Source organism: Pseudoalteromonas ostreae (assembly GCF_018069805.1).
Lineage (GTDB): Bacteria > Pseudomonadota > Gammaproteobacteria > Enterobacterales > Alteromonadaceae > Pseudoalteromonas > Pseudoalteromonas ostreae.
Genome location: NZ_JAGPYN010000001.1, coordinates 1 through 115,343, shown reverse-complemented (window position 1 = coordinate 115,343; position 115,343 = coordinate 1). Strand labels below are relative to the sequence as shown.

91 protein-coding genes and 7 pseudogenes (1 of these 98 running past the window's edge) are annotated in these 115,343 nt (G+C 40.2%); 48 read left to right on the top strand and 50 right to left on the bottom strand.

The window, feature by feature from the left end; translation table 11 throughout:
- Nucleotides 1-55, top strand: partial view of a PAS domain-containing hybrid sensor histidine kinase/response regulator gene (locus J7338_RS00490; RefSeq protein ID WP_210794576.1) — the final stretch only. 2,261 nt of this gene lie to the left of the window's left edge; the window shows 55 of its 2,316 coding nt (coding positions 2,262-2,316); its start codon lies beyond the left edge, outside the window; the stop codon is at nucleotides 53-55.
- Nucleotides 45-395 carry an Hpt domain-containing protein gene (locus J7338_RS00485; RefSeq protein ID WP_210794575.1) on the top strand — a complete coding sequence of 117 codons (351 nt, stop codon included), beginning with the start codon at nucleotides 45-47 and terminating at the stop codon, nucleotides 393-395. The genes J7338_RS00490 and J7338_RS00485 overlap by 11 nt, the downstream gene beginning before the upstream one ends.
- A 79-nt stretch (nucleotides 396-474) precedes the next feature.
- On the opposite strand, the gene J7338_RS00480 is transcribed toward J7338_RS00485, so the two are convergent.
- Entirely contained in the window at nucleotides 475-894 is a 420-nt protein-coding gene (locus tag J7338_RS00480) for a VOC family protein (RefSeq protein ID WP_210794573.1), read from the bottom strand.
- Between the two features lie 385 nt (nucleotides 895-1,279).
- On the opposite strand from J7338_RS00480, the gene J7338_RS00475 reads away from it, so the two are divergent.
- Nucleotides 1,280-1,762, top strand: a complete 483-nt coding sequence (locus tag J7338_RS00475; RefSeq protein ID WP_210794571.1) for a DUF3015 domain-containing protein — start codon at nucleotides 1,280-1,282, stop codon at nucleotides 1,760-1,762.
- Between the two features lie 76 nt (nucleotides 1,763-1,838).
- Nucleotides 1,839-3,680, top strand: a complete 1,842-nt coding sequence (locus tag J7338_RS00470; RefSeq protein WP_210794569.1) for an Lnb N-terminal periplasmic domain-containing protein — start codon at nucleotides 1,839-1,841, stop codon at nucleotides 3,678-3,680.
- Here the strand turns inward: J7338_RS00470 and J7338_RS00465 are convergent.
- On the bottom strand, nucleotides 3,677-4,501 hold the full coding sequence (locus J7338_RS00465; protein ID WP_210794567.1) for a sterol desaturase family protein: 825 nt from the start codon (nucleotides 4,499-4,501) through the stop codon (nucleotides 3,677-3,679). The genes J7338_RS00470 and J7338_RS00465 overlap by 4 nt on opposite strands.
- A complete protein-coding gene (locus J7338_RS00460) occupies nucleotides 4,491-4,940 on the bottom strand; it encodes an SRPBCC family protein (protein ID WP_210794565.1) in 450 nt (149 codons plus the stop codon). Before J7338_RS00460 ends, J7338_RS00465 begins: the two co-directional genes overlap by 11 nt.
- A gap of 96 nt (nucleotides 4,941-5,036) precedes the next feature.
- Between J7338_RS00460 and J7338_RS00455 the strand changes: the two genes are divergently transcribed.
- Both J7338_RS00455 and J7338_RS00450 read left to right on the top strand, forming a co-directional pair.
- Nucleotides 5,037-6,035 (top strand): AraC family transcriptional regulator, encoded by a 999-nt coding sequence (locus J7338_RS00455; RefSeq protein ID WP_210794563.1) that lies wholly within the window; start codon nucleotides 5,037-5,039, stop codon nucleotides 6,033-6,035.
- Nucleotides 6,036-6,063: 28 nt separating this feature from the next.
- A pseudogene (locus tag J7338_RS00450) lies at nucleotides 6,064-6,228 on the top strand (miniconductance mechanosensitive channel); the annotation flags it as partial.
- Nucleotides 6,229-6,231: 3 nt separating this feature from the next.
- Here the strand turns inward: J7338_RS00450 and J7338_RS00445 are convergent.
- On the bottom strand, nucleotides 6,232-7,116 hold the full coding sequence (locus J7338_RS00445; protein WP_210794561.1) for a LysR family transcriptional regulator: 885 nt from the start codon (nucleotides 7,114-7,116) through the stop codon (nucleotides 6,232-6,234).
- A 110-nt stretch (nucleotides 7,117-7,226) separates the two neighbouring features.
- Here J7338_RS00445 and J7338_RS00440 point away from each other — a divergent pair, with 110 nt between their 5' ends.
- On the top strand, nucleotides 7,227-8,369 hold the full coding sequence (locus tag J7338_RS00440; protein ID WP_210794559.1) for an alkene reductase: 1,143 nt from the start codon (nucleotides 7,227-7,229) through the stop codon (nucleotides 8,367-8,369).
- 81 nt (nucleotides 8,370-8,450) lie between these two features.
- Here J7338_RS00440 and J7338_RS00435 read toward each other — a convergent pair whose 3' ends face one another.
- Nucleotides 8,451-8,981, bottom strand: coding sequence for a hypothetical protein (locus J7338_RS00435; protein ID WP_210794557.1), 531 nt, complete (start codon nucleotides 8,979-8,981; stop codon nucleotides 8,451-8,453).
- A gap of 323 nt (nucleotides 8,982-9,304) precedes the next feature.
- Between J7338_RS00435 and J7338_RS00430 the strand changes: the two genes are divergently transcribed.
- A complete protein-coding gene (locus J7338_RS00430) occupies nucleotides 9,305-10,645 on the top strand; it encodes an L-cystine transporter (RefSeq protein WP_210794554.1) in 1,341 nt (446 codons plus the stop codon).
- Between the two features lie 320 nt (nucleotides 10,646-10,965).
- Nucleotides 10,966-13,233 carry a catalase/peroxidase HPI gene (gene katG / locus J7338_RS00425; protein WP_210794552.1) on the top strand — a complete coding sequence of 756 codons (2,268 nt, stop codon included), beginning with the start codon at nucleotides 10,966-10,968 and terminating at the stop codon, nucleotides 13,231-13,233.
- A 148-nt stretch (nucleotides 13,234-13,381) separates the two neighbouring features.
- Here the strand turns inward: katG and exaC are convergent, their stop codons facing one another.
- Nucleotides 13,382-14,902 carry an acetaldehyde dehydrogenase ExaC gene (gene exaC, locus J7338_RS00420; RefSeq protein ID WP_210794549.1) on the bottom strand — a complete coding sequence of 507 codons (1,521 nt, stop codon included), beginning with the start codon at nucleotides 14,900-14,902 and terminating at the stop codon, nucleotides 13,382-13,384.
- A gap of 188 nt (nucleotides 14,903-15,090) precedes the next feature.
- Here exaC and J7338_RS00415 point away from each other — a divergent pair, with 188 nt between their 5' ends.
- Both J7338_RS00415 and J7338_RS00410 read left to right on the top strand, forming a co-directional pair.
- Nucleotides 15,091-15,993: an AraC family transcriptional regulator gene (locus J7338_RS00415; RefSeq protein WP_210794546.1), complete on the top strand. Its 903-nt coding sequence runs from the start codon at nucleotides 15,091-15,093 to the stop codon at nucleotides 15,991-15,993.
- 306 nt (nucleotides 15,994-16,299) lie between these two features.
- Nucleotides 16,300-17,682, top strand: coding sequence for a Na+/H+ antiporter NhaC family protein (locus J7338_RS00410; RefSeq protein ID WP_210794544.1), 1,383 nt, complete (start codon nucleotides 16,300-16,302; stop codon nucleotides 17,680-17,682).
- 79 nt (nucleotides 17,683-17,761) lie between these two features.
- Here J7338_RS00410 and J7338_RS00405 read toward each other — a convergent pair whose 3' ends face one another.
- Both J7338_RS00405 and J7338_RS00400 read right to left on the bottom strand, forming a co-directional pair.
- Nucleotides 17,762-18,175, bottom strand: a complete 414-nt coding sequence (locus J7338_RS00405) for a type 2 periplasmic-binding domain-containing protein (protein WP_210794867.1) — start codon at nucleotides 18,173-18,175, stop codon at nucleotides 17,762-17,764.
- A 13-nt stretch (nucleotides 18,176-18,188) separates the two neighbouring features.
- Nucleotides 18,189-19,268, bottom strand: coding sequence for a porin (locus tag J7338_RS00400; RefSeq protein WP_415837779.1), 1,080 nt, complete (start codon nucleotides 19,266-19,268; stop codon nucleotides 18,189-18,191).
- Nucleotides 19,269-19,696: 428 nt separating this feature from the next.
- On the opposite strand from J7338_RS00400, the gene J7338_RS00395 reads away from it, so the two are divergent.
- Nucleotides 19,697-21,877 carry an OsmC domain/YcaO domain-containing protein gene (locus tag J7338_RS00395; RefSeq protein WP_210794542.1) on the top strand — a complete coding sequence of 727 codons (2,181 nt, stop codon included), beginning with the start codon at nucleotides 19,697-19,699 and terminating at the stop codon, nucleotides 21,875-21,877.
- Between the two features lie 72 nt (nucleotides 21,878-21,949).
- Here the strand turns inward: J7338_RS00395 and J7338_RS00390 are convergent, their stop codons facing one another.
- The 4 genes from J7338_RS00390 to J7338_RS00375 all read right to left on the bottom strand — a co-directional run bounded on the left by J7338_RS00390 (nucleotide 21,950) and on the right by J7338_RS00375 (nucleotide 27,948).
- The gene (locus J7338_RS00390; RefSeq protein ID WP_210794539.1) at nucleotides 21,950-22,357 is read right to left on the bottom strand and encodes a DUF1801 domain-containing protein; all 408 of its coding nucleotides are present in this window, start codon (nucleotides 22,355-22,357) and stop codon (nucleotides 21,950-21,952) included.
- 102 nt (nucleotides 22,358-22,459) lie between these two features.
- Nucleotides 22,460-23,932, bottom strand: coding sequence for an alkaline phosphatase D family protein (locus J7338_RS00385; RefSeq protein WP_210794536.1), 1,473 nt, complete (start codon nucleotides 23,930-23,932; stop codon nucleotides 22,460-22,462).
- A gap of 372 nt (nucleotides 23,933-24,304) precedes the next feature.
- Nucleotides 24,305-24,922 (bottom strand): DUF1287 domain-containing protein, encoded by a 618-nt coding sequence (locus tag J7338_RS00380; protein ID WP_210794533.1) that lies wholly within the window; start codon nucleotides 24,920-24,922, stop codon nucleotides 24,305-24,307.
- Nucleotides 24,923-25,068: 146 nt separating this feature from the next.
- A complete protein-coding gene (locus J7338_RS00375; protein ID WP_210794530.1) occupies nucleotides 25,069-27,948 on the bottom strand; it encodes an insulinase family protein in 2,880 nt (959 codons plus the stop codon).
- Nucleotides 27,949-28,102: 154 nt separating this feature from the next.
- On the opposite strand from J7338_RS00375, the gene J7338_RS00370 reads away from it, so the two are divergent.
- Nucleotides 28,103-28,522, top strand: a complete 420-nt coding sequence (locus J7338_RS00370; protein WP_149979989.1) for an MAPEG family protein — start codon at nucleotides 28,103-28,105, stop codon at nucleotides 28,520-28,522.
- A gap of 50 nt (nucleotides 28,523-28,572) precedes the next feature.
- Here J7338_RS00370 and J7338_RS00365 read toward each other — a convergent pair whose 3' ends face one another.
- Nucleotides 28,573-29,316 (bottom strand): peptidylprolyl isomerase, encoded by a 744-nt coding sequence (locus J7338_RS00365; protein WP_210794527.1) that lies wholly within the window; start codon nucleotides 29,314-29,316, stop codon nucleotides 28,573-28,575.
- Nucleotides 29,317-29,579: 263 nt separating this feature from the next.
- On the opposite strand from J7338_RS00365, the gene J7338_RS00360 reads away from it, so the two are divergent.
- Together J7338_RS00360 and ushA are read left to right on the top strand one after the other, a co-directional pair.
- Nucleotides 29,580-29,777, top strand: coding sequence for a hypothetical protein (locus J7338_RS00360; protein ID WP_210794525.1), 198 nt, complete (start codon nucleotides 29,580-29,582; stop codon nucleotides 29,775-29,777).
- 77 nt (nucleotides 29,778-29,854) lie between these two features.
- Nucleotides 29,855-31,489 (top strand): bifunctional UDP-sugar hydrolase/5'-nucleotidase UshA, encoded by a 1,635-nt coding sequence (gene ushA / locus J7338_RS00355; RefSeq protein WP_210794523.1) that lies wholly within the window; start codon nucleotides 29,855-29,857, stop codon nucleotides 31,487-31,489.
- A 78-nt stretch (nucleotides 31,490-31,567) separates the two neighbouring features.
- On the opposite strand, the gene J7338_RS00350 is transcribed toward ushA, so the two are convergent.
- Together J7338_RS00350 and J7338_RS00345 are read right to left on the bottom strand one after the other, a co-directional pair.
- Nucleotides 31,568-32,515 carry a hypothetical protein gene (locus tag J7338_RS00350; protein WP_210794521.1) on the bottom strand — a complete coding sequence of 316 codons (948 nt, stop codon included), beginning with the start codon at nucleotides 32,513-32,515 and terminating at the stop codon, nucleotides 31,568-31,570.
- Nucleotides 32,505-33,404, bottom strand: coding sequence for a PhnD/SsuA/transferrin family substrate-binding protein (locus J7338_RS00345; protein WP_415837778.1), 900 nt, complete (start codon nucleotides 33,402-33,404; stop codon nucleotides 32,505-32,507). Before J7338_RS00345 ends, J7338_RS00350 begins: the two co-directional genes overlap by 11 nt.
- 221 nt (nucleotides 33,405-33,625) lie before the next feature.
- Here J7338_RS00345 and J7338_RS00340 point away from each other — a divergent pair, with 221 nt between their 5' ends.
- The 3 genes from J7338_RS00340 (at nucleotide 33,626) to J7338_RS00330 (ending at nucleotide 41,101) form a co-directional block, all read left to right on the top strand.
- A complete protein-coding gene (locus J7338_RS00340) occupies nucleotides 33,626-34,492 on the top strand; it encodes a S1/P1 nuclease (RefSeq protein ID WP_210794519.1) in 867 nt (288 codons plus the stop codon).
- A gap of 27 nt (nucleotides 34,493-34,519) precedes the next feature.
- Entirely contained in the window at nucleotides 34,520-37,693 is a 3,174-nt protein-coding gene (locus tag J7338_RS00335; RefSeq protein WP_210794517.1) for a TonB-dependent receptor, read from the top strand.
- Between the two features lie 276 nt (nucleotides 37,694-37,969).
- The gene (locus J7338_RS00330) at nucleotides 37,970-41,101 is read left to right on the top strand and encodes an outer membrane beta-barrel protein (RefSeq protein WP_210794514.1); all 3,132 of its coding nucleotides are present in this window, start codon (nucleotides 37,970-37,972) and stop codon (nucleotides 41,099-41,101) included.
- Between the two features lie 64 nt (nucleotides 41,102-41,165).
- On the opposite strand, the gene J7338_RS00325 is transcribed toward J7338_RS00330, so the two are convergent.
- On the bottom strand, nucleotides 41,166-41,597 hold the full coding sequence (locus J7338_RS00325; protein ID WP_210794862.1) for a MarR family winged helix-turn-helix transcriptional regulator: 432 nt from the start codon (nucleotides 41,595-41,597) through the stop codon (nucleotides 41,166-41,168).
- A 129-nt stretch (nucleotides 41,598-41,726) separates the two neighbouring features.
- Here J7338_RS00325 and hmgA point away from each other — a divergent pair, with 129 nt between their 5' ends.
- Nucleotides 41,727-43,028, top strand: coding sequence for a homogentisate 1,2-dioxygenase (gene hmgA, locus J7338_RS00320; RefSeq protein ID WP_182760770.1), 1,302 nt, complete (start codon nucleotides 41,727-41,729; stop codon nucleotides 43,026-43,028).
- Nucleotides 43,029-43,035: 7 nt separating this feature from the next.
- Nucleotides 43,036-43,665, top strand: coding sequence for a maleylacetoacetate isomerase (gene maiA / locus J7338_RS00315; RefSeq protein ID WP_210794512.1), 630 nt, complete (start codon nucleotides 43,036-43,038; stop codon nucleotides 43,663-43,665).
- A 7-nt stretch (nucleotides 43,666-43,672) separates the two neighbouring features.
- Here the strand turns inward: maiA and J7338_RS00310 are convergent, their stop codons facing one another.
- Nucleotides 43,673-43,906, bottom strand: a complete 234-nt coding sequence (locus tag J7338_RS00310; RefSeq protein WP_145234371.1) for a TIGR02647 family protein — start codon at nucleotides 43,904-43,906, stop codon at nucleotides 43,673-43,675.
- A gap of 181 nt (nucleotides 43,907-44,087) precedes the next feature.
- Here J7338_RS00310 and J7338_RS00305 point away from each other — a divergent pair, with 181 nt between their 5' ends.
- Both J7338_RS00305 and J7338_RS00300 read left to right on the top strand, forming a co-directional pair.
- A complete protein-coding gene (locus J7338_RS00305) occupies nucleotides 44,088-44,390 on the top strand; it encodes a DUF1496 domain-containing protein (protein ID WP_210794510.1) in 303 nt (100 codons plus the stop codon).
- A gap of 65 nt (nucleotides 44,391-44,455) precedes the next feature.
- Nucleotides 44,456-44,722, top strand: coding sequence for a VF530 family protein (locus J7338_RS00300; protein ID WP_210794508.1), 267 nt, complete (start codon nucleotides 44,456-44,458; stop codon nucleotides 44,720-44,722).
- A 42-nt stretch (nucleotides 44,723-44,764) separates the two neighbouring features.
- On the opposite strand, the gene J7338_RS00295 is transcribed toward J7338_RS00300, so the two are convergent.
- Together J7338_RS00295 and J7338_RS00290 are read right to left on the bottom strand one after the other, a co-directional pair.
- Nucleotides 44,765-46,390 carry a diacylglycerol kinase family protein gene (locus tag J7338_RS00295; protein ID WP_210794506.1) on the bottom strand — a complete coding sequence of 542 codons (1,626 nt, stop codon included), beginning with the start codon at nucleotides 46,388-46,390 and terminating at the stop codon, nucleotides 44,765-44,767.
- A gap of 273 nt (nucleotides 46,391-46,663) precedes the next feature.
- On the bottom strand, nucleotides 46,664-47,665 hold the full coding sequence (locus J7338_RS00290; RefSeq protein WP_210794860.1) for a branched-chain amino acid aminotransferase: 1,002 nt from the start codon (nucleotides 47,663-47,665) through the stop codon (nucleotides 46,664-46,666).
- Between the two features lie 335 nt (nucleotides 47,666-48,000).
- Here J7338_RS00290 and J7338_RS00285 point away from each other — a divergent pair, with 335 nt between their 5' ends.
- Nucleotides 48,001-48,591 (top strand): GNAT family N-acetyltransferase, encoded by a 591-nt coding sequence (locus J7338_RS00285; RefSeq protein WP_210794504.1) that lies wholly within the window; start codon nucleotides 48,001-48,003, stop codon nucleotides 48,589-48,591.
- Nucleotides 48,592-48,686: 95 nt separating this feature from the next.
- Here J7338_RS00285 and J7338_RS00280 read toward each other — a convergent pair whose 3' ends face one another.
- From J7338_RS00280 to J7338_RS00250, 7 genes are all read right to left on the bottom strand, one after another.
- Entirely contained in the window at nucleotides 48,687-49,301 is a 615-nt protein-coding gene (locus J7338_RS00280; protein ID WP_210794502.1) for a TetR/AcrR family transcriptional regulator, read from the bottom strand.
- Between the two features lie 150 nt (nucleotides 49,302-49,451).
- Nucleotides 49,452-50,861 carry an efflux transporter outer membrane subunit gene (locus J7338_RS00275; RefSeq protein ID WP_210794500.1) on the bottom strand — a complete coding sequence of 470 codons (1,410 nt, stop codon included), beginning with the start codon at nucleotides 50,859-50,861 and terminating at the stop codon, nucleotides 49,452-49,454.
- A complete protein-coding gene (locus J7338_RS00270) occupies nucleotides 50,861-53,992 on the bottom strand; it encodes an efflux RND transporter permease subunit (RefSeq protein WP_210794498.1) in 3,132 nt (1,043 codons plus the stop codon). Before J7338_RS00270 ends, J7338_RS00275 begins: the two co-directional genes overlap by 1 nt.
- Before the next feature lie 12 nt (nucleotides 53,993-54,004).
- Nucleotides 54,005-55,162, bottom strand: coding sequence for an efflux RND transporter periplasmic adaptor subunit (locus tag J7338_RS00265; protein ID WP_210794496.1), 1,158 nt, complete (start codon nucleotides 55,160-55,162; stop codon nucleotides 54,005-54,007).
- A 384-nt stretch (nucleotides 55,163-55,546) separates the two neighbouring features.
- A complete protein-coding gene (gene paeA, locus J7338_RS00260; RefSeq protein ID WP_210794494.1) occupies nucleotides 55,547-56,845 on the bottom strand; it encodes a polyamine export protein PaeA in 1,299 nt (432 codons plus the stop codon).
- A gap of 131 nt (nucleotides 56,846-56,976) precedes the next feature.
- On the bottom strand, nucleotides 56,977-57,669 hold the full coding sequence (locus J7338_RS00255; RefSeq protein ID WP_275074596.1) for a substrate-binding periplasmic protein: 693 nt from the start codon (nucleotides 57,667-57,669) through the stop codon (nucleotides 56,977-56,979).
- A gap of 123 nt (nucleotides 57,670-57,792) precedes the next feature.
- On the bottom strand, nucleotides 57,793-58,905 hold the full coding sequence (locus tag J7338_RS00250; RefSeq protein WP_210794489.1) for an arginase family protein: 1,113 nt from the start codon (nucleotides 58,903-58,905) through the stop codon (nucleotides 57,793-57,795).
- 428 nt (nucleotides 58,906-59,333) lie between these two features.
- On the opposite strand from J7338_RS00250, the gene udp reads away from it, so the two are divergent.
- A complete protein-coding gene (udp, locus tag J7338_RS00245) occupies nucleotides 59,334-60,089 on the top strand; it encodes a uridine phosphorylase (protein WP_210794487.1) in 756 nt (251 codons plus the stop codon).
- On the opposite strand, the gene cdd is transcribed toward udp, so the two are convergent.
- The 4 genes from cdd to J7338_RS00225 form a co-directional block, all read right to left on the bottom strand.
- Nucleotides 60,070-60,996, bottom strand: coding sequence for a cytidine deaminase (gene cdd / locus J7338_RS00240; protein WP_210794485.1), 927 nt, complete (start codon nucleotides 60,994-60,996; stop codon nucleotides 60,070-60,072). The two genes, udp and cdd, sit on opposite strands and share 20 nt — an antisense overlap.
- 48 nt (nucleotides 60,997-61,044) lie before the next feature.
- Entirely contained in the window at nucleotides 61,045-61,422 is a 378-nt protein-coding gene (locus J7338_RS00235) for a hypothetical protein (protein ID WP_210794483.1), read from the bottom strand.
- Between the two features lie 359 nt (nucleotides 61,423-61,781).
- The gene (gene ppc, locus J7338_RS00230) at nucleotides 61,782-64,427 is read right to left on the bottom strand and encodes a phosphoenolpyruvate carboxylase (RefSeq protein ID WP_210794481.1); all 2,646 of its coding nucleotides are present in this window, start codon (nucleotides 64,425-64,427) and stop codon (nucleotides 61,782-61,784) included.
- A 665-nt stretch (nucleotides 64,428-65,092) separates the two neighbouring features.
- Nucleotides 65,093-65,257, bottom strand: a complete 165-nt coding sequence (locus J7338_RS00225; protein ID WP_228732889.1) for an aminopeptidase P family N-terminal domain-containing protein — start codon at nucleotides 65,255-65,257, stop codon at nucleotides 65,093-65,095.
- 128 nt (nucleotides 65,258-65,385) lie between these two features.
- Between J7338_RS00225 and J7338_RS00220 the strand changes: the two genes are divergently transcribed.
- Nucleotides 65,386-66,237 (top strand): GNAT family N-acetyltransferase, encoded by an 852-nt coding sequence (locus J7338_RS00220; RefSeq protein ID WP_210794479.1) that lies wholly within the window; start codon nucleotides 65,386-65,388, stop codon nucleotides 66,235-66,237.
- A 345-nt stretch (nucleotides 66,238-66,582) separates the two neighbouring features.
- Here J7338_RS00220 and J7338_RS00215 read toward each other — a convergent pair whose 3' ends face one another.
- From J7338_RS00215 to J7338_RS20700, 6 genes and pseudogenes are all read right to left on the bottom strand, one after another.
- Nucleotides 66,583-67,806: an FG-GAP repeat protein gene (locus J7338_RS00215; RefSeq protein WP_210794477.1), complete on the bottom strand. Its 1,224-nt coding sequence runs from the start codon at nucleotides 67,804-67,806 to the stop codon at nucleotides 66,583-66,585.
- A gap of 125 nt (nucleotides 67,807-67,931) precedes the next feature.
- A pseudogene (locus J7338_RS21085) lies at nucleotides 67,932-68,018 on the bottom strand (transposase); the annotation flags it as partial.
- 262 nt (nucleotides 68,019-68,280) lie between these two features.
- On the bottom strand, nucleotides 68,281-68,919 hold the full coding sequence (locus tag J7338_RS00205) for a DJ-1/PfpI family protein (protein ID WP_210794475.1): 639 nt from the start codon (nucleotides 68,917-68,919) through the stop codon (nucleotides 68,281-68,283).
- A gap of 171 nt (nucleotides 68,920-69,090) precedes the next feature.
- Complete coding sequence (locus J7338_RS00200) at nucleotides 69,091-69,759, bottom strand: GntR family transcriptional regulator (protein ID WP_210794473.1); 669 nt, start codon at nucleotides 69,757-69,759, stop codon at nucleotides 69,091-69,093.
- Between the two features lie 79 nt (nucleotides 69,760-69,838).
- Nucleotides 69,839-70,541 (bottom strand): annotated as a pseudogene (locus J7338_RS21080) (aldehyde dehydrogenase family protein); the annotation flags it as partial.
- A pseudogene (locus J7338_RS20700) lies at nucleotides 70,530-70,848 on the bottom strand (proline racemase family protein); the annotation flags it as partial. The pseudogenes J7338_RS20700 and J7338_RS21080, both read right to left, overlap by 12 nt.
- Before the next feature lie 90 nt (nucleotides 70,849-70,938).
- Between J7338_RS20700 and J7338_RS00185 the strand changes: the two are divergent.
- Nucleotides 70,939-72,156, top strand: coding sequence for a M24 family metallopeptidase (locus J7338_RS00185; protein WP_210794469.1), 1,218 nt, complete (start codon nucleotides 70,939-70,941; stop codon nucleotides 72,154-72,156).
- A 16-nt stretch (nucleotides 72,157-72,172) separates the two neighbouring features.
- Here the strand turns inward: J7338_RS00185 and J7338_RS00180 are convergent, their stop codons facing one another.
- Nucleotides 72,173-72,631 carry a patatin-like phospholipase family protein gene (locus tag J7338_RS00180; protein WP_210794467.1) on the bottom strand — a complete coding sequence of 153 codons (459 nt, stop codon included), beginning with the start codon at nucleotides 72,629-72,631 and terminating at the stop codon, nucleotides 72,173-72,175.
- A 210-nt stretch (nucleotides 72,632-72,841) separates the two neighbouring features.
- Here J7338_RS00180 and J7338_RS00175 point away from each other — a divergent pair, with 210 nt between their 5' ends.
- From J7338_RS00175 to J7338_RS00140, 8 genes and pseudogenes are all read left to right on the top strand, one after another.
- A complete protein-coding gene (locus tag J7338_RS00175) occupies nucleotides 72,842-73,501 on the top strand; it encodes a DsbA family oxidoreductase (RefSeq protein ID WP_210794464.1) in 660 nt (219 codons plus the stop codon).
- 250 nt (nucleotides 73,502-73,751) lie between these two features.
- Complete coding sequence (locus J7338_RS00170) at nucleotides 73,752-74,513, top strand: hypothetical protein (RefSeq protein WP_228732883.1); 762 nt, start codon at nucleotides 73,752-73,754, stop codon at nucleotides 74,511-74,513.
- A 10-nt stretch (nucleotides 74,514-74,523) separates the two neighbouring features.
- A complete protein-coding gene (locus tag J7338_RS00165; RefSeq protein WP_210794462.1) occupies nucleotides 74,524-75,540 on the top strand; it encodes a DUF6843 domain-containing protein in 1,017 nt (338 codons plus the stop codon).
- A 77-nt stretch (nucleotides 75,541-75,617) separates the two neighbouring features.
- Nucleotides 75,618-76,175, top strand: coding sequence for a DUF6843 domain-containing protein (locus tag J7338_RS00160; RefSeq protein ID WP_210794460.1), 558 nt, complete (start codon nucleotides 75,618-75,620; stop codon nucleotides 76,173-76,175).
- A 21-nt stretch (nucleotides 76,176-76,196) separates the two neighbouring features.
- Nucleotides 76,197-76,637, top strand: a pseudogene (locus J7338_RS00155) (DUF6843 domain-containing protein); the annotation flags it as partial.
- Nucleotides 76,638-76,687: 50 nt separating this feature from the next.
- Nucleotides 76,688-76,852: pseudogene (locus tag J7338_RS00150) on the top strand (DsbA family oxidoreductase); the annotation flags it as partial.
- Nucleotides 76,853-77,055: 203 nt separating this feature from the next.
- Complete coding sequence (locus J7338_RS00145) at nucleotides 77,056-78,267, top strand: hypothetical protein (RefSeq protein ID WP_228732882.1); 1,212 nt, start codon at nucleotides 77,056-77,058, stop codon at nucleotides 78,265-78,267.
- A 265-nt stretch (nucleotides 78,268-78,532) separates the two neighbouring features.
- Nucleotides 78,533-79,945 carry a YfcC family protein gene (locus J7338_RS00140; RefSeq protein WP_210794456.1) on the top strand — a complete coding sequence of 471 codons (1,413 nt, stop codon included), beginning with the start codon at nucleotides 78,533-78,535 and terminating at the stop codon, nucleotides 79,943-79,945.
- A gap of 127 nt (nucleotides 79,946-80,072) precedes the next feature.
- Here J7338_RS00140 and ppiC read toward each other — a convergent pair whose 3' ends face one another.
- The 3 genes from ppiC to J7338_RS00125 all read right to left on the bottom strand — a co-directional run bounded on the left by ppiC (nucleotide 80,073) and on the right by J7338_RS00125 (nucleotide 81,530).
- On the bottom strand, nucleotides 80,073-80,351 hold the full coding sequence (gene ppiC / locus J7338_RS00135) for a peptidylprolyl isomerase PpiC (RefSeq protein ID WP_210794454.1): 279 nt from the start codon (nucleotides 80,349-80,351) through the stop codon (nucleotides 80,073-80,075).
- A 53-nt stretch (nucleotides 80,352-80,404) separates the two neighbouring features.
- Nucleotides 80,405-80,830 (bottom strand): thiol-disulfide oxidoreductase DCC family protein, encoded by a 426-nt coding sequence (locus J7338_RS00130; protein WP_210794452.1) that lies wholly within the window; start codon nucleotides 80,828-80,830, stop codon nucleotides 80,405-80,407.
- An 88-nt stretch (nucleotides 80,831-80,918) separates the two neighbouring features.
- The gene (locus tag J7338_RS00125) at nucleotides 80,919-81,530 is read right to left on the bottom strand and encodes a LysE family translocator (RefSeq protein ID WP_210794450.1); all 612 of its coding nucleotides are present in this window, start codon (nucleotides 81,528-81,530) and stop codon (nucleotides 80,919-80,921) included.
- A gap of 329 nt (nucleotides 81,531-81,859) precedes the next feature.
- Here J7338_RS00125 and J7338_RS00120 point away from each other — a divergent pair, with 329 nt between their 5' ends.
- From J7338_RS00120 to J7338_RS00105, 4 genes are read left to right on the top strand one after another with little or no spacing between them, the layout of a single operon-like run.
- The gene (locus J7338_RS00120) at nucleotides 81,860-82,672 is read left to right on the top strand and encodes a hypothetical protein (protein ID WP_210794448.1); all 813 of its coding nucleotides are present in this window, start codon (nucleotides 81,860-81,862) and stop codon (nucleotides 82,670-82,672) included.
- On the top strand, nucleotides 82,673-83,713 hold the full coding sequence (locus J7338_RS00115; RefSeq protein WP_210794446.1) for an extracellular solute-binding protein: 1,041 nt from the start codon (nucleotides 82,673-82,675) through the stop codon (nucleotides 83,711-83,713).
- On the top strand, nucleotides 83,713-85,212 hold the full coding sequence (locus tag J7338_RS00110; protein WP_210794444.1) for an ABC transporter permease: 1,500 nt from the start codon (nucleotides 83,713-83,715) through the stop codon (nucleotides 85,210-85,212). Before J7338_RS00115 ends, J7338_RS00110 begins: the two co-directional genes overlap by 1 nt.
- A 14-nt stretch (nucleotides 85,213-85,226) precedes the next feature.
- On the top strand, nucleotides 85,227-86,243 hold the full coding sequence (locus J7338_RS00105; protein ID WP_210794442.1) for an ABC transporter ATP-binding protein: 1,017 nt from the start codon (nucleotides 85,227-85,229) through the stop codon (nucleotides 86,241-86,243).
- Between the two features lie 88 nt (nucleotides 86,244-86,331).
- Here the strand turns inward: J7338_RS00105 and J7338_RS00100 are convergent, their stop codons facing one another.
- Nucleotides 86,332-89,121, bottom strand: coding sequence for a collagenase (locus J7338_RS00100; RefSeq protein ID WP_210794441.1), 2,790 nt, complete (start codon nucleotides 89,119-89,121; stop codon nucleotides 86,332-86,334).
- Nucleotides 89,122-89,544: 423 nt separating this feature from the next.
- On the opposite strand from J7338_RS00100, the gene J7338_RS00095 reads away from it, so the two are divergent.
- Entirely contained in the window at nucleotides 89,545-90,576 is a 1,032-nt protein-coding gene (locus tag J7338_RS00095; protein WP_210794439.1) for a LacI family DNA-binding transcriptional regulator, read from the top strand.
- A gap of 25 nt (nucleotides 90,577-90,601) precedes the next feature.
- Here the strand turns inward: J7338_RS00095 and gtfA are convergent, their stop codons facing one another.
- Nucleotides 90,602-92,074, bottom strand: a complete 1,473-nt coding sequence (gtfA, locus tag J7338_RS00090) for a sucrose phosphorylase (RefSeq protein ID WP_210794437.1) — start codon at nucleotides 92,072-92,074, stop codon at nucleotides 90,602-90,604.
- Between the two features lie 177 nt (nucleotides 92,075-92,251).
- Between gtfA and J7338_RS00085 the strand changes: the two genes are divergently transcribed.
- The 3 genes from J7338_RS00085 to J7338_RS00075 all read left to right on the top strand — a co-directional run bounded on the left by J7338_RS00085 (nucleotide 92,252) and on the right by J7338_RS00075 (nucleotide 97,122).
- Nucleotides 92,252-93,481: an MFS transporter gene (locus J7338_RS00085; protein ID WP_210794435.1), complete on the top strand. Its 1,230-nt coding sequence runs from the start codon at nucleotides 92,252-92,254 to the stop codon at nucleotides 93,479-93,481.
- A 167-nt stretch (nucleotides 93,482-93,648) separates the two neighbouring features.
- Nucleotides 93,649-96,045, top strand: coding sequence for a TonB-dependent receptor domain-containing protein (locus J7338_RS00080; protein WP_210794433.1), 2,397 nt, complete (start codon nucleotides 93,649-93,651; stop codon nucleotides 96,043-96,045).
- Nucleotides 96,046-96,174: 129 nt separating this feature from the next.
- Nucleotides 96,175-97,122 carry a carbohydrate kinase family protein gene (locus tag J7338_RS00075; RefSeq protein WP_210794431.1) on the top strand — a complete coding sequence of 316 codons (948 nt, stop codon included), beginning with the start codon at nucleotides 96,175-96,177 and terminating at the stop codon, nucleotides 97,120-97,122.
- 147 nt (nucleotides 97,123-97,269) lie between these two features.
- Here J7338_RS00075 and J7338_RS00070 read toward each other — a convergent pair whose 3' ends face one another.
- Together J7338_RS00070 and J7338_RS00065 are read right to left on the bottom strand one after the other, a co-directional pair.
- Nucleotides 97,270-98,736 carry a carbon starvation CstA family protein gene (locus J7338_RS00070; RefSeq protein ID WP_210794429.1) on the bottom strand — a complete coding sequence of 489 codons (1,467 nt, stop codon included), beginning with the start codon at nucleotides 98,734-98,736 and terminating at the stop codon, nucleotides 97,270-97,272.
- Nucleotides 98,737-98,981: 245 nt separating this feature from the next.
- Complete coding sequence (locus J7338_RS00065) at nucleotides 98,982-101,483, bottom strand: S8 family serine peptidase (RefSeq protein ID WP_210794427.1); 2,502 nt, start codon at nucleotides 101,481-101,483, stop codon at nucleotides 98,982-98,984.
- A gap of 589 nt (nucleotides 101,484-102,072) precedes the next feature.
- Between J7338_RS00065 and J7338_RS00060 the strand changes: the two genes are divergently transcribed.
- Genes J7338_RS00060 through J7338_RS00045 form a run of 4 tightly spaced genes read left to right on the top strand, consistent with a single transcriptional unit; the run spans nucleotide 102,073 to nucleotide 105,226 of the window.
- Nucleotides 102,073-103,587, top strand: a complete 1,515-nt coding sequence (locus J7338_RS00060) for a curlin (RefSeq protein WP_210794425.1) — start codon at nucleotides 102,073-102,075, stop codon at nucleotides 103,585-103,587.
- A gap of 33 nt (nucleotides 103,588-103,620) precedes the next feature.
- Nucleotides 103,621-104,022: a curli production assembly/transport protein CsgE gene (locus J7338_RS00055; protein WP_210794423.1), complete on the top strand. Its 402-nt coding sequence runs from the start codon at nucleotides 103,621-103,623 to the stop codon at nucleotides 104,020-104,022.
- A complete protein-coding gene (locus tag J7338_RS00050) occupies nucleotides 104,012-104,452 on the top strand; it encodes a curli assembly protein CsgF (RefSeq protein ID WP_210794421.1) in 441 nt (146 codons plus the stop codon). Before J7338_RS00055 ends, J7338_RS00050 begins: the two co-directional genes overlap by 11 nt.
- Nucleotides 104,453-105,226 (top strand): CsgG/HfaB family protein, encoded by a 774-nt coding sequence (locus J7338_RS00045; RefSeq protein ID WP_210794419.1) that lies wholly within the window; start codon nucleotides 104,453-104,455, stop codon nucleotides 105,224-105,226.
- 120 nt (nucleotides 105,227-105,346) lie between these two features.
- On the opposite strand, the gene J7338_RS00040 is transcribed toward J7338_RS00045, so the two are convergent.
- From J7338_RS00040 to J7338_RS00030, 3 genes and pseudogenes are all read right to left on the bottom strand, one after another.
- Entirely contained in the window at nucleotides 105,347-105,823 is a 477-nt protein-coding gene (locus tag J7338_RS00040; RefSeq protein WP_210794418.1) for an HIT family protein, read from the bottom strand.
- A 46-nt stretch (nucleotides 105,824-105,869) separates the two neighbouring features.
- A complete protein-coding gene (locus tag J7338_RS00035) occupies nucleotides 105,870-106,562 on the bottom strand; it encodes a response regulator transcription factor (protein WP_210794417.1) in 693 nt (230 codons plus the stop codon).
- A gap of 192 nt (nucleotides 106,563-106,754) precedes the next feature.
- A pseudogene (locus J7338_RS00030) lies at nucleotides 106,755-106,838 on the bottom strand (trehalase family glycosidase); the annotation flags it as partial.
- Nucleotides 106,839-107,697: 859 nt separating this feature from the next.
- Here J7338_RS00030 and J7338_RS00025 point away from each other — a divergent pair.
- Entirely contained in the window at nucleotides 107,698-108,507 is an 810-nt protein-coding gene (locus tag J7338_RS00025) for a hypothetical protein (RefSeq protein WP_210794416.1), read from the top strand.
- 331 nt (nucleotides 108,508-108,838) lie between these two features.
- On the opposite strand, the gene J7338_RS00020 is transcribed toward J7338_RS00025, so the two are convergent.
- The 3 genes from J7338_RS00020 to J7338_RS00010 all read right to left on the bottom strand — a co-directional run bounded on the left by J7338_RS00020 (nucleotide 108,839) and on the right by J7338_RS00010 (nucleotide 112,693).
- On the bottom strand, nucleotides 108,839-110,335 hold the full coding sequence (locus tag J7338_RS00020; protein WP_210794415.1) for a trehalase family glycosidase: 1,497 nt from the start codon (nucleotides 110,333-110,335) through the stop codon (nucleotides 108,839-108,841).
- Complete coding sequence (locus J7338_RS00015) at nucleotides 110,332-111,582, bottom strand: MFS transporter (protein WP_210794414.1); 1,251 nt, start codon at nucleotides 111,580-111,582, stop codon at nucleotides 110,332-110,334. Before J7338_RS00015 ends, J7338_RS00020 begins: the two co-directional genes overlap by 4 nt.
- Nucleotides 111,583-111,685: 103 nt before the next feature.
- On the bottom strand, nucleotides 111,686-112,693 hold the full coding sequence (locus J7338_RS00010) for a substrate-binding domain-containing protein (protein WP_210794413.1): 1,008 nt from the start codon (nucleotides 112,691-112,693) through the stop codon (nucleotides 111,686-111,688).
- 256 nt (nucleotides 112,694-112,949) lie between these two features.
- On the opposite strand from J7338_RS00010, the gene J7338_RS00005 reads away from it, so the two are divergent.
- Nucleotides 112,950-115,220, top strand: a complete 2,271-nt coding sequence (locus J7338_RS00005; RefSeq protein WP_210794412.1) for a TonB-dependent receptor — start codon at nucleotides 112,950-112,952, stop codon at nucleotides 115,218-115,220.
- Nucleotides 115,221-115,343 lie beyond the last annotated feature (123 nt).

The following is a 115,343-nucleotide window of genomic DNA, read 5'->3' as shown; positions in this document are numbered from 1 at the left end:
ACCAATTACCTTAGATAAATTTAAACTAACAATTGAGAAATGGTATGAAAACTGAACAACTACAAATAATTAATAAAGACACAATAAAACAATTGATCGGTGATAACAGTCATGAAATTGACTCTTTTTATCAGCAATTTTTACAACAAGCCAAAACTAGCCTAAAAAAGCTAGCAGACTATTATCAACAAAGTGCTTTTAACGAACTGAGAAATGAAGCTCATTACCTTAAAACATCTGCAACAGCAGTGGGTGCAGAACGCTGTTCCTACTGTTTACAACAATTAGAATTCTCATCGCATGCATTAGATAAAGAGCAATGTAAAACGCACCTTCAATCACTAAGTCACGCAATAAAAGAGGTGTTTTATGCTCTTAGTCACCAAAGTAACTAGGTCATTAATTTCAATTATCAGCACAAATGTAAAGTTAATTTATAAGCATGAGCTAGCAAACATGGCTAGCTCAGCTATATTAATTTTTTTTAAATAGTACCTGTGGGTTAACCATGGTTTTCATTTCTAAAACATTGCCGTTTGGATCTTCAATAAAAAACGTTTCTTGTTCAAATTCATTGCCAACAAAACGACGGTATGGCTTATCTAAATATTCAAGACCTGCGTCTGCAATACGCTTTTTTAATGCTTGAAATTGATCTTCTGATAAGTGAATGCCAAAGTGAGGAACTGCCACCGCGCCCATATCTACATCATGACGAACAGTTGGTAAGCGCTCTACGCTTTGATGAAGCGTTAACTCGTTACCCCAAAAATCAATGTCTACCCATCGCCCTGCTTCACTATTGCCCGTTTTACAGCCAAGTACGCCGCAATAAAATGTTTTCGCTTTTTCGAGATCACCAGCAGGAACTGCCAAGTGCAAACAGTTGGACATAAATTACCTTTACTAATAACTTTTAACATATGAAATATGCTGTATTATACATAAACTGCAATTTATATAACATTAACAGCATTACTTTTAGTAATTAATTGCATACCACCAAAGCTAAAACCAATACACTACTGGGGAATTTCTACTATTTCTGCTACTAGCGCTGCGCTCACAACCGCTAAATAAAAGTATTCTAATAAAGAGCAATCCGTTCGCTCTTTGTCGTTTAATAACTAATATAAATATAAAACTATTAATAACCCTAAACCGCCTACGCTATAATAATTTCATATCTAGCCTTGTTATTTTTTACGTGTATCTGTTAATATCCTCCGCGAACTTTATTTGCCCTAAATAAAGAATAATCATATACGGATTTATGGACATGAAAAAACTAATCGCAGTAGCAGCTCTATCTTTACTTCCTTTCTCAAATGCAATGGCTGACCAAGATATTGGTTGTGGTCTTGGTTCAATGTTATTTGCTGGTCAGCAAGGTAAAGGCGTGAAAATTTTAGGCGCTACAACTAACGGTACATCAGGTAACCAAACTTTTGGTATCACTTTTGGTACTCTAGGTTGTGATGGTACTGGTACAGTAACCTCTTCAGAAAAAATTGCTTTATTCATCGACGGTAACATGGAGCAACTTGCTCGTGATATGTCAAAAGGTGAAGGCGAAACTTTAGCTACTCTAGCTGAAGCTTGGGGCGTTGCAGATCAAGATAAAGCAGCGTTTAATGCGCTAGCTCAAGCACAGTATTCTGCAGTATTCACTTCTGAAAATGTGACTTCACAAACAGTTTTAGAAAACCTAAACACTGTAATTGCAAGTGATGCAAAACTTGCTTCTTATACTCTTTCTTAATCAGCTAAATTAGCCGGTTTTTATACGTATAAATAAAGCCGCTGGGGTTTATCTCTAGCGGCTTTTATTAGTGATTATGAAAAAAATATTATTTGTTTTACTAATTGCACTGTTCAGTGCTTACTCAAACGCTAAAAGTATTGAAATTAATACATTAGCAACAGATCCATACTGGCTTAAACTGGGTCACTATCGCCCGACGACGTTAGGTGGTTGGAAAAGTGAAGTAGACAGTGTTAAGTTTTTTTTATCCCCTAAAGGAAAAGTAAGCCCAAAGGATGAGCTCAATACCACTATTAACGCATTTAATGGCGATAATAGTCTCCCTCAACAAACACAACAAACTCGGTGCCAATTTCCTGCACGTTACACGTGGCTTAAAACAAAAATAAAAAATAACTGGCCAGAACTTAATTGCCCAGAGCTACAAGCTTGGCAAAAAATTATAAACCCTAAGGGCGTTACTTTAGTCTTTCCAACTGCATTTATGAATAGTCCATCATCAATGTTTGGCCATACCTTGTTACGTATTGATGCAAAGGATCAAACTCGGCATAAAGAATTACTCGCATTTGCCGTTAATTTTGCAGCAGAGCCAGATGGTTCTGATAATGCTGCAATGTATGCATTAAAAGGCTTAATTGGTAGCTATCCGGGCAAATTTTCACTGATGCCGTATTATAAAAAAGTACGCGAGTATAATGATTTAGAATCTCGTGATATTTGGGAATACAAACTTAATTTATCCGAGGAGCAAGTTAAGCTTATTTTATTACACCTATGGGAGCTACAATTAGCCACATTTGATTACTTTTTTGTAGATGAAAACTGCTCTTATCAGCTGCTCGCATTATTACAACTTGCAAAAGACGATCTCAATTTAACATCCTCATTTGACTTACAAGCCATTCCATCTGATACCGTTGCGGTACTTAGAAATAATAACTTGTTACAAACACCTAATTATCGTCCTGCGTTTGGTACTAAACTGTATCATTATTCTACTCAAATGACTGACGAGCAACTTAGTGACGCAAGAGCCCTTATGCAAGGTGGATCACTCAATACCCGTAACTATTGCGAATCACAATTGGTCGCTATATTAGAAATGGCCTATGAGTGGTTAAATTTTGAGTTTTACGATAAAAATTTAAACCGTGAAGAAATTGCCCCTCGACTTGCTAAGTTACTCCTCATGCGTAGCAAATATAAAATAGCTTCGCCATTTAGCAAACCAAGTCGACCTGCGGCCTCTCCAGAGCAAGGTCATGGTTCTTCTAAAATAACGCTAGCAAGAACCCATTATAATCAACAAAGTGATTTAACAAGTTTTGCATATCGCCTCGCATACCATGACTTACTAGATACCTCTGCTGGGTTTATTCCTGGTGCTCAAATTAGCTTTTTTGATATTGAAGGCGCTATAAAAGACAACGGTAACACTCAGCTAGAACATTTTTATCTATTAGATGCAATGTCACTTGCACCCGATAACCGGATTTTTGATAGCTGGTCATGGAACCTTAAAATGGGCTTTGATCGACAGCCAAATAATGACTTTCAGCAAGGCCGCTGGTTTACTAAAGGTGGCTATGGAAAATCAATCGGCAACCCAAACACCCTTCATGGCTATTTATTAGCACAAGTTGAGTTTAACAATGGCGATATAACGGATAAGTTAACAACGGGGGTTGGCACAGAAGCTGGTGTTATTTGGCAAATCAATAATAGTCATAAGCTTGCCCTTACAACAAATATAATATGGCTTGTCGATGCAGACGTAGATAATCACGCTGATCTAACATTAAAATGGAATTACGCTTTGTCGCGAAATTTATCTATACGCACAGAGCTAAAAAACCAGCGATGGTATACAAGCAGTACGTCGGCTAAACTAGCCATTCAATATTACTTTTAATCACTGGGTTTTACGGAGCTTGTTGGGTAGCCAAACAGCACGTTTAACTTGGCTTTTAACCCTTTAGCTTGGTAGGTACTTTTAAATAAATACTGCCACTGATGAAAGGTAATTTTAATCGGGTTATTACTGTTTAGTTGACCAATAATGCCGTATTTACAAGGCTTGTTTTCATTTTCTTCGACGTAAGTGCCAAATAATTTATCCCAAATAATTAAAACACCAGCGAAGTTTTTATCTAAGTAGCCATTATTTATAGCGTGGTGCACCCGATGATGCGATGGGGTATTAAATAATGCTTCAAACCAACCGAGCTTTTTTACCACTTGCGTGTGTACAAAAAATTGATAAGCCAAATTAAGTGCCACCACAGCAAAAACAATCACAGGCTCAAAGCCTATTAATATCATCGGCAACCAAAATAGCCACATTCCCGCCAGCGGATACATTAAACTTTGCCTAAATGCCGTGGTAAAGTTCATTTTAGTAGAACTATGATGCACTACATGAGCGGCCCATAACCAATGAATATGGTGTGATGCACGATGAAACCAATAGTATAAAAAGTCTTGCAGTAAAAAAGCGCCTAATACAGTAAATAGCGTCAATTCAATATCAAATAGCCGAAACTGATACAACCAATAAAAAAACGGCATTAATAATAATAACGCAATGGCATCAGCTCCTTGATGTAATAAAGCAAGTAACGCGTTGGCTAAGCTATCTTTTATATCGTAATAGCGCCTAAATTTTATAAGCTCAATACCAACAAATAGCAAAAAAATAGGGCTCAGTGCCAATAAAATAATTTCAATGCTCATGGCGTTTCTCCTGAAAATAGCAGGCTATTTTTTTAAGTGCTTGGCTAACATCTTTTTTTATAAAAAAAACCAGTATAAAGTCGGGTAACCACAAAGGCGCAATACAATGAATGTGGTAGCTGATCTCGGTGAGTGATGGCTGAGCATTATTGGCTTTTAAATAAATATCACCACGATGCTGTGCAACAGGTTTATCCCCTAAAATGCGGTAACAAATGTGGCTATTATCAGCGGTTATTATTTGCTCTTTAAATGTTGTACCTTGCACTTTTATTTGTCTAATGGTGCCTTTTCCGCCACTTATTTCACCCGAGTCTTGCGGTGTTAACACACTAAACTGCGCATTAAAAAAGCGCCCTAAATCAGCATGCGCTAATAATAAGGTACGTAATTGTTCAGGCGTTGCTGCCACACTATGTTTAACATTTATCTCAATCATTGTGTGCCCCATATTATTTTTATAGATCTCTAGCATATAAAAATATTGCATGGCAAACTTGCGATTAGATGACTATTTTTTAGCTTTAGGCGACAAATGAAAACCTTAGCCGATCATTACTTTTGTAGCTGTTTGGATTACCTTGAAGCCAGAGGCTTAGCTAGCCATGAGGTTTTAAATGCAATTGAATTTAACGAGTATACCAATAAACAAACACAACAATTAGCGCCACGTATTAGCTTAAACAGTTATAACACGCTACTAAATTATGCAAAAGAAGCCCTTAATGAGCCTCTTTTTGGCTTTAAACTTGGCCAGCAAATACGCACTGCTGATTTTGGTGTTTTAGGGTATTTAATTGAATCCAGTACAAACTTAGCCAGTGCCATTACTGCACTACTCAGTTACGACCGCTTAGTGGCTGATATAGGGCAAGCTAAATTTGAACAGCATCAAACACTGGCTAAGGTTAAATGGCTCGCCGATCCGCAGTGTAGCTCTGACGTTATTTTACGTAATATGACCGCATGGGTAAGCGTAGTACGCCAACTACTGAACCCTGAACTTTCGCCTAGCTGCGTTTACTTTTCAAAAGTATATTCAAGCACTGAACAACAGATGTTAGCAAATTGGTTTAACTGCCCAATAAAAACCAATGCTCAATATAACCAGATAGAGTTTCCAACTAGTTACTTAACTTTGCCATTTAAAACCGACAATATGCAAATCAATTTAGTGCTAAAACAAATGTCGGAGCAACAACTATCCCAGTTTAAAAGCCAACAACAATTAACAGGAAAAATTAATAATATCTTAATGGCTAAAAATGATTTACAAAAGTGTACGTTAATTCGCACCGCAAGCGCGTTAAATATGACCCCAAGAACATTACAACGTCGTTTAAAACAAGAGCATAAAACCTTTGCAGCGCTACTTGAAGCAGAACGAAAACGACGTTTATCACTTTATATTAATCAATACCCTTTAAACACAATTGCATTTATGTTGGGTTTTAACGACCAAAGCTCATTCAATCGTGCTTTTAAACGCTGGTATAACATCAACCCTCGCGACTATATAAAAAATACTCTCTGACTTAGTAAATCAGCATCATTTGAAAAATGGCTTACCAATTGAAATTTATGCATTTACCAATACAACTAATTGGGGTGAGTATGAAAATATTCAGTCAGATATATTTGACCATATTTTAGCGATATTACCCGCCTTTTCGTTACGTGCCCATGAGGCACCGACAGGGAACGATATTCGTCAACTCATTAAATAATCACTAAATCCGTTTTAATTGTGCTATTAACCACTGGTGAATATCGCTGTTATTTGAACGTGGATGCCATGCAGCAATCACCTTAAATGGCGGTGGTAATAATTCAACTTCAAGCTGTTTCACTTTGGCGTTTGGCAGTAAACGCGATGGGTAAAAAGCAATTAAGTCAGTACTGCAAAGCAAATCGGGGACAAATGAAAAGCCAGGCACTGACATTACAATATTGCGCGCATAGCCCTTATCAGCAAACCATTGGTCGTGAGAGCCTCGTAGGTTAGCCCGTGACGCTGAAACCACTAATTGAGGGTGTGCCGCCACTTCAGCAAGGCTCAATGTCGATGAAGAAAACATAGTGTCTTTACCTGCAATACAAATATGTTGTTCTTCAAATAGTGTGTCATAGATTAAGTTTGCAGGGATAAATTCAGGAAAACTAATTAATAAATCCAGCTCTCCTGCACTTATTAATTGATTAACATTATCAGAGGCAAAGTCACGAATAATCAGCTTTAATCCTGGCGCTTCGCGTCTTGTTATTTCTAATAATTGTGGCAAAAGAGCCGCTATAGCGTAATCAGTCGCACTTATTGTAAATACGCCCTTGTAACTACTTGGGGTAAATTGTTTAGGTATTAATAACGCTTCTACCTGAATTAATATTTGATTAACGGGCTTCTCTAGTGCAATTGCCTTAGGTGTTGCAACCATTGTATTGCCTTGGCGAATAAAAAGCCGATCGTCAAATAAGTCACGCAATTTTCGCAGCTGCTCACTAATAGCCTGCTGGGTTAAGCCCATTTTGCGCGCCACATCCGACACATTTTTTAGTTTAAGTAATGCACTCAATATTCGTAATTGTTTTATATCAAGCCGAGATATACCATTCATAATTGTATCTTAAACAAAAAATCATTGTTTCAAATTGTACCTTTTAATCCCTATGCTCACCAGCATTGTAATTGGCACTAAACAGCATTATTAATTTAAAAGGTATTAAAATGAGTCAACCAAGTAAAAATATCGACAGTCTATTTTCATCAATCAATTTAGGCCCATACACACTTAAAAACCGTATTGTAATGCCGCCACTTACACGCTCACGCAGCACAGTTCCTGGCAATATCCCCAACGAGGTGATGGCCACATATTATGCACAGCGTGCTAGTGCTGGTTTTATGGTTACCGAAGGCACTCAAATTGAACCAAGAGGACAAGGGTATGCCTGGACACCAGGCATTCATTCTAATCAACAAATAGCTGGTTGGAAAAAAGTAACTGATGCAGTACATGCAGAAGGTGGGATTATTTTTGCCCAGCTTTGGCACGTTGGCCGCGTTTCACATACCAGCTTACAGCCTCATGAAGCCAAACCTATTGCTCCCTCAGCTCTAACAGCTGATAGCGTTAAAGTCTTTATTGAAACAGGACCGGCTCAAGGCGCTTTAGCCAACCCAAGTGAACCACAAGCTTTAACAACCGATGAAGTAAAAGAGCTTGTTGGCATGTATGCACAAGCTGCCCGTAATGCGCTAGAAGCTGGGTTTGATGGCGTAGAACTGCATTGTGCTAATGGGTATTTAGTTAATCAGTTTATTTCTGAGCACACCAATAAACGAGATGATGAATACGGCGGCTCTCTTACTAATCGCCTACGCTTTTTAAAAGAAATTGTCGCGGCAGTAAGTGATGTAGTAGGCCCTGAGCGCTTAGGGGTTAGATTTGCGCCATTATTTAGCAGTACTGATGAAACCCGAGTTTATTTAGGGCTAGTAGAATCAAACCCGCATCATACCTACATTGAAGCAATTAAAGTACTTGAACAAGCTGGTATTGCCTACCTCTCAATTGCAGAAGCTGATTGGGACAATGCCCCTGATTTACCAGAGCAATTTTATCAGGCAGCCAGAGCTGAATTTTCTGGGCGTATTATTTACGCTGGTAAATACACCGTTGAAAAAGCGGTGGCAATGTTAGCTAAAGGCTACGGTGATTTATTTGCCTTTGGCCGCCCTTTTATTGCAAACCCAGATTTACCAGCGCGTATACAAAATCAATGGCCATTAAATGAAGTCGATGTAACCACCATGTATGGTGGCACTGAGCAAGGTTACAGTGACTACCCTTGCTACAAAAATGATTGATAAAAATAACGGGGTAGAGGCAGCTTAAGTTAAAAATAAATGACCCAAACATGCAGCTCATGTTTGGGTGATTACAGGGTATTAGTGTTTTTTATCTATCACCATTTTTAGTTCATTTAATGCGGCAACCGAAAAACCCCAATCATAAAAGTAAATAATCTTACCGCTACCATCAATTAATACGATGCGGCTATTATTCGGATTTTCGTTACCAGTGAACGCTTGTACTGCATCACCGTCTTTATAAATAGTGATCACCCCGCCCCACAGCTCTTTAGGAATGCCTTTTCTCATACCGCTATCAATAAAAGTACTAAACATACGCGGCACCATGCCTTGAATTGTGGGTAACTCATAAGCAGTGACGTTTATGCCACTCATATCCAAGCCAATAAGCCAGCGATCAATATCAAATTGACTATCTTGTTTATACCCAATTAACAGTAATGTTTGTGCATTGTTAAAGTCTGTAGGGATAGTAAATTGCTGTTGCTCCAAGCTTTCACCACTGATAGTTGGAAACTGTTTACCGACTAAGTTCTGATTTGGGTATTGGCTCGAACACCCACTTAAAAAAATAAAAAACATTAAACCAACAACTGATCGCAACATCTCTGTTCTCACTATTAATTAATAAACGATTAGGACAAATTCTTTTGAATACAAGATTTTGATACGAATAAACACGCTATTAAGATCTAAATAACGACCAAAGAAGTCCATTCATACTGTTTTTATCATTGCTTAATTTACCATTCATTATTAGCACCTTTAAAAAGAAGCTCAACAGTTATATTTGGGTGCAATAGTATTTTTTATATTCAAATATTATTAGCACATATCAATTTGTTCTATAGCATATCAAAAGTGTATTTTCGTAATCCGATACAAAACGCTAAAGTGCCGCGCTTATTCACAGCTTTAAAGAGGATACTATGTCGCTTGCTGTTTTATTAATGCTGGCATTATTTGTCGGTTTGCTGTTTGCGATTTATCTTTTTTCGCAAAAAAGTAAAACCTTATCTCGCACTGTTTTATTTGGCTTAGTTGTTGGTAGTGCTTTTGGTTTAGCTTTACAATTTTTATTTTCCCACTCCCCGGAGTCTATCAATGACGTTTTAAGCTGGGTAAGTGTTATTGGTAAAGGCTATGTTGGGCTATTAAAAATGATCATCATGCCATTGGTATTGGTGTTTATGATTGCCGCCGTGGTGAAACTAGAGAACCAAGGCTCTTTGGGCAAAATATCGTTCATTAGTATTGCTGTTTTACTCTTTACTACCGCAATTGCGGCCTTAATTGGTATTGCCGTAACCTATGGCTTTAATTTAAGTATTGAAGGCTTAGTTTCGGGAACCCGTGAGGCAGCCAAAATGAGCACGCTAGAGGGTAAAGCCGCCAATGTAGCAGATTTAAGTGTGCCACAAATGCTATTGAGCTTTATTCCAGAAAATCCATTTGCTGATTTAAGTAACCAACGCTCAACCTCTATCATTGCCGTCGTTATTTTTGGTGTCCTTGTAGGGATTGCCGCACGCAAGGTGATGCTTGAACGTAGCGAACTAGCAGATCCAATTCGCAACGGTGTTAACGCCTTACAAGCCATAGTAATGAACTTAGTAAGAATGGTAATAGCACTAACGCCTTATGGCGTCGCAGGGTTAATGGCAAGCGTTGTGGCAAACTCAAGTAGCAATGATATTGTTAATTTACTGGCGTTTATTGTGGCTTCCTATGTCGCTATATTATTAATGTTTATTGCTCATGGTTTATTACTTAGCCTAGTTGGTGTGAACCCTAAGAGTTACTTTGAAAAAATCTGGCCAGTACTGACCTTTGCATTTAGCTCGCGTAGTTCAGCAGCCTCCATTCCTATGAATGTGGATGTACAAATTAACCAGCTAAAAGTGCCGCCTGCTATAGCTAACTTATCGGCTTCTTTTGGCGCAACTATTGGCCAAAATGGCTGTGCCGGTATTTACCCAGCCATGCTGGCAATGATGGTAGCACCCAGCGTAGGAATTGATCCGCTGACATTCGAATTTATTTTACCGTTAATTGGCATTGTTGTTATAAGCTCTTTTGGTATTGCCGGAGTAGGTGGTGGCGCAACGTTTGCTGCATTGGTTGTATTACCGACCATGGGCTTACCGGTTGAGATAGTTGCGTTACTGATCTCAATTGAGCCATTAATAGACATGGCACGCACCGCATTAAACGTATCAGGTTCAATGACCTCAGGTGTTATAACGAGTAAATTAATTAAAGTGCGCTAGTACTTATTTTTTGTAGTCGCCCAGCTTTGGCTGGGCTTTTTTATCTGTATTACTCTCTCCGCATTAAGTAAAAACAATCCATTTATCTAATCACTAAAACAAAACCAATCACGTTTATAGATTATAGTAATCGCTTTATTTCGCACACACATTTCAGCCCGTTGCTATATTCTTTTTACTGCTTTGTTATTCAGGCTTGATTAAGCCTCTCTTGAGCAAACAAATTTACAACTCAATAATTTTTAAAGCGATTGAGATCTCTGTTTAAAGTAGTAATACGCTTTGTATAACGAAATTCGTTAACTTTAAGGAAGCTGACAATGAAAAACCGTTCATTCAATAAAAAAGCGCTTGTTGGATTTATAAGTATGGCACTTATATCTGGCTCCGCTTTTAGCCAAGAAAAACCACAAATGTCAAAGCCACAAGGTGCTGTTGGCATGGGTGAAGCTAAAATAGGCGCAACCAGAACAAACCAGTTTTGGTGGCCAGATCAACTTAACCTTTCACCTCTGCGTGATCATGATGAACGCTCAAACCCTTACGGTGCCGACTTTAATTATGCCAAGGCATTTAATAGCCTAGATTTAGACACAGTAAAAAGTGATATTGATGCCCTACTTACCCAATCTCAAGATTGGTGGCCGGCGGATTTTGGTAACTATGGGCCATTTTTTATCCGTATGACATGGCACAGCGCAGGTACTTACCGTACGCTTGATGGCCGCGGTGGTGCTGGTGGCGGTCAACAACGTTTTGAACCACTCAACAGCTGGCCAGACAACGTAAGCCTAGATAAAGCGCGTCGCCTACTTTGGCCTATTAAACAAAAATACGGAGAAGCACTTTCATGGTCAGATTTAATCGTATTAGCCGGTAACGTTGCACTGGAAAACATGGGGTTTGAAACCTATGGTTTTGCCGGCGGCCGTACTGATGACTGGGAACCAGACATGGTTTACTGGGGCCCTGAAGTAGAAATGCTTGCCAGCGATCGCGAAGACGCAAGCGGCAAATTAGAGCGTCCATTGGGTGCAACTCACATGGGTTTAATTTACGTAAATCCTGAAGGCCCAAAAGGCGTACCTGATCCAATCGGTTCAGCTAAAAATATTCGTGTGGCGTTTTCTCGCATGGCCATGAACGACGAGGAAACTCTTGCACTTATCGCAGGTGGCCACACCTTTGGTAAAATGCATGGTGCGCACAAACCTAAAGATTGTGTGGGTGCAGAGCCCGCAGCAGCAGGCATTGAAGAACAAGGGGTAGGCTGGAAAAACAAATGTGGTAAAGGCCACTCTGAAGATACCGTATCAAGTGGTTTAGAAGGCGCATGGACACAAGCTCCTACTCGCTGGTCATCACTGTACCTTAGCAATCTACTTAACTTTGAGTGGAAACAAACTCGCAGCCCAGCGGGTGCCATTCAGTGGATCCCAACGGATGAATCGTTACATAACGCCGTACCTGACGCTCATATTAAAGGTAAGTTTAACGCACCGGTAATGACTACGGCCGACTTAGCGTTAAAATTTGATCCAGAGTATCGCAAAATTGCTGAGCGCTTTTTAAATGACCCTAAAGAGTATCAACTGGCATTTGCTAAAGCATGGTACAAATTGACTCACCGAGATATGGGGCCACCACGTAACTTCTTAGGTAAAGAAGTTCCTAAAGAAGACTTAATTTGGCAAGATCCTATTTCAGCAGAGACTCAATCAAACATTGATGCTGGCGCAGTAAAAGAGCTTAAAGCCAGCATTTTAGATTCAGGTCTTAGCGTATCAGAGCTAGTACGTGTTGCATGGGCATCTGCTGCAAGTTACCGTGACTCTGATATGCGCGGTGGTGCCAACGGTGCACGCATTGCGTTAGCTCCACAAAAGGATTGGGCGGTCAATAATCCGGCCGAAACTGCAAAAGTACTTAACGTATTAAAAGCGATTCAAGCCGACTTTAATGATAGTTTCTTTAGCAAAAGCCAAGTGTCACTGGCCGACCTGATTGTGTTAGCTGGTAATACAGCGATTGAAAAATCAGCGAAAGATGCAGGCTACACAGTAGACGTACCGTTTAATGCTGGCCGTGGCGATGCTACGCAAGCACAAACTGACGTTAATGCATTTAGCTTATTAGAGCTGCCTGCAGATGGCTTTAGAAACTACTTTGATGCTGAAAAAAGCTACAAATCGCCAACTGAAATGCTAATAGATAAAGCAGATCAACTTGATCTAACCGTGCCTGAAATGACGGTATTAGTAGGCGGCTTACGTTCGCTTGATGCAAACTATCAAGGCACTGACTACGGTGTATTTACTGACAAGCCAGGCACTCTAAATAACGATTTCTTTGTTAATTTATTGGATATGTCTACGGTTTGGAAAAAGTCATCAGATGCGGGGATTTATCAAGGCTTTGATCGTCAATCAGGTGAGCAAAAGTACACAGCCACTTCAGTTGACCTTATCTTTGGTTCAAATTCAGAGCTGCGTGCAGTTGCAGAAGTATATGCCTTTGATACATCAAAGCAAAAGTTTGTAGAAGACTTTGTTGCGGCATGGACTAAAGTAATGAATCTTGATCGTTAACCAATAAGCAGTTACAACGAACTCTGTAATTTCGTAGTTTGCCAAATTTGTAACATGGTGTTTTACGCATACTAATATAAGCGCTGCAACAATGCAGCGCTTTCATTAATTGTAACTGGTTATTTGTTTTTAAGCTTAAACGCTTTATTTAAAAGAAGCCGAGCGGATCTTCGCTGTAGCTTACTAATAAGTTTTTAGTTTGTTGGTAATGATCAAGCGCAAGCTTGTGGGTTTCGCGGCCGATGCCTGATTTTTTATAACCACCAAACGCAGCGTGTGCAGGGTACATATGGTAACAGTTGGTCCATACACGGCCTGCTTCTATTTTACGGCCAAAGTGATAAGCGCGGTTCATGTTGCGGCTCCATACCCCTGCGCCTAGACCAAATTCAGAGCTATTAGCCAGTTCGAGTGCTTCGGCTTCGTCTTTAAAGGTCGACATTGAAATCACTGGGCCAAAAATCTCTTCCTGGAATACCCGCATATCGTTCGTGCCTTTTAACAGCGTAGGCTGAATGTAATAACCATCATTTAGCTCATCTGTTAGTTGCTCTACATTACCACCAGCGAGCACTTGTGCGCCTTCGTTTTTACCAATCTCTATATAACTAAGAATCTTATCAAACTGTGCTTTTGACGCTTGTGCGCCTACCATGGTTTCACTATCAAGCGGGTTACCGCGTTTAATTTTTAATGTGCGCTCTAAAATGCGCTCGATAAACTGCTCGTAAATATCTTCTTGAATAAATAAACGCGACGGACAGGTACATACTTCACCTTGGTTAAAATAGGCAAGTACAGCCCCTTCTATCGCTTTACTTAAAAATGAATCATCTTTGTCCATCACATCGTTAAAGAATATATTCGGTGATTTACCACCGAGCTCAACAGTGGATGGAATAATGTTATCTGCGGCACATTTTAAAATATGCGAGCCTACAGGAGTCGAGCCAGTAAAAGCAATTTTAGCGATACGCGTGCTGGTTGCCAGCGCTTCGCCCGCTTCTTTACCAAAGCCGTTCACGACATTAAGTACGCCAGCAGGCAGTAAATCACCAATGATTTCCATCAACACTAAAATAGATACTGGTGTTTGTTCTGCCGGTTTGAGTATCACACAGTTACCTGCAGCAAGCGCTGGTGCAAGTTTCCATGCGGCCATTAGAATTGGGAAGTTCCACGGAATGATTTGCCCAACAACGCCCAGTGGCTCATGAAAATGATACGCGACTGTGGTTTCGTCTATCTCGCCAATACTGCCCTCTTGGGCGCGAATACAGCCGGCAAAATAACGAAAATGATCTGCCGCCAGTGGGATATCTGCCGCCAATGTTTCACGAATGGCTTTACCGTTATCCCACGTTTCGGCAACAGCAAGTAGCTCAAGGTTTTGCTCTATCCGATCGGCAATTCTTAATAAAATATTGCTACGAGCCGTTACTGAAGTTGTACCCCAAGCAGCTTTTGCAGCGTGGGCTTTATCAAGGGCAAGTTCAATATCCGCTTTGTCTGAGCGTGGTACTTTACAAAATACTTTACCGTTAACGGGGCTAATATTATCAAAGTATTGACCATTTACAGGCTCAAGCCACTGTCCACCAATGTAATTACCATACTGAGATTTAAAGTTAATAAGTGCGCCGTCGCTGCCAGGATTTGCATAGATCATTGTGTGTGTCCTTTATTCAAAATGTTGCTTTTTAATTTAATCAAATTAACTAAGTTTGACGGGAGATTGTTGTTTATTTATCCGCCACCTGTTGACATTAGCTTATAAGAAGCATAAAAACTTGATTAGCTGTCCAAAAAACATGTCTGTGCGTCCAAACTCTGTTGGTCGTGTTTAAAGGAAATAAAATGAATTCCACGTTATTGACTGAAAAACTGACTAAAAAGCGCCAAGCGATTGATGTACTGATCGAAAATAAAATTACTTTTGCCTCAGACAACGCCGAGCTGAGCATTTACGACACCTACCAAGATGCACAAAAAGTAGCACTGCATTCCAGCGAATTGCTGTTTTGCGGCATGATCAGCGGCAAAAAAGTGATGCACGTTGCCGACAGTAACTACCATGAAGAGTTTTTACCCCAGCAATCATTTGTATTAGCACCCGAACAAGGGGTTTTAATCGACTTCCCAGAAGCATCAATGCAGCAACCTACCACCTGTTTGGCAATTGAAATTAGCCGCGATAAAATCAGTCAAGTAGCTGATGCGCTAAATATGCAGCAGCAAATAAGCAGCGGTGATTTTTTTCATTACATTCCAAAGCTGGTGCATACCCAACACAATCAACAAACCCAACAATTACTTGAACGGATGATTGGGTTATTTAGCGAAAACGAGCAAGATCGTCATTATCTAATTGATCTATCAGTAAATGAGTTAATCACTCGACTATTACAACAACAAAGCCGCGATTTAATGCTCGCCAATTGCCAACAAACTATTGTATGCCCATTAACCGATGCCCTGCATTTTATTAAAGAACATCTTAATCAAACGTTAGATATCGATACTTTATGTAAAATAGCCTGTATGAGCCGTAGTAAATTTTACCAGCAATTCAAACTCGCCTTTGGGCAAAGCCCGGCCATGTGGCAACAGCAGCTAAGATTAAAGAGATCTCGTCAACTTCTACAATCAGGACAACAAATAAGTCAAGTTTGCTACGATCTTGGCTTTACCAACCCCAGTCACTTTAGCCGTTTGTTTAAGCAAAAATTTGGGATTTCACCTAAACAATGCAAGCATTAATATTCATCTATTAAGAATTTTTAACTAAATTAAAAGTTTTTATTGACTCGAACACAATTGCAGATTATTTTCCCGCTGATGTTTTTATCGGCATAACAATAGCGGCATGCATCCCCTGCACCGTCTGGCGCCAAGCCAACGCACTTTACTGTGTCGCACTTGTGCTCATCCCACCGCGAAAGCCAACAGTAATGATTGCGTGCAAAAGCAGTGACTTGGAATATCAGCCGTTAGGCTAACATTCTTTGTTTTTGTTAAGCAGTTTGAGCCAATGACTCGAATGCTTTTTATTTTGTGAATACTTAAATGCTTGAACCTTCTGCGTTAAGTCTTGTGCCGCCAATTGTAGTGGTGGTTTTGGCGATAGTGTTACGTCGTCCTATTTTATCTTTGCTGATCGGCGCCCTTGCAGGCCTTGCTATGCTAAATCCAGTTGAAATGCTTAGCAACTTTGCTGCGGCATCGTTAAAAGTCATGGTCGATGAAACAATCGGCTGGCTTATTCTAGTGTGTGGTGGCTTTGGTGCGTTAATCGCATTACTAGTGCGTACCGGTGGTGCAGCAGCATTTGGTTGTTTTGCGCTGCGTTTTTGTAAAGGCCCACGCTCATCTTTGCTCATGACCTTTTTGCTTGGTATCGTTATTTTTATTGATGACTACCTCAATGCGCTTACCGTGGGTGAAACCATGAAACGCATTACCGATAAATTCAAAATTAGCCGTGAGATGCTTGCTTATGTAGTTGACTCTACCGCAGCGCCAATTTGCGTATTAGTACCATTGTCTACATGGGCGGTATTCTTTGGTGGCTTATTGGTTGATAACAACATCGCCAGTGAAGGCCAAGGTATTGCCGTGTATATTCAAGCCATACCGTATATGTTGTACGCTTGGTTTGCCGTGCTACTTGTGCCATTAGTGGTACTTGGCGTTATCCCTTTATTTGGGCCGATGAAAAAAGCCCAATTACAGGCGATGCAAGAGCAACTGCAAGTAGATCCAGCGCAATACAATGAAGTACAAACAGCCGATGAATACGCAGTAAAAGCCGTTGAAGAAAGCTTTGAAAGCGCAGACAGTCACGGCAAACTGTACAACTTTTTACTGCCTATTTTATTACTCGTTGCGTTCACTGTGTATTTTGACATTGATGTATACAAAGGGTTATTAGCGACATTCACCGTAACAATCCCATTTTATATGTTGCAAAAACTAATGCCATTTGCCGAAATGATTGAAAAAATGCTCGATGGTTTTAAAAGCATGCTGCCAGCGATAGGTACTGTGATTGCCGCATTTATTTTTAAAGATGTATGCGACCAACTGCTATTACCGCAGTTTGTAATTGAATCGCTCAGCCCATTTATGACTGCGGGGTATTTACCTGCCGTGGTGTTTTTAGCAATGGCAATTTTGGCGTTTGCTACAGGCTCAAGCTGGGGTATTTTTGCGGTAACAATTCCAATTGTGATGCCATTAGCCGTCGCCGTTGATGCAAATATACCGCTGGTGATTGGTGCGCTGTTATCTGCCTCATCATTTGGTAGCCAAGCATGTTTTTACTCAGACTCAACAGTACTAGCGGCCCAAGGGTCTAGTTGTAACTTAATGAGCCATGCCATTACTCAATTGCCATATACGCTTATTGCAGCAGCCTGCGCGTTTGTCGGCTTTTTAGTGATTGCGTAAAGTGCATACTTTTAATAAAAAATCGATTACAGTTTCCTGTAATCGATTTTAATGTTGTACGTTCTTATCTTAGTAATTACTAAAACTTCCCAACCGACTTCACTGAATCAGTTGCCGATGCAGCATTAATGTAACCAATCATGCTTGGGTTTTTACTAACTAAATCAATCACCTCCGCATCGTTACTCACTTCCTTAGGAGGCGAACCTTTACCAGTGAAAATAAGCTTTGACCAGTATGCCTTTAACTGGCTACCTGATTTTGATAAAACATTTGCATCAAATTCTTGGCGTGCTGCAGAGGCTTCTTCTTGATTCAATGGTACAGCTTGATTGCCATCAGAAAATGATTTGGCCTTGCCTAAAAAAAGCTTTGAAATCTCAGACTGATCAAAACTACTATTATTTCCAGGATGTACAACAACAACGACCTCCGCGTTTACTGAATAACAACTAAGCAATAAAAGTGGTAAAAGTATCTTTTTTAACAACATCATAGCGTATTCCTTAAAATACCAAGTCAATGCCAAGTGTGATCGACTCACTATCACCTGCAACGGCTAAATCAAATGATTTGTCATTCACTTTATCAAACTGAACTTTAAAAGCCGCTGAAGAATGAAAATCCCAGCGTATTCCGACTGACGTTGTATTGTGCTGTTCGCCATCGTCGGCATCTTCTTTAAATTGAGAGTAAGAAACGTAAGGAGTAATTGTGTCTAAACGATAACCTAGCGTGATCATTGAAGTATCAGAGTTGCCATTCAAATCCAACCTATTTAACTCTGTTAATAAAAATAAACTTTCAAAGTCTAGGTTAACTGCAACACCATAAAACTTACCTGTACGGCTAGTTTCACCATCAAATAATACCCGCTTACCATCACGGTAGCGCTCATTTTTGTAAGTCATATGGGTTAATCTAACTTCAAACCACTCTTTATTTAATTGCAGTACCCCACCTAACATATCACGCCAAATTTCACGCGTCGGCTCATTGAAAAAAAACTCACTAAGCAATTTATTTTCTGTATCATCTTCTTCACCGTAATAAAGATTACCCATTACAGACCAATCACCAATTTCACCGCTATAAAGTGCATTGACACCATTATAGTTAAATATTTGCCACGTATAATTATCTGCAGGCGGACGCATCCACACATAGGCGTAGCCTACATCATAAAAATCCGAATAATAAAACAGGGGCAATCGTTTTTTACCAGCTTGAACTGTCCAATTTTCATTAATCTCATACGAGAGATAAGCCCATTCAATTTTTGCATCAAAATCATTGGCGCCTCGAGCAACTAGTTGACCTGTCACCGATAATCCATCAGCTAAATCAGCGCTAATTTGTAGCCCAAATAAGCTCTCTGGTTTAAACGAAACATCTTCGGAGTAAGACGATACGATTGGGTAATCGGCCAAAAAAGTAGGCGGTATATCGTACTGCGGGACCCCACTTCCAGATAAAACTTTACCAGCATTTATACTGGTAAACCCTGATAAGTTGATCTCGCCATAAGAAGCACCTGTAAACAGGATGCAATTTACAGTTAATAACCAATACAGCTTTTTCATCATCTGCGTTACCTTATGATATTAGTATTTTGCAATATGCATTACTAACGTTAGACCACAGATGAAAATTTTGCCTACTATATTCAAGCTGCTAAGCAAAATAATTACAAAATAACAACACAATTAAAACATTCGTGATATTCACTTTAATCAATTAATACTAAATTACTTTAAATTCACTATGTTTCGATGTCTAATTGTTGAGCTTCAGGCTTACTCCGAGTATTAAATTTATATCAACACATCAAACCGCATGACTTTTAGCAGTTTATGCGCTGCAAATAGCATTTCTTTTAATTAACCTCGACAATTACTTGTATGTGCAGCCCTAAAAAGCGGATAATTGCAGCCAAATGAAAATACACTGACTAAGCTTGGCGCAAACACCTGCAAACCTCGCTTATTAGTGCGCACGAAGGTGGACCAACTCAATGGAAATTAAAGTTAATTTTCTCGATAATCTTAGATTAGAAGCTAAGTTTGACGATTTCTCAGTCATTGCGGATCAACCAATCCGTTACAAAGGCGATGGCTCTGCGCCAAGTCCCTTTGACTACTTTTTAGCATCTTCGGCTTTATGTGCTGCGTACTTTATTAAAGTGTATTGCAATGCCCGTGATATCTCGACTGACGGTATTCGTGTTGCGCAAAACAACATTGTTGATCCTGAAGATCGTTATAACCAAATCTTCCAAATCCAGGTTGAACTCCCTGAAAGCATTTCTGAAAAAGACCGCACTGGCATTTTGCGCTCTATTGATCGTTGTACCGTAAAACGTGTTATTCAAACCATACCTGAATTCAAAATTGATGCCGTAGAAAGCCTAGAAGAAGATACACAAGCCATGTTAATGGCAAAGTCTGAAGGCAGCGAAAACACCTTTATTTTAGGCAAAGATTTACCACTTGAGCAAACCATTGCTGATATGACAGCGATTTTGGCTGACTTAGGCATGAAGATTGAAATTTCATCATGGCGCAATATTGTACCAAACGTCTGGTCATTGCATATTCGTGATGCAGCATCACCAATGTGTTTTACCAATGGTAAAGGCGCCAGCAAAGAAAGCGCATTATGCTCAGCCCTTGGCGAGTTTATTGAACGTTTAAACTGTAACTTTTTCTATAATGATCAATTTCTTGGTGAAGAAATTGCCAACAGTGAGTTTGTCCATTACCCTAACGAAAAATGGTTTCAACTCACTGATGATGACTCACTACCAGAAGGTATTTTAGACGACCACACGCTGAGCATTTATAACCCTGAAGATGAGCTGTGTGGCTCGCACCTAATAGACACTAACTCAGGTAATGTTGAGCGCGGTATTTGCTCGATCCCATATGTGCGTCACTCTGACGGCGAAACTGTGTACTTTCCATCAAACTTGATTGAAAACTTGTTTTTAAGTAACGGCATGAGTGCGGGTAATAACTTTGCCGAAGCCAAAGTACAATGCTTATCTGAGATTTTTGAGCGTGCTGTTAAACGCCAAATCATCGAGCAAGAACTGGTATTGCCAGACGTACCAGAAGCGATACTTGCTAAATATCCAAGTATTGTTGCCGGTATTAAAGGCTTAGAAGAGCAAGGCTTTCCGGTTGTGGTGAAAGATGCCTCCCTTGGCGGACAGTTCCCAGTGATGTGCGTAACATTAATGAACCCGAAAACTGGTGGTGTATTTTCTTCATTTGGTGCACACCCAAGTTTTGAAGTCGCCCTTGAACGTAGCTTAACAGAACTATTACAAGGTCGCAGCTTTGAAGGTTTAAACGACGTACCAAAACCAACATTCAACAGCATGGCAGTATCTGAACCTGAAAACTTTGTTGAACACTTTATTGATTCAACCGGTAAGATCTCATGGCGCTTTTTCAGTGCTAAACACGATTATGACTTTGTGGAATGGGATTTTTCAGGTACTAACGAAGAAGAAACAGCTAGCTTATTTGGTATTTTAAAAGCCTTAGGTAAAGAAGCTTATATTGCTGAATTTTCAGACCTTGGCACCGCATGCCGTATTTTAGTGCCTGATTATTCAGAAGTTTACCCTGTCGAAGACTTAATTTGGGATAACACCAATAAAGCCCTTAAATACCGCGAAGATATTTTAAATCTGCACAGTTTAGATGAAGACCAACTTGCCGGCTTAGTTGAGCGCTTAGAAGACAGCCAGCTTGATAATTACATCGATATCATCACCTTAATTGGCGTTGAGTTTGACGAAAACACCGTGTGGGGTCAGTTAACTATTCTTGAGCTTAAGTTGCTAATTTATTTAGCATTAGGCGATTTAGAAGCGACCATGGAACTGGTTGAGACCTTCTTACAATTTAACGATAACACTGTTGAACGTGGGTTATTCTACCAAGCAATGCACGCGACTTTAGAAGTTGCGCTAAATGATGACTTAGAAATTGAAGACTACATTCACAGCTTCACCCGCATGTTTGGTCAAGAAGTAATGGATGCAGTAGTCGGCTCTATCAATGGTGATGTGATGTTCTACGGTTTAACGCCAACCAATATGCAACTCGAAGGGTTAGATCGTCATCAGCGTTTGATCGACAGCTATAAAAAGCTACACGCCGCACGTGCAGCAAGAGCTAAGTAACTATTGTCAGCACTAGGTTTGCGTTGGCGGGATTTTATATTGCTCTTTCTGCCGGACAATAACTTCTTAAATTTAAGCACCTAGCAATGGCAGGTGCTTTATTTTTTTATAGCGCAAAGCCAACGATATACAATGGGCTAGCTCTTTAACTGGCACGGTTTGATTAAGCTTAAACACCAAAGCACGGTTACCTTCATAGCTAAACGTATCACCATAAAGCTCTTTGAAGGTTTCAATAAGTTTAGTTTTACAGTTAAAGTACATACAAAATTGCTCAGCTGATTTTGGTTTGTGATCAAAACGAATGGTAGAGCCTATTTTTGAAATATAACTCGGCTCTCCCCACTTGAGTGTTTCTTCAAGTTCAGTGATGCCATCCTGCACAGCTACCTGCAAAATCAGACTTCTGATCTCATGTAATACAACCGCGATATTTTCAGGGTACGTCGTAAATTTTTGTTTAACACTCTCGTGCGTCATAACATCCAAAATATAGAACCTCTAACTATTGTGCCCTAGGTTTAAAGCCACATTAAGAATAGTACAACACGCTATGCGCGCATTTTGAATAACCATCAGCAATTATTGTAACGGAAATGCAGGTTTATCTTTACCTTCACAAAACCAATTTACCCACAACTTCGCGTCGCTTCCTTCTTGAAGCGTCACGAAATTTCTTGCCCTAATATATTTATTAGAACCATGAGGTTTTAATATATCGGTTGTTATTAGGCGGGTTTCTTCTAAATATTCCAGATCATCATTCGTAACCGCTAATACCCCTAACCATTGCAAGTATGTCGGTGCTGGATGAACTATTCCAGATGACACAACCTGATGAATACTAGTGGCTTGAGAGTGACGTAAATCTCTAATAATACCTAAACATCCCACATGCACATCACCAGATAAAATAACGGTTTTAGCCTTTCTTAATGCCGCATTATCAAGCAGTCGCATAATCAGCTTTAATCGCTCTCCTTCATGCTCTTTAGCTCGCCAATGATCCTTAAGATCATCCGTCAATTCTTCTTCCCAAGGGGTCGTATCAACAATGCTTTCTGCAAATGAAAAATCTCTGTATACAACGGGAACCGCACTCATTACTAATAAGTCACCGCTTATACATACCTGCTGTAAATAGTGAGAGATTTCAGCCCACTGCTGTTTACTCATAACGTGTTTAAGCGTTCTTTGTGAGCGATTATCTAATGCAAGAATGTTATATCCTCGGTATTTAACTGCCATCGTAAAGTGATCTTTAATGGGAGCTAATAAGGCGGTATTGTGATTCTGACCACGTATTTGTAATAAACCAAAATGCTTTTTTGCCGCTGTAAATATTGCTTTATATACATCGCAATTTTGCAGTGCTTCAGGGTAACTCCCCCAACCATCTATAATATCATGGTCATCCCACATCATAATTGACGGGATTGATGCCAGCATAGATGAAATGGGTTGTTTATTCCAACGATCGACATAAAGCTCGCTAAAAAATTTATCAATTTGAGCACGCATTTCCTTCGTTGCTTTACGCTTTATTTTTTCTGTTATTCCTAACTCATTCCAGGCTTTTAATAAATTAATTTTTGTCCAAATTGAGTCTGCATAAACTTGATCACCACCCAGTAATAATAGCGAAAAAGGAGCTTTGGCATGCTGTTCAGCCATTTCATGCCAAAGCTTATACGGCTGATCAATTGAGGTCATCAACTTATAATCTGAGAAACCATTGCAAGATCCATAAGCTATTTTTGGCTGACTATTTTGACCTGCAACATAAAAATACCAGTTAACATTGCCTGATGCATCAGACATTATCACACCGTCACTCACAACTTGATAGGCAACTTGTTGCCCTTGTATTGTTATCTCTAGAGCAACTCTCCAGACTAGTCCGGAATAGATTTCACCAATCAATGTTGCCGAAGTAACATTACCACCACATTCTACCGTGGCAGTAGTCGCTAATTTATCTGTGACAAACGTAACTGTATAGAGAGTATCAGATTCAATACCCAAAACAGGTCCAAGCACTAATTTATTAATCATTTCTCATATCCTTATGCATAGAACGAGTAAATACCGTACAGTAATGCGATAGGTTGTAGTCATTAGACTCTATATAAACAAATCGCTGACAAACTTTGTACTCATCGTTAATTCAGCTATATGTTATCGGGTTCAACAATAAAATTACTTAGTAAATAATACTCAAGACAACACCGTAACCACTAAAAGGAATTATCCTTAATTGGATCAGTGCAGATCATTATATGTCAGAAAGCAAAGAATTAGTGCTATTACCAACCTTTATTAATATCTTTAATCATCATTAGGCCTACAGCATTTGCGTTGTTACCCAGGCGCTTCACTGTCATCTCAACTACAAATGCAGTAATTAGAACTTCTAATCACTCAGGCTTAGCAGCATATTTTTTTACCTGAAAATATATTAACGGCTGGCTCATACCGATAATGGCCGGTGATCTTATAACGAAACAGTACATCCTCAAGTTGCGGCCCTGCGCCTATGTTATGCACTATCAATGGGGTTTTGTTATCTGCAGTGTATGTATCTACCACGATACCGATATGCGGCAAATTGCCCGGCAGCATCCACGTGACAATATCGCCCGCTTTATAGGTCGGAGCATTATTAGTTATGGGCAGTACTGTACCGTGGCGTTTAAAAAAAGCCTGTAAATTAGGCACGCGACGATGATCGATATTACTATCGGGTTTAGTAAGCCCCCATATTCTTGTTGATGGATAGACTGAAAAATTATCGCGCATATCTTCATGAACTAACTTTTGTAAATCGATACCCAGTGCTCGGTAGCTGCGAATAATTACATCTGTGCATACGCCAATATTGGCAGGTACATCGCCATTTGGATAGGCAATGCGGTGATAAGCGCCGTCATAGCGCACGCTTTGTGTTGTTCTATCATTTGCAGCGTTTACAAAATCATCAGAAAATGAGTTAGCTAAGCTATAAAAAGGGCTTAGCAGTAGCGATATGCACACTATTTTATTCATCAAAATCCTAGCGGTTTGAGCTGTTCCTTTTTTATATAGTTACACTGTACGTACATTTTGTAAATTATTTAAAAGATAATGATTCATAAAAAAACCCAAGCAAATAGCTTGGGCTTTAATCTTTTTCAACGCTTCAATGTGCTAAATTACTTTTGTAATTTAATGCCATTAAAGTGCGCTTGTAAGTCTGTTACCAATGTTTGTTTTGGTAAATCTGCAAACGGTTTGTCAGCAAACTTGCTACCACGAAGTTGTACGTTTAAACGTGCAGCTTGTGGGTTTAACATAGTTTGCTGGTAGTAGTCTTTGATATCAGCAAGGGTGACTTTTTCAACTTCAGCGATTAACTTATCCTTTGAATCAAAATCAAAGTTTTCACGATACCAATCGCCAATTAACGGACCCATCTCCTCGCTAAGATTTTTAGGCTGCTGTTTAAGCGACACTAATACAGCGTTTTTAAGTTGAGCAAACGTTTCTTCGCTCATGTTATCAAGCTCTATAGCATATTGCTTTTTAAACTCTTCAAAACGCGCTTGCATGGTTTTTACATCTTTTACTGGGGTTTGAATAAACAAGCCAATCGCTGAGTAATCTTCAATCGGCCGCGCTAAACCACCAACCGCATACGCTAATTGCTCTTCAGTACGTAACTTATCAAACGCAACGGTACTAAAGTGACCTTGTAAGACTTGCGCTTGCGCTTTTTGCTTATAGCCTGCAATCGGGTGTACGGTCATATCAATAATAGCAACATCAGCCACATCAATATCTTTTTGCAATACAATCGTTTCGCCTGGTTGCGGTAACCACGCTTTACTGCGCGCAAATTCAGTGCTTTTATGCGCCGCTGGTAAAACTGCCGTTAACTCTTTAGCTATCGCTTCAACATCTGATTGGTTATAGTTACCATAAGTGAACACGCGCATTTCGTTATTAGCAAAGGTATGCTGTTTAAGCTGCTCAAAATCTGCAATGGTTAATGCTTTTGCCGTATTGATCAGTGCATCGGTGTCAAAACTGCCTGTTCGTATTAATTTAGAGTACTCACCAAATGCTTGATAATAAGGGAATTGTTTTTGGGCGTTTAATAAATCACGTTGGTAACGATCAAGCGCTTGAGCAAAACCTTGCTCAGTTACTTGCACATCAATATTTGTCAGTGCTTGCGCGAGTAAAACATTTTGCTTATCGGTAAAGCCACTCATTGAAAGGATCAGTCCGTTACTTGCTTCAAGGCCAACACTCATACCTGCCACGGCAGCTTCGGTACTTAGCTTGCTCTGTTGTAAGTTAAATAAGTCAGACCATACTGAATAAAGTACTTTAGCTTTGATATCCGTCAGAGCATCTGGGGTATTTAAGTAAACTTCGACCAAACCTTTCGGTTGCTCAGCAAAGTTCTGACTCGCTTGACGCCATACTTTTACGCCATTTTTATCATATGCCAGCTTAGGGTGTTTTTGCTCTGCAAATTGTGCCGTTTTAATCGCAAAACTCTCTGGTAATAAACGGTTTACCGTAGGTAATGCTAAGGCAAACTGACTAGGCTTACTCCAGCTGGCAATTTCAGCATCACTGATATCTTCAATGCGGTATTTACCATCGTAAAAATGCAATTGCGAATCGGTTTCTTCTTGCTGTGAGGTATACCAAATACGTAGAGTATCAGCATTGAGTTGCGCAAGTACGTTGTTGATCGCAGCTGCATCAAACTTAGCATAATAAAAAGGCGCATTAATAACGTGGTTTAGTGGATAATCTTGCATGCTACCAGTTAAATTACTGACATAGCCAAATTCATCGCCTTTTTCTAAAAATTGAAATTCATTATTAAGTGAAGTGCGAATTTCATTAAAGTATTTACTATCTACACCTTCTTTTTTGATCAAATCAATATATTGCATTATTGTTGCAACGATCGTTTCACGGTTTTTCATGCCTTCGTCTGTTAATTGCACATTAACCGTCAGCGCACCGTAATTACCATATTGGGTTGGTGCTGCCCCAGCTGAAAGTTGTGAAACCCAGCCTTTATCACGCAAAATTTGCGCCGGGCTACCTTGCATTTCATTGCTTAATAAGTATGCCACAAAACGGTTAGGTTTAACGGCAAAGTCATTGCTGTTATCGGTAATAGTAAAATCAAGTTGTAGCTCTTTTACGTCTTCATTTGGCGCGTAGTGAACGCGTTTTCCACCTACGTTATCAAAATCTAGCTTTGTGGTAACAGTTGGTTTGTCGATCTTTTTATCTTCAATATCAGCGAAGTATTTTTGTGCTTTCGCTTCCATTTCCGCAAGTGGTAGATTTGAAATCATTGCTACTTTCATAATGTTAGAAGAGTAGTATTTATTATAAAAATCAACGGTTTCTTTATGTAGAGAGCTACCTTCTTTATCACCTAATGTTTCAAGATTACCGATTAAAAAACGATTAGCTGGATGATCGCCCATCATTTGTCGGGCAAGTTTAAACTGACCAAAAAAATCCATCTCGCGACGCATTGACCATTCGGCGTTTACTGCGTTTTTTTCTTTATCGGTGTATTCTGGGTAAAGCTTAGGGGATTTAAAAAAATCAGCAAAACGATCCAATCCTTCATCGTAAGCATCGTTATTTACTTCAAACATGTAATTAGTAACATCTAACCATGTATAAGCATTGTGGTCGCCGCCGTTTTTAGTCATAAAATCAGAGTACCCTTTGGTATCTGGGTAACGATCTGTGCCTAAAAATAGCATGTGCTCTAAATAATGCGCCATGCCCTGCTGGCTGATTGGATCATGTAATAACCCAACACCCACACTCAGTGAAGCGGCTGATTTTTCAGCAGTTGGATCCGACACTAAAATTACTTCAATCTCATTTTCAAGTTTAAGGGTTTTATATTGACGAGTATCGTTGGGACTTATTACCAGCGTATCTGAAAGTAATGACGTTTGCTGCTGTACCGCTGTGGTGGTAGTGCCGCAGCCACTTAATACTGCTAAAGCAATAGCGCTTAAAGTAATTATTTTTTTCATATTGAGAATGTGATCCGTACTTATTTGTTGTTTGAATGATCGGTAAAATTCATAACGCTTGCAATCATTTTCCTAATTACTTTGTAACACATTGTGAATTGTAAACACAAACTGCTAGGCTTAAAGCTACGTTATTTATCAAATGAGACTCTTAATGGAAAAATATGTATTACTCGCGATGTTTTCTCAGGTACTACTCACTTTTACGGTAATGGTAGTCATGGGCCGCCGCCGTTTTAGTGCGGCGCGTAACAAAACGATTACTATGCAAGATTTTGCCACTATGCAATTAAATAATGCGGGTGATGATGTACATATTGCCGGTAGAAACTTTATTAATCAGTTTGAAATACCCGTGCTATTTTTTGTAGCCTGTTTAGCTGCTTTGCAGCTCAATGCTGCGGGTTATGTATTTATTACTTTAGCCTGGGGTTTTGTGATCTCGCGCGTCATTCACAGTATTATTCATTTAGGCAGCAATAGCGTAAAACCTCGCTATTATAGCTTTTTGCTTGGCTGTTTACTGGTTTTAACTATGTGGGTGTTATTAGTAATGCGGGTATTTGCACTCTAAAGCGTTACGTTTGCTATCGGGACACATAGCCCGATAGCAAGTATATACCTTTAAGCTGCGCAGCGGCGTTTAAAGCCTAGCAATAATAATGGTAGTAACCAGCTCATACTACCACTTGAGCTATCCCCATCATCAGGCTGAGTTGGAGTCGAATCGTCAATTAGCGTATTTTCTTTTGGAGATAAATTTACTGACGAATTTGGATCATCATCAAGTACCACAACACTATTGATCGACACTAAATTAGCAATAGTCAACGTGGTATCTGCACTTGCACATTGGTCTTTAGTTAGATTAACTACCGGTATTTCACCGCAATGCACTAACGCAGAGATCTTATCTAGCACAGTATAACTATCTGCTGTAATTTGACCAAATACGGTAAAACCGCCATTTTGCTTATCTAAGTTTGCACTATTATCTTTGAGATTAAAAAACCATTGACTGGTAGCGCTATTTTTATCACCGCCGACTTTTGCCATGGCAATCGTGCCTTTTACATTCGATAATTCTGGCTCATTCACAACAGCTGGTGACGTTGCGATCGATTTAAAATCATCGCTAAAAGTAAAGCCTCCGCCTTGAATAATAAAGTCTTTGATTGAACGGTGGATCACGGTTTGGTTGTACGCATCACTTTGTATATAACTTAAAAAGTTCTCGACCGTTTTAGGGGTCTGTTGATCAAACAAATCAACCTTAATAGCACCTTGTGAAGTTTGCATTTCAACTACAGTTGCATGACTTGCAAATGTGGTTGCGGTTAACAAACCGCACAGTAATAGTTTTTTCATTATTATATTTATCCTGAAGAATGCTGTGGTTATATGAATTTAATGCAAATAGTAAAAAACTATTGTGTAGATTACGATAGCAAAACGTACCTTTAAACAAATCAAACCGGATTGATTACATTTAAATTACATGTGGTTACAATATATTATTATTCACTCACGTTATAAATAAATTTTGTTTAAAACGAAATCGTCTTAATAGCCGAGTTTATTTTGTTAGTATTATTTATAACAATAAAACACACACAACAGGATTAACAACTATGTCGAATGAAGAGCAGCACATCTGTGATTTTGGCTTACACCAAGGAGAGGCGTACACTAAATTACCGGCAAGCTTTTTAAACTGGATGGTGGGTAATAACCATGAAAAATCAGCATTAGCAGAACAAGAGTTACAGCGACGTCAATTAGCCGCGACTGGAAAATTACATTTCAAAAATGACATTAAAATAGAATAATTACGTTATTTTGCAATAAAACTAGTTTAAACTATGCGCTTAATAAATAGCACAACACTGACAACACGGGTCATATTATGCGCATATTACTTTCATTTTTCCTATTACTAAGCATTACAGCATGTAGTAATCATCAAACCTCCGTTCAACAAGCTGACACAGCAGATATTCACTACCTCACCATTTTACATACCAATGATAATCATGGCCGCTTTTGGCATAACGAAAAAGGTGAATACGGTATGGCTGCACGTAAAACCTTAATCGACCAGTTACGTGCTGATGCGCAGCAACAAGGTCACGCAGTGCTACTTCTATCTGGTGGTGATATAAATACAGGCATTCCAGAATCAGACCTGCAATTTGCAGAGCCTGATTTTAAAGGAATGTCATTAATTGGTTACGATGCGATGGCGATTGGTAATCATGAATTTGATAATCCACTGAGCGTTTTAAAACAACAGCAGCAGTGGGCAAATTTTCCGCTTCTTTCGGCTAATATAATTGATAAAAAAACCGGTGAAAATGCCTTCGAATCCTATAAGATTTTTAACAAACAAGGGCTGAAAATCGCCGTTATTGGTTTAACAACCACAGATACCGCTAAAATAGGCAACCCGCAGTATATCAGCGGCCTTGAATTTCAAGAGCCCGTTGTAGTAACCCAAGCTTTAGCCGAGAAAATCAAAGCACAATATCAACCGGATATCACGATTGCAGTAACTCATATGGGTCATTATGTTGATGCGAATTATGGCATAAATGCACCTGGCGATGTTACCCTTGCCCGCTCTTTACCTGCTCATACCCTTGATATGATCATCGGCGGTCACTCACAAGAACCTGTGTGCATGGCAAGCGAAAATAAAAATGACGATAACTTTAAACCCGGTATGCCATGTAAACCAGACCAACAAAATGGTACGTGGATAATGCAAGCTCATGAATGGGGTAAATATGTCGGCAAAGCCGAGTTTAAACAAGAAAACGGCGTATTAACCTTATTAGATTATAAATTATTGCCAGTTAACTTATACGTTGATAAAACGCAAGCTGATGGTTCAATTAAGCCTGAGCTTGCCAACGAATACATCAAACCAGACGCCGCCTTAAAAACATTTTTAGCTGATTACCAAGCCAAAGGTGCAAAACAAATTGAAGGCAAAATTGGTTATGTTGATGCAAAACTTGAAGGCGATCGCAATAAAGTTCGTTATCACCAAACCAACTTAGCGCGCGTTATTGTGCAAGCGCAAATGAATGTTGTTGGCGCAGATTTTGGTATCATCAGCGGCGGTGGCGTACGTGATAGTATTGCTGCAGGTGCAGTTAGTTATAAAGATATTTTAAAAGTACACCCTTTTAAAAATCGCATCGCGTATATTGATTGGCAAGGCCAAGAGCTTTGGGATTACCTTGAGACTGTAACTAGTTTCCCACCGGATTCTGGTGCTTATTTGCAATACCACAAATTAAGCTTCGAGCGTAACGATAATGCGCTGACTAAAGTGATGATCAACGGCAAAGCTCTGGATAAAAACAAAACCTATCGTATGAGCATTAATAGCTACAATGCATCTGGCGGCGACGGCTACCCGCTACTGATAAATCATACAGGATTTGTCAGCACTGACGAAACAGATGCACAGGCATTAAAACGCTTCTTTATTGAAAATAGCCCAGTCAAAGCCATTGAATTTGCTCCTAAATAATCAGAGCTTACCTCACACAGTTTGAGTATTAGCAGTGTGAGGTTTTTATTCTGAACTAACTTACTAACTAGGTTAAGGTTATTTGCCTATCACCTCTATATCATCGGCTTTGATATTCGATAAACCATAACTATGTAACCGAGATCGCGAGCCTTCACCATGTGCCTTAGGTGGGTAATATATTTCCTTCAGCTGTGAGTGTTCAATAAGTACCTCATCCAATGCAGCCCTAATTTCACTCAAGGTTTTTTCTAGACTGTTAGTAAAGTTAGGCCGTTTACGAATAGTGTGGCCAAGTTGTGTTAATCGGTAAAAATACTTATTGGCAAGCTCAATTAGCTCATCCGGCACATCTTTATTTTGATTAAGTGCCACGTCCGGCCTCTCAACGCAAAACTCGATTAAAGCCAAGTAAAAACACAGTGGTTTGTTAGCTAAGCCAGCTTTTATCCCAGCGTTATTATTAATAGCCAAAACCTTATCTTGCAAATCAATCACTAGTTTCACTTTTACATTAACCAGCGGAGGTTGCTCTATTTGTTCTGTTAATGCTAAGTGTTTAAGCGATGTTCGGTTAATAAGTTCAGCCCACTTAGCAAATAAAAAAGACAATAATAACAATGTTATAGCAGTATAAATATCGCTTATATGCCACCAATGCGTCTCGATTAAAAATGTAATCGCAACTTTTTGATCACTTGTTTCAAGATACTCTGTCCAACTTTCGCGGCCATTATTTGTTAATGCCAGTGAGACATCATTGATGCTATTAACTTGAATGGGCTGTTGTTTTAATTGCATATTCAAACGTTGTAGATAACCTGCAATAGCATCATGGTTGCCCGAGTGTTTCAAAAAACGATTTGATAAGTCTAAGCGAGGCAAATCTAGTGCAATCCGGTTTTCAATATCAGCCATTATTAAATCGTTATGTTGCGCCTGCTGCACATAACTAGATAATTTAAACATCAGTAGCGCCGCACTAAAAATAAGCAGTGTCACGCCAAACAAGCGCTTATTGTTCATTGCGTTGCTCTCCTAAAAATTCAGCTTTACCCGCTGAACAATGCCAATATGGTTCAACATGATTAAAATAAGTCAACACTTGCTGCTTAGATAATTGGATTAATTGAGATTGGATAGCGCACAGCAAATCAGTGTTCTCATGCTGCATTTTAAAGTACCAACGTGTGCCTATTACATTGTCGCTGATTGGAGTTATATAATTTTTTGAGAAATGCGCCTGATCTGCCTCCTTCCAAAAAGAGGCTATTAAATCAACTTGTCCATTGGCTAATAACTCCCTAAGCTCATTATGTGAACTGGCGTAAGTAATGTTTAAATTTTCAAGGTTGATCCCTAAATCTTTAAACTTTTGTTTAGGTAATATATGCCCCGAGCGGCTTGTAGGATAATCAAGTAAGCCAATCCGTTTCCCCAAAAAGTATTGCTTGTTAATTTTTGGCTTTTCTTTAGCTGAAATAAAAAACGCGGTATAACTAGGAAAGCCAACCACAGGCTGGTAGTTATAGGTCGATTCAGCTTTAAAGGCTGAGATAATATTGTTTTTGGCCAAAATTAAATCAGCAATGCCTTTACCAATAAACTCAATGCTATCGGCAGTACGGTAACCCCATAAAGCGATCACTTCGCCATATTGTTTTGCTACAACGGGATCTTCACACAGATTTTGTATTAAAGAGCGTGCGACCTTTTGCGAGGAGGCATAGACAATTAATTGCGCTTGGTTTTCTGTTGCCCTCGTCTGACAGCGGCTAGATGTTTCAATTAAAGGCTTTAAGGCCCCCGTGGATGTAACCACATTCAGCCGGCCACTGAGCCAAACCAACAAAAAAAACAGTAACAAAACAATTACAAAGAAGCTGTGTTGCAACAGCAGCCGTTTAATTTTCAAAAGTTCAACAATCCAAAACGATTCATCTTGCTATTTGACCAATTTAAATTACTTATTACAACAAGTAATTTTACTTAAAACAATTAACCAATTGAATTTAAAGAAATAGTAATAAGAAATCATAATTTTCTTTGAGTCCTTTCTATTTATCTCAAAATCAGGACAATGCGCGCCATAGAAGAGGCCGTTCTTGTCAAATAAGATCATTGAGGAAAACACAAATGTTACGCAAAATTACACATGGATTTAGTTATCTTTTAGCTGGCGCAGTACTTTTATCATCACAAAATGTATTGGCTTGGGGACAAAATGGCCACAGAATTGTCGGTAAAATTGCCGAAAATCACATAACAGACGCAACTAAAGCAGAACTTAAAGAACTTTTAGAAGGGCAAAGCCTAGCGCAAATTGCTACTTGGGCTGACGAAATGCGCTCTGATCCGAGTCCTTTTTGGCAAAAAAAATCTTCTCGTTGGCATTACATTAACTCGCCAAGCACTTCATCTACATTTACTCACAGCCACGATGAAAACTTAAATAAAGATAATGTAAGCAACATTCTTGAAGGGATGTATTTTGCCATCGATACACTACAAAACAAGAACAGCTCAATAGATGCCAAACGTTTTAGCTTACGCTTTCTTGTTCATTTAGTTGGCGATAGCCATCAACCGTTTCATGCCGGACGTGCAGAAGACAGAGGTGGTAACCGTGTTAACGTTACCTTTTTTGGCCAGCCAACCAACCTGCATTCGTTGTGGGATACTAAATTAATCGAAAATGAGAACCTATCATTCACTGAATTCGCGCAGTTTATTGATACGAATAATGCAGAAATAATTGCTGAGTACCTAGCCAGTTCACCAGAGCAATGGGTAACAGAGTCACATAACTTAGCTGATAAACTATACAAACAAACCAGCGATGAGATTGGCTACAGCTACATTTACAAAAATACACCGATTATTAAAACTCGCTTACAACAAGCAGGTATCCGATTAGCTGGATTATTAAATACGTTATTTGATAGTTCAGCAAAACCGTTGGCAAAGGCACTTAAGATGTCAGCTAACAAAAACGAGCAATAAACCTTAACTTACACGGGAATCAACAAAATGAATAAGCTTCGCCTTTCGAAATTAACTGGAGCGGTCATATTAGCTTTAGGTGTTTCTACGAGCGTAATGGCGGCAGATACCTCCTCTGCAATGCGTGGTAAAATCACTACGCCATCAGGTACTGCAGCTGCAAATGTGAAAATTAAAGTTATTCACCAACCAACGGGCACTGTAAGCGAATTAACAACCAACCAAAGCGGTACCTTTATTGCCAATGGGTTACGTGTTGGCGGTCCTTACACTGTGTTTATTGATTCAGACCAATTTACCGATACCATGCTTGAAAATATATATTTAGAACTGGGCGATACATATCGTCTTAATTCTCAGCTTCAAGCAGCTAACATCGAAAAAATTGAAGTGTCTGGCTATAAAATTATTCAACAATCTGGTGGGTCAAGCAGTACCTTTGGCGAAGATACAATCAGTAACATGCCAAGCTTTAACCGTGACATTAAAGATATTGCCCGTCTAAATCCTTTAGCAAGTATCAATGGTAATGGCGAGTTAACGTTTGCTGGTAGCAACCCTCGTACTAATGGCCTGACTGTTGATGGTATTGGCCAAAACGATGACTTTGGTTTGAATTTTAGTGGCTATCCGACGTCTCAACCTCCTGTTTCACTTGACGCAATAGAGCAAGTGTCAGTAGACGTATCACCTTTTTCAGCCTCTAAAGGTAATTTTGGTGGCGGTACAATAAACGCCGTAACAAAGTCTGGTACAAATGAATTTAAATTTTCAGGCTTCTATGAAACATCTACACCTGATATGGCCGGCGATGTTCAAACAATTAACGAAGAAACTGCTGAAGCCGGTTATAAAACTTATTCAACAAATAAAGTAAAACCAATTCAAACAGAACAACGTTTTGGTTTTAATGTCGGTGGCGCAGTCATTAAAGATGAACTGTTTTACTTTGTAAACTACGCTCAGTGGTCAAGTGAGCAGGATTTAGAGTATGGCTTTAAAGATTCTGGTGCTGCGAATGAATTTGATATAACCGAAGACAGCTACAATCGCTTTATCTCTATTTTAAATGACGAATATGGTTTAACCGATTCATTAGCAGGCGCGCCTGAAGACACCAATAAAAACTTATTAGTTAAACTAAGCTGGAATGCCAGTGATGATCATCGTTTAGATTTCACATATCAATGGCAAGACGATCAAGCCGAGAAAAATGAGAGCAAAGGCGGCAATAGAGTAGTATTAAAATCAAATACATATGCATATGTTACTAAGTTTAATAACTTTGCCACTAAGCTTTATTCTGATTGGACTGAAGACTTTTCAACAGAGATTGGTATTGCCTATAAAGATGTAACCTCTGACAGTATTACTCGCTCAAACTTAGGTAGCATTACCGTAGAAGAAGATGGTAGAAATGGCCCTAATTTTAATTTTGGTACTGATAAAAAACGCCATGCTAACAAATCTGAAACTGAAAACTTAACACTGACACTTGATGCAACTTATCTAATGGACGAGCACGAAATAAACTTTGGGGCTCAATATGAGTCACTTCGTTTATATAACTTGTTTGCTGAAAACTCATTAGGTACATGGAAATTCACTAGTCTAGAAAATTTTGCTAACCGCGAAGTAGGTGCTTATGACTTCTCTTATCAAAATGCGTACACTAATAATTCAGCAGATACAGCCTATGATGCTACACGTAGTCAATTAGCTTTATATATTGAAGATACCTTTTACTTAAATGATGACTTAGAAGTGACAGCTGGCCTTCGCTATGAGCGCTTATCATCTGATGATGAACCGACTCTTAATGAAAGCTTTCTAAGCACCTATGGTTTTAGTAATCAAGAGAACCTTGATGGTTTAGATATTATTCTACCTCGCGTTGGCTTTAAATATTATGCAACTGAAGCATTAACTATTAACGGTGGAATTGGTCGTTTCCAAGGCGGTATTCCAAATGTCTGGTATAACAACTCATTTCAAAAAGATGGTATTACCCTCGTTTCTGCACCAAATAGTGTAATAAACGACTACTACCAAAATAACCCAGCAGATATCACTCAGGTCCCTGATGTTATTAAAAATTCGTTAGAGCAAGGCGCTGGAAGCACCGCTTACATTGATCCTGATTTCAAGTTACCTTCAAGTATTCGCGCTCAAGTTGGCTTTGAATATGAATTTGATTCTGAACTATTAGGTAATGGCTTTAAATGGCAGGCCGAAATTGCTTACCACAAAAAAGAAAATGAAGCTGTATGGCATAATACCTCTATCCGCTCTATCGGTTTAGCAGCTGACGGCGAACGTGTAATAAATGAAACCATCTACAGTGGTGCATTGAAAGATAACGTTGATATTGCAATGACTAATTCAACCGACGATGGTCGCTCTATCATTATCTCTACTGGTATTGCTAAAGAATGGGATAACGGTTTATTTGCCTCTGCAAGTTATGCTCATCAAGATGTTACTGAATCTTCTGTTGGGTCAGCGTCGCAAGCCGAAGGTAACTATAAGCACAATATTACTGCTAATCGTAATCAAGATGTGGCTGCACGTGGCTTTTATGAAGTTGAGCACAGTTTCAAAATTAACTTAGGCTACAATGCTGAATTTATTGCAGGTTATGCAACTAAATTTAATATGTATTTTGAACGCCGCTCTGGTCGTCCATTTAGTTATACAATGTATGTGCATAAAGATGCTCACTTAGGCGACACAAGTTCTTTATTTAGAAACAGCGCTTATTTGGCCTATGTTCCAACGGGTGCTGATGATGCGAATGTCAATTGGGCTGATTCTGAAATGAATTGGGCACAATTAGCAGAGCGTTTAGATCGCGCAGGTATCTCTCAACGCGGCGGCATTATCGGTAAAAATACTGGAACGCAGCCTTGGGTTACCACCATGGACATCAGCATTAAACAAGAAATCCCTGGCTTTGCTAACGGCCATAGTGGCGAGCTATACCTTATGATTGATAATTTCGCAAACCTTCTTAATAGCGATTGGGGTATAGAAAAGCGCTTAAGCCATTCAGACCAATCTATTTATGATTTTGGTGGTCTTGATAACCAAGGACGCTATATTATTGATAATAGCCACGGTGGCGCTGATGTAAGAAACTATAGCCAAATAACGAGCTCATCAACATGGCAAGCTAAAGTTGGTATCAGCTACAAATTCTAATTTTTAAAACTCAATGTAAAACCCGCTTTTTAGCGGGTTTTTTTATGCCTAAAGCACTGGGTTTCATACTTTTGTCATATTTAATAAGTAGATTCACCCATAGGTACTAAATTGCTCGAAAAGCCATAGTTTTGTTCTAAACTACTTTTATTACAAATTTATGTGCTATGTAACTTATTTGTAATGAAATAATAGGGTACAATTTAGCTGCTCGAAAAATCCGAGCAAATTAATACCAAAACTAAAAAATATTACACCTTACACGGGAAATTAATAATGAAAAATCAACTACGCAAAACAGCACTTTCACTTGCTATCGCAGCTTGTGTTGGCGTAAGTGGCGCAGCGTTTGCAAATGAAACTGCATCATCTGTAAAAGGCCAAATCACAGGTCCAAATGGCAACCCAGCCACTGGTACTCAAATTACTATTATCCACTTACCTTCTGGTTCAACAAAAACAACAACAGTAAATGAACAAGGTAACTTTTCTACAAAAGGTTTACGCGTAGGCGGCCCATATAAAATCATTGTTGATTCTGATAAATATGAAGATACTCAACTTGATGATGTTTATTTAACTCTTGGTCAAACTTACCCAGTAACTGTTGCTCTTCGCTCGCAACAAATGGAACAAATCGTTGTTAGTGGCGCACCAATTAGCGCTCAATCAGGCAGCACAGGTCCAGCTGCTTATTTCACTTTAGATGATTTAGAAAACAAACCAGCTATTAACCGTGACTTAAAAGATATTATTCGCGCTGATCCACGTATCTATATCGATGAAACAAACGCTGGTGCTATCAATTGTGGCGGTGGTAACCCACGTTTTAACAGCTTAACTGTTGACGGCGTTCGTATGAACGATAACTTTGGCTTAAACTCAAGTGGTTACCCTACTGAAAGAATGCCTTTCTCGTTTGATTCAATTGCACAAGTTGCAGTAGAACTTGCACCATTTGATGTTCAATACGGTGGTTTTACTTCATGTAACATTAACGCCGTAACAAAGTCAGGTACCAACGAAATCACTGGTGGTTTCTTCTATGATTATACCAATGACTCAATGTCAGGTGACTCAATTGAAGGCGAGAAACAAGAGCTTGGTGATTACTCAGAAAAACGTTACGGCTTTAACGTAGGCCTTCCTCTTATTGAAGATAAGTTATTCTTATTCACTTCTTATGAGAAGCTTGAAGGCGCACAAATTTTTAATTATACGCCATTTGCTAACGGTCGAATTGATCAAGCAACTATTGATCGCGTTACCCAAATTGCTATCGATAAATATAATTATGACCCAGGTACTATGGTACCTAGCATGCCAGTTGAAGATGAAAAAATCTTAGTTAAGCTGGATTGGAATATTAATGAAGCACACCGTGCAAGCTTTGTTTATAACTATAACGACGGCTTCAGCCTAGCCCAGTCAGATGCCGATTCTAGTGAAATCGCTTTATCTAATCATTTTTATGAGCGTGGTGCTGAGCTACAGTCTTACGTAGCATCCGTATACTCAGATTGGACCAATGATTTTTCAACTGAAGTTCGTGTAGGCTATTCAAAACTTGATAACCGCCAAAATTCACTTGATGCAGCATCAGGTTTTGGTGAGTTTAGAATTGATACTGGTGATATTGATATATACATGGGTCCAGATGATTCTCGCCAATCAAACGTATTAAGTTATGATAATTTATCACTCAAATTAGGTGGTACATATTACCTTGAAGACCATGAGCTATCATTTGGCTATGAGCGTGAAGAACTCGATGTATATAATTTATTTGTAGCGCATTCGGAAGGGGAATACCGTTTCTTAGACACTGTAGTAACTGAAAATGGAGTGGAAACCAAAGTTAGTGGTCTGGAGAATTTTGAAAACGGTGTTGCACGTATTTACTATGGTAACGCAGCAAGCCATAATCCAAACGATGCAGCCGGTGAATTTAAGTACGCATTAAACACATTATATTTCCAAGATAAGTTTGCACTTATTGATTATGATGTAACATTTACTGCAGGTCTTCGTTATGATTGGTATACAAGTAACGATAAACCTACCCATAATCAAAACTTTGAAGACCGTTATGGCTATTCAAATAGCCAAAATCTTGATGGGGTTGACTTACTTCAGCCACGCTTAGGTGTTAACTGGATCTACAATGATCAGTTAGAATTACGCGGCGGTATTGGCTTATATTCAGGTGGTAATCCTAACGTATGGATTTCTAACAGCTATTCAAACGATGGAGTTCGTAATGTCCAAGTTAATCAAAAAAATATGCAAATCCTTGGTCCGGATGCTGTTGCATTCAATGGCACAGGTCAACCTGGTTACGATATTCCACAAGGCTTATATGATGAAGTAGGCCAAGGTGGCGCTGATGCTACTGTAAATGTGACAGATCCTAACTTTGAAATTCCATCAGAATGGAAATTCTCACTAGGTGGTACTTATATCACTGAAAACGATTACGTGTTTAATGTTGATTACCTATACACTGATAAGCAAGATTCTGCTGTAATAAAGAACTTAGCAAATGTTCAAACCTCTGTAGCGCCTGATGGCCGTCCAGTTTACAGCGATAGCAACCACCCGAGGTACTCAGATTTCCTTCTTACAAATGTTAAAGGCGATGATGCTTACTCGCATATTCTGTCTCTTGCAATGAACAAGTCATTTGATAATGGCATTGATTTTGCTCTTTCTTATGCATATACAGTGTCTAAAGATGTTAACCCGATGACTAACTCTGTAGCATTTTCTAACTATCATTACGTTGCGGTGTCTGATTCTGAAAACCCAGGAGTGGCAACATCTAACTATGAAATTCCGCACCGCTTTACGATGAGTTTAGCGTATAGCCATGAGTTATTTGATGGTTACGAGACTAAGTTCAATTTATTCGGTCAAGCTCAACAAACCACGCCGTATTCTTATGGATTTGATTCTGGCTCAAAGGGTCTAGGTTATAATGATGCTGCTCGTCAATTATTATATGTACCAACACTTGACGACAGCCAAGTTGTTTACGGTGCAGATTTTGATCAAGCAGCCTTTAATGAGTGGGTTGAAAGCGAAGGCCTAACTCGCGGTAAAATCAATAACCGTAACAGCATTGATGGTGATTGGTGGGTTACGTTCGATTTCAAAGTTGAGCAAGAATTTATGGGCTTTACTGATGATCAAAAAGGCTCAGCATACTTTGTTATTAAAAACATCGGTAACATGCTAAATGACGATTGGGGCGTGCTGAAAAGCGGCAGCGCATTACAAAGTGCTGTAACGACTGAAATTGTTAATGGTCAATACGTTTTCACCAGCTTTAATGATCCAGCAGGTGCAAGTGTAGAAACTAAACCGTCACTTTGGGAAATGCGTGTAGGTGTTAAATACACATTCTAATTTGCTAAGGTAACTTAACAAATTAAATTAATTTTAAAGCCCATCTTTTGATGGGCTTTTTGTTTTATTCATCTAATTTACTAGTTAACTTATCTAAACAACTAAGCAAGGTTTGATACTCGGCTTGAGTTAAAACATCCAACAGATTCTTCTCCCACGCTAAAGCAGCTGGGGCTAACTGCTGATACAAGCCCAACCCTTGCTCACTCAACGCTAACAAGCTGGCGCGTTTATCTGCTGGATCGATTAAACTCTCTACATAGTGCTTATCTATCAATGCCTTACTTGCCCGTGATACAGTGGATTTATCCATTGCTGCTTGCTCACACAATGCTTTTGCGTTGCTTTGTCCAAACTGGGCTAAATTAAACAAAATACGCCACTGAGGAATGCTTAAATCACTTTGTTGTTGATACACGGGTGCAAACTGTTCACTCATTTTACTGGCTAAGTTAGCCAGTCGATACGGTAAAAAAGTCTCTAAATCGAGTGCCATGGCGGCTATGTCCTCTTTATTTACAATCATGTATATATGTCCATAAATATTTACAGTGACAAAATGCATGATGTTTGAATTTAGTCTCACTTGAGAGTATCTTACAGTAAAACATAAAGGAGTCGAGTGATGACCAGCGAATTAAAATATATGACAGGATTTGGCAATGAGTTTGAAACCGAAGCTCTGCCTGGCGCATTGCCTATTGGGCAGTTTAGCCCGCAAAAAGTAAAATACGATTTATACGCTGAACAATTTAGTACCACCGCATTTACTGCGCCGCGTGCTGATAACCGCCGTACGTGGATGTACCGTATCCGCCCATCGGTTGTCCAAGGTGATTACAGCGCAATTGATAACGGTTTAATTCGCACCGCTCCAATTACCGAAGTCCCGACTCCACCTACGATGCTTCGTTGGGATCCAATTGATATTCCAACCACGCCAACCGATTTCATTGATGGTTTGATCACTATGGCTGCAAACGGCAGCGCCAATGGCCAAACAGGAATTGGCATCCATGTTTATGTAGCGAATAAATCAATGACTGATCGTTATTTTTATAATGCCGACGGCGAAATGTTATTTGTGCCTCAGCAAGGTCAGTTACTGCTGAAAACAGAATGTGGTAATTTAACGGTTAAAGCGGGTGAAATCGCAGTGATCCCGCGTGGCATTAAATTCCAAGTCGTTTTGCTCTGTGATACTGCTCGTGGTTATATCTGTGAAAATTATGGTCATGCTTATGTGTTAGCTGAGCGTGGTCCGGTGGGAGCCAACGGCTACGCTAACGACCGTGATTTTCAATACCCTGTTGCTGCCTTTGAAGATAAAGAAGGTGAGTTTGAATTGGTTGCTAAGTTCAACGGCAATATGTTCCGCTGTGATATTGGCCACTCTCCTTTAGATGTTGTGGCCTGGACGGGCAACAGCGCTCCCTATAAATATGATTTAGCACGTTTTAATGTAATGAACACAGTGAGCTTTGATCATCCTGATCCGTCTATCTTCACAGTACTGACATCCCCATCAGGCACAGAAGGTGTTGCTAATATAGATTTTGCAATTTTTCCTCCACGCTGGATGGTGGCTGAAAACACCTTCCGCCCACCCTATTATCACCGCAATATTATGAGTGAATTTATGGGTTTAATTGAAGGCGTGTACGATGCCAAAGAACACGGCTTTGTACCAGGAGGCATGAGTTTACATAATTGTATGTCACCGCATGGCCCAGAAGCTGATGTATTTGAAAAGGCCTCTAACGCAGAGCTTGAACCGCAACGCTACGAAAATACCCTCGCGTTTATGTTTGAATCACGTTACGTTATTTCACCAACAAAATACGCATTAGAAGGCAAAGAGCGCCAACCTAACTACACTGACTGCTGGCGAACTATTAAAAAACATTACAGTGGCCCACAAGGATAATTACACCATGAAACTTTATACATATTTTCGCTCATCTGCGGCTTACCGTGTTCGCATTGCCCTTAATTTAAAAAAAATTGACCACGAACTTGTGCCTGTAAACTTATTAAAATCTGAGCAACAAGGCGAGCATTACCTAAGTAAAAACCCACAAGGGTTATTGCCAGCGCTTGAAACCAATGACGGTGTACTCGCACAATCGATGGCAATTTTAGAATACCTTGAAGAAACACACCCCGACACACCACTGTTATTTGGTGATGCTTGGCAAAAAGCCCAGATCCGTAATTTATGTTATGCCATTGCCTGCGATATTCACCCTATTGATAACCTACGGGTACTGAAATATTTAAGCGGTGAACTTGATGCTGACGATGCAACTAAAAATACCTGGTATCGTCATTGGGTAGAGGTTGGTTTTGAAAAAATTGAACAGCTACTTGATCATAAAAATCAATATTGTGTGGGTGATAAACCTAGCCTTGCTGATGTGTGTTTAGTGCCGCAAGTATTTAATGCTTATCGTTTTAACGTCGATATGACTGCGTATCCGAAAATAGCAGCCATTTATGAACGTTGTAACACGCTTGATGCATTTATTGATGCTGCACCACAAAACCAACCGGATGCAGCCTAATATTTTTTTAGTTACCCAACGCACTGTGTAGCACGGTTACGTGCTCTATCAGATCTAAGCCCAGATCGGTTAAGTAACCGCCATCTGGGCTATCTATAATACCTTTATCAAACAATCGTTGTGCCGCACTTAATAAGCTTTCATCAGCATCACTGTGTAACTTAATACCTTGCATTTTACTGGTTAATGGAAATTTTGCTAACAGTGTAAATTCGTCAATCATCGTTTGTTTAAATTGCATGTGTTCACCTTGTCTTTAGAAAATTATTTTTGTGGATTTTACCCTAACACATTTTATGGCCAAGTCACCCTAAAACCCTTAGTGGGCTGGTTTAAACGCATTTAATTGCAACTGAAACTAGTATTTTGGGGTAACTTAGGTATAAGCTTAGTGTAGTTATTTTTTAATGCAAAGGCTAAATATGCGAATTATAACGATTATAGGCATCTGTTTTATCAGTGTAATTTACTCAGCTAATAGTTTCAGTAATAATCAAAAACCAGCCTTGTTTCTTGACGCAAAAAATATAGTTACCGAGCAGCAACTCTGTTGGTTTGAAGATCAACGCTACAGTGAAGGTGCGATTATTTTAATGGCTAATGTACGGGTGATCTGTGCGGCTAAAAACCCTCATCACAATAATAGCGCGTTAAATTGGTTAATGCTCAACGAGCAAAATGAAATTATTTACCCAACCGCCCCTAAAACAATTCAAGTGAATTAATAGAATTGGTATCAACGCACAGTTACGTTACAATAGCGGCGACTTTTATCAAGCAATAGTGAATTATGAATCAGCAAGCAAACAACCCGTTACATGGCATTACACTCGAACAAATAGTAGTAAAACTCGAGCAAACACTTGGCTGGAAAGCAATGGGTGAGCATGTTGATATTCGCTGTTTTAAATCTGATCCAAGTGTAAAGTCGAGCCTTAAATTTTTACGTAAAACACCTTGGGCGCGTACCAAGGTCGAGCAATTATACCTCGATAACTGCGTCGATACACAACCACAAAACAGTGGTTTTGTGTGGCCTAGTATTAAAAAGAAGTAACAGCCATTGCGCGTTATAGCTTATAACGCGCAACAAGTTCAGTTACTCGAGCTGCTCTGCACAGATCACCGCCAGTGATTGCGGAGTAATTTCAATAGTTAGTTTATCTGCACTTTTAACTTCACCATCAAGTACATACTTTATTTCCTGAGTCGCCGATATTGCAACGCGACGCGCATTGGTATGATGTGAATTAATCGCAAAGTTTGCTTGAGTAATACTGCTAAATACCAGCTCAGCAATGCTTAATACATTGGTGGATGCGTCTTGGTTAGGAGTAAGCCAATTAACATCGAGCAAGCCATCATAGTGATCAGGCTGTCCCCCACCTTGCGCTAGTAAAGTAGTAAAAGGTGCTGCATTAGCGACAATTAAACTATTGGTATGTATTTGCTGCGGCTCGTTATCATCTAGCTGCACTGTGAAATCTTGGGCTTTTTGTTCGCCTAAAGCTTGCCAGAAGCCCTGTAAATATGCGAACTGACCAAGCTCGTTTTTAGTATCCCGATCGGCTTTTTCAATCATATGTTGTTCAAAGCCAATCCCTGCTAACAGCAGCATTAACTCACCATTGCAATATGCTGTATCCATTTGCTTGGTTTGCCCTTCAATAATCAAATCACATGCTACTTCCACAGGGATCAACTTTGACTTAATTCCCATTAAAACATGTGCTAGAGCATTGGCCGTGCCAAATGGGATAATACCTAATTTACAGTCTGTGTTTACCAAAACACTTGCTACTTCTGCCACTGTGCCATCGCCGCCGCAGGCGATGATCATATCTGGTTTATCAACTATCGCTTGTTTGGCCAACACAATCCCATTTTGCTCCACTGATGTAATCAACACATTTAAGTTATAGTAAGCAGATAAACGCGCAATAATTAAATGCTCTTTCTGCTGCCATAGCTTAGTGCCGGAAACTGGGTTGGCAATTAATACCGCTTTATTTTTGATTAATAACTCCCCCTTTCTATGGCGTTTAACTAATTGACGTAGTTGGTGTTTATTTAAATTAGCGGTTTCGCGTGTTTCTTTTATTTGCGCAAGCACTTGATGTACATCAGCCTCCTTATTTTGACTGAGCAAGTAAGCCGCCATCACAAACACCGAACGACCACGACCCAACGCGCAATGTACCACCACTCGACGATTATCTTTAATATGATGGGCAATCCAGTTAATCGCTTGATTAAGCTGCGAACGTGTTGGGACTCGATGATCAAGCACTGGGATATTTAAATAGTTTATGTTTTCTTGTGTTGATGACCATTCAAGTCCATCAAATTCACAGGTTACATCTAAAATCGCGGTAATACCGTTATCTTTTAAAATGTCTATATCTGAAGGAAATAAACGACAGGCTAAGAATAAATGTTCGTTAATTTGTTGTAATGGAGGTACTTTATCGTGCTTTCGGCTCCACGCGTTATAAACTTGTGCCCCCAATAAAAAAGGTATGAAAGCCCAACGAATGTAAAACGGGATAACACCGTTTTCTCGTTTACGAAAAATTTTTGCAATATTAAAAAAATAGGCACCGCTTACCAGTAATAGAGATAAAGCCGTCCAATAGAATAGCAGCGAAAAATAGCTAGGACTAACCTGCCACCCCATAATGATAAATACAATTGCCAGTAATAAGTAACTTATTGCGGCCCACATAAACGCTCCTTTTGTCGTTAGTTATACCCAAATAGAAATGCAATCTATGCGCCACTAAAAAATCTAACAGAAATAAAGATTCATATATATTTCATAGTATTAAGATATCAGCTGATTAGTTTCGTGATACTTGCTGTGCTTACATAGGTTATTTTTACACACCTGTGCAGCTAACTTACACACTTGAAAGTATAGATTATTAAATAATTTAGAGCATAAAAAAGCCTAGGTTATAAATAACCTAGGCTTTTTATAAAAACATATCGTTTAACTTTACACGTCGATTTTAGTTAACCAGCCATGGGGGTCTGGTGCTTTACCCCATTGAATATCGTTCAAGGCTTGGCGCAAACGCATTGTCGTTGGCCCTGCTTCACCACTGCCCACTTTATATTCTTTATCATTATGAATAAAAGTACCCACTGGGGTTAATACCGCAGCAGTGCCAGATAAAGCAGCTTCAGTACCCGGTTTTGCAGCACGCTCAAGTAATTCAGTGACCGTAAAATTACGCTCAGATACTGTCATACCTAAATCTTTAGCGATAGTTAAAATACTGCTGCGCGTCACGCCATGTAAAAAGGTGCTGTCTAGCGCTTTGGTGATGATTTCATTACCATCAATTAAAATAAAGTTTGCCGCGCCCGTTTCTTGTACATCACCGCCTGGGCAAAATAAAATTTGATCCGCTTTATGTTGTATACGAGCCGCTGTAATAGGTGCTAATGCACTGGCATAGTTACCCCCACTTTTTATCATGCCCATGTGTGGGGCACAGCGCATACCATCTTCTTCTAATAATACTCGCAGCGCAGTCGCACCACCAGCAAAGTAATCACCCACAGGTGATAATAATACATACAATAATGAACTTAATGACGGCACAGCCGCTTTGCCAATGGCCGCTTCAGTACCAATATGAGTTGGACGAATATACATAGAGCCCGGTGGTAACGGCGTTTCATCGGCATATTGGCGAACAATATCAATGATCATTTTTTCAAGCTTGGCTCCATCAACTTCAGGTAAGCTTAATAAATGCGAGCTTTGTTTCATGCGGGCAATGTTAGCATCCATGCGGAAAATATAGACTGAGCCGTCTTCATGGCGAAATGCTTTTAACCCCTCAAAACATGTACTTGAATAATGAAGAACATGCGCCCCAGCATGAAGCTCTATTTTATCTGACGGAACAATAGAGCTTTCGCTCCAAGCGTTATCAGTAAAACGCGCTTGAATCATCTGCGGCATAAATACAGTACCGAATGCGGCCATTTTAATCTCTCTTATGTGATCTACTTTTGCCCCATTGTATGACATTCATGCACTGTTTAACCATAACTAAAACAAGGCATTTGCTAAATTGTGTAATACCACAATTTGCGATCAGCTTAAAATGTTAAGGCAGCACTGTAAATGTTAGTTATAACGCGCAAGATATACTCTGCTAGTAATTAGTTTAAAGCCAATAAGTGGCTCACTAAACGGCTTACCTAACGAAGTACTTTGCACGACTAAATTAATTTTATTGTTATAAAGCAGCATTACAAGTAATGTACAAAACATTGAGATATTGATATTAGCAACCGTCTTAGGATTAAAGGAAATATATGCAGTGGTTAAAACCAATGCCATTAGTTGGGCACTTTATAACGCTTGAAGTATTAAGCTTACATCATATAGATGAGTTAAAACATGCGGTGCTTGATGGAGAGTCTTGGAAATTATGGTATGCCAATGTGCCTTCGCCAGAGCAGATGCACAGTTATGTTGAACGGGCGATTATTGAAGCCAAAAACGGCAATAGCGCCTTTGCTGTAAGGTGCAATAGTAGCGATAAAATAGTTGGCACAACTCGCTTCTATAACGTAGACACACAAAATCAGCGCGCATTACTAGGCTACACATGGTATGCAAAGGCGGTCCGAAGAAGCTCTGTAAATACTGAGTGTAAGCTTTTAATGTTGAAGTACTTATTTGACACTCACAATGCCATTGCGGTTGAATTTAGGACACACTTTTTTAATCACGATTCACGAAAAGCCATTGAAAGGCTAGGTGCTAAACAAGATGGTATTTTACGCAGTCATCAAATAATAAAAGATGGATCGATTCGCGATACCGTTGTGTATTCAATTATTGCATCAGAGTGGCCAGCCGTGAAGAATCATTTACTAAATAAACTAAATGTACTTAGCTGATAATTTACAGCATTGCGCTTTAAATCCCTAATTAACGATTAACGCAGCAAAGAGGATTAAACGATCCCTCTTTGCGCTTAAGAGCTCGGCTCAAATTAAAACGGTATAAGTAACGTCCGCATTGCTGGGCGAAGCGCTAATAAGAGCGTTGCTTTATCAATATATGGATTAAGGGTTTTACGTAAGGTGATCCCATTTATCATTGCAAACATCACTTCAATACGGCTTTCTAGTTCAGTTGCACTAAGATCTTTTATTAAACTGCGTTCACTCAATAAAAGATTACGCATTTTCTCTCTGGCGTAACAATCAGACTTTCGCAACTGCTCTGCCACTTTATCGTTGCGCGCAGCTTCAGCGAACATCTCTAAATCGAGTGCACCTTGGTTTACATCAGTATGATGATCCACTGCATGGTCTAAACCATCGAGCAGAATCGTTACTAAGTCACCCGGTTGATCTTCATACTCCTGAAAAATAGAGAATAGGTTTGCCATATCCTGTTCAATAATCGATTCAATGATCGCTTCTTTACTGGCAAAGTAATTGTATATATGTCCTGCGCTCATCCCTGCGATCTTTGAGATCTCAGCCATTCCTGCGCCATGATACCCTTTACGGCGAAAGCAATCTGCCGCCGCACATAACACTTGATCACGCCGAGCCTGTGCTAATGCAGGGTCGGTTTGTCTTTTCGATTTTTCTTTCATGTATTCCTGCCAGGTAATCGCGAAAAGCATCGCTTTTCTTTTAACCTAATCATTATCGCTAGTTTACATTATTTTAACCACTGCTTATGTGGGTTACAACAAAGAACTTTATAAACTAGCGATAAAACAGCTCACTGCGGGTTTTAGCCGCTATCCACTGTGCTCGGCTGGTCGCTGCCACCCACCACCAACCGCTTTATACAGATTAATTTGACTCGCAATATATGCTTGTTTACCACGGATCAACTGCTGTCCTGCACTCACCCAGTTACGTTGTGCATCCAGCACTTGTAAATAGCTATCAGCGCCTTTTTCAAAGCGCGCTTTAGAGAGCATGAACGACATCTGATTGCTGTTATATAAATCTTCAAGCGCACCTAGCTGCTGCATATAGCCTTGGCGATCCACCAGCGCATCAGAGACTTCTTTGAATGCTTGTTGAATCGTTTGTTCGTAGGTAGTTAGCGCAATATGTTGCTTAGTTTGCGCAACATCTAAGTTTGCTTGATTACGACCCATATTAAATATCGGTATCGTGATCGATGGCATAAAGCTCCAAGTGCCAGTGCCACTTGAAAACAAATTATCTAGATCACTCGACGCACTCCCAGCATTAGCCGTTAAGCTAATACTTGGAAAAAATGCCGCTTTAGCAACACCGATATTAGCGTTAGCAGCTAATAACTGAAACTCTGCCGCTTTAATATCAGGACGTTGTTCAAGTAACTCAGATGGTAAGCCTACAGGCACGGTTGGGAAGTTTAGTACTTCATCTAAACTCTCAGCGGGTAACAACTGTGCTGAAACCGGCTGACCGACTAATAAATCAAGAACATTTTTATCACGCTTTAGCAAGCGCTGATAATTAGCAATATCAACTTTTGCAGTGGCTACAGTGCTCTCAATTTGTGCCAAGGTTAACTTTGATGCCGCGCCAAGCACATAGCTTTTTTCGGTTAACGCCAATGATGCCTGCTGACTTTTTAGGGTTTGCGTGGCAAGCGCTAACTGCTCTTTATCAGCCGCGTAATTTAGCCACGCACTTACCAACTCAGAAATTAAGCTGATTTTCACACTCGTTTGAGTTTGCTCTGACGCGTACAGCGTTTGCAGTGCTTGATCAGATTGATTACGAATTTTGCCCCATATATCGAGCTCATACGCGGTCATTCCCACGGTAGCTTTATAGCTCTCGCTAATTTGTGCATTACCAGTTGACGTTAAGTCTCCCGGTAAGCGCTGACGCGTGCCCGACGCTGCAAAATCGATTGACGGATATAAAGCTGAGTCTTCAATTTGATAGAGCGCACGAACTTGCTGCACATTAAGCGCGGCAAGTTTAAGGTCTTTATTATGAAGTAATGTTTGTTCAATCAATTGTTGCAGTTTTTCATTCGCAAAAAACTGCTGCCATCTTAAATCAGCCGTATTACCTTGCTCGCTCGGTATTGCATAGCTATCAGGCACCGGTAACACTATATCCTCACGCGGTGGTGCCATTTGACAAGCACTGAGCACAAATACGCTTAGACTCGCTAGGCTTAACGTTTTGAATGTCATTATGGTTGCTCCTGTGTCACAGTTTTGTGTTTACCGGGAAAAACTCTGCGCACTAATACAAAGAATAACGGTACAAATATCACAGCCAATATTGACGATGCGAGCGTGCCACCTATGACTGAGATACCCAGCGCATTTTGTGCACCAGAACCGGCACTTGATGCAATTGCTAAAGGTAAAACGCCACAAATAAATGCCATAGAAGTCATCAAAATTGGTCGTAACCGTAGCTTAACTGAGTTAATTGCAGCATCCACGAGTCCCATGCCCTCATCCATTTTATGGATCGCGAATTCAACAATCAAAATAGCATTTTTAGATGCCAGCCCTATGGTAGTCAACAAGCCTACTTGTAAGTAAATATCATTCGATAAATTACCTATAAAGGCCGCCATTGCAGCGCCAAATACCCCTAAAGGAACAATCATCATTACCGCTGCCGGCACAGACCAACTTTCATACAATGCAGCTAAACATAAAAACACCACCAATAATGACAACGCATATAATAATGGCGCTTGTCCGCCGCTTAAACGCTCTTCATACGAAATACCAGTCCATTCAAAGGCAAACCCAGTTGGTAACTGGCTAACCAACTTCTCCATTTCATCCATAGCTTGACCAGTACTGTAACCTGGCGCTGCTGCACCTTGAATTTCCATCGCTGAAAAACCGTTAAAACGCTCAAGACGCGGCGAACCATAGGTCCAGTACGACTGAGCAAACGCGCTAAATGGCACCATATCGCCATTACTATTACGTACATACCATTTATCTAAATCTTCCGGAACCATACGAGACTCTGGCGTACCTTGTAAAAACACTTTTTTTACTCGACCACGGTCGATAAAGTCATTCACATAGCTACTACCCCACGCGGTAGACAAAGTACTATTGATATCTGCTTGGGTCAGCCCAAGTGCTTGCGCTTTTGCTAAATCAATATCTAGCTCCAGTTCTGGCTTATCTTCTTGACCATTAGGGCGAACGCCTGCTAACACAGGACTTTGTGAAGCCATCCCTAGTAACATATTTCGCGCTTCGAGTAATTTGTCGTGACCAAGCCCAACCCTATCTTGTAAAAACAAGGTAAAGCCATTGGCAGTGCCAAGCTCAACAACCGCAGGTGGTGGGAAAGCAAAAACAAAGGCTTCTTTAATCGTAGAAAAATAACCCATCGCTTTGCCTGCAACTGCACCAACCGATAAATCATCGCGTTGACGCTCATCCCAGTGTTTTAAACCAACAAAGCCAAGCGCTGCATTTTGTCCAGAGCCTGCGAAGCTAAAGCCAGTTACACTAAACACAGAACGAACAGCTTCAGACTGATCTTCTAGGAAATGTTTTTCCATTTTCTCAACGACTTTTAATGTCTGCTCAGTGGTTGCTCCTGCTGGTAAACTTACTTGATTGAACAAAATACCTTGGTCTTCATCAGGTAAAAATGCTGAAGGGAGTTGTGAGAAAATATAGATCATGCCGCCAACAATTAAGCCGTAACACAATAAATAGCGCTTACTTTGCTTGATCATACGACTTACAAAGTTTTGTGCGCCGGCATTCGTTTTATCAAAGCCGCGGTTAAAGCCCATAAAAAAGCGACCAATAAATGATGAGTTATTATGTACGTGACTCGGTTTTAACATGGTTGCACACAGTGCTGGTGTTAAAATAAGTGCCACTAAAACAGATAAACTCATAGCAGTTACTAAGGTTACTGAGAACTGACGATAAATAACCCCTGTCGAGCCTGCAAAGAACGCCATTGGGATAAATACGGCCGATAATACCATAGCAATACCAACCAGTGCACCTTTGATTTCATCCATCGATTTTCGCGTAGCTTCAAGCGGTGACAGCTTTTCTTCGGTCATCACCCGCTCAACGTTTTCAACCACCACGATGGCATCATCAACTAATAAGCCGATAGCTAATACCATAGCAAACATGGTTAAAGTATTAATTGAATAACCCAGTACTTGCAGTACAGCAAAGGTACCGAGTAAAACCACAGGCACTGCAATGGTAGGAATTAGTGTTGCTCTAAAGTTTTGTAAAAACAAGTACATAACTAAAAACACTAACACCACGGCTTCGATTAATGTACTCACTACTTTTTCAATTGATAATGATACAAACGGAGTGGTGTCGTAAGGTACAACACTGGCTAACCCTTCAGGGAAAAAAGGCTCTAGTTCAGCCAATGCAGTTTTAACACCCGCAGCAGTATCAAGAGCGTTTGCACCACTGGCAAGTTTAATACCTAAACCTGACGCTGGTTTACCATTAAAGCGCGCCACAACACCGTAGCTTTCACCGCCAAGTTCAACTTTTGCGACATCCCCTAAACGAACTACAGATCCATCCTCATTATTTTTGACAAAAATATTGCGAAATTGTTCAGGTGTTTGTAAACGACTTTGCGCAGTCACAGTGGCATTAAGCTGTTGCCCTGAAACCGCAGGTAACGCACCAAGTTGACCTGCTGATACTTGCGCATTTTGAGCACTAATGGATGCACTAATATCCGCAGGAGTCAGTTTATATTTTTGCAGCATGCTAGGGTTTAACCAGATACGCATTGCATATTGAGAGCCAAATAACTGCACTTCACCTACGCCATCGACGCGTGACACTATGTCTTGCACATTGGATGCAACATAGTCACCGATATCGATATTGTTCATACTGCCATCTTCAGAGACAAAACCAACAACCATTAAAAAGTTGTGAGCGGATTTAGCGACTGATACACCTTGACGTTGCACTTCTTGTGGCAATAACGGTGTGGCTAAGGCAAGTTTATTCTGCACTTGAACTTGTGCAATATCAGGATCAGTATCAGCATCAAACGTCAATGTTAAAGTTGCCGAACCATTTGATTCTGAGGTTGATGACATATATAGCAAGCCATCTAACCCTTTCATCTTTTGCTCAATAACCTGCGTAACAGTATCTTCTAACGTACGTGCAGAGGCACCAGGATAATTAGCTTGAACACTAATTGCCGGAGGCGCAATAGACGGGTACTGAGCAATAGGTAAACCTTTAATTGCTAGTATTCCCGCCAACATAACAACAATGGCCAATACCCATGCAAAAATAGGCCGATCGATAAAAAATCGTGACATTAAAATGCTCCGTTATTGAGTTTTAGTAGCTGAGTCGGCTGGCACTGCATTAACCGGTGCGCCTGGTGCTATTTTTTGTAAACCTTCAACAATCAATTGATCGCCCTCGCTTAAGCCACTAGTCACTAACCAGTTTGCACCTACTGTGCGGTCAGTTTTTAATACCCGTGCTTCAACGGTATTATCTTTACTCACCACCATCGCTGTAGGCTCACCTTTAGTATTACGACTCACACCACGCTGCGGTACTAAAATAGCATTCGCCTTCACACCTTCAACAACCACAGCTCTGACATACATACCAGGTAATAATAGCTTTTCTGGATTTGGAAATTCTGCTCGTAAAGTCACTGAGCCAGTGCTTGGATCAACCGCCACTTCAGAAAACTGCAAAGTGCCTATGTGTGGATACACTGAGCCATCTTCCATAGTAAGTTCAACCTTTGATTGCGCAGTAAGATCTTTGTCAAGCTCACCAGTGGCAATCGCTTTTTTCAAGCGGGTCAACTCACTGCTGGATTGGGTAAGATCAATATAAATTGGATCAAGCTGAGTAACGGTTGCTAATACGGTTGCTTGATTAGCACTTACCAAAGCACCGGCAGTCACATTCGATTTACCAATTCGACCACTAATAGGTGATGAAACTCGACTATAGTTAAGATTGATCTGCGCTGTTTTAAGCTGCGCTTGGGCAGTTAATAAATCAGCCTGCGCACCTTTATAGCTGGCGTCGGCTTCATCAAAATCTTGTTGGCTTACCGCTTTTATTGCTAGTAAATCAGAATAACGATCTGATTTAGCCTTTGCATTAGCAATGCTCGCTTGTGCCTTACTAATAGCTGCTTTACTGGTTGCCACTTGTGCTTCAAATGTAGCGGGGTCGATTTGATATAAAGCCTGCCCTTTTTTGACTTCAGCACCTTGCGTGAATAAACGTGATTGAATAATACCACTTACCTGAGGACGAATTTCTGCCACTTGAGACGCAGTTACTCGTCCCGGAAGCTCCTTCGTAAGTGTTAATGGCTGGCTTTTTAATGTAATTACGCCAACAGGAGCTGGCTGAGAAACAGGCGCATTTGCCTGCTGAGTTTGATCGCAACCGGATAAAGCAACTGCACTTGCCAAAGCCGTGACAGTAAAAAGAACGACGCGAGAACGCTGCATGTTAACTACCTTCAATATAAAATGAACGTTCATTCTAAATTAAACTATTACATTTTCCAATGTTAATTAAGAATTATTTTTAAAAGATCTAAGAGCATGTAAAGTGATGTAAAAAAACTTGACGGTGAGTTAAAAATCAGAGCAACTTAGTTGCTAATTACAGGCACAAAAAGAGTTAATTTTGTTGTTAATGGGTATAAGAATGCAGTTGCAGTGAACATTAAAAGGCACTATTAGCAAAGGCTCAGAAGCCAACTTAGTTTTACTTAGTAGCAACACTTTAGCACCACAATATGTATGGAGTAAGGGTATTCGTAGATAAAGACTGCGCAATAAAAAAGGCGCTTTTGAATAACTAATGAGGCGCATAGCGCGCCTCACGTTTTATTGTGAGGCTGGTTCTATCGGTAGTATTTTAGACACCAATAACTGCTCAACTCGAATCCCTTCAACATCCACAACTTCAAATTTAAAACCTGCGTATTGAATATATTCTGCACGTTTAGGAATTCGTTTCATGGTATAAATTAAAAATCCAGCAACCGTTTCATAATGCATTTGATCTGGAAATTCCTCCACACCGAGTACTTTTGCCAGTTCAACGGTTGGGGTTAAACCATCAACTAACCATGAATTTGCATCGCGGGCGATAATTAATTCATCGCCATTATGGGTGATCAAATCCCCCATAAAGCCTTTCATCAAATCTTTAACTGTCACAATACCTACCACAAGTGCGTATTCGTTTACCACCACCGCAAATGGTTTTGCTGCACCTTTAAAGGCATTTAATGCCTCTGACAAACTCAGTGTTTCAGGTAGATAGAAAATCTCTTTTTCGAGCATCTCGTCGTTAATATTCGCCGCATCGCCTTTGAGCACTTGACGAAGAATATCTTTTGATTCAACTGAGCCAATTAATTTATCTAAATTGCCATTGCATACCAAAAAATGATTATGTGGATGATCAATGATTTTACCCGAAATACTATCGCTGGCTTCGTTAATATCAAAGTAGACTATTTGATCTCGAGGTGACATTACACTCGATAAAAAGCGCGCCTCTAAATCAAATACATTACCAATTAAGTCATATTCTTGTTGTTGTAAACTGCCATATTCGGCGCCTGCATCCATCATTGCAACTATGTCTTCGGTGGTCACAATGTCTTCACGCTCTGCCGGCACATTGAATAACCGTAAAACAATGTTAGTTACACCATTAAAAAACAACACCAACGGTGTTAATGCATACGTTACCCAACGCATGATCGTGACTACGCGAACCGCAACAGCCTCAGGCAAGATCATTGCTAAGCGTTTTGGTAATAAATCAGCAAATAAAATAAACAATGAAGTAATTGTCAAAAACGACAGCAAAAAGCTAATTTGCGCCAGTAACGGGCCTTGATAAAACAACACAAGTACACTTTCAACATAAGGTGAAAGCGCTTGTTCGCCCACTATGCCGCCTAAAATAGCAATTGCATTGAGAGCAATTTGGATCATGGCAAAAAAAGCACCTGGTTGCTCTTGCAGCTTTAATACTGCCGCCGCTTTAGCATTGCCTTCGTCAGCCATGACTCTTAATTTAATTTTACGTGATGCTGCGATCGCGATTTCCGACATAGCAAATAACGCACTGATCAAGATTAATAAACCAATCCCGATTAAGTCACCCATTTATAACTCCAAAAATAAACGCTTTTATAAGCAAAAGCAGCTGGATTATAGCCCCTTTTAAAGGTTGGGCAATTGAAATTTAATTAATATAAAAAATACATATATATCAGTTTCTTAAAAATAATAAAAGTTTACTGATACACGCTGAAGGCGTTAATGAGTTTAGTTTTAGTTGGCTTATCTAGCGCTTTGTTACAAGCAAAATACAGTGCTGGTTGTTTGATCTTGAGTCTTAAAATAGGTGCTAACTTGTCAGTAACCTGTCTTTTAGACTGTTCAAATTTAACGCGTTGTTCAGGTAATACGACGATATCGATACTGCTTTGACGGCTTTGAACTATTTTAAAAATATTATCAAAACTATTCATCAGCATTAGATTTACACCTTCTTCAAAGCCCTGTGATAATAAAAAGTGATGACTATAATTATCTTTTAATACCGCAATTCGGTATTGCTTTGCTTGTTCTAAGGAGTTGATGACAATGCTTTTCGAGTTCAATGCATAAAGATAAGTGTTTAACTGTGCTAATTCTGCAATCCAAATAAATTGCTTTTCACGAGAAGCTGAACGCGCCATAGAAAAAATACACGTATGCGGATCGCGCAGTGCCATATTAAATGCAGTGCTCCAGCCATGTACTGAAACTACGTAATCGAGTGTTGAAGAATCTAGCACCATTCGAACTTTATCAGCAATATAACCAACAAGTTGTTCATTTTCATCAAGATGCTGAGCAGGCGGAAAGTATTCCGTCACGACATTTAATTTGGCGAGACTTTGATTACTTAAAATTATGAATAAAAAATAACACCACTTAGCCACTATTGCCCCATCGATTATTGCTTTAATCATCTGTTGACGTAAATTAAATATAACGGCAAATAGCTAATTTGTGAATTTAAAAAGCAGCATACTGTGTATGCTGCTCATATTAACCATTATTAATTATGTGCGGTTCATGGCATTAATTAAAAATGCTGAAATTTTTGCACCTTCTCTAAGCGTTGTATCTGAACTCGATTGACCAACCAAAGAGCTATCCGTAAATGGAGCGATTTCCATCATATCAGCGCCGGTGATCGGAAATTCATCTGCCAATGCAACCAAGATATCCAAAGCATGCTGCGGCGTTAAACCATTCCCTTCAGGTGTGCCTGTTGCTGATGCAAACTCTTCATCTAGGGCGTCAATATCAAAGCTGACGTAGAGTTCATCAACATTGTCAGCTTTAAGCTGAGCAATGACTTCTGCGGCAATTGCTGGTGCGCCTCGTTCGATGATCTCATGGGCCCAATGTTGTTTAACGCCAAAGGTAGATTCCCAGTGCTGTTTTGGTTTACCGCTTGAGCGGATACCAAACTGGATAAGATGATGCGGTGCAGGTAAAAACTCCAATATATGCGTGCACCAAGAGCCAAAGCATAAATCGATACCTAAACGCTCAACCAGTAAGTCGGTGTGCGCATCAAAATGAATAATTGCCGTGCGCTTGCCCTGCTCGCGCTTGGCCTTTAAATACGCTTTAGTTAATGGGTAACTAATGGAATGATCGCCACCAATACCAAAAATTCCTTTATCTTTAAAGGTCGCGTAAAAGCTATTGCACACATCTTCGGTAATTGATAATGGACTAACGTAATACTCACTATTTGGATTGTCATATAATGCCTTTTGGCAATTACTGATAGTCGCGTCGTTTAAATATTTATCATGCAATAAATGTGGGATAACCCTTACATCCCCTAAATCAAATGACTTAGCTTGAGGCTGTTGATCAATCAATGTTGAGCGTAAAAACAATGGTCCCCAGTTGGCACCACGTAAAATACCACCACCACAGTCAGAGCTGATACCTAAAGTCACCGCTTTATGCTCACTTTTACTTAACGTATCAAGTGATTCACGCCATAATGTATCGACGTTATCTTCTTGCCCATACAGTTTCATTCGCAGTGCCGCTTTACGTTCTTTTGCCGTATTAACCGTAAAAACGCCATCGCCCGGTGGACATAAACAGTGTTCAACTTTACTTTTAAATGTCTGCCATTGTGTGCTCATTGCAATTCCTTACTGTGTGCTTTTGCGTAGTTATGCAAAAGAGCGTTGTTGAAAATAAAATTAATAAAAGGTTCACGCGCCGGTTTTCACTCGCAATTTCATTACCCTCGTCGCTTTAGCTACATTTTAAATAGCTATATAAACCTCAAAAATAACAATTGGTTATATTTATTTACCCAACAACGTATCAATTAAAATAGAGTGCCTACTACGATTGATATAGTGTCTACGAATACAAGTCAACTATCAGCGATGACACAAATTTAAGTGAGCTGCTTGAATATTCAAAGAGAATGAATAAATTTGATAACGGACATCCGTCCTGTACAAGGCAAAGCATTGTGGTAATTATGCTAAATTGACAACAACTCTTTATAAATTAGCGTCATTACTGGCGTTAGAACAAAAGTTATAAATAAGGCCCCGCTATGGAAAAGGTATTTCACTTAGGACTCACCCGCGACGATCTACACGGCGCAACACTTGCGATTGTTCCGGGCGATCCAGATCGTGCAGCACGTATTTCAACTTTTCTCGAAAACCCGACTTGCCTCGTCCAAACCAGAGAGTTTCATGCTTACTTAGGTCAACTTAATGGCCAATCTGTAGTTATTTGCTCAACCGGTATTGGCGGCCCTTCAACTTCTATTGCAGTAGAAGAGCTAGCGCAATTGGGAGTTGAAACATTCTTACGTATTGGTACAACTGGCGCTATTCAACCTCATATTAATGAAGGTGATATTTTAATCAGCCAAGCATCTGTGCGTTTAGATGGTGCGAGTCAACATTTTGCGCCACTTAACTACCCTGCTGTGTCTGACTTTTTCGCCACTCAAGCGATGGTCAATGCATGCGGTAATTTAGGCATCGATTTTCATATTGGTATTACTGCATCAAGTGATACCTTCTACCCTGGACAAGAGCGTTACGATACCTACTCAGGTTATGTACCAAAAGCGTTTCAAGGTAGTTGTGAAGAATGGCAAAAATTGGGCGTAATGAATTATGAAATGGAATCTGCAACCTTATTTACTATGTGTGCAGCACTAGGTCTAAAAGCCGCCTGTGTAGCGGGTGTGCTGGTTAATCGTACTCGGCAAGAAATCCCTAATGTAGATCACGGCGAGATTGAGAAAAAATCAGTCGCCGTGGTGCTTGAAGCCGCTAAACTACTGTTGGTTTAATACACAATGCTAAACTAATGCTTTGCAGTACTGGCAATTCAGGGTAACTTGCCAGTACTGCTTGACTGACACTTAACTGATTTTCCTTGCCCTGTGTTTGTAACAGCTCAATCCCTTGCACTACTTCTTTATTCATTAATAAACCGGCCAAATGTAGCTGACTTATCGCGCTTTGTAGTGGCGATAAACTTGGGCTATAAGCGGCATTTTCTGCATAGCAACCATAAAAATCGCCATTGTTAAAGGTACTAATTTTAACTGCACTGTAATTTTCAGAGTAAGGCACATACGCACTCAGTGCGCAATCGAGTAACTTAGCATCAAGCTCCGCTCTTGTAACAAACTGATGCTGCTGTGGTGCAGGATTAAACAAACTATACACATTGCCCAAATCATTAGGTCCAAACGCACAAGGTAATAGCTCAGCCAATTTAAACTGCTGCTTTGGCAATAAAATATCAAAGCTCTGTGCATCTGCGAGCTCATTCATAAATTGACGACAATAACCGCAAGGCGCATCACTAATGGCGATTTTGACAATTTTTTTCGCACCGTTGAGCCACGCATTATTAATAGCAGATTGCTCTGCATGCACTACCAAGCTTAGTGCTTGCTGGGAAAATTCAACATTCGCACCAAAATAAAAATGCAGCTCGCCTTGTGAGTCAAGACCGCACACTATTGCACCCACAAAAAACTGGGAAATAGGCGCAACGGCAAACTGTGCCGCGATAGGAAGACAAGCACGCAATATTGCATCCACTGGCTGGTCATACTGTTTACACAGGGCTGCCACATCAGAGCTGGGTAAAATACCCACATGATGCTTTATTATAAGATACAACTGTTGTTGTTGCTCAGCACTGAAGCTAAAAGCAGTGCCTGCTTGAGTAAGTGTTGTAGGCATAGACTAGTTTCATAATTTAATGGCCAACTAGTTTAAAATGTTCAACGCTTAAATACTAGGTTGATTTACTAACCAATTTTTCGCGCTGTTAACACAATCAAAGTTTTCTGCTTTCATATCAATGCGTTGTGCTTTTTGTAAGAATAAATCATGCATAAAACCATCAAAACTAACGACGCGAGCAATAAAGCAGCTAGCTAACCACTTTGACACTGCTGGCATAATAATCAGTAGCTCACTAGCCGGGAATTTATGTGTTAATTCAGAAACATCAACGAGTAATTTATTACTGCCGTAAATCGAAACATATTGCTGAGCAATTTGATAAAAATTCATCACATCCTGTGCACTTGCCGTCCCTCTGAGCGTCATCATGATTAATGACGTAGATGCATCATAAGTGATGCACGTTGACACATTTGACATATCACTGCTCGATTATTAATACATTTACCATAAAAGGTATAACAGCCGTCATTCTAGATAAAAAAAATGAACAGTCAACATCTAACAGTAAAGCAGGTCTGACCAGAGATTAATACGGAATAAAGGATGGTTTTTATCACTAAAATAAATGCCAATTGGTATATTGGCTAAAAGAAGCTTAATTTGAATAACTAAGCGTTTAATACAATTAATTATCATCTGTTCAGCAAAATATGCGCCGCGTCTTTACTAACTTAAATTAGTATCAACAGCGGCGCACAATTTGTTATCACTTTAGTCGTTGACTGATCTCAGCTGCAAAACAGTATCTAGAGGTTTGATATTTAATCAACTCACAATCAACCAGTGTTACGCATGCCCGCTGCAATACCTGTCATAGTGATCATTAATGCATTATCAATATCCCCTGAGCTGCCCTCTACCGCCTCGCGTGAACGCTTAAGTAACTCAACTTGCAGAACATTAAGCGGATCGGTGTACGGGTTACGCAGACCAATAGATTCTTTGATCCACGGTTGATCGGCCAGTAAGCTTTGCTGCGGGCTTAGCGATTGCACTAATGTAATAGCTTGTTTAAGCTCTTCGCGAAGTTTATCTCCCAGTGGCTTATATTGCTCTTCAACCAGGGCATCGTCATAATGCGCACTTAACCAGCAGTCCGCTTTACTGAATACCATTTCAAGCATTTCTAAACGGGCACGAAAAAACGGCCATTGTTGACTCATCTCATTAAGAGTGCCTATGCCATGTTTTTCAAGTGCAGCTTGTAAACCAGTTAGTGCCCCAAGCCATGCTGGTAGCATTAACCGGTTTTGGCTCCATGCAAAAATCCACGGAATAGCCCGCAGGCTTTCAACGCCACCATGTGGATTTCGTTTTGCAGGACGAGAGCCCAAAGGTAATTTCGATAGCTCCTGCTCCGGTGTGGCCATTCTAAAGTAAGGGACGAAATCTTCATCAAAACGCACCACGCTACGGTAATGCTCACATGATTTTTCGCTGATCAGCGCCATCACATCACGCCACTCATCTTTTGGCTCTGGCGGCGGCAGTAAGTTACTTTCAAGCACTGCGCCAGCGTAAATATTTAAGCTTTCAAGCGCAACATTTGGCAAACCAAATTTAAAGCGGATCATTTCCCCTTGCTCTGTTACACGCAGGCCGCCTTTGAGAGAACCTGGGGGTTGCGAACGTAGGGCTTGCGCAGCAGGTGCGCCACCACGGCCAACTGTACCGCCACGACCGTGGAATAATACCAGCTCAATACCACGTTGCTCTGCCAATTGTACAAGCTTATCCATTGCCTCGTATTGCGCCCAACCTGCAGCCATCATCCCAGCATCTTTAGCTGAATCTGAGTAACCAATCATGACATTCTGTATGCCCTCTGCTTGGCCACGATACCAATTATTATCTAACAATTGAGTGATAACATCACTGCCTGCATTTAAGTCATCTAAGGTTTCAAATAATGGGGCAACTGGCAGTTTAAAACTGCAGCCGCTTTCTTTAAGTAACAGTTGAACAGCTAATACATCAGACGCTGTGCGCGCCATTGAAATAATGTATAAACCAAATGTAGAGGCATCTTGCTTGGCGATCACATCAAAGGTGTCGAGCACTTCTTTAACGTCTGCACTTGGTTGCCAATGCTTTGGAATAAGCGGACGACGAGAATTAAGTTCTGCCAGTAAAAATGCTTGTTTGTCTTCTTCTTGCCATTGGTCGTAATCGCCTAAACCTAAATAACGAGTTAACTCAGAAAACACACCACTGTGACGCGATGAATCTTGGCGTACATCTAATTTAGCTAAGCGGATACCAAAACTGTTAATACGGCGCAATACATCAAGCAGTAGACCATTGGCAACCACGCCCATGTTGGTTTTTAGCAATGAACGATAACAGGCTTCAAGCGGTTGCTTTAACTGGTTAATGTCAGTCACCACGTCTTGTGCATCTGTGCGCTTATTCATTATCTTAGCGCCAAGGTGAGCAACGGTTTCGCTCACTTGTGCTTTGAGTACTTTTAATACCGCACGATACGGTTCAAAATCTTGTCCAGCGAGCTCGACTAGCTCATTACTGGCTTGTGACATAGAAAGCTCAGTGCTTAAAGTGTCGATATCGCGACTGTATAAATCAAGTGCCATCCAACGACCATGATCTAGTACCTGCTGAGTCACTTGTGCAGTTACAAACGGATTACCATCGCGATCGCCGCCCATCCAAGAGGTAAACTCAACAGGACTGTAATCATTGGGTAACTCTAAATCCAAATGCTGTTTAACTTCTTTCTTAAAGTCACGTAAAAAACGCGGTACTGCATGCCAAAGGCTGTTCTCGATAACTGCAAAACCCCATTTGGCTTCATCAATTGGGGTTGGCCGTGAGCGACGAATATCATCGGTGTGCCATGCTTGGCTGATCAACTGTGCAATACGGTTTAATATATTTTCACGCTCATAAGGCAAATTATCGGTGCGCTCAAGCGTTGCTAAACAATCACTTAACTCTACATGTTTATTGATAATGGTACGACGCGTTACTTCAGTGGGATGCGCGGTTAACACCAAATTGATATGCAGCTTTGCGAGAGTGTCGGCAATTTGATTTGGGTTTACTTTACCGGTTTGCGCCTGACTAGCCAGTGCCTTTAAAGTTTGCGTCAGTGGGCTTAATTGGCAAAAACCCACATCATTAAAACGTGAGATAGTATGAAATTGCTCTGCAACATTGGCTAAATTTAAAAAGTGGTTAAAAGCACGAGCTACCGGTAGTAACTCTTCATCGGTTAAAGCATGCAAAACATCAATTAGGGCTTGGCGGTCTTGCTCGTTTCCTGTACGTGATGATTTAGCTAAAGCTCGAATTTCTTCTACTTTATCTAAAATCGCTGGTCCTTGGGCGTCTTTAATTGTTTGGCCTAATAATTGGCCCAATAAATTAACGTTCCCACGCAAGGCGGCATATTGTTCACTCATTCCTGATACTCCGTTGTTGATATTTATACCATAAAGGCATTATTAATAAGCGATGTACGATGTTAAAATGTGGAGTGTGAGATGTGCTAAAAATCGACATTTTGCTTACCTTTATATTTGTAAGACACTATTAATATCATCCTAGCGGCTAATTTAACAGAGCCAAAGCTTATTCTATTTCGTAACAAGAAATAATGTACCGATCAATTTAAATATGATTATGATCATTTCTTACGATCTAAGCTGCCCTTTGTACACCACATAAATACAGTTGTAAAAAGCCACTGATAAGCATATTTAGAAGACATCAATGCCGCTAACTTTGAGCAACTTTTTAACCATATTAAACGCCAATAAGCTCAGGCTTTCTTACATGGCCAGCAAGACAACGGCGAAATGATTTATGGCTTAGATGTTACTTTTGCCGCATGGCAAACCGTTGGCCGCCATAAAAATATTGATAAACTGGGTTTGCAGTTAATAACCGGTTGGTGTAATTAAAATATCGTCTTCTAGGCGTACTCCGCCAAAATCGGGGATGTATATACCCAACCTCTAACACATGGCTATCATTTTTATTAATAAAAGGGGGTTTGTGTAAAAATAGCCCCAAACCGTGACCAAGCCCTTGCCCTGCCCACTTTGCCAAAACCATGGCATTCTACTTAGGCTCGCTCAAAATAGCGATAATCAGTAATAAATACACAGCTTATTTGCGTCACTATTGCATACGCGGCATTTCCACTAAAACCACTTAAATAGCGAATATTCTCATGGCCTAATAGTAAAATGACGGTTAAATTTTCGCTTGCTAACGAGACGAAATACAGACTAAAAGAGAGTTAATTATTGAAAGTTTTATTGATACAAAATAGTTGTTCTATTTATAATCATCATCTTAAATTTATAGCTGTTACATTAAAGAACTGCATCGATAGAATAACTAATAGGGATTAACATGCAAGATCAAGCATTCACTATCAAAGTAATGACAGAAAAAGAAGTGAATATTGCCATTGATTGGGCAGCACAGGAAGGTTGGAACCCCGGACTTAATGACGCTCATAATTATTATCAAGCAGATCCCAATGGTTTTTTAATAGGTTACCTTGGTGATGAAGCGATCGCTACAATTTCAGTTGTAAAATACAATAGCAGTTTTGCATTTTTAGGCTTTTATATCGTTAAACCTGAATATCGTGGCAAAGGTTACGGCACGCAAATTTGGCAAACTGGTCTTGCCTACCTTAAACACTGCAATATTGCGCTTGATGGTGTACTAGAACAGCAAGAAAATTATAAAAAATCTGGATTTAAACTGGCTTACAGTAATATCCGGTTTGAAGGTAAAGCTAGTAGCTACGCCCCTAAAAATGAAGCAATTATAACGCTATCAAGCTTACCATTTGATGATATAAAAGCCTACGATAGCGCATTCTTTCCTGCTGATAGATCTCATTTTACCCAAAGCTGGATCACCCAACCAAACAGTAAAGCATTAGGCATTTTAGATGATGGTAAACTAGCTGGTTATGGTGTGATCAGAGCATGTCGCGAAGGTTTTAAAATTGGCCCTCTCTATGCGAACACACCTCAATTGGCAGAGTCGCTACTTCTAGCACTAAAAGCATCAGCAGCCCCTGGGGAAATGATTTATCTTGACGTACCAAACGTTAATCAAGCTGCCCTCGCATTAGCAAAACGCCATAATATGACATCCGTATTTGAAACAGCAAGAATGTATACACAGCAACAACCTAACATCCCTTTAAATAAAGTGTTTGGTGTAACCTCTTTTGAAATAGGCTAAACCTAGAGCATATTTATAGCCGCGAGTTTACCTCGCGCAGCTTTTTCATAAATTTCTTCCCAAAGAAGAGAAATGAAAACTTTACGGCAATAATCCAATTCACCACATTTAGCTAGCAAAAGTTCCGAAACAGGTATGCGCTCAAGCTTACTGTACCCATACCAATCGATAATACTTCGATAGTAGAACGTAATTTCAGTGTCACCAAAATTTTCGTAATTATTGATTTTTTCAAGAACCATTTCATCGCAAAAAGTGTAACCATACTTTATTTCACATTAAGCATGGGTTGTTTTCATCCTTTACTGTTACAAGTGCTGTGTTGTTTAGAAATAGAGCAAACACTTAATCAGCCAAGTCAAGAATATAAGCAGCACCCGATTTATTGCCATTGTCGTCGCGATGAGGAGCCGCAATAATTGCGGTGTTGTCTGTAAGGGCAACATTCCAACCAAATCTGTCTTCTGGCAGCCCACCTGTTGCTACTATTTTAGAGGCATAACGCCATTGACCCAGTTGCTTTTTGAACACATACAAAGCACCTGCATTTTGGCCATTTTCATCATGGTGCATTGCGCTGATTAAAGCAGTGTCTTTATTTAACGCCACCCCTCGAGCGAACCTATCATCAGCTTTACCATCTGGTGCGACTAATTTTTGTGCTTGAGTCCATATACCTTTTGTTCGCTCAAATATATAGGCTGAACCCGCATCTGTGCCAACGCCCTCGATATCGTCTCTTCTAGCTGAGATCAATGCAGTATCGCCAGACAATGCCACTCTTACGCCAAAAATATCCGTGTTTGCGCCATCTTTAGCCATAAGCTTTGCTTGTTGGTGCCATTGTTTACCGTTAAATACATATGCATAGACGGCACCCGCTTTTTCTGCTTTTTCATCATTTAAGTCAGCACCCACTAAAACGGTATCACCGTCAATCGCAACACTTATCCCAAACAAGTCACCTTCTGCTCCATCTTTTGCGGTGAGTTTGGCTTGAAATTGCCAAGAGTTATTGTCTCGTACGTAAAGGTAAGCCGCGCCTGAATCTTTCAACGGTGCGTCACTGTGGGGCGCACCAATAACAAGAAAACGCTCTGTAAGCGCAATACTTTGCCCAAAAGCGTCGCCAGATTTAGCATCGTTAGCAGTTAAAATTTGCTTTTGCGACCATAAGTTTGCATCTTTCTCAAAGGCAAATACGGCGCCAGAGTCTTTGCTCTTGCCATCTCTTTGTGACGCCCCCAACATTGCTAGATTGTTTTTTAGTGCCACATTACCGCCAAGCGTGTCTTCAGTATATGCAGGGGCGGCGACTAATTTTGCCTGCTGTTGCCAGCCTGTAGCGCCAAGAGAATAAACATAGGCCGCTCCGGAGTCTTGATTATTATTTACATCAGCTTTAAACGCCCCCACTAAGGCTGTTGTACCGTCTATCGCCACACTGAAGCCAAAATGATCTTCAGCTTTTGCATCATCAGCCAACAATTTATGCTGCTTGGCATTGCTTTGACAAGTGACTATAACTGTAAAGCAACATAAAAATTTTAAAATAGACTCGAGTTTCATCAATACTTTCCGTGTGTTAGTTAGGTAGCTATATTATGACCAATCTATTCAATTAGTCATTGCTTTGCAAGGAGTGCTTAAAGTCGTGAAAAATGATAATTTGAGTGGCTGCCCGCGTGTTTTCTCGACAAATCGAGTTTATTTTCGACAATATAACAAAGCGCATACTCAAATGTACCTGGCAATATTTGCTCAGCAAAATTGATTGGAATGAATTTATTTTGGCAGGATAAGTCAGGCTTGACTCCTTACCCAACGAAAGAGCCATAACGATTTACCGAGGGTGAATAATACCTATTAGATCACAGTACCCCAGTCGATTCAAGGTTAAAAAACAATCAAGTAAAATGTGTAGAATCAGTTCCTAAAAAGAGTAATTCTACAGCCTCAACGCCGCGTTAAGGTGTGAGTAACGCAATGCCAAAGCTCCTGCATTGCACCTTAAACACCAACGCAAATTAAAAATGCCAAGCGTTACGAATCACTCTTAAACGCTTTGTTATGCGCATTTTTCAACTCTGCTGACTGAATAGTTGTGATAATGAGCTCTTCAAAAAGTTCTAACTGCCCAGCTGGAATTAATTGATTCTGAATAGCTTTTCGTTTACCTGAGTCAAAAAGCCGCTCTGCCACCCAACCAATGAGATACATCAGTGAAAGACAACCTCCGGCAGTGGCTATGTTACCTTCTACTACTAAAGGCAGATCCTGAACGTCTCCTCCCATCTTTTGGAGAACACTTTTAGCATCTGGATTAGTTGTTAATGGCTTACCTTTTAGTAAACCGAGCTCATGAAGGATGAATGAACCAGCACAAATCGAGCCAATTAGCTGTTTGTTTGGGTCAAGGCTCAACGCTGACATAAATTCAGCATCTTTCATCGCTGCTGGAATACCACGTTTACCACTAGTGATAAGAACGACATCTTGGTTCGTCACCTCTGAAATATGTCCGTCAGTTCTAACTTTCATGCCAAGGTGGGAATGATGTTCCGGTTTAGTTCCCAGTATACTGACAGTCCAACTATCGGTTGTCCTCCCAAGCAAGTCATACATAAGAAAAAAGTCTACATCTGTGAAATCATCAAATATAACAACGCTAACTTTGTACATAAATTTCTATTCCTTTCGCTGACCTCATGAATCGCATAATTTTATAGTGCGCTCGTCGCGCATATTTCTGCCGAAGCCACGCTCATGTATATAATAAGTATATTTTTAACAAATAACGTAACGCGCTAAAGCACATTATATAAAATGTGCTACCAAGGGACTTATTTAAAACTACCTTTTTTCGTCTTCTATTTTAAGTAACAGCTTTTTAATGTCGTTTTTGGCGCCCAATATATGTTTTTTTAAGAAGTCACAGGCTTTTTTTGTGTCTTTTACGCGGCAAAGCTCTAGTAAAGTTCGGTGCTCTTCGGGGGCAGTAGTCAAGCCACCTGCAAGTAAAATATGCATGCGTACGTAACGTTCTGAGTTTTTACTGTACATATCAACCAGCTCACGGGTTTGCGGGCGTTGTGCGCGGCTGTATAGTTTGCCATGAAAACGGCTATTTAAACCCCCTGTGGCTAGGTGGGTGTCACCCGCATCCATGGCGCTTTCAAGCTCAGTTAAAATAAGCTCAGCGTCGATTAAATCTTGATCTGTTAAGCCATCTATTGAATGGCTTAGTAGCTCAGCTTCAAGCAACGCTCTTAAATCAAAAATTTCATCAATTTGTGATGCTGAAAGTTCTGTGGCCGTGGCCCCCTTGTGTGCTTCGAAGTTAACAAGCCCTTCGGCTTCAAGCTGCAATAGAGCTTCACGCACAGGAATACGGCTTACGTTCATCTCTGTTGCCAGTGCCGCTTGACGTAAAGGTTCACCTGCTTTAATTTCACCAGAGAGAATTTTTGCGCGAATTGCTTCTGCGACCAATTGGGTACGGGTTTTGTGCTCGATAGCCATGGTGATCCTGTTACACTGCATTTAGAATACATTATACTCAAGTTCACTCATATGCCAAGTTAGAATCTGCCTGAACCCTTTATAAATAGGGGGTAAGCGAGAAAATACAATCTGTAAATCCCGCCCAATAAAACCTTAATGCTTGATAACAAATTGGTCGCATAAATAGTAACATTGCATTTGTGCACACCGTGGTACTACGTACATCGGTTGAGCTTGGAAATGGCCCACGGTGGTTCATTGAACCACACACTTCAACGCCTGTTGGCAGCTGATTTTTTATCAAACGGCCTACTTTATATTGCAGTGCTTCGATAAGGCTATTCGCTTTATTTAAATCAGCGTCAGTGCTATGAACACTGGCGGTTAACTGCCCTTGCAATTGATTTATCAATGTCATGAGCTGGTGTTCACTAACCAAAGCCCCTGGCTGGTACAAAATTGCCCGCCCCCATAAGCATTGATTGGCAAAGTGACTGAACTATTTATTCACTGTGTTCAATGGCTTTATTAGGTAAAATAACTTGTGGGTTAATACTGCCTAACTCGCCATAAAATGGCGATTGGCTCTTCACGCTTCGCAATCGTTGCTAGCAGTTTGCTTGCCACATTAAATAGCCGGTAAAGCCAACCGCTTTTATTGCCGACGCAGCAACTAACTGGTGCGATATGTCATACGCTTTGCTTTGTACCATCGCATTTACTCCTAAAGGCATCACACATTCTTTAATAGCTGCAAGCGCTGCGGCGGTATCGCCACCAAGTGCTGAAAAGGCATATGGGTCATCGTCATCTACTGTAACCTCGCTTGTGCGTCACCCTAGACCAGCCTTGAATACTTGGTAAAATAACTGCTACGCCTGCGATTTTTGTTACTTTTTCAATGCAACCAATAAACTGACTACCAAGATAACTTTCGTGAATAAATTTTTGCCCTTGAGTCAACTGCCCGTTGGCAAATAGCTGTGCCATTCGGGCGCTAGTACCAGTCCCACATGACGAACGATCAATGGCTTTGTCTCCATAAAAAACAGCATTTGCTGCATCTGAATTGGCATTTTTTGGTATGCCTGTCCATAAAACATGGCTTTTATTGTGTTAGCCGTTTTTCAACGCAACCCGCTTGCAGTAAAACACAGCCACACGCACAATAGCCGCATATAAATAAAGGAGAGCACCATGACAACATTCGGAATTGGTACGCAAACTAAAGAACAAGCACTTGCCAGTTTAAGCAATATGACTGACGACTTAACCCCTATTCAGGCTGATGAGCATTTAGCGCGTATTGCCAAAGCACAGGCCTATATGCAAGCTAATGGTATTGATGCCATCTACTTAAATGCGGGTACCAACCTAACCTACTTTACTGGCATGCGGTGGTACGCCAGTGAACGACTAGTGGGCGCTATCTTACCCGCCAAAGGTGATGTGCAATACATAGCACCGTATTTTGAAATTGGTTCGCTAAACGGTTTTAAAGTCATCGATGGTCCTATTCGTGGTTGGCAAGAGCACGAAAGTCCATATGAGCTCTTTGTACAAATAATCACTGAAATGGACATTGCGGCTAATGGCACAGTAGGAATTGATGAAAGCGCGCAATTCTTTATTTTTGACGGTATAAATAAAGCGCAAACGGGCTTAAACCTGATCAATGCCCAACCTGTCACTGCGCACTGCCGTATGCATAAATCAGCAAATGAATTGGCGCTGATGCAACGTGCTATGGACATGACGTTAGCGGTTCACCAAGCAACTGCAAGTATGTTACACGAAGGGATCAGCACGAGCGAAGTTGAAGCATTTATCAAGCAAGCCCACCAAAAAGTAGGTGCTCCAGGTAACTATTTTTGCATCGTACTATTTGGCGTTGCAACCTCGTTCCCACATGGCGTGAAAGACCCACAAATTCTTAAAAAAGGCGATATGGTACTGATTGATACTGGCTGTAAAGTACACGATTACTTATCAGACATTACCCGCACCTATGTGTTTGGTGAGGCCACAGAGCGACAACGCCAGTTTTGGGATTACGAAAAAGCCGCACAAATTGCCGCGTTTAACGCCGCTAAAATCGGTGTTTCTTGTGAGGCCGTTGATGATGCAGCACGCAGTTATTTAGCTGCTCAAGAATTAGGTCCTGAATACCAAACGCCAGGATGCCCGCACCGCACCGGCCACGGTATTGGTTTGGATATTCACGAGTGGCCTTATTTAGTCGGTGGAAACAAAACCCCGCTCGCAGCAGGTATGTGCTTTAGTAATGAGCCAATGCTAGTTGTGCCAAATGAGTTTGGCGTAAGATTAGAAGATCACTTTTATATGACCGACAGCGGCCCGAGGTGGTTTACTGAACCTGCTTATAGCATTGAAAACCCGTTTGGTTTGGGTTAAAAACCTCACGATCGGCTTACATGGCTGATCGTGTGAGTAACTCATTATTTTCGCACCATTGATTTGGTGCTTTTTCCAGTGTTGCTTTATCTGCTACACGCACTTTTACACATTGTGTGTCATCAGGTAATTGCTCTTTTTGCACAATTGAAAAAGCGCCTTGTCTTTGAGCAGATAATTGATATTCATATGCCTCATCACTTCCTTCAAATAAAGCAGTAAATAAGCCACCAACAAGTGCCCCAGCAATCGTACCTGAAATCATATCTTTATGATTGCCGTCTAACTCTTCAATAACACCAACGCCTGCTCCTACTATCATGCCATTTTTGACCTCTGACGATAACTGAACGCGCTTTGTGGATTTAACGTGCGCATAAAATTCGGTGACCATTATATTTTCCTCAGCACGGTCAATACCAGACCCTCCAGCACAGCCTGTTAATAGTAGTAAAACGATAAATGCCTTGTTCATATTATTACCCTTTTAATAGAGTTGTTTGTCTAATAATGAGTTTATTTAGTTTTACAATAAAAACTGTTCAAGAGTGTTTTAAAACTGTAAGAAACTGTACAATAAATACAGTTAACCCACCTTAATTGACTATCTTCGCCGTGCTACCTTGATCTTTGTGCTGTGTGCCTGCATATCATCACTATATTATTGTGTAAAACAGGTTCACTCATGAACAAGCTTAAAATCGACATCGTTTCAGACGTTATGTGCCCATGGTGCATTATTGGTTATAAAAACCTTGAAACCGCATTAGCGCAATTGAGCGATAAATTCGCAGCAGACATCAGCTGGAAACCTTTCGAATTAAACCCTGATATGCCTGTTTTAGGCCAAGATTTAAACGAGCACCTACAACAAAAATACGGCCTGAGCGAACAGCAAGGCGATGAAAACCGCCAACGTATTTTAGAGATGGGTGAAAAAGCAGGCTTTGATTTTAACTTTGACGGCAAACGCATCATGATCAACAGTTTTGACTTACATCGACTACTCACTTGGGCTGCCAGTGAAGGTAAGCAAACCGAACTAAAACTAGCCTTCTTTAAAGCGCACTTTACTGATTTAGTTTATTTAAATGAGCAAGATACATTGCTTGATGTAGTGCAAAGTGTGGGCCTTGATAGAGCCCGTGCGAAACAGATTTTAGATTCAGGCGAGTATTTTCAAGAAGTACGCAGCGAGCAAAATGCACTACAACAGATGGGCATTACCTCAGTGCCTACTTTTATTATTAACGAGCAATACGCCCTCACTGGCGGCCAACCAAGTGATGCATTTGTGCAAGCATTTAAACAAATCGCCGAGCAAGAAGCGCAACAACAGCAATAAAGTTAAAAGCCAGGTAGCGCAAGGGTTGCGTGGCTTTAATCATTTAAATAACTAAAGCTATAACTTTAAATAATGTCAATCCACTCGTTAGTTTTAGCTATTAAAAAGCGACAAGAGTTGTTAACAAACAACCTCGATGTTACCCTATTCGAAACGGATTTGAATTTATTGATAAATGGAACTTAATCTATGGCTATTCAATTAGCAAATTACGAAATTAATATACGATCATTTCACCCTGAAAAAGACTTTGGCTGGTCTATGGTTTGAAGGTGATAATCGGGGGTTTTCGCTTAAACCGAGTGGTGTTGCACCTATAACCTCAAGAATTTGGCATAAATTAACGTTATCCACTAAAAAAACGATGATCACTACTCGGACTAAATCAGACCCATCAAAAGCACCTTGGGGAGATACAAAAAAAACATATGATGATTATTTAGCGCCAAAAGATAGTGCTCATCTTAAATACAAAAAACTCCTCAATGGTAATCAACAATATAAAATTACAGGGCAATATGGTGGCGTGAATCATGCTATGCCAGGCTCTTCTGAGATGCAAGAAAAACTAGGTTTATCTTACGTACCCACTTTAAATGTTAAATATAAAATTATTATAGATATTGATACTGTTAACGCCCACATGGATATTGTAACTTATATCACGGGCGATGCGTTTCCAAACTGTGAAGCATTTATTGTCGGCCCTAGTGGGCAAGCTATTTCACTGGGTATACATGTTCGTAAAGGTGCGCCACCATTAAGTTTATCTTTGAATGCGGACTTCCCTATGATCGCAAGTGCACTGCGTTTACCGCTTAACAACAATGGCAGCTTTAAAGGTACCGTGGGTGATGAATTATTTCGCCAAGCAAATAAATACCCTAAATTAAGTTATCATAAAATAGTCGATTGGAATTACCGCTTTACTTCTATTCCTGCAAATAGCGGCCATTGCATGTTGCTCGAAAAAGCAAGTTTAGAAAATTGCTTCAATGGCTTATTTAAATAAAGGCGACTCAATGAAATCTTCCTTTAATGTCCATTTTTTAAAAGTGTTGTTTATTAGTTTAACAATAGCGCTACTTTCTGCTTGTACTGAGATAAGAAAAAGTGAACCTGCAATTTACCTCATACCTGACGGGTATGTTGGCTCTTTATACATCATATTCAACGCGCCAAACGGGCAACCGCCAAAGTATGAAGGCGACTCTCGGGTATATGAAATACCGCCATCTGGTGTACTCGTGACCCAAATGGATGTGAACGAGGGCAGAATTGAAAGTAATAAATTGCGTTTTTATTATGTCAATAAGATAGGCGATAGAACACCTATAACTGAACGTATAACATCAACTATTCATGACACTCCTGAAAATAGAAAAGATAAGAAAATCATCATTTTTGGTGGTGGGTTAGGCGAAGTAGAGCCAATAAATAATTGTCAAATCAATGATCAGAGTTTTGTTATAGGTAGAAAATCAGATCTCCTCGATAGCAAGAATATGTTTGATATATTTGATGCTATCAAGCTTAAAAATAGCGATGGAAAATTTTTTGATAACATCTGCCCGGATAGAAAAAGAGCCTCTCCTGCGGTTTATCTTATACCTGAAAACTATAAAGGCACTTTTTACATTGTTTATAACGCACCTAAAGGCACACCCGCTAAATATGAGAACGGCGTTCCTGTTTTTGCAATACCGCCATCAGGTATGCTAGTAACACAGGCAAAAAGCAGTGCTGTTTGGGAAGAGAACCCGCCCAATTGGCATTTCTATTATGTAAATAACGCAGGTGACAGACCCCCTATTGAAGGTCGTTGGTCATCCGATAATGTAACAGAAGGATTAGTGACATTTCATACCTCAGTAGGTGCATTTGAACCAACTAAGGGGTGTAATGCTCGTTTCCAAGAGTTTGCTATCGGTACCTCTGAAGAGATAACTAAAAACACACTTTATTTTGATATATATGGTGAAAAAGGAATAAAAAATATGGATAAATCTATTTTTAAAGGCGCCTGTTTCTTATATTAAATTGCATTAAACAAACGCTTCAGTTTGAAGTTTATCTAATGCATATTGAAAATAGAGGCTTAAATAAAGGCGACTCAATGAAATCTTCCTTTAATGTTCGTTTTTTTAAAATGTTGTATATGAGTATCCTGATAGCGTTATTATCTGCTTGTACAGAAGTAAAAAAAAGAGAGCCTGCAATTTACCTCATACCTGAAGGGTATGTTGGCTCTTTATACATCATATTCAACGCGCCAAACGGGCAACCGCCGAAGTACGAAGGCAACTCTCGGGTATATGATATACCGCCATCTGGTGTGCTCGTGACGCAAATGGATGCTAACGAGGGCTGGATTGAAACTAGCAAAATACAGTACTTTTACGTAAGTAATACAAATGAAAGAACACCTATAAGTGAAGACTCTGCACTAAAAGAGCAAGATGCGACAAACAACGATATAGGAAAAACAAGAACGGTGTATGTGGGTGGCTTAGGTCAATCGGGTCCAATATATGGCTGCACTGTAATTAATCAAAACTTTACGGTTGGCACAAATGCTGAGCAGACCGACAGCAGGAACTTGCTCAATATATACGATGCTATAAAGCTCAACAATATAGATGAAAAACTTTTTGATGGTATGTGTTCAAATTGAAAAAGAGCCTCTCCTGCTGTTTATCTTATACCTGAAAACTATAAAGGTACTTTTTACATTGTTTATAACGCACCTAAAGACACACCCGCTAAATATGAAAATGGCGTTCCCGTTTTTTCAATTCCACCATCAGGTTTGCTAGTAACGCAGGCAAAAAACAGTGCCATTTGGGAAGAAAACCCGCCCAATCGGTATTTCTATTATGTTAATAATAAAGGTGACAGAACGCCTATTAAAGGCCGTTGGCATGATGACATAGAAAATACTTCTGAATATAGGAGCAGTACGCAGTTAACTACGTTTCATACGAACGTGGGTGAAGTTGTACTTGCAAAAAAATGCAGTGCCCATGCACAGCTATTTGCAGTGGGACAAGTCAGTGATATTTTTGACAGCCAATTCCAGTTTGATTTAAGCAAACATCTTGATACTTCATTTTATGAAAAAATATGTGCTAAATAATAAATTGAGACGAGTCAGTAAACTTATAATTTCCTGTCAAATACTGTACGTACTTTCAAGTGGTTCGTAGCGAGCAAAGTACGCTACAACAGATAGGCATTACCTCAGTGCCAACTTTTATCATTAACGAGCAATACGCGCTTACTGGCGGCCAACCAAGCGATGCATTTGTGCAAGCCTTTAAACAAATCGCCGAGCAAGAAGCACAGCAGTAAAGCGAATTAGTTATACAGTCTTACTTATGTAACTCTTGGTATTATTAACCATCATGTAATATGCTGTAATAAACGTTTTTTTAACACTCTCCTACAGTAGATTGTGAAATATTCAACTGGAGAAAGCTATGAAAACATATTTCAAAAGGAAGCGTATCTTAACATGTCAGAGTAATTTCATAAAAAACACGCAACGAAAGTTTATGGTGGCGTCACTTTTTTTAATTACATCATCGCAATTCGTCAATGCGACAACTTATCAAATGACGACGCCTGCAAATGATGATGGGCAAGGCAATTTTGTTTTTTTTGATAGACACTTTGTCGATTGCGGTAGTGATGCAATCAATTCTTTACATCTAATTAGGCCATCAGCAGCACAAATTGCCTATGAGTATGGATGTACTGTGCTGAGTAACGCTATTAATAATAATGTATACACTCCCGCTAATGATGATGGTGGCGGTAACGTTATATTTTTAGATCGCCATACTGTAAATTGCGAAGATAAGGCGCTGCAATATTTACATTTACAAAGAGTAACGGCCAGCACTGTTCAGTACCATTATCAATGTAGTGACAAAAGATTAAGTAACGTGAACGATTATTTCACTCCAGCTAATGAAGATGGTAGTGGTAATGCCATCTACCTCGATAGACATAATGTAAGTTGCCCTGCAAGTCAGGTGCTCAGCTACCTTAGACTCGAAAGACCAACAGCCAATACGATGCGCTATCACTATAAGTGTGGCACATATAATGAAGCGACAACTTATGGGTTTACCGACGCTTATGCAGCGCCCTATTGGAGTATCACAGGCGTTGCCACAGCAAATATGTCTGAATCAGCTTTGAGTGCATCCGTAAATTATGGCGGTGGTGTAACAGCTTCAATAACAATACCAGAAAGTGGGGCTATTAACTTTGATTGGAATATGACTATAAGTTCTGCAGGCCAGTATGGAGATGTGATCCGCTACGTTATAAATGGCGTTAATTACGACTTATCTACAGCAGGTAGCGCTTCAGGCGCAGCTGAAAATATTGCCGTAAGCTCTGGAGACATATTTGAATTTTTAACGTGGGGGACAACCAAATCATCAAGTTATAACGCAACGTTTAGTAATTTTAGTTTTGTTCCTGACACTACTATGATCCACCCTCAATGCGCTTTTTTTGGTGACAATCAAGGTCGTAATGATGCTGGTTTTACAGGGCAAACTTTTGTTTATCACAACTCCAGTTATGGTAGCGATAGATTTATGTGGGATGGAATATCTAAAGGCGAAGTACCGATTGGTACGGACTCTGTAACCGATGCAGAAGGCAACGTATTTACATTAGGTGCACAGGTTTCACATCCATACTCTGATTTATGGTATTACGAAATTTGCGCAAATATGCCGCAGCAATAGCATATTGGCTACCGCTTAAGTAAAGCCAATCTGACCATTTTGTATTTTGATTCAAAAAGGTTAACTCATTAGAGCTAACCTTTGTGCTTACATCATAGTAGCTCAAAAAGTAATAAACTAAGCTTATATCAAGTCAACTCAACCCCGTTACATTCCTTTACAGTCTGACTGTTGCTATTTTTATTGTGATTTTATAAGTCGTGTTATCCTTAACAAAAAACAGCGTTTATATTTTCGCTGCACTAATTATAAAAATGGAGGACATATGAGTAATTCTTTTAAAGTGCCGCATACTTTAATTTTACTGCTGGGCATGATGGTCACTGCGTTAGTTGCTACGTGGCTAGTACCGCAAGGATTTTTTGATACTACATTATCTGATTCTGGCCGAGAAATGGTGATCGCCGGCACCTATCAAACTGTTGCAGAACGTCATTATTTGACCCCATGGGATTTATTAACCGCTATTCCGCGTGCTTTTGCCGCTGCGCAAGATGTGATCTTTTTTGTATTGATTGTTGGCGGCGTACTTGCCATTGCCCGTGCTACCGGCACGGTTGATGCGTTGATTGGTCGTTTACTTGAACGCCATGGTAAACAACCACAACGACTTATTTTTATGGTGGTGTTTTGCTTTGCCTTAGCATCGAGCAGCATTGGTACTGCGGGAGAATACATTCCGTTTGTGCTGATTTTAGTCGCTTTGTGTAAAGCCATGCGCCTTGATGCAATGACTGCGGTCGGTATGATTGTGGCAGGTTACGGGATTGGTTATGGGGTATCGGCGTTTAACCCGTTTACGGTGTTAATTGCTCAGCAAATTGCTGAAATTCCAGTGTATTCTGGCTTATGGTTACGTTTGGCGATATTCGTGCCGTTTGTATTAATTGGCTTTCATCATGTGTGGCAATACACTAAAAAGGTCGCAAACGATCCAAGTAAATCCATGATGCTTGATGTACCTTGCCCTTTAAGCGATAAAGCAACACCGCAGTATCCTGTACTTGCGCTGCGCCATAAACTAATTTTAGGCAGTTTTATCATCACTCTTGCTGTCGCTGTGTGGGGTATTGCCACTAAAGGTTGGTACTTATACGAGCTAGGCGGTGTATTTATTGCCTGGGGTGCGATTGTTGCTGTACTGGGGCGCTTATCAGCAGATGAAACTGCCAACCGTTTTATTGAAGGGGTCTCAGATCTCGTGACTACTGCTATTTTAATTGGTGTGGCCCGTGGTATTGCCTTGATACTGGAAGATGGGCAAATTTTGCATAGTTTAGTGCATGGTATGTCGCTACCACTTTCGTATGTGAGCGCCGAGATCTCAGCCATTGGCATGTTAGTCATTCAAACAATACTCAATACTTTTATTCCATCAGGCTCTGGCCAAGCGTATGTGACTATGCCGCTGATGGCCCCGCTGGGCGATTTAGTCGGCGTGCCACGCCAAGTGGCTGTACTTGCCTATCAATTTGGCGATGGCTTTTCAAATATGATCATCCCAACTAATGCAGTATTAATGGGAATTTTAGGGATGGCGGGCGTACCTTACGGCCATTGGTTCCGCTTTTGTTTACCATTGTTACTTAAGTTAATGTTAGCTGCATCAATTGTATTAGTGCTTGCAGTAATGTTTGGTTACGGCTTAGATGTACAACCAAGTGCCGTTGGAAGCTAAACTTGCTAGATGCTTATACAAAAAACCACCTTTATTAGGTGGTTTTTTTCGTTTAAATCAAAGTCACTCGTTTTTCTAGCTAACTTTACTCTCGCTAGCTTTACTCTCACTAACTCGTCACTAAATTCTAAGTCCTATATAACACTTTAACTACATGCCAACCGAATTTGGTTTTTACTAAATGTGGCTCTAAGATCTCAGCACTAAAAGCGACTTTATCAAACTGTGGAACCATTTGGCCGCGTTTAAACTCGCCTAAATCACCGCCTTTTTTACCTGACGGGCAGGTTGAATGCTTTTTAGCGAGCACTTGAAACTTAGCGCCTTTTTTAAGCTGTTTGATAATGTCTTCGGCAAGCTCTTTATGCTTAACCAAAATATGTAATGCGTGTGCAGTGCTGGCCATGATCTATCTCTAGTAAATTTAACTGCGCCAATTTTATCACAACATTTATTGGCTTATAAGTAATGCTGCTCACAGTCATCACTTGGCAACCGACAATAATCATATTTACCAAATAAACGATATCGATTCAACGCAATGCGATCGTACAGCCAATTTCGCAAGCGTTTGGGTATTATTCGCAAAATTTTAGCTACCTGCCACGACCAACCTAACTGAGTTACAATATCAATAAATGCATCACTTTGCGTAATACATTGATTATTTTCAATATAAATCATGGTTTTATAATTATCAGTTGCATAGTTAAAGTAGTTAAGTATCGCTTGCCCTTTTAAAGACTGCACACTGCATAGTTTAAAATGCAGCTGCTTGTCGTGTTTAATAATAAAATTGCACCACGCACTACAAAGTCGACATTGCCCATCAAATAGAATAATTTTATTATTTTGAATGAGTTGCTGTGTATTTGGCGCGAGCATGTGTAGCTCCTTTATAATCCCCGACAACATTGCGGCATTAAGGTCAATCTAAACAATAAGGGCATCATGTTTTGGCTTACATACTACACTATTTACTTGACGCTGCTAGGCCCACTCCAAACCCAACAAACACACCACCGCTGACTTTATTGAGAATAGCACTGCCTTTTTCAGAGCAAAGCTTGGATTTAGCATAAGTGGCACTAAGCGCATAAACAGTATGAATAGCAATAACTAGACAACTAAAAGTTAGCGAAAGTAAAATAAATTGCGGGACATACGCTTCGTTTAGGTTAATAAATTGAGGAAATATTGACATAAAAAAGATCACCGCTTTTGGGTTCGATATTGAAACGAAGAAACCTTCCATAAAACATCTCAGCAAAGAGTTTTGTTGCGCTGCAACATGCGCATTCGTTTTCGGTTTACTGCGGAACATTTTCACACCAAGATAAATCAGGTATACGGCGCCAACAATTTTCACTACATTAAACGCAAAGGCAGAGGTTGCCAAAATTATACCTAAACTGCTTGCTGAAATAATCGCGACTAAGAGAATTGCTAATGCAACACCAAAAACGCCTGCCAAGGTCTTAATAAAACCTCTTTGCATTGCATTATTTAAAGTCAGCATTACAGCAGGCCCAGGTAATAAAACAGTTGCAGCAGCGACGCCTATATAAATTAAATAATTTTCCACATTTCCTCCAAACCTAAAAGGGGCTGTTCAAATTAACAGCTGTGTGGCACAAACTTTATCGGAGTCACTACTTGCTTGCAATCTCTCAATCGCTTTTTTATAGGTTATAAGTTTTAAAATGTATTTATTTGTTACTTTTGTTCATAAATCACTCAACTGCGCCACACAGGTAGTTAGCATTAAATCTATATACCTTATTAAATACAAAAAACACTTTAGAAACAAAGATAAAATAGACATTTAATGGTAAATTTAGGTATATTGCTTTTAATCATTTTTATCGATATGATAATGGCTATCATTTACAATTACCTTTCGGATCCTCAGTTATGAAAGCAGTATTCAAATCAGCTACAACTTTAGGTGTCAGCCTTCTTTTAATGTCAACATTTGTTGCACAACCTGTATTGGCAAATGGCCCAATTGGCGAACATGTAAATCACCTACAAGCAAATATAAAAGATTACTCAGAAGAAGTTGAATGGATGATCGGCAAAGTCGATACCATGGTAAGCGACTACGAAAGCAAAGGCGCAAAAGCAGTAAAAAGCGATGACTTAATCGAATATTGGGAATCAGTGAAGTTCCATAGCGCAATTGAAACAAATTACGTACCTGTCTATGCTTCAATCTGGCAAGGTATTTACGGCGTAAAAATGGCTATTGATAACAACAAGCCAGCAGCCGAAGCACGTAAGCAACAAGCGGCCATCAACGCTGCGTTGTGGCAAGGTCTTGGCGCAGTTAAACTAGCGGCGCAATTCCAACAAAAAGGTTTGCTAGCAAACGTTAAAGCTACTGCAACGGCTGGTATGACTCAAAGTGCCACGATTGATGAAATTAAGCATAAGCTTGACCGTGTTGTTGCTAAATATGCAGAGCGTTTAAGTGATGAAGCAACCAGCATTGTGCACGATACTTACCTTCACCTATTTGAAGGTGTTGAAGGTACGCTTATCGAACAAGATGCCAAACTTGTTGAAGTACTAGAAAAAGATTTTAACGTGACGCTACCTAAAGCAATTGCTGATAACAAAAGCGTTGATGAAGTACGTGATGTGATAAATGACATGCACACGAAATTAGACCGCGCCAAGGTATTACTCGAAAAAGCCGAAAAAGCACGTAAGGATGTATTTTAAGTGAAGCGTAGGACTTTTATACAAGGCCTAGCTGCGTTTGGGGCAATCGCTGCATTACCATTGCCTCTTTCTCGCGCACTAGCTGCCAACATAGCAAACCCAGTGTCTGTTAATGAGTTACCAAAACTTGAAGGTGAGCTGACCTTATACCTAGGTCGTGGTGAAGGTGGTTTGTATGAAAATGTGCTACAAGCAATTCAAGACAGAAACCCTAATTTTAAACTAGGCATTCGTCGTGGCCCTACAGCAGCTTTAGCCAATACAATTGTTGCTGAAGCAAAAGCAGGGGTGCGTAGAGCCGATTTGTTTTGGGCTGTTGATTCTGGCGCTATTGGCTTGGTTTCAGATGCCGGCCTTGCACAACCAATTCCGAATGATTTATCGGCGCAGTTGCAACCACAGTTTCGCTATAAAGATTGGGCCCCGGTCACCGGTCGTGTGCGCACCATACCCTATAACACTTCGCGTTTAAGCAAAGAGCAAATTCCAACCAGTATAATGGACATTGCTGATAGTGATTTAAGCATTGGCTGGGCACCTGCGTATGCATCGTTTCAATCATTTGTAACGGCAATGCGTATTCTCGAAGGTGACGATAAAACAGCGAAATGGCTGAAAAAGATTAAGAAGCGTGCTAAAACCTATGCTGGTGAGTTGGGTGTAGTAATGGCCGTTGAACGTGGTGAAGTTGATATTGGTTTTGCTAATCACTATTACACCTTACGTTTAAAATCAGGCAAACCAGATGCCAAACTTGATTTAGCATTTACCCAACAAGATGCTGGCTGTTTAGTCAATGCATCAGGTATTTTGGCATTGAACGACGACCCTCTTGCCACTCACTTTATGCGCTATTTATTAAGCATCGAAGTGCAAGGTTACTTGGCTCGTGAAGCCTATGAAATTCCGCTGGTCAATGGTGTCCCTCTACCTGAAGGGTTACCATCTTTAGCCAATATTTCACCACCCAAAGTGGACTTAACACAGTTAGCTGATCTTCGGCCAACCATAGCTTTGATGCGAAATAGCGGCGTACTGTAATGCGACTACCAGCTTCTTACCCAATGGCGCTGCTTGCAGCGCTTATTGTTTTATCTCCTATCTTTATTTTAATAACGCTGGCCACTGATGCCAGCTCTTTGTTTGATAATCATAATTTAAGTATTCTCGGCAATACTTTGTCCTTGATGGTATTAACAGTCATTGGTTCTATTTTAATCGGCGTACCGTTAGCTTTTATTAGTGCATATGTGCGTTTACCGTTTAAAAAAGTATGGCTGGTGTTTTTTGCCGCGCCTCTAGCCATTCCCAGTTACATTGGTGCATTTACCCTTTATGCGGCTTTTGGCTCCGGCGGAGAGATACATAATCTACTTGGTATTGAACTGCCATCGATGGATGGACTCAGCGGCGCAGCTATTGTCATGACTCTTTATACATTTCCATTTGTAATGATGACTACCCGCTCATCTTTACTTAGTCTTGATGCAAGCATGGTTAATGCGGCCCGCACCTTAGGTATGTCGATGACCGAAAGTGTATTTAAAGTCATTTTACCCCGTGTAGTAAATGGCATTGCCGCAGGTTCGTTATTGGTCGCACTGTATACTTTGTCTGACTTTGGCACACCTGCAATGATGCGCCTTGATACCTTTACCCGGGTTATTTATGTCGAGTACAATGCGTTTGAGTTAAGTCGTGCGGCAATGTTATCGTTACAGTTGTTGGTGATTGTGGGCTTTTTACTGTTGATTGAGTCACAAATTAAAACGGCTAGCGAACGCCATGGCCGGCCATTAATTTTGTTTCCTAGTAAGTGGCAACTAGCGGCTATGTTTGCCACTTTTGCGCCTATTTTATTATTAGCCATTGGCTTACCTCTGGCGATATTTTCGCTGTGGTTAGCACGTGATGGCTTTAGCTCGTTTGATTTTAGCATAGCGTGGAATTCAGCGTATGCCTCAGCCATTGCTGCAGTGGTTGCGGTGATTGTAGCTATCCCTGTTGCACATGCCGCACTTAGCGGTAAAGCAGGTCGTATCATGGAGCGTGTTACTTACTTTGGTTTTGGTATACCAGGCATTGTAATGGGCACCGCGCTAGTTTACGGTGGTTTGCAATTGCCATTTTTATATCAAACATTAGGGCTGTTGATCATTGCCTATATGCTGCGTTTTTTACCTTTGGCAGTTGGCACGGTGCGTACCAGTACCGAACACCTTGACGCTAGTTTAGTTAAATCAGCTCGAGTCCTTGGCGCCAGCCCTCGAGAGGCATTTACCCGTATTACTTTACCACTGACAATGCGTGGGATCATAGCCGGTGCTGCTTTAGTGTTTTTAGAGTCAATGCGTGAATTAGAAGCCACGTTATTACTTGGCCCTACAGGCTTTGAAACACTGTCAACTTATTTATGGCGTGTTTATGAGGCGGGCTATTTTGGCCGTGCTGCTATTCCTGGGTTATTATTAGTGCTGATCTCTGCATGCGGTTTAGCTATTATGATGTCTGGCGAAAAACGTAACCAACTCGAACATTGAGGATTTAAATACAAATGCTATCTGTAAGCCAGTTGTCTATAGATTATGGCAGTAACCGTGTAGTAAGCGAGCTAAATTTGTTACTTGGTGAAAGTGAAATTCTCATGCTAGTAGGCCCTACGGGCTGTGGTAAAAGCACAATTTTACAAGCACTCGCCGGACTAATCCCTATTAGCGAAGGTGAAATTAACTTAGGTAAATGGCAGGCTACCCCTAAATTGACTGTGCCGCCTGAAAAACGCAGCGTAGGTATGGTATTTCAAGACTTTGCGTTATTCCCTCATTTAACCGTTGAGCAAAACATTGGCTTTCGCTTAAAAGACACCACCATTGCCGATCATTGGATAGCCCTGCTTGGTCTTGATGACTTTCGTAATAAAAAGCCAGCCACCCTTTCAGGCGGTCAAAAACAACGAGTTGCGCTAGCACGTACTCTTGCCCACCAACCTGACTTTGTGTTACTTGATGAGCCGCTTTCAAACCTTGATGCGGCACTAAAAGATATGCTGCGCTGGGATATTCGTAATGCCCTTAAAAAAGCTGGTGTGCCAGCAATTTGGGTAACGCATGATCAAGAAGAAGCTTTATCAATAGGCGATCGTGTGGGTGTGCTCAAGGCCGGAAAAATCCAGCAACTTGATACTCCTGAACGTTGTTTTAGTGTGCCGAACAACCGCTTTGTTGCACGCTTTTTAGGTGAAGCAAGTTTTATTAGTGGCCATTTTGAGAATAATCAAGCAACTACACCCATCGGCAATGTGCCCGCTCACGGCGTAGATTGCCAACAAGGAGAGGTCGATGTGCTACTTCGCCCCGACGATGTCATGCTAGTACAAGGTGAGATCGGCAACAACGGTGTGGTGGTATGGGTACGCTTTGAAGGGGGGAGTCGTTTATGTGCAGTAGAGCTTGCCTGTAAAACAGTGGTTACTAGCCGCGTAAGCCACGAAGTCGTGGTATACCCTGGCGATAGCGTGCATGTATCATTAAGTACTTCACATCCACTCGCAGTGTATAAACGAGCAATCTAAACTCACTTTAACGCTTAAGTTACAACACTAAAAAAGCCCATCTAGATGGGCTTTGCTGTAGGTGCTTTACTTTTTAAATATGATAATTTTAACGACACCCTTGGCTATTAAAATCAACCACTAGACTTGCACCAGCACTATTACCCGACACCTTTAAATAACCCCAATATTGGCTTTGATCGCTAATATAGATACATTCGCTATTGCCGCTATTACTGGACTGAGCCTGTTCATTACTACCATTTGGCCAGCTGCTGTTTGAATAACTTAGGCTGATGTCGCCACTGCCATTAGCGGTGGTTATCGCCACACCACTTTGACTTTGTACGTCAGCAATACTAAACCACATAGGATCGCTGTTACCCAAACAAATCACTTCACCGTCATTTAAACGGCCATTGCTACGACTACCTTGGGTAGCACATGCATCAGGTACATTACTGCTTGCTCCTGTGTATGAAGCGGTTAATTGCACATTATCAAACATGTTATAGCCACGAACCATTACTTGATAAACACCTGCTTGCGCAGGATTTATTACACATTGTTCACTATTACCACCGACATAAGGACGACAATCATAACTATCCATTGTTGGTGTAGCAGCATAACTTACATATAAATCAGCATCGCCTGTGCCACCAGTTAAGTTAAACACTAAGTCGCTGGCACCTTGCGGTACATCAAAGCTGAAATACAACAGCTCATCTTGCTCGCCAGCAATAGTCACTGGTTGATTGTTTATCAACTCGCCGTTACCAACGCTGCTATCTTCTTCAATACTAGCCAATGTTGATGCAGTTTGGCTGGCGCCTTGGTTATCAACAACCGTTAACGATACGCTATATCGCCCTGATGTTGTATAAGTATGCACTGGGTTGGCTTGATTAGAACTACTGCCATCACCAAAACTCCACAGATAACTAACAATTGAGCCGTCACTATCAGTACTGCCATTGCTTGTAAAATTGATTTCATTGTTTTGCACACCGGCATAAGGTCCATTGATGTATGCGATTGGTGGCGTATTAGTGGTTGTGCCTGCAACTAAGTCATCACACCATTGTACAAACTCGTTTTCATAATTATTTGCCCACTGCACCGTTCTCGCTTTATAAGCACTCCAATTACCAATGCGTGTATCTGCAAGCATGGCATTAATTTCACTGTTATGGCGTTCAAACATAAAACGCACGGCCAAGTAACCCCAGCGATAAATACGATCTTGATCAAAACCGTCATAGTTAGTGGCAAATACTTGCGCTAAGGTATAACGCGAACCATCACTGATGGTATTTTTAGCGGCGTCATTGTTATCAAGATTAGCAACATATTCTGCAACGCCTTCTGACCACCACACGATATCTTCAGTTGGTGAATTAAAGTTTCCATATAAGTCAAAACGACCATCTAAGTAATGTACATATTCGTGCTCTAGATTCCACACGTAATGCTCAGCATTGGCGTAGCTCGCCTCATAGGCTATAAAATTAGCTTGATTACCAACAACGGAAGGATCCCCTTCTAAATACATTCCACCATTATTGGTGTTAATGCCAAAAATCGCACCTGCGTATTTACTGTAATCGTCGCTGCTATTAAATATATTTACTTGTAAAAAACTATTGTTGTCATCGGCAACTGGGGTGTTATTGGTGGCAAGTTTAGTGTGGAATAAACCTTCTTCTGTGCCCATTGCAGCACATGCGGCTGCATGTTGTGATGCGGTCATATTTTGTGAACGAATTTTAATAGTGCTACTACAGCTGTAATTTTGCGAAAGCGCTTGCTGAGTCAGTTCATCAACAAAGCCACAAATACCATAGTCATTACAATCAGCGTAATAACTGACAGAATCCGCCGCCGCAAGCCATACGGCATCACCATAGCCAAAGCTGTTATAAGTACTAAAAATCGCTTTTAAACCAGTATCTACAGTCGCCTGAATAGCAGTGCCAGAATACTGCTTAAGACGCGCAAGTTCTTTGGCAGCATTAACAATTAAATACTGTGCGTCAGAGTCAACCATCCACTGCTTTTGAGTAAATGCATTCAGCTTAGTAACTAAATCAGTATCGCTAGCTACTGCTGTAACAAACGTATCATTCCACTGGCCGCGATAAAGTAAAGTAAAAATACCATTCACCGCACTGCGCATATTCCATTTTGCCGCATAGCTTTCGTTAAAGCGCGTTAGCCACTGTTTCACTACATTCAAGTAACGATGTTGCTGTTCAGCGCTGTCCATCGTAATGATCACTTCAGAAAGCGTTTTACCGTGGCCGTCATTATCGTCATAAAAATGGCTGTTGTTTACAAAAGCATCTATCGCATCAATTACGGCAGGCGTAACCCAAGAGCTAAAGCTCACGTTGTCGTTGTAAAATTCCGCATAAAAACCAGCTCGTAAATATAGGAACAATGCCTCTAGTTCAATGTCACCACCACCAGCATAAATCTGTGAGAGTGACTTTGCATGATTAGCAACCGCATACATGTTATCAGAGCTAAATACTTGGTTCTGAATTGATGCTGATGCACTAAATAGTTCATTAACACAGCCACTACCTTGATTTTTAAGCTCAGTAATAATGCTCGTTGAACTAGCATTAGCCAGTGCATTTAAATCGCAGCTGACTGTGGCCGCTTGGCTACGCATCATTAACATACTAAGTTGTTGGGGTTGAGATTGCAGCTGTGGTGATTGCAGCTGTGCTATTGGTGCTTTTTCATTATGACCGTGTTCAACGCCATGGTGATGCACACGCTCAACAATCGCAGCTTGTGGCTTGAATACGCGTTGGTGGGCCGTATTAGCAAGCAGCATAGAACTTGCTCCAAGTAACGGTAACGCCAAAATCAATGTATTAATTTTCATAATTTACCTTTGATAGTTTTGATTATCTCAATCCAGAACGGGTTATTGAGAATGCAATTTGTAACATTTTATTATCATTGTATACAATATATTTTATGCAATGATAATGGGTATTGATACATTAGTTTTATAAAAATAAAAAATACCAGCACTTTATAATCAAAAAAGGTACGAGTGTAAAGATATAAAATGATAAGGCAACTTTGTGAAAGCTCGCCCAAACAGTAACGTGTGAGTTAGTAATCTAGCAGGTATAAAAAAGCCAGTACTTTATTATTAATAACAACCACTTTATAGTTCATTCTTTTTCCTAATACCTAATTACGTAACTTGCTATACACGCTACAATATAATTAACACTTTGATTTAGCGTGAAATATGGTAATTTATTAGTGAATCGCTTTCACTATCATGAGAAGTCGTATGACCCAAAAAAAACATTGGACATTAAAAAGCATCGCCAAAGAATTAGGCGTTTCTAACGCCACCGTTTCAAATGCATTTAATCGTCCAGATCAACTATCAAAAAGTCGTCGCGAGTCTATTTTATTGGCGTGTAAAGAGCTTGGCTATTTTGGCCCCAATAAAGCAGCGCAGTCATTACGCCGTGGTAAATTTAATATTGTTGCGCTGGTATTACCTGACAGTATTGAGTATATGGTGTCGGATCCTGTGGCCAGTAGTTTTATGCGTGGTGTGGCTTCTATCCTTGAAAAAAACAATATTAACTTATTATTATTTTCGGGAAATAGTCAAAACCTTAACAGCGTATTAGATTTTGTTGATGGCTTTATTTGTTATGGTCGTCCGCGTAATCAATCTCTTGTAGATCAATTAAAAATTGTACCCAAACATGTGGTTACCGTTGATTTTGATATAGATCGTAATGCATCAGTAAACATAGATAACGAACAAGCTAGTTATGAAGTGGCTAAACACGTATTAAAAAGCAGTGCTGATCAGGTCGCTATATTGGGACTGCGGTTATTAGATGAAAATGTATTGTGTCGTGTATATGAGCACCATGAATGCGAAGCCGGTCAATCAATTGCACATCAAAGATTACGAGGTTATCAAAAAGCATTAAGCGAAGTTAACATTACCTTAGGTGACGATAGAACTTGGAATATTCCAGAAAGTAGCGAACGTTATGCAAGCATCGCAGCAAAAGAAGCGCTCAACTGCATACCTAGACCCAATGTATTACTTTGTATGAGTGATCTTATTGCCCTCGCGGCAATTCGCGAAGCAGTTAAAATAGGTATAAAAATACCCCAAGAATTGCGAATTGTTGGATTTGATGGCATTGATGAAGCGCAGCGCTCTATGCCAACATTAACAACTATTCATCAAAATAGTGAAGAAAAAGGAGCATTAGCAGCTAATTTATTTATTAGCAAAAAAGAGCAAAAAGCACTTATCAACTACCAATTACAGTTAGGTCATAGTGACTGATAAGTGACTGATTGTAAGGTTTAACTTAGTTTAACAAATCATTTAGTGAGGTGAGTATTTGCTCATTCCCAGTGCGTTCAATTATTAACGCTTCGCGACGTGCAAAATTAACTTTTAGGACAATTTCACTGTCGTTTAATAGCCACTTTAAAGCACAACGATTGTTATCACCTTCAACACTAAACCCACCTGCAAAGGCACTGTGAGTATTACGTATCTCAATTAATTTTAGTAATCCCTGTACAACAGGCTTTGCAAGAGACTGCGCAATGATATCAGCATCTAAATATGGACGATTAATATCACGACCTACATTTGATTTTGCTAGTAACGCCATATCATTTTCAGCTGCGAATAAGCCACCGTAGTAAACTTGTGGTACGCCGGGTGCAAAAAATTGAATCGCGCGCGCAACTAAGTAGTCAAAATCATTTGCGCCTAACGCATTGTAATAGGTGCAATTTACTTGGTACAAGTCGACATTACTGGCAGCAGCCCCGGTTGCTTGGCGGCTTTGGTTATTGCTATTTGCATGAATAGTTTCAACTAGATTATCAATTTGCGCTGCATTTAATAATCCTGGCTTATCACCCATTGGACCCGCATCTATAATGCCAATGCCATCGTGGGTATCGAGTACCGTTAGGCAGTTACGTGGTGAAATATTTAACCACTTTACAAGTGCATCACTATTATTGGTAAATAAGCTGTGCAAAATCAATGGTGGTAATGCGAAGTCATAAACCATATTGACCCGCTTTGCGACGTCAACTTGAGTTTGATAATGGCTGTGAATTTCAGCAATTGTTTCCATACCCAATGCATTAGCTTGCGCCGATAACTTATCTAAATAATCAAACGTTTTATCTAGCATAAAGCAGTTTGTGCCAGCTTGCTTAATCGCGTAACCCGCCGCATCTAAACGAATAATATTAACGTTATTAGCAGAGAACTTCGTTAATACATTATTTAAATACGCAACGCCCGCAGCAACTTTAACGTTAATGTCTATTTGACTATCGGTAAATGTGGTCCAAAAATCATACGTTTGACCATCGCCACATGGCATTGGTGTAAAACAACTGCCAGGGCGCGGGCGATAAATCGCTTTTTGCTCGGCGTCACTCATACCATTTGGAAAGACATCTTCTTTAGTTAAAAATAAATCCCAAAACGGTGATGCTTTACCTTTTTCCAGTACGTCCTGAAACTGAAAAGATTGCGTCGATACGTGGTTTACAATCAAATCGGCCATCAGATCATAGCCAGTCCCTAACACTTGAATGTCTTGCCAAGTACCGATCCGTTCATCCACGGCACTATGATCAATAGGATCAAAGCCTGCATCACTACCATCAATTGGATTATAGAATGGCAATAAGTGCACACCTCCAAACACGCCATGTAATGGGCCATTTAAAAGTGTGGTCAATGCGTTGATATCTTGACCAGTGATTCGATCAGCGTATGTGATCAATTGAACTTTATTCTTCATCATTGTGTGATTACCACGTTGAAACTTAATCGATTAAGATATATCTTTAACTAGCGAGTGAGAATTTACAAGTAATTTTTAATAATTTTACATACAAAAATCGTGGCTCACGTAATACGACAATAAGTAACTAACTGACTTACTGAGTGTAAACTGAGCATTTAACGAGGAAAAAAGTACATGACAAAATCACACACACACGTAAGCAGCGACCCGTTGCAACAAATACGCTGGCTTACATATATGATGTTTTTTATGTTTGCCATGACCTCTGATGCGGTGGGCATGATCATACCTGAACTTATTAAAGAGTTTGGTTTAAGCATGACTCAAGCAAGCGCGTTCCATTATGCACCTATGGCGCTAATTGCTTTTAGTGGATTGTTTTTAGGTTTTTTAGCAGACAGTTTAGGACGTAAAACAACCATCATGCTAGGCCTTTTAATATTTTCAGCGAGCTGTTTTTTGTTTGCGTTTAGCACCAGCTTTACCTTCTTTTTATTACTACTTTGCTGCATAGGCTTAGCCATTGGTTTATTTAAAACGGGTGCGCTTGCGTTACTTGGTGATATTTCACATAGTAACGAAGATCACACTAAAACGATGAATAAGGTAGAAGGCTTTTTTGGCATAGGCGCCATTGTAGGGCCAGCTCTAGTAGGCGTCTTACTGGTACAAAATGTAAGCTGGACTTACCTGTACATTATTGCTGGTGTAATGTGTTTAATTCTCGCTTTACTAGCGTGGCGTGCAGACTACCCAGCCGTTGTAAAAACCACAGCAAAGCCCACCTCGCTTGCCACCACCATGAAAATGATCAAAAATCCGTATGCGCTAGGTTTTTCTCTGGCAATTGCCCTTTACGTGGCCACGGAAGTTGCTATTTATGTATGGATGCCTACGCTGTTAAAGGATTACACTGGCTCTTGGCCACTACTTGCAACCTATGCATTGACAATATTTTTTGTACTGCGTGCCGCAGGGCGATTTATTGCCGTATGGTTATTAAACCGCTATAGCTGGCAAGGTGTTATGGCCTATTTAAGTTTAGGCATTGCACTGTGTTATGTCGGTACATTATTCGGTAGCGTTGATTGGGCTGTGGGTTTACTGCCACTTTCGGGGTTATTTATGTCAATGGTTTATCCGACTTTAAACTCTAAAGGTATATCCTGCTTTGCAGTGCAACAGCACGGTGCTGTGGCGGGCGTGATATTATTTTTTACCGCACTTTCGGCGGCTTTAGCCCCCTTGTTCATGGGTATGATCAGCGATTACTTTGGCCATGTGCGTTACGGTTTTTATTTAGCTACGGGGTTTGCTGTCATTTTATTTTTAGCTATGCTGTTTAATTATTTTAAAGATCCATCAGCAACGGCTTTGCAGCAAGATAACCCTGTAACTGAATAAATCTATATCCTGAGACAATAAAAAATACTTTATAAATCAATGAATAAATAAAAAAAGAGCAAATTAAGCACAAAATAATTTGCTTCTTGTAAAATATTTGTTATTTTCACTTAATCGATTAAGTTAGAATGTAAATCCAATTGGATTCAACACAACGAGGCGTAACCATGACAACACACAACACACCTTTATATTTAATCAGTGCATTAGCACTTGCCGTAAGCCAAGGCGTACATGCACAGCAAGAAGATCAAAATTCTCAAGTACAAGCTAACAAAGGTCTTGAAACAATCGTTGTAACTGGTGTACCACGTCGTACAACGATTATGGCATCAAGCGTATCAGTCAGTAGCTTGTCGCTTGAACAAGTTGAAGTGTCTACACCTCGCTCAACCGCTGAGGCGTTTAGAATCATTCCGGGTATTCGCGCAGAATCGACCGGTGGTGAAGGTAACGCAAACATTGCTGTGCGTGGTTTACCTGTGGCATCTGGCGGTGCGAAATTTTTACAGTTACAAGAAGACGGTTTACCTGTACTACAATACGGTGATATCGCTTTTGGTAACGCTGATATTTTTATGCGCTTAGATAATACCGTACAAACAATCGAATCAATTCGTGGCGGCTCAGCATCGACGGCAGCAAGTAATGCACCTGGTGGCATTATTAACTTTATTTCTAAAAATGGTGAAAACGAATCAGGCAGCGTATCAACTACTCTGGGCCTCGATTACGATAGCGTTCGTACAGACTTTGAATACGGTACTTACCTAAGCGATAGCGTACGTTTTCATGTCGGTGGCTTTGTTCGCCAAGGTGAAGGTCCACGGGAAACAGGTTACACATCAAATAAAGGCGGGCAAATTAAAGCCAACCTAACCAAAGATTTTGAAAACGGCTATGTTCGAATTTATTACAAGCACTTAGATGATAAAAGCGTAGGTTACTTACCGATGCCAATGTATGCAAATGGCGATTCTATCCCTGGGTTTGACGCACAATCGGATACCCCCCACTCGGCATTATTTACAAAAACAGTGCGTCTAAACGGCGAAAACCAAATTAGCAGTGGCGATATTCGCGACGGTATGAACCCTAACGTTGACTCAATTGGCTTTGAAGCAGTATTTGACTTAGATAATGATTGGCGTATCGAAAACCGTTTTCGTAAATCAGCTGTAAGCGGTAACTTTAATTCATTTATTCCTGCACAAGTAGGCAGTGCAACGTCGATTGCAGAAAGTATTGGCGGCGCAGGTGCAACACTCAGCAATGCAAATACTGGGGCTGCATTTAATGACGATTTAGCAATGCGTATTCATACGTTTGACGTGACACTAAACGACTTTGACTCTATTGTTAACGACTTTAAACTGACTAAATCGCTTGATGATAACACCAGTATTACGTTTGGTTACTACGCATCAACGCAAAACATTGCCATGTCGTGGTTATGGAACGCTTATCTAATGGAGCTTAAGGGCGATAACGCAGCCTTATTAAATGTTACCGCTGCCGGTGGTACTGCATTTTCTGATAACGGTTTGTACGCTTACGGCACACCTTTTTGGGGAAGTGACTGTTGTCAGCGTGACTACGACACAGAATACGATACTCGCGCCCCGTACGTTGCATTTTCTACAAAACTTGGCGATGTAAGTATTGATGCAAGTGCCCGTTACGATAGTGGCGAAGCTCGCGGTAATTACGCAGGTGCAGTAACCTCTACAGTTGATATGAATCATGATGGTGAAATATCCGTTCCTGAACAAAATGTTGCAGGCATTGATATTACTAATGCCAGCCCAGTTAACTACGACTGGAACTACACATCTTATTCAATGGGTGCTAACTATCAAATTGACCCAAGTCTGGCGACATTTGCTCGTATCAGTAAAGGCGGACGAGCGAATGCTGACCGACTTTTATTTGGTAAAGTACGTGCAGATGGCTCTGTTGCGAAAGAAGATGCTGTAGATGAAGTTAATCAATATGAGTTTGGGGTTAAAAAACGTTTTGATTCCTTCTCTGTATTTGCAACTGCTTTTTATGCAGAAACTGAAGAGCAAAATTTTGAAGCCACATCACAAACCTTTTTCGACCGTGAATACGAAGCCAAAGGGATTGAGATTGAATCAACTTACTTCATCGATGCGTGGGATTTTCGCGGTAACTTAACTTGGACCGATGCTGAAATCGTTAAAGATGCACTAACACCAGAAGTGGAAGGTAATACGCCCCGACGCCAAGCAGATTTAATTTACTCACTAATGGCGCGTTATAGCTACGAGAAAGGTGCAGCTGGTGTAAGCTTTATTGGTACTACCGATGCATACGCTCAAGACAACAACGATCTTAAATTTGATGGTTACACCCAAGTAAATGGCTTTGTAAGCTACGATTTATCTGAAAACCTTAGTATCGCGCTTAATGTAAATAACCTATTTGATACAGTCGGTATTACAGAAGCCGAAGAAGGTTCTATTCCAGATAATAATATTATTCGTGCCCGTACTATTAACGGCCGTACAACGTCACTAACACTTAAATACCTATTTAATTAACCGAGCTTTAGTATTTTTAAGCGCTGAATAATGTATTTTCAGCGCTTGATCTCCTAACATCTATTTACCTTGAAAGACTCTCCCACTACTTTTGACCTAGCCTCGGCTAGGTTTTTTAGGATTTACAATATGACCAAATTACTTAGCCTTGGCGAGCTGCTTATTGATATGCTGCCGCAAAATTCTCAAAACAGTGCTTATTTACCCATTGCTGGCGGCGCTCCTGCCAATGTAGCGGTAGGTTATGCCAAACTGGGCGGCAAAGCGGCTTTTTGTGGCGGTATGGGCGACGACTATTTTGCTAAACAATTAAGTAATGCGCTTGCACAATACAATGTCAGCACTGAGTACTTATTTACAATCAAAGATTCCCAAACGGCAATGGTTATTGTCAGCTTAGATGAAACCGGTGAGCGCAGTTTTAACTTTTATCGCCACAATACCGCTGACTTACTGTTAACTTGTGAGCACTTAGCACACATAAATTGGGAAGATTTAAGCACACTGCACTTTTGCTCAAATACGCTGACAGATACAGCCATTGCGCGCACCACGATCAATGCTTTAAAGCTGGCTAAAAATAACCATAAGCTAGTCAGTTTTGATGTGAACTTACGCTATAGCTTGTGGCAAAATAGCAATGACATTGAGCAAAATGTACACGCGTGTTACGCCTATTGCGATATAGTTAAGCTATCGCGGGATGAGCTAAATTTTTTAGCTGAGCAAACACAGCAAACACCTGATGATTACTTACAATCGATTCTAGATACGGATGTTAGCTTAGTGTTTTTAACCGATGGTCCCGCGCCTGCAACCGTTTACCATAACGCATTTGCATTTACTGAAGCTGCACCAACTATTACTGCGATTGATACTACCAGTGCGGGTGATGCGTTTATTGCAGGGGTTTTGTATTACTTAAATCATAATGATGAAAATATATTGCTCACGGATAAACTCAACAATCAGCAAATAGTAAAACGCGCTTTAAATTTCGGCCTTCGCTGTGGTTCAAAAGCCTGTTTAGCCAAGGGGGCATTTCCCGCATTACCCATGTTAGTTGATGTGCTTTAAAAGATTAAAACGCATATTCATTTAATACCAGCCAATGAGTATTGACTGGTATTAAATGATAAAAGTGATTGATATTTATAGTTTTTCACACTTAATTTAAATCTTCGTGAATAAGCTTGTCAACCGTTTTAATAAACACTCACTCTGTTAATGAGTAATTTTTCCTTTATGTTTTAAATCTACTATAGCTAATGCAATAAATCCAACCACAGCAACCACAACACCAATTGGTTTCCCCATATCACTTGATAAGTTAAGGCCAATTGCCGCAGTCATTATGTACGATAACGTAACTGCTGTAGCTATTATGGCAGGTATACTCGCAATCCAATGGAATGTTCCACGGTCAAATAAGTACTTAGTCGCAAGCCAAAGTACGCTGGTAGAGAGCAACATATTTGAAAATGCAAAATAACGCCAAATAACCGAGAAATCGAGCTTAGTCATAAAGTACGCAATCGTTAAAATAGGGATTGCTAACAATAAACGATTCCGTAAACTTTGCGGAATATTAAACGCATCAACGACAGTTAAGCGCAGTGAACGAAACGCTGTATCACCTGAGGTAATTGGGAATACTGCTACTGCAATAATCGCCATAATACCACCAAATACACCTAAATAACTGTTTGCTATATGATTAACCACTAAACCTGGGCCACCTAAATCAAGCATTTCTTTTAAACCTGTATAGCCTTCAGGGAACGCAGCAATACCTGCTAATGCCCATACACAACCAACAATTCCTTCACACATCATTGCGCCGTAATAAACTGGACGAACGTATTTTTCGTTAGTTAAGCAACGTGCAATAATAGGCGCTTGCGTAGAGTGAAAACCACTAATAGCACCACAGGTTATGGTAATAAACAATAACGGCCAAGTAGGTAATCCATCTGGATTTGGAGTTAAAAAGTCGTGGGCATGATCAGCTTCAAAATACGCTAAAAAATCACCTGCTACCGGTAAATGCGGCGCATTAATTAACAGCGATACAGCAATTGCAACTGTCATCACAATCATTAATAAACCAAAAACAGGGTAAAATTTAGTAATGATTTTATCAATTGGCAGTAAAGTAGCTAAAAAATAATAGGCCAAAATTGCCAACACCCAAAAGGTATTATTGGCAAATATAGTCTCTTTAAATACGTCTAAGTTACTTAATAATCCAGCGGGGCTCATTATGAATACCACGCCGACAAAAAATAATAACATAGCCGTAAATATTAACATAAAGCCTTTAAATACAACGTTATAATATTTACCTGCAATTTCTGGTAGGCTTTTACCATCCTCTTTGATACTCATAACACCTGAGTAAAAGTCGTGTACTGCTCCACCTAATACATTACCGAGTACAATCCAGACTAAAGCAATTGGACCGTACAGAGCACCTAAAATAGGACCGAATATTGGGCCTACCCCTGCAATATTTAAAAACTGAATTAAAAACGCACGAACAGGGTGAATCGCAACATAATCAACACCTTCGCTAAAGCGTTTTTGTGGTGTATCAATAGTGGTGTCCATACTGGCTTGTTTTTCTACAAAGGGACTGTAGAATTTGTAACCTAATATTAAAATAGTCAGGCAGATAAAAAAGATGATCATAAGCACGTTTCTCTTTTTGTATTATAGAGCGCGTTGTCGGTCGCCCCGAATTTGAACTATGGGTGATCGCTGAACGTTAGCAGAGCCTATTAAAATCCACAATACGACTATCTGATAATATTATGGATGTTTGAAGTGCAGCGCTTCACTACCGGGAACGAACTAGCAGGCAATAAAAAAACCTTGCAAGGGAACCACAAGGCTTTGTACTTCAGGGGGAAATATTATTTAAATGCTAGCTACGCCTATTCAAATGTCACAGTTACAATATTTGAGCATACATCTGCTGTAACACATACTTGATAATCATAAGCAGGCAAAGTTGCATTGCGTAAGAAATCACGATGACGACCGTTATCTGTCGTTGTTCCTACCAGCTCACCATTGCGATATACATTAAGTGACTGAGCCCCCACTTGCTCCCAGCTAAGCTCAACACGCATAGTGTTTAAGCGTGTTTTATTAGCACGGATTAAACTCAACACAATTTCAACATCACTAACAACCACGGTTTGCACTGATGAATCAGTATTACCTTCACTATCGGTTACGGTTAATGTTACTTGGTAGTTACCTGATTGCGCATAAGCGTGAACAGGATTTGCATCTGTTGAAGTTGCACCATCACCAAAGTCCCAGCTCCATTGCGTAATATCGTTATTTGCATCGCTGCTTGAATCCGTAAACGTAACAGTTAAAGCTTGAGCATCATAGTCAAAACCAGCTTGTGGTGGCTGCGGAGTTACCTCACCAATCGCACTAAATGTAAGCGACCATTTGTTCAGTGTGCCAGTATCAGCTGCATAGGTATCTTCAACATGTAATACCCAATCACCTGTTGCCACTTCGCCATTAAAATCAGCTAAAGAGTAACTTTGTACTATATCATCTGCGCTACCGCCTGACTGACTATGCAATGTAGAACTTGTACCTCTAGGCGAGGTTAACGTAACGATTAAGTCACCAATGTAAGTATGAGAAATATCAATACTCGCTTGAGTTGCAAAAACAGTCAGTGAATCATTTACGGTGATCACAGAATCAACACCGTCAACATTATTATCAGGGATTGCTACTGCGGTATCATTTGTATAAGTAAAATCATTTAAGCCAACAGGATCAACTAACAAGCTTACTGATTTTTGCTTAGCCAACTCGCCTGAAGATGCATTTACGCTAAAGTCATAACGTCCCCATTGTGTTGACTCTGAAGTAGGCACCGTTAAGGTCACGGTATCACCCGGCATCGCGGTTGTTGCAGATAAACTCGCCTGTGCTAAATCACTCACCAGTTCGAGAGCGACCACTCCATCCCACTCAGCTATTGAGCCTATTTCATAAATATAGGTTGCGCTCTCGCCTGCCGTAATTTGTTGCGATGTCGGTGTAACTGATAGCTTAAAGCTTGGCGTTGGATCCGCTTCCTCAAGCGCTCTATTAGCATTAAGGCGTTTACCTGAGACAGTTTTACCTTGTAACTGAGCATTGTCATCACCACTACTCATCAGCAGCTGTTTAAGCTCACTTGTTGATAGGTCAGGGTTAAGTGACAATACCAGTGCAGCAACACCAACAACATGTGGCGTGGCCATTGATGTACCAGAGTACGTTGCATAACTATTGCCGGGTACAGTTGAGTAAATAGCACTGCCTGGTGCGCCAAGGTCAACACTGGTTAAACCCCATTGTGAAAAATCAGACATATTATCGTTTCTATCAGTACTGGCTACTGATAATACGCTTGCATGTTCATAGTTAGATGGATAATGTGGATTTTGGTCATTATCAACGGCGTCATTACCTGCCGCAGCTACAAATAAAATGTCCGCTTGTTCGCTGGCGGTTATCGCATCAGCAAGCGCTTGGCTAAAACCACCACCGCCCCAGCTATTATTCAGTACGCGAACATTTACACCATCATTTTTTAAGTTAACCATGTAATCAATACACTTAATTGCATCGGATGTTGAGCCTGAGCCTGACGCATCTAAGAATTTACAACCAACAATCGCCGCTTCGTGGTTAACACCCACAATACCGTTATTATTATTGCCTGTGGCGCCAATAGTCCCTGAGACATGCGTACCGTGACCTTGGTCATCCATTGGGTCGCCAACATTTGTAATGGCATTAATACCATGCACGTCATCAATGTAGCCATTACCATCATTATCGATGCCATCGCCTGCGATTTCATTCGGGTTTATCCATATGTTTGCCGTTAAATCACTGTGACTGTGATCTACACCAGTATCAATAACACCAATGACAACATCTTTACTACCTGTGGAGATTGACCAAGCTTCTAGCGCATCGATATCCGCGTCAGCCGTCCCACCAGATTGGCCTTCATTGTGTAACCCCCACAATTTTGAAAAGTCAGGATCATTGGGAGCCGTTGCAATACTCACTCGGTAGTCGGGCTCAACATAGTCAATAGCAGCATGTGTTTGCAGTAATTTAATTGCTTGTTTTGTGCTCATGCCAGTTACTTCAAACTTAGCTAAGCGACCAGATAAAATTGACGAATAATTATCATCAACACCATCTTTATTTAAATCACTCACTTTAGCTTTTACCAAACTGCGAGCTTGACTACGCATTGCTACAGAAGTGCCTTTTTTATACATAACAAGCAATGAGTTTTGAGAGGCTCGCACTGAAGGCTCCGCAGCAATTGTAGTTACTTGTGCTGCAGCTAGACATGGCAAAATAGCCAAGCTTAAAATAGATAATTTAGTTTTCATATTTTGTATCCATAGTTAGAAATATTAACTTAGCTTTGCTACTAAGTTTCGCTAACTTCACTACTTTTGCGATATCACTGGCAAGCACCATAAATGACAGAGAAAACCTAAACCAGACAAGAAAAAATTCAACAAATTACCAAAAAACCAGTCTTTAATACTGGTTTTAGTGGTCAATTTATTAACAATACAATCGTTTTTATGAGTAATGAGCAATCAACACAGGCATTACTCACCTCATCTTTTATTACCAGATTATTCAATCCTCCAAGCTCACCACGACCATAAAACAATTAAGTCATTGAAAAAAATAAATATTAAAAACCATAAAAAGAGATGATTTCTAACATTGCATTTACACAATACAGTTAACCGTCAATTGATAACAGTTCGTAAGTAAAAAACATTAGTGCATAAAGCACAACACTGTATATCAATATAACTCTTCACTCACTTTTGCATGAGTGGCTTTTTGCTCTTGATATCACAAAACTTAATCGGCAAGGCATGCCGAGCAAACTATGCAGAACATTAAGGTATCAACAATTCATTAATGACTGCTCTAATAATTATAAGTTAAGGAAAAATCATGAAGTTAAAGAAATCTTTATTGACATGTGCAATCACAGTTGCATTAAGTTCAAGCTTTGTTGCACACGCAAATATTGATGATAAAAACCAATCAACCTCAGTATTAGCAAGTCAAGTGTCAACTACTGAGGTAGATAATGTCCTCACTATTGAACAAACATCCTTGCAAGGCTTAGGTAACAACGTAATGGTCACGCAACAAGGTGATGGCCATGAAGCAAACATTACAAGTTTAGGCGATAACAACAACATTAATGTTGATCAAAAACAAATTCAAAATTTGTCTTTAACGTACGTAACTGGCGATCACAACACCCTAAGTCACAGCCAAGACGGTGAAGTCAACGGTGCCCTATCAGATATAACAGGCAATGATAACTCTGTCACCGTAGCACAGTATGGTACGGGCTTTTTGGGTATAAATAACGAAGCGATTAACGTAGTACAAGGTGACAATAACGACATTGAAGTAACTCAGCAAGACGGTGGCCATTGGTTATATAATTTTGATTTGCAAGGTAATAGCAACAAAATTAGCGCATCTCAAGCAGGCCTTTTAAATGAAGCAACGCTCACAGCTATTAGTGGCGACGAAAACACCATTGAAGTTACTCAAAACGGCTTGTTTAACGCTTTTACATTTACTGAACTCGTTGGTAATGTTAATGAAGTAGTGATAGAACAAGAAGGTAATTTCAACGGTGTTACAGTTGCTTCTGTTCGTGGCGATGAAAACAGCTTAGACATTGAACAAGCGGGTGATTCAAATACCGCGACTTTTGCAAATGTTGAAGGAAATGATAACGATCTAGCAATCGATCAAGAAGGTAATAGCAATGCCTTCACATCGGAGTTATTTGCCGGAAATAACAATCAAGTGTCGGTTGATCAACAACAAGATAATAATCAAGTTGGGGCTGATGTACTCGGTGATAACAACGAACTAACGGTAATGCAAAATGGTGCAATGAACGAAACCTACCTAGGTACACTCGGTGCTGATAATGAGTTTTCAAGCACACAAATTGGTAATGAAAACAGCGCCCATATTGCTAACTTTAATGGTAATGGTAATGACGTTGATTTAGCGCAAGCTGGTGATATGAACACCGCATTGATCCAATCTTCATATCCAGACACATCACTTACATCAAACGATAATGACATTAACATCAATCAACTAGGTAGCACTAACGAGGCTGTTATCACCTTTGCAAGCGTACTCGACAGTAATAATAATACTGTCGATTTTGTACAAAGTGGCGACCTAAATGCGATAGATCTTGTTATGGAAGGCAGCAACCATTCTATTGATATTTCGCAGCAAGGCGATATGAATATGGTAGCGGGTATCGATACGGGTGCATTTATCGTTGGTGGTGACAACATCAACTTCACAGTCACACAAGTGGGCAATGGCAACTTAGTTGAAGGTGCGATTACTGCTTCTAACACTTCTGTTGTGATCACCCAAATGGGCGATTACAACACAGCAATTGTGACCCAAGAATAAGGATATTGGGGGGCACGTCCCCCCATATTAAACATGACATTAGTTAGAACGCTTATTACTACGCTAAGCCTGCTTTTTTTAACTACCTTTAGCCACTTATCGCAAGGCGCTGACGAATTAGAAATAGATGGCTTGGTGCTCGATCGCAGCATTAGTCGCTTTGGCCACCAGTTTTATTTTGAGTTTTCCAATTTATGGCGCGACCTTTCTTCAACCGCAGGTTTTAACATCGAAATAAAAGAAACCGTACTTCCTCGGGCAGGCACAAAACTGACCTTAGTGATGAATAATCAAATCGTATATATCACCTATTTAGGCCGTCGCTTAGAGCCAATAGATGAACGTGTAGAACACGCTTTATACAGTGTTATGGATGCGATGGCGCGCTCTAATTTACATAAAGCTTCGCCAGATATGGCAAAAAATGGATGGTAAAATGATCCCCTACTCAATAAAAAATATAACAACGATAATAGTATTATTATTTCCCTTATCAATCTCTGCCACAGAGCTTGTGTACACCCCGATTAATCCAAGTTTTGGTGGTAGCCCGCTCAATGCCAGTATGTTGCTCAACAAAGCACAAGCACAGAACAAACATAAAGCGCCAATAATTGAACAAAGCTACGCAGATAAATTTCAAGACTCTTTAGAACGAACTTACTTAAACCGCATGGTGAGAGAGATCACTGATATTGCCTTTGGTGAAGATATAGATGAAAGTATTTTTAACCAAGATTCAATTTTTTTAAGTGGTGATTACGAAATTCAAGTGATCACCAGTACCGTAGATTCAATTACAGTGCGAATAACCAACACCACCGACAGCAGTGTTGTGGTGATTGAAGTACCGAGGTTTAGTTAAATGAAAGCACTATTTATTGCAGTACTCGTCCTAGCATTATCCGCATGCAGTAGCATGGGCAATTTGATCCCACCTTCGCAACAGTTAGCCGCAAGTTTAACACCCACTGAAACCTTTAAAGCACTTCAGCAATTGCCAACACCTGCTGGGAGTATTGCGGTTTCAGTGTATTCATTTCGTGATCAAACGGGGCAATATAAACCACAAGGTAACGTCAGTTCTTTTTCAACTGCCGTCACTCAAGGGGCTAATTCCATCTTAATACAAGCGCTGCACGAATCTGATTGGTTTATTCCGGTTGAACGTGAAGGTTTGCAAAATATTCTGACTGAAAGAAAAATCATTCGTGCCGCCCAAGTAGAGCAACCCAATGCGATAGAACTCCCGCCACTGACCACTGCTAAAATCATTTTAGAAGGCGGAATTATCAGCTACGACACTAATGTAAAAACCGGTGGCTTTGGCATGGAGTATTTTGGTATTGGCGCATCAGAACTGTACCGTGAAGATGCAATTTCAATTTACTTACGTGCCGTAGACGTGCGTACCGGCCAAGTATTACTCTCCGTTGCCACCAGCAAAAAAGTGCTCAGCCAAGAAATGCGCGCAGGTTTTTTCCGTTATGTTAGTTATAAACGTTTAGCCGAAGCCGAAGCGGGTTTTAGTGATAACGAGCCGATGAGTATTTGCGTAACCCAAGCAATTGAAAAAGCCCTTAGTGATTTAGTCCTCAAAGGCATAGATAAAGGCATATGGGCAACCAAGCGAAGCTAACCCCCTACGACAGCCTTAGTTGTTGCTGAGGCTGTATACTCCTGGTAAAGATCAATTGCATTTTCAAAAGAAAGTAACTGCTGCTTTTAACATAAGAATCCTAATCCGCGTTAAAATAACCTAACCACTAAAACCTTGCGCATGATCTCGAAGTAACTGAGCTAACGCGGCAAGCTCAGTGTCATCGGCTCTTTCACAATCGTGGGAAGATAAATAACCCTGGTACTTTTCTATGAAAGGCCCAAATGTCGGCTCTATATGATGAAAATCAGACCCACTACCAGTACCATGCATGGGTGATAACTTGCTATGCAAGTGGTCAATTTCATACCCTTCTAAAAACATACCTGTTCGCCCCACCCCATCCAGTGCAGAGTCTAAAATAAGGGCTACTTTCTTAGTTGCTATAATCAGCTTCGCAAGTACTTGATCAGATTGCGCAAAGGCATAGCTTGAAAGGTGCTGTTTAGGAATAACCACAGTCGCTCCTTTGGTATTTGGATAGATAGTCAAAAATGCTAAATGCTCTTCATCCTCCCAAACACGGTGACAAGGAGCTTTACCTGAAACAATATCACAAAATATGCAGTTACCCATGATCCATCCTACTGGTTATAATTGGGCGTATTTTATGTTTGATTTATCAGTCATGCAACGGTAATCGTACCGCCATATATCGCTGTGCCCAATTAGATAGCTCGATGCGATTTCGTGAATTTGTTTTTTTAAACGCACTATAAAGATGTGTTTTTACAGTATGATCACTAATATTTAACCGCTCTGCGATACTACGATTATTAGCCCCTTGCGCAAGTAAATAAACCACAGACTTTTCTCGTTTAGTCAGGTTCTCTAACGCTTCATGTTCAATACCAGTATCACTGCTAGGTTGGGGTTCATAATGACTAACCATAGCAAGCACCTCATTGAATGTAGAAGAAATAATCTTGCGACTGAACCATAGTTCATCATTAATGATCCGCATCAATCCGGTAAATATGTCTTCAGGCAAGTCGTTGTTATAAAAGACTCCCTTAAAGTTATTAAGCAACAAGTTTTTTTCACAAATAGCGTCAGAATGTGCATTAAACACAATAACCGGCTTCACTTTAGCCAAGGCTAATAAGTCTGCTGGAATTAAGTCTTGCCAATTACAGCCATTACTATCTATTAAAAAAAGATCAAACTCATTGCGATTGTCACTATGGGGGAGACTATCGTCCATTTTTACTTTACTGAAGAATGCATCTAACGTTTTAATTAAGTATGGATAACACTGCGAACGAACAGGCATTTTAAAAACGGTTTTAATAAATACTGAGGTTGGTTGAATCATTGCATCTCTTCCATGAAACATTTTATTTACAATACCGAAAACAACTCCAATGATCAACTTATTTAACCCAAATCTATTGATTTATAAAGAAAATAAATTTTTTAGACGTCTAGATGCTTGACTATCAACTAGCTTAAAAGCAATCTTTTATATTAGAAATATCATTTAAATCAACCCTTTATTACTAATATGTTATTTTATTAAATGATAAAATCGAGAAGTAACTCCATTGGTCCAGCCAAAGCCTTGCTGCACTTTGTACTCGCCACCTCTAGCCTATTTAAAGCCCAATAAAAACTGTACTTTTTTAGAGTAGACAGTGGTCAGTATTAAAAGTACTTTCTAGCACCAGTGAGCATTTGTGGCTATCCCATTGCAGGGAAGTCTCATTGAGGGATGTAATCTTCCTAGTTTTAAAAAGTCACTCATAAGCTTATTATTACAAAGCCAGCGACGACTAAAATCTCAACCATAATCACACGCGGTTCTAATATTTCTATAGTAACTAGCTCGTTGGTGCTCAGGATGTAATTAGGCATACTTTAAATCTTCACGCAATGATTCTGGCCTCGGTGATCCTTTGCTTAGCTGGAAGCTTCGTTGATGCGAATGTAAAAATGCTACGTTACTAATTCTGTTAATTTCGCTCTTGTGAGTAGTTTAACGCGAAAGTAAGAGCCACATGCCAACGGCCCTACAACAAGACGTTTCAGTATCTGTTTATTAAATGTCGGTAGCCAAGGAGTAGATATTTACTTTATTTGCTTCAAACTTGGTGGTAATGTAAATGAAATGTGAATTTCTGCAGTGCACCATCGTTTTTACGGTGTTGCTAATGATGAAAATGTTCAACAAAAAGATTTAGACTTTAACGCATTGTTTTAAACTATTTCTAAAGGCACTGCAGGTAATTGGAACACCGTATCAAATGATTTTAACAGCGATATAATTTTATCTTTGCTGTTGATTTAATGAGTACAAGTTTATGCATTGTTTATAATGAAGCGAAAAAACACCACATTGAGTTGCAAAATGACAACCATAACTGACGAGTTTTATAATAAATTAAATAAAGTGGCAAAAAAATAGGATACATCAAGCCAAATTTCACACTAAAAAAATAACTATCGAGGGAATGATGAGAAAACACCTAATTGTTTATTCTGTAATATTGATGCTGTGCGCGTGTAGTGGTAGTTCAACTCCTGCATCAGAAGCCGCCATTCCTATTGAAAATGACGCTACTAGTGAGCCAATAAAATCAACAGATAATTTAGCAATTCCCAATAACAGAGAATCGAGTAATTATAATATTCTAATTCTAGGTAATAGTCATGTAGCCGGTATTGAATCTTTACTAACAGAAATATTTTCTCATGATGACGCCAATAAAGCGGTAAATATTGACACTCGCACTGGGATATTTCTCGACACGATCGTTAATAACGAAAGCATTATTGAAACTATGCAAAATAAACAATGGACCCATGTTATTTTACAAGGACAAAAGTACTCTCAAAGCCAGTCTGTACTGTATCCTGTCGATGCCACTATAACTTGGATACAGCGAGCAAAGGAGATAGGTGCCACACCAATTCTTTTCCCTGAACACCCATTGGCAGGAGAACCTCAAGACGCAGTTTACGTACACGGTATTCATGCAAATATTGCCAAAAAGCAACATAGTTGTGTGGCCCCTGTAGGGTTAGCATGGAATCAAGCATCAGAAATATCGCCTGAGTTAACCATTCATCAGGCTGACGGGAATCATGCAACAATATTAGGTAAGTTACTTTCCTCATTGGTGTTGTATGAAACCATAACCGGCAAGTCGGCCGATTTATTAACATTTTCTGATACCTTACCAGGGGATGCAACAACGCAGGCATTATTTGGCCAAGTTGCATCACAAGCGATTATTAACAATATCCCCTGTAATTTTTAAATTCATAGGATTATTCATACTTTTATACTACATCAAAGTATGAATATAGCTGACCGTAACCTTGTATATACTCATGAAAGCTTATATTGCACGCTAAACAGATAGCAGAAACATCGCCAAATATATCTTTGCCTAATTAGCTGGTAACAATCACTCTTAGTTCTTTTGTAAAGGTCTATTAGCAAGGGAATTGACAGATAATGACACCCATCTTCAATGCTAATAACAAAGATGGGGGGTTATATTGCCTATGATTTATCAAAAGAATGAAAATTTAGATGTCTGATGCATAACGACTAAACAATTTTAAAACCAATCCTTGGCTATTACGTTATTTTATTAAATGATAAAATCGAGAAGTAACTCCATTGGTCCAGCCAAAGCCTTGCTGCACTTTGTACTCGCCACCTCCAGCTCTATTTTCAGGCTCATAAACATTGTATTTTTCGAGTAGACAGTGGTCGGTTTTAAAACTGTTTTCTATCATCTGTAACCAATTGCTCATGATGGTGTTTGCATCTGCAACAAAGCCATACTGGCGAAATCCGTGTACAGCAAACCACTGCAGTGGTGCCCAGCCATTAGGGCTATCCCATTGCTGGGAAGTCTCATTGAGGGTTGTTACTAATCCGCCTGCTTTTAAAAAGTCACTCATAAGCTTATTTTTAACCAACACCGCCTGCTCTTCGCTAGCACAATTGACAAATAATGGGACGGTGGCGGCAAGCGACAGCACTGTAGATTGTTGCTGGCTTTGATAATTAAAATCAACAAAAAACCCCATATCAGTACTGAATAAATACTGATTAATTGCCGCACGTCTTTGAGCTGCTTGTTGCTCAAAATACTGTTGCTTATTTGTATTGTTTAATACCGCAAAGTAATGACCCAGCTGTTTTTCAAGGTAATAAAGTAAACTATTGAGATCCACAGGAATGATATCCGTGGTTTGAATACTGGTAAGCTTATTATTACCCAGCCAGCGACTACTAAAATCCCAACCAGACTCGCACGCAGCTCTAATATTTCTATAGTAATTAGCTCTTTGCTGTTCAGGGAGTAATGAAGCATCATGCAAATCTTCACGCAATGATTCTGGCCGTGGTGTTGCTTGATCATCCCAATAACGGTTAAGTAATGCACCATTTGCCATTTTTACTACACGCTTATGGCTTGATATTTGCTGATTCAGTAGCTCTGCCCCCTGCATCCAAAATGTATATTCTTGCTCAAGGGCAACAACGCAATCAGTTAACCATGCAAAGTCACTATTTTTACAGTATTTTGCTTGCCAAATTAAATCAACCATCAGCGCTAGAATAGGAGGCTGCGAGCGAGAACTATAGTAACTGCGGTTACCATTAGGAATACAACCATTACGATTTTGCAGATCAATAAAATTAGCAAGCATGGCTTCGATACTGTCTATATCGCCAATATCTTGCAAACCTAACGCAGTGAAATAACTATCCCAATAATATATTTCTTGAAAGCGCCCACCCGGTACTATGTAGCTGTGCTTAAGTGGTAATAAAGAGCTGGCTTTAGCTGTGTCTGCATTGCGATGCAAATACGGCCATAAATTGGCAATATAGCTTTGCACACTATCGCTGTTGCTTTGCTGAGTTGGGAGCTGTGTTGATTCAAACGTAAAATGCTGTGCTACAAATTCTGTTAACTGTGGTGTAGTAAGTGGTTTAACGCGTAAGTAAAGGTCGCATGCTAACTGCCAACTATCATTAGCAATCGCATCAGCAAACGTTTTACTGTCACTAAATATAGCCGCCAGTTGCACATCTAAAAATAATTGGCTATTTACAAAATTCATATCGTTCCTTTTTCTGGCACTGCGCCTAAGTTTACTGTCATTTTTTTAAATAAAGTTACGCTGATCAACAACAAGCCAATTGGGATCAAGGTAAGATAAAAAGCATGTTGGCCACTAAATTTATCAAAGATGAAACCGGTGATTACTGAACCAGTGGTGCCACCTAATGCTGAAAAAACCACGATAAGTCCGGTCATAGCTGCCTGCTGGTGAACGGCTAACGCACTGAGCATCACAGAGTTAAGCAATGGGTAAAGAGGAGCCATAAAAAAGCCAATGAGCGGCAGCATGTATGCTGCAAAAGGGACATCAAATACACTCGTCACTTGGCTGCCATCAATTTCATGAGTCAGCGGCAAAACCAGTAGCACCAGCACACCCATAGCAACTAAGCAACTTAACAACAAACTATACCAGCCAATCACGCGTAATATCTGCCCCGCCACTAGTCTACCTAGCGCCAGTGCTGCGGCAAACACACTGGCCAGTTGAATACTAATATCAACTGGCAACTTAAGTACTTGATTATTAAAAGTAGGTAACCAAGTCCCTACCCCTTGCTCAATCAACACATATAAAAATGCACTGATAATAAATATAACCACTAAAGGTTTATAAGTGAGTGTTAGCATGTCAATAAAAGCAGCTAATTGACTCGTACGTAACGTTGCTTTTTTCGGTACTTTTATTGGCGCTATAAGCACTGTAATAAAAGCCATACCCGCTAACACAGCCAGCAAATAATACACGTTCAACCATGCTGTATTTTGCGCATTACTACTATCAATAAACCATGAGAACACCCAATAGCCAGATAACACCCCAAGCATAAAAATACCTTCAATGGTGTTAAGCAATGCTGAGTGCTGATTGGCGTTATCAGTGACTTGGCCAATAACCGAGTAAACGGATACTTTCATAATCGCAAAGCTGCAACCAATCACAGCAAACAATACTTTGAACGCATAAAACTGTGCAATTGAGGGCATTAACAAGCACATTAAGGCAACCAACCCCAACGCTACAAGCATGGCCAGCTTATAGCCAAGTCGTGGAATAAATGATGCAACAATAAAAGAAACTATTGCTATGGTAAGGTCTTTATAGCCTTCTAAAACAGAAGCTTGCGTTTTTGTTATGTCAAAACTATTGATGGCTTGTAAAATTACGGTGCCAACACTATTGAGTAAAATAGCGAACACGAAATAGCTACAAGCCAACGCTATGGTTATTCTTATTGGGTTCATGCACGTTAACCTGATGTTGATTTCTTTTAGCATAGTGTAGCGCAAAATAAAATGCAAACGTTTGCATTTTAAATTTCAAAATTGAGTTAACTCGCCATACAGATTATCCTTTGCTAGATTGACGATTAATTAATTCTATTTCAACAACTTGTGATTCAGCTGACTGACCTTGTAACTGCGCTAATAATTTTTCAACCAGTAATACTGAGGCTCGCTGAGTGTTTTGTTTAATGCTCGAAAGTGATGGGTGACTCACATCTGCCATGGCAATATCATCAAAACCAACTAACGCAACATCGTTAGGAATACTGATATAGCGCTCTTTTAACGCTTTCATAGCGCCTAGTGCCACCATATCGCTGCACGCCATAATGCCGTCGAAACATAAACCTTTCGCGACTAGTAATTGGTTGATCCCATGGTATGCTGCGCTACTAGTAATATCGATAGACACTACGTGTGCTATAGCGTTAGCCGTATTTAGAGCCGCTAAATAACCACGGTAACGTTCGCCAATTTCAGCATGTCCTGGGTCTCCCAAAAATACAATATTTTTAGCGCCACCTGCTAATAAGTGTTCAGTTGCAAGACGACCCCCAACAAAATTATCACTGCCTACAATGGGATAATTACTGGGAGTTTTTGGGTCACCCCAAACAACTAAGGGCACGCCTGCATTAGCGGCGGCTTCAATGTTTGCCGGATCTTTGCCTTGCCCAACCACAATAATGCCATCAGCCCGACGGCTATTGATAAAGTAATTAGCCCAGTCATCACCGGCCATAAATGAGTTTGAGAGCAGAAGTTCTAGCCCTTGTTTATTCAACGCGAGGTTTATCTCTCCGACTACCTTAAGCAAAAAAGGGTCGTTAATTGATTGCTCAGTGCCACTGTCGAAATTTATGATCACTGCTACAACATTGGTTTTTTGTGAGCGAAGGCGGCTCGCAGCCGTATTTAAACTGAAGTTATGTTGCTTTGCTAACAGCTTTAATTTATCTCTAGTTTCTTTTTTTATCAATGGGTTATCATTTAACGCACGAGAAACAGTCGAGGTTGATACTCCAGCAAGCTTGGCTAGATCCGCTAACTTTAGTTGTTTGGTATTCATTGCTAAGTACGAAGCCTTCCTTAAATCGTGAAGTTGCAATATACCATCATTATTAAAATTAGGCTGCGCCAAGCCCTAAATTTAGTCATAAACATAACCGTGTATAAAAATAATACAGAAAGTTAAAAAAATAATTGCAAACGTTTGCATAAAGTTCTAAGGTTTAAAAGAACACAGCATTAACATTTCATTAAATTAGTTAGCGCTTTGTTATTTATAGTTTTTTAAATAACGAACAAAAAATGGGAATACCAACATGACAACAACACACACACCAAGCAAACTTGCTTGCGCTATTATTTTAGCGCTATCCAGTCAAACCGTGCTTGCAGATCAACCAGCAACAAGCCCGCAAACAACCACTGATAAAAAAGTTGAACGCATTGTGGTTTCTGGTACACCTGCAGGTATGGGCGTTCGTAAAATTGATGCCAGCTATGCTGTGACAAATATTGATGCTGAGCAAATAATTAAACTATCACCAAAAAGTACTGCGGACTTATTTAAAGCTGTGCCCGGTGTGTGGGTTGAAAGCTCTGGCGGTGAGTCTGGTGCCAACGTATTTGTGCGTGGTTTTCCTGGTGGTGGTGATGCGCCATTTTTAACCCTAAGCCTTGAAGGGTCGCCGGTTTACCCAGCCCCAACACTATCGTTTTTAGAAAACTCATCGTTGTTTAGAATTGACGAAACCATTGAAACAATGGAAGCACTGCGTGGTGGTCCTAATCCTGTGCTATCCAATGGTCAGCCTGGTTTAACAACCAACTTTAGATTAAAGCGTGGCAGCGAAGATACCCAAGGCTTATTTAAATACACCACCTCTGATTACGATTTGCAACGTGTTGATGCTGTTTTAAGTGGCGAAATCAGCGACGACTTATATTTTATGGTAGGCGGCTATGTAAAAAGCTCACCAGGTATTCGTGATGCAGGCTTTACCTCTGAGAAAGGCAGCCAGTTTACGGTTAATATCACCAAAGAACTCGATAACGGTGAAATGAATTTCTACACTCGCCAAACAGACGATCATGGCGCATGGTACTTACCAACCCCACTCAATGTTAATGGCATTGATGCTGAGTATACCCAACTTGGCACACTAAACCGCCAAGCGACCATTTATACCGGGCCAAATAATGACGCGCACCAAGTGGATATTGGCGATGGCCGCGGTTGGAATGGCCATGTATCTGGCGGTAGTATTAAACTTGAATTTGACAATGGCTGGAGTTTTTCAGACCGCTTTAATATCACCAAAGGCGATGCTAATACACTTGGTTTAGTGCCCGCAGGCTCCGCAACAACACTAGGTGAAGTGGCTGATAATGGTCAGTCTGCAACAGGCGCCGCGACAGGCACAACTTATGACAGTGATACACCCGTACAACAAGTGGGTCGTTGGGTGGTACTCAAAGAAATTAGTTCATTTACTAATGATTTAGCATTTTCAAAGCAATTTGAAGACCTCTCTGTTGCTGTCGGCTATTACACTGCAAGCACCTCTGCCAACGACTGGTGGAGCTTAGGCAATACGGCCTATCATGTTCTTGAAGCGGGTGGTGAAATGCTCAATGATATTACTTGTAATGAAAGCGCCGAAGGCTGTGACTTTAACTACGACATTAATTCATCAGGTGATGCACGCACTAATGCTTTTTATACCACGGCACAGTACAAGCTAAGCCAAGATCTCACTCTTGACGGTGGACTACGTTATGAAAGCCATGATGTACAGTACAGTGTTGATGAAGGCCTTGACGGTATTATCAATAAAACCGTTGATTACGATGAGAGTAAAACCTCATGGACAACCGGTTTAAACTATTCAATTAATGATGACATGGGCGTATTTGCTCGCGTTAACCGTGGTTATAAAATGCCATACTTCGATGATTTTAGAGATAACTACGTCGCATACCACCAAGACGGCGAGAAACTCATTAAAGAAGTCACTCAAGCTGAACTTGGCTATAAACTGATCACTCAAAGCACTGACTTTTTTGCCACTTTATTTACCAACGAAGTCAAAGGCGATACCTTTGTAAGTCGCCCAGACGTGCCCGCTGAAATCTTAACCAACGAAGCGTATGGTGTTGAACTTGATTACAACTTTAATCATGAATCTGGCTTTTCTGTTAATTTAAATACTACATTACAACAAACAGAAATCACGAAAAGTCCAAAAAATAAAGGCAAAGAAGCACAGCGCCAACCTAAATGGCAAGTACGCGTAACACCAAGCTATGACTTTGAAGTCGACGGCATGTACGCCACACTCTATGGTACTTTGTCAGCAGTGGATGACCGCTTTGGTAATAATGAAAACACCGTGACACTTGATGGCTACGAAAAAGTTGACTTAGGTTTTATCCTTGAGCCAATGGAAGGGATCAAACTGCAATTAGCAATTGATAACTTAACCAACGAGCAAGGTATTACCGAAGGCGACCCACGTAATGCTGACGCCCCCAATGGCCGTTACATTATGCCTCGTACCACACGCTTAAGCGTAAGCTACGAATTCTAACCCCCATCTCCCTGGATCAATACCCAAAGCCGTGGTGGTTAATACACTGCGGCTTTTTTAAATCACGTTTTGAACAAAGAGCTGCTCTTGCGACTCGCTCTCTTGGCGCTTTAAATAGCTAAA

What these genes read in the sequence shown, in the direction of transcription:
- J7338_RS00485 (WP_210794575.1), top strand. Translation starts at nt 45, where the DNA reads ATGAAAACTGAACAACTACAAATAATTAATAAAGACACAATAAAACAA.
- J7338_RS00120 (WP_210794448.1), top strand. Translation starts at nt 81,860, where the DNA reads ATGAAAGCAGTATTCAAATCAGCTACAACTTTAGGTGTCAGCCTTCTT.
- J7338_RS00275 (WP_210794500.1), bottom strand. Translation starts at nt 50,861, where the DNA reads ATGACATTCAAAACGTTAAGCCTAGCGAGTCTAAGCGTATTTGTGCTC.
- J7338_RS00430 (WP_210794554.1), top strand. Translation starts at nt 9,305, where the DNA reads ATGTCGCTTGCTGTTTTATTAATGCTGGCATTATTTGTCGGTTTGCTG.
- maiA (WP_210794512.1), top strand. Translation starts at nt 43,036, where the DNA reads ATGAAACTTTATACATATTTTCGCTCATCTGCGGCTTACCGTGTTCGC.
- J7338_RS00075 (WP_210794431.1), top strand. Translation starts at nt 96,175, where the DNA reads ATGACCAAATTACTTAGCCTTGGCGAGCTGCTTATTGATATGCTGCCG.
- J7338_RS00465 (WP_210794567.1), bottom strand. Translation starts at nt 4,501, where the DNA reads ATGAGCATTGAAATTATTTTATTGGCACTGAGCCCTATTTTTTTGCTA.
- J7338_RS00330 (WP_210794514.1), top strand. Translation starts at nt 37,970, where the DNA reads ATGAAAAATCAACTACGCAAAACAGCACTTTCACTTGCTATCGCAGCT.
- J7338_RS00100 (WP_210794441.1), bottom strand. Translation starts at nt 89,121, where the DNA reads ATGAAAATTAATACATTGATTTTGGCGTTACCGTTACTTGGAGCAAGT.
- J7338_RS00325 (WP_210794862.1), bottom strand. Translation starts at nt 41,597, where the DNA reads ATGGCACTCGATTTAGAGACTTTTTTACCGTATCGACTGGCTAACTTA.
- J7338_RS00445 (WP_210794561.1), bottom strand. Translation starts at nt 7,116, where the DNA reads ATGAATGGTATATCTCGGCTTGATATAAAACAATTACGAATATTGAGT.
- ushA (WP_210794523.1), top strand. Translation starts at nt 29,855, where the DNA reads ATGCGCATATTACTTTCATTTTTCCTATTACTAAGCATTACAGCATGT.
- J7338_RS00480 (WP_210794573.1), bottom strand. Translation starts at nt 894, where the DNA reads ATGTCCAACTGTTTGCACTTGGCAGTTCCTGCTGGTGATCTCGAAAAA.
- J7338_RS00370 (WP_149979989.1), top strand. Translation starts at nt 28,103, where the DNA reads ATGGAAAAATATGTATTACTCGCGATGTTTTCTCAGGTACTACTCACT.
- J7338_RS00005 (WP_210794412.1), top strand. Translation starts at nt 112,950, where the DNA reads ATGACAACAACACACACACCAAGCAAACTTGCTTGCGCTATTATTTTA.
- J7338_RS00070 (WP_210794429.1), bottom strand. Translation starts at nt 98,736, where the DNA reads ATGATCATCTTTTTTATCTGCCTGACTATTTTAATATTAGGTTACAAA.
- J7338_RS00145 (WP_228732882.1), top strand. Translation starts at nt 77,056, where the DNA reads ATGGTGGCGTCACTTTTTTTAATTACATCATCGCAATTCGTCAATGCG.
- udp (WP_210794487.1), top strand. Translation starts at nt 59,334, where the DNA reads ATGGAAAAGGTATTTCACTTAGGACTCACCCGCGACGATCTACACGGC.
- J7338_RS00110 (WP_210794444.1), top strand. Translation starts at nt 83,713, where the DNA reads ATGCGACTACCAGCTTCTTACCCAATGGCGCTGCTTGCAGCGCTTATT.
- J7338_RS00010 (WP_210794413.1), bottom strand. Translation starts at nt 112,693, where the DNA reads ATGAATACCAAACAACTAAAGTTAGCGGATCTAGCCAAGCTTGCTGGA.
- J7338_RS00410 (WP_210794544.1), top strand. Translation starts at nt 16,300, where the DNA reads ATGCTTGAACCTTCTGCGTTAAGTCTTGTGCCGCCAATTGTAGTGGTG.
- J7338_RS00200 (WP_210794473.1), bottom strand. Translation starts at nt 69,759, where the DNA reads ATGGCTATCGAGCACAAAACCCGTACCCAATTGGTCGCAGAAGCAATT.
- J7338_RS00405 (WP_210794867.1), bottom strand. Translation starts at nt 18,175, where the DNA reads ATGTTGTTAAAAAAGATACTTTTACCACTTTTATTGCTTAGTTGTTAT.
- J7338_RS00040 (WP_210794418.1), bottom strand. Translation starts at nt 105,823, where the DNA reads ATGGGTAACTGCATATTTTGTGATATTGTTTCAGGTAAAGCTCCTTGT.
- J7338_RS00205 (WP_210794475.1), bottom strand. Translation starts at nt 68,919, where the DNA reads ATGTACAAAGTTAGCGTTGTTATATTTGATGATTTCACAGATGTAGAC.
- katG (WP_210794552.1), top strand. Translation starts at nt 10,966, where the DNA reads ATGAAAAACCGTTCATTCAATAAAAAAGCGCTTGTTGGATTTATAAGT.
- J7338_RS00305 (WP_210794510.1), top strand. Translation starts at nt 44,088, where the DNA reads ATGCGAATTATAACGATTATAGGCATCTGTTTTATCAGTGTAATTTAC.
- J7338_RS00375 (WP_210794530.1), bottom strand. Translation starts at nt 27,948, where the DNA reads ATGAAAAAAATAATTACTTTAAGCGCTATTGCTTTAGCAGTATTAAGT.
- J7338_RS00270 (WP_210794498.1), bottom strand. Translation starts at nt 53,992, where the DNA reads ATGTCACGATTTTTTATCGATCGGCCTATTTTTGCATGGGTATTGGCC.
- J7338_RS00020 (WP_210794415.1), bottom strand. Translation starts at nt 110,335, where the DNA reads ATGAATTTTGTAAATAGCCAATTATTTTTAGATGTGCAACTGGCGGCT.
- J7338_RS00460 (WP_210794565.1), bottom strand. Translation starts at nt 4,940, where the DNA reads ATGATTGAGATAAATGTTAAACATAGTGTGGCAGCAACGCCTGAACAA.
- J7338_RS00300 (WP_210794508.1), top strand. Translation starts at nt 44,456, where the DNA reads ATGAATCAGCAAGCAAACAACCCGTTACATGGCATTACACTCGAACAA.
- J7338_RS00395 (WP_210794542.1), top strand. Translation starts at nt 19,697, where the DNA reads ATGGAAATTAAAGTTAATTTTCTCGATAATCTTAGATTAGAAGCTAAG.
- J7338_RS00060 (WP_210794425.1), top strand. Translation starts at nt 102,073, where the DNA reads ATGAAGTTAAAGAAATCTTTATTGACATGTGCAATCACAGTTGCATTA.
- J7338_RS00365 (WP_210794527.1), bottom strand. Translation starts at nt 29,316, where the DNA reads ATGAAAAAACTATTACTGTGCGGTTTGTTAACCGCAACCACATTTGCA.
- J7338_RS00140 (WP_210794456.1), top strand. Translation starts at nt 78,533, where the DNA reads ATGAGTAATTCTTTTAAAGTGCCGCATACTTTAATTTTACTGCTGGGC.
- J7338_RS00280 (WP_210794502.1), bottom strand. Translation starts at nt 49,301, where the DNA reads ATGAAAGAAAAATCGAAAAGACAAACCGACCCTGCATTAGCACAGGCT.
- J7338_RS00265 (WP_210794496.1), bottom strand. Translation starts at nt 55,162, where the DNA reads ATGCAGCGTTCTCGCGTCGTTCTTTTTACTGTCACGGCTTTGGCAAGT.
- J7338_RS00250 (WP_210794489.1), bottom strand. Translation starts at nt 58,905, where the DNA reads ATGAGCACACAATGGCAGACATTTAAAAGTAAAGTTGAACACTGTTTA.
- J7338_RS00180 (WP_210794467.1), bottom strand. Translation starts at nt 72,631, where the DNA reads ATGAACAAGGCATTTATCGTTTTACTACTATTAACAGGCTGTGCTGGA.
- J7338_RS00360 (WP_210794525.1), top strand. Translation starts at nt 29,580, where the DNA reads ATGTCGAATGAAGAGCAGCACATCTGTGATTTTGGCTTACACCAAGGA.
- J7338_RS00185 (WP_210794469.1), top strand. Translation starts at nt 70,939, where the DNA reads ATGACAACATTCGGAATTGGTACGCAAACTAAAGAACAAGCACTTGCC.
- J7338_RS00165 (WP_210794462.1), top strand. Translation starts at nt 74,524, where the DNA reads ATGAAATCTTCCTTTAATGTCCATTTTTTAAAAGTGTTGTTTATTAGT.
- J7338_RS00390 (WP_210794539.1), bottom strand. Translation starts at nt 22,357, where the DNA reads ATGACGCACGAGAGTGTTAAACAAAAATTTACGACGTACCCTGAAAAT.
- J7338_RS00290 (WP_210794860.1), bottom strand. Translation starts at nt 47,665, where the DNA reads ATGGCCGCATTCGGTACTGTATTTATGCCGCAGATGATTCAAGCGCGT.
- J7338_RS00350 (WP_210794521.1), bottom strand. Translation starts at nt 32,515, where the DNA reads ATGAACAATAAGCGCTTGTTTGGCGTGACACTGCTTATTTTTAGTGCG.
- ppc (WP_210794481.1), bottom strand. Translation starts at nt 64,427, where the DNA reads ATGAGTGAACAATATGCCGCCTTGCGTGGGAACGTTAATTTATTGGGC.
- J7338_RS00385 (WP_210794536.1), bottom strand. Translation starts at nt 23,932, where the DNA reads ATGATTAATAAATTAGTGCTTGGACCTGTTTTGGGTATTGAATCTGAT.
- cdd (WP_210794485.1), bottom strand. Translation starts at nt 60,996, where the DNA reads ATGCCTACAACACTTACTCAAGCAGGCACTGCTTTTAGCTTCAGTGCT.
- J7338_RS00340 (WP_210794519.1), top strand. Translation starts at nt 33,626, where the DNA reads ATGTTACGCAAAATTACACATGGATTTAGTTATCTTTTAGCTGGCGCA.
- J7338_RS00095 (WP_210794439.1), top strand. Translation starts at nt 89,545, where the DNA reads ATGACCCAAAAAAAACATTGGACATTAAAAAGCATCGCCAAAGAATTA.
- J7338_RS00015 (WP_210794414.1), bottom strand. Translation starts at nt 111,582, where the DNA reads ATGAACCCAATAAGAATAACCATAGCGTTGGCTTGTAGCTATTTCGTG.
- J7338_RS00435 (WP_210794557.1), bottom strand. Translation starts at nt 8,981, where the DNA reads ATGTTGCGATCAGTTGTTGGTTTAATGTTTTTTATTTTTTTAAGTGGG.
- J7338_RS00130 (WP_210794452.1), bottom strand. Translation starts at nt 80,830, where the DNA reads ATGCTCGCGCCAAATACACAGCAACTCATTCAAAATAATAAAATTATT.
- J7338_RS00335 (WP_210794517.1), top strand. Translation starts at nt 34,520, where the DNA reads ATGAATAAGCTTCGCCTTTCGAAATTAACTGGAGCGGTCATATTAGCT.
- J7338_RS00085 (WP_210794435.1), top strand. Translation starts at nt 92,252, where the DNA reads ATGACAAAATCACACACACACGTAAGCAGCGACCCGTTGCAACAAATA.
- J7338_RS00285 (WP_210794504.1), top strand. Translation starts at nt 48,001, where the DNA reads ATGCAGTGGTTAAAACCAATGCCATTAGTTGGGCACTTTATAACGCTT.
- ppiC (WP_210794454.1), bottom strand. Translation starts at nt 80,351, where the DNA reads ATGGCCAGCACTGCACACGCATTACATATTTTGGTTAAGCATAAAGAG.
- J7338_RS00045 (WP_210794419.1), top strand. Translation starts at nt 104,453, where the DNA reads ATGAAAGCACTATTTATTGCAGTACTCGTCCTAGCATTATCCGCATGC.
- gtfA (WP_210794437.1), bottom strand. Translation starts at nt 92,074, where the DNA reads ATGATGAAGAATAAAGTTCAATTGATCACATACGCTGATCGAATCACT.
- J7338_RS00025 (WP_210794416.1), top strand. Translation starts at nt 107,698, where the DNA reads ATGATGAGAAAACACCTAATTGTTTATTCTGTAATATTGATGCTGTGC.
- J7338_RS00455 (WP_210794563.1), top strand. Translation starts at nt 5,037, where the DNA reads ATGAAAACCTTAGCCGATCATTACTTTTGTAGCTGTTTGGATTACCTT.
- J7338_RS00235 (WP_210794483.1), bottom strand. Translation starts at nt 61,422, where the DNA reads ATGTCAAATGTGTCAACGTGCATCACTTATGATGCATCTACGTCATTA.
- J7338_RS00470 (WP_210794569.1), top strand. Translation starts at nt 1,839, where the DNA reads ATGAAAAAAATATTATTTGTTTTACTAATTGCACTGTTCAGTGCTTAC.
- J7338_RS00440 (WP_210794559.1), top strand. Translation starts at nt 7,227, where the DNA reads ATGAGTCAACCAAGTAAAAATATCGACAGTCTATTTTCATCAATCAAT.
- J7338_RS00295 (WP_210794506.1), bottom strand. Translation starts at nt 46,390, where the DNA reads ATGTGGGCCGCAATAAGTTACTTATTACTGGCAATTGTATTTATCATT.
- exaC (WP_210794549.1), bottom strand. Translation starts at nt 14,902, where the DNA reads ATGATCTATGCAAATCCTGGCAGCGACGGCGCACTTATTAACTTTAAA.
- J7338_RS00220 (WP_210794479.1), top strand. Translation starts at nt 65,386, where the DNA reads ATGCAAGATCAAGCATTCACTATCAAAGTAATGACAGAAAAAGAAGTG.
- J7338_RS00035 (WP_210794417.1), bottom strand. Translation starts at nt 106,562, where the DNA reads ATGATTCAACCAACCTCAGTATTTATTAAAACCGTTTTTAAAATGCCT.
- hmgA (WP_182760770.1), top strand. Translation starts at nt 41,727, where the DNA reads ATGACCAGCGAATTAAAATATATGACAGGATTTGGCAATGAGTTTGAA.
- J7338_RS00215 (WP_210794477.1), bottom strand. Translation starts at nt 67,806, where the DNA reads ATGAAACTCGAGTCTATTTTAAAATTTTTATGTTGCTTTACAGTTATA.
- J7338_RS00380 (WP_210794533.1), bottom strand. Translation starts at nt 24,922, where the DNA reads ATGAATAAAATAGTGTGCATATCGCTACTGCTAAGCCCTTTTTATAGC.
- J7338_RS00050 (WP_210794421.1), top strand. Translation starts at nt 104,012, where the DNA reads ATGGATGGTAAAATGATCCCCTACTCAATAAAAAATATAACAACGATA.
- J7338_RS00400 (WP_415837779.1), bottom strand. Translation starts at nt 19,268, where the DNA reads ATGATGAAAAAGCTGTATTGGTTATTAACTGTAAATTGCATCCTGTTT.
- paeA (WP_210794494.1), bottom strand. Translation starts at nt 56,845, where the DNA reads ATGGGTGACTTAATCGGGATTGGTTTATTAATCTTGATCAGTGCGTTA.
- J7338_RS00475 (WP_210794571.1), top strand. Translation starts at nt 1,280, where the DNA reads ATGAAAAAACTAATCGCAGTAGCAGCTCTATCTTTACTTCCTTTCTCA.
- J7338_RS00415 (WP_210794546.1), top strand. Translation starts at nt 15,091, where the DNA reads ATGAATTCCACGTTATTGACTGAAAAACTGACTAAAAAGCGCCAAGCG.
- J7338_RS00080 (WP_210794433.1), top strand. Translation starts at nt 93,649, where the DNA reads ATGACAACACACAACACACCTTTATATTTAATCAGTGCATTAGCACTT.
- J7338_RS00065 (WP_210794427.1), bottom strand. Translation starts at nt 101,483, where the DNA reads ATGAAAACTAAATTATCTATTTTAAGCTTGGCTATTTTGCCATGTCTA.
- J7338_RS00055 (WP_210794423.1), top strand. Translation starts at nt 103,621, where the DNA reads ATGACATTAGTTAGAACGCTTATTACTACGCTAAGCCTGCTTTTTTTA.
- J7338_RS00310 (WP_145234371.1), bottom strand. Translation starts at nt 43,906, where the DNA reads ATGCAATTTAAACAAACGATGATTGACGAATTTACACTGTTAGCAAAA.
- J7338_RS00175 (WP_210794464.1), top strand. Translation starts at nt 72,842, where the DNA reads ATGAACAAGCTTAAAATCGACATCGTTTCAGACGTTATGTGCCCATGG.
- J7338_RS00105 (WP_210794442.1), top strand. Translation starts at nt 85,227, where the DNA reads ATGCTATCTGTAAGCCAGTTGTCTATAGATTATGGCAGTAACCGTGTA.
- J7338_RS00160 (WP_210794460.1), top strand. Translation starts at nt 75,618, where the DNA reads ATGAAATCTTCCTTTAATGTTCGTTTTTTTAAAATGTTGTATATGAGT.